Origin of the sequence: Streptomyces sp. SID12501 (genome assembly GCF_010550245.1) — a bacterium.
In the GTDB taxonomy this organism is placed as follows: domain Bacteria; phylum Actinomycetota; class Actinomycetes; order Streptomycetales; family Streptomycetaceae; genus Streptomyces.
This window is the reverse complement of sequence record NZ_JAAGLU010000021.1, coordinates 1-113,857: the sequence shown is the minus strand read 5'-3', so window position 1 is coordinate 113,857 and position 113,857 is coordinate 1. Positions and strand designations below refer to the sequence as shown.

Below are 113,857 nucleotides of genomic sequence, written 5' to 3'. Positions count from 1 at the left end.
CCGCGCCCTCGGCCTGCTCGGCGCCGGGAGCGTGCAGGTAGTCGAGGCGGCCGAAGAACAGCGGGGTGTGGCTGAGGTCGGCGAGGGTCTTGATCCGCTCCCCGATCTGGCGGGAGAGGACCGCCGCGTTGACCCAGTTCGCGGTGACGTCCTTGATGTCGAGGGACTCCGCGTCCTCACGCATGGCACGGAGGGCTGCCCGGGAGTCGCTGAGATGGGAGCGTTCGCGGCCGAGGGGGCCGTCGGAAACGGGGTCGGAAACGAGGTCGGGAACGGGGCTGGACAAGGTGGTGCCTCCGGATACCTGCTGCGTACGCGTGCGTACCTGCTGCTGGGTGTGACGTCGAGAAGCCGACCGGTTTCCGACCGGGCGGCGGCGCTCCACGACGGGAGGCGGGCAAGAGCGGAGAGCCTAGGGGACGGGAGGAGGCTGAGGCCAATCAATATCCGGATATCCGGTGTACGGCGTCCGCGGTCCCCTAGGGGACGGACTCCACCTTCCTGTGGGGGAGACGTCCACCCGGAGTCGTACAGGGGGACGACGGAGGTTCGGCCCGCAGGCCGATGGCATCGGCGCCCCCGGAAGCAACCATGGATACATGAGCGCAGCAGCCTTCACCTCCGCGTCCGTAGCCTCCGTGGCTTCCGTCCGCTCCGGTGGCACCCCCGTGCGGGGCGGCCACCGGCACCCCTTCGGCGACACCCTCCGCGCCGTCAGGGTGTTCGCGGGCGCCACCCTGAGCGTCGTACTCCTCGGCGAGTACGGCGAGGAGGCGGGAGTGCGCCGCAGGTGAGCGGCGTACCCCTCAGCCCGAAGCTCCGTCCGTGCCCTCGGCGCCTCCTGCGTCCCCGGCCAGCAGCTCGTCCGCGTCCATGATCCGGTACGCGTATCCCTGTTCCGCCAGGAACCGCTGGCGGTGCGCGGCGAAGTCCTGGTCGAGGGTGTCCCGGGCGACCACCGAGTAGAAGTGGGCCTTGTGCCCGTCGGCCTTCGGCCGCAGTACGCGCCCCAGCCGCTGAGCCTCCTCCTGGCGTGACCCGAAGGTCCCCGAGACCTGGATGGCCACGGTGGCCTCCGGCAGGTCGATCGAGAAGTTCGCGACCTTGGACACCACCAGCACGCTGATCTCACCCTGACGGAACGCGTCGAAGAGCTTCTCGCGCTGCGAGTTCGGCGTCTCGCCCTTGATGACGGGCGCGTTCAGGTGCTCACCCAGTTCGTCGAGCTGGTCGATGTACTGGCCGATGACGAGGATCTGCTGTCCGGCGAAGCGCCGCACGATCGCCTCCGTGACCTTGCGCTTGGTCACGGTGGTCGCGCAGAAGCGGTACTTCTCCTCGGTCTCGGCGGTGGCGTACGCGAGCCGCTCCGACTCCGTCAGGTTGACCCTGACCTCCACACAGTCGGCGGGCGCGATGTAGCCCTGCGCCTCGATCTCCTTCCAGGGCGCGTCGAACCGCTTCGGCCCGATGAGCGAGAAGACGTCGGACTCGCGCCCGTCCTCCCGTACGAGGGTCGCGGTCAGCCCGAGCCGCCGCCTGGCCTGCAGATCGGCGGTGAACTTGAAGACGGGCGCGGGCAGCAGATGCACCTCGTCGTAGATGATCAGGCCCCAGTCGCGGGAGTCGAACAGCTCCAGGTGCGGATAGACGCCCTTACGCCGGGTCGTGAGCACCTGGTAGGTCGCGATGGTGACCGGCCGGATCTCCTTGCGGGTCCCGCTGTACTCGCCGATCTCCTCCTCGGTCAGCGACGTCCGCTTCACCAGCTCGTGCTTCCACTGCCGGGCCGAGACGGTGTTCGTGACGAGGATGAGCGTGGTGGCCTTCGCCTGGGCCATGGAACCGGCCCCGACCAGCGTCTTCCCCGCCCCGCAGGGGAGGACGACCACTCCGCTGCCGCCGTGCCAGAAGTTCTCCACGGCCTGCTGCTGGTAGGGGCGCAGCGCCCACCCGTCCTCGGCCAGTGCGATCTCGTGCGCCTCGCCGTCGACGTACCCGGCGAGGTCCTCGGCCGGCCAGCCCAGCTTCAGCAGCACCTGCTTGATCTGCCCGCGCTCGGAGGGGTGCACGGCCACGGTGTCGGGGTCGAGCCGGGCGCCGACGAGCGGGATGATCCGCTTGGAGCGCAGAATCTCCTCGAGCACGGGACGGTCGGTGGTCGTGAGGACCAGCCCGTGCGCCGGATGCTTGGAGAGGGTCAGCCTGCCGTAGCGGTCCATCGTCTCGGCGATGTCGACGAGCAGCGCGTGCGGCACCGGGTAGCGGCTGAAGTGCACGAGCGCGTCGACGACCTGCTCGGCGTCGTGCCCGGCGGCCCGCGCGTTCCACAGGCCCAGCGGGGTCACCCGGTAGGTGTGGATGTGCTCCGGCGCCCGCTCCAGCTCGGCGAACGGTGCGATGGCCCGACGGCATTCGCCGGCCTGCTCGTGGTCGACCTCCAGGAGCAGGGTTTTGTCCGACTGGACGATGAGTGGACCATTCACGTACGTGCACATCCCTTCCGTACGGCCTGCGGCCAAACGTCCAGTGTGCCCTACCGGCGGACGGTCACGGCGGGGTGCGAGTCACAGCGGCTGATCACAGCGGACCACAGCCGACGGGCCTGACAGGCAACCCCGGGGCCGGGCTGAGTGTCTGGTACGGCGGGAGCGGCGCGGGGACGCGGCGCGGGGAGGGAGTTCGTGGTGCGGTCGGTGGGGAGATGGGCGTCGGGGCTGGGAGCCGTGACGGTGCTGGTGGCGACGGGGGCGTGGGTGCTGTGGCCGGCGGGCGTCGACGCCCGCCTCTGGGACGAGGTGCGGCCGGTGATCGAGACCCGGCTTGTGGCCGACTCGCGGGGCAGCGGGTACGAGGAGACGGTGCCCGGCAGCAGGGTGCGGTGGTTCTGCCGGGCGGAGCCGCTGGACCTCGGCGAGGACGGCGACGGTGTCGTACGGGCAGGCGTCAACACCCTGTGCATGGAGTACGGGGTCCGCGCGGGTGCCCTGGTGGAGTGCGGCGGCTTCCGGTACCCGCAGGTGCTGCGGCTGGAGCGGGCGGCGGACGGCGACTACCGGGTCGTGTCGCGGGAGGAGCCGCCGGACGGCGCCGGGTACGCGGAGTGGATGGAGGACCACTTCAGTTACTTCGCCGAGTCCGGCACCGACGACTCGATGTCGTCCACCGCCCTGGAGACCGCCGCCCGAGCCCACTTCGGCCTGCCCGCGGACGCCAGGGTCGTCGCCTGCTGACCGGATGCCCCACCAGCGGCCCTGGGCGCCCCTACGGCTGGTCGTCCGCCAGTTCCGCGACCCCTGTGACCCGGTGCAGCGGATACGTCCGTACCTCGTCCGCCGTGTGGTCGTACGCCGTCACGAAGCCGCCCTCCACGCGGATGGGGGCGATGACGCGCTGGCTGGCGGCGCCCTCGGCGTTGACGTAGCCGATCCACACGGCCTCGCCGGTCATGACGGCGGCCTGCATGGTGGCCAGGGTCTCGGGAGGGCTGGTGCGCGGGAGGTCGCCGTTCGGGGCCGGGGTCTCCGTCGGTTTGCGCGGGGTCGTCGAGGCGAGGTCGCCCGCCCTGATCGCCCGGATCGCCGCCGAGAGGAGCGTGTTGTCGGGGGCCGGGGGGCCGTCCGGTACCGGGTCCGGGGCTGTGCGGGGCGGGGTGCGGTGGGAGTGGGCGCGGGTGATCAGGACGTCACCCTCGGCGGACTCGGCGGCCGGCGCGAAGCCCATGCCGCGCAGCCCGTCGAGGAGCGTCGCAGGGTCGGCCTGCGCGGCCAGCACCGTGGGCGCCAGGCGCCGCAGACGCAGGTTCGCGGACCGCTTGTCGGCGAGGATCTCGCTGAGCACCGCGTCGTCGTCGCAGCGCACGTAGGCCGAGGCCACGCCGATCCGCAGGTGTCCGTGCCTGCGCGCCACGTCGTCGATGAGGTAGGCGAGGGGCTGCGGGACCGGCGTACGGGAGTGGGCGGTCAGGAAGTCGTGCAGGTCGGAGGCGGAGCGGCCGGCGTCCAGGGCGCGGCGTACGGAACCCGGGGTGAAGCGGTAGACCGTCGCGCCGCCCTTCGACTCGACGTCCGCGAGCACGCCGAGCATGTCGGCCAGGGGGCGCTTGAGAGGGCCCGGGGCCACCGCCGTCAGGTCCGCCTGGAGGAGGACGTGGTCGAGCGGCTCGGGGAGCAGCGGGGTGAGCAGCCGGGCGGCGGTGGCGGAGGCGACGGCCTGCTCGGACGCCGAGAGGGGTTCGAGGGTGTGCGCGTGGGAGTGCGGGTGGGAGTGGGTGTGGTCGTGATGGTGGTGGACCGGGAGTTTGTCGCCGGGGCCGGTCGGCTGCTCGGCCGCCTTCACCGGCGCGGCGGGGGCGCCCAGCAGCGCCCGGCCCTGGGACGACAGTGCCCCCCGGCCCGTGACGCCCAGCGACTCCGCCTCTGCCAGGGTCCAGCGGGCGAGCCTGGTGCGCAGGTCCTCGTCGCCCGCCCGGTCCTGCTGCGGGCCGCGCGTCGGACGCTCCCAGTGCAGGCGGGCCAGCACCGACTCGACGGTCGGGGACGTGCCCTCCGGGAGGGCGGCCAGCAGGGCCAGCACCCGGTGCCGTACCTCCGGCGCGGCCGACCGGTCCAGGGCCGGGCCGAGGGCGGACAGCGTGCGGTCCTTGGCGTCCCGGCCGCCGATCACTCCGGGCGTCCGGGTCGCCGTCAGCCACGCCTCCGCGAGCCGCGCCCAGCGCCGGCCCGAGGGCCACTCCAGCCACTCGTCGTACGCGGGGGTCGCCGCGTACCGCTCGTCGGTCTCGCCGTCGGACGCCAACAGGCCTGCCGCGTAGGCGAGTTCGACCCAGAACGCGGCCACCGGCTCGGACACGTCCAGGGCGACGGCCGTCCGCTTGAGGTCGCGGACGCTCAGCCCGCCGGCCCGCAGCACCGCCGGGCCGCCCTCGTCCCAGTCCTTCAGCAGCTCCTCGACGGTCGCGAGCGCGGTGTACGCCTGCCCGGCCGCCGCGTTGTCCACAACCTGTGGACGATGGGTCGCGGCGGGCTCGACCCCGGGCGGCAACGGCTCGGTCGTACGGTGCGCCCGGCCCTCGCGCAGATGCAGGGCCACCTCGCGCGGCAGTACGACGGTGCCGGGCGCGGTGGCGAGCAGGAGCCCCCGGTCCAGCAGCCAGCGCAGGTGCGCGGCCGGCTCAGCGGTGATCTGGCCGTACGGCGGGCCCCAGACGAGGCGCCGGAGCACGTCCACGGAGTCCGGGGCGGCGCTGTCGAGCAGCGCGGCCATCCGCCTGCGGTCGGTGAACAGGGCGGTGAGCGAGGCGACCGCGCTCACCGCGTCGTGCGTCGACGTGAGCCCCGCCGCCGCCACGATCTCCTGCACCCGGCCCGGCGACATCCCCGCCGTCGCCTCCGCGACGGTCGGCCCGAGCCCCGTCGGTGACGGATGCTGCGGCGAGGGTGCCAGCAGCTCACGGGCGGTGCGGACGAGACGCAGCCGGTCCGTACCGCCCCACACCAGCGCCTGCTCGCGCAGCGAGGTGAGGGCTCGGGGGAGGGCCGCCGTGACGCTGGGGTCGGCCGCGTCACCCGCGAGGAGGGCCAGCAGACCGTCGTACGCCGCCGGGTCCGGGGACACGGCCAGCGCCTGCGCCGTCTGGAGCGTGAACCGGTCCAGGCGTTCCAGGGCGCGTACGACCGACGCGCGGGTGCCGGCGCGGGTGGCCAGCTGGGTGAGGTCGGTGGGGACGGGGGTGATGAGGTCCGGCCGCGTGCGCAGCAGCGCGGCGAGCGATGCGTCGTCCCGCGCGCGAAGCGCCTCCGCGAGGGAACGCGGCGCCGGTGTCTCCTCGGTGCTCATCCCGCCAACGGTAGCGGGTGGGTGCGGTGAGGTGTCCTTTGTCGGTGCGGGTCGGTCGGTGTGGACGTCACTGGGGGCTGCGCCCCCAGACCCCCGCTTCGGCCCTGAAGGGGCCTCGTCCTCAAGCGCCGGACGGGCTGAATATGCCGGTAACGTCTGACCGTGTGGGTATCGAGAGCGACCAGGTCGTCTACGAGTATCTGAGCAGGGTCGGAGACCTGGCCCAGCAGCGGCAGTTGCCGTCCGGCGAGCGGATGCGCCTCGTCTCGGGGCTGCGGGCGGAGATCGACCGGCGCCGCTCCAGGGCCACGGTCGACAGCCCCGCCTCCGTACGCCGCATCCTCGACCGCATCGGCAGCCCGGACGAGGTCGTGGCCGGCGCGGGCCCCGGTCCCGGTGTGCCCGGCGCGCCCGAGGCGCCGCGTACCTCCGTACCCGTACAGCGTGACCGCGAGGAGCCGCAGCGCAAGGGCAAGGGGCTCGGGCGACTCGTACCGCGCCCGCGTCCGGCGGAGGCCGGCAAGGAAGCGGGCGTAGCGGAGCCATTCGCTCCGTTTCCCATGGGCGGCGACCCCGCCCCGCCCCATCTCGCGGGTACGGACGAGCTCGGGGACGCGGACTGGTGGCTGGCCGGCCGCACGGGCCCGCTCACGGACACGGACAGCCTCCCGGCCGGGTTCGTCGGCGGGGTGGAGATCCCCGACCTCCTCAAGCCGCCCAGGCCGCAGAAGCCGCAGCCGAAGCCGACGGACGAGGCCGTCGAGGCCACCGAGGACGACGCGTCCGCTGTCGAAGGGGACGCCGAGGACGAGATCGCGGACGCCCCCCGTCGACGGCTGCGACGGCTGCGCCTCCCCCTCCCCTCCGGCAGCTGGAGCAACCCGCTGCTCCTGCTCGCCGCCGGCCTCCTCGTCGCGGGAGCGGTCCTCGGCAACATCTACGCCCTCCTCGTCGGCTGGGCCATCGCCTACGCCTCGCGCCGGCTCTCCCAGGCCGAGACCAAGTGGGCGGTCGTGTACCTGCCCGGAGCGGCGGTCGCGGCCGGTGCCGGGTGGCTGTGGGGGCGTACGCGGGGCCGCTGGGGCGACCCCATCGCCGAGGGGCACATGAACGAGGCCATCGGCCAGACCTGGCCGTGGGTGGTGAAGGGCGCCGCGATCGTCTCCGCCCTGTTCCTCGTCTGGCGCTCCCAGCGCCGGCGCTGACCGCCCCCGCAGCCCTCGCAGCCCCCGTTTCTCGTTCTGTCCGCTCCCGCACAATGGTGCATATGACATCGATGCCCTCGCCGACGCCCTCCGGCGCGCTCACCGTCGGGTTCGACCTCGACATGACCCTCATCGACTCCCGCCCCGGCATCCACGCCTGCTATCTGGCGCTCGCCGAGCGGACGGGCACGTACATCGACGCCGATCTGGCCGTGACCCGGCTCGGGCCACCCCTCGCGGACGAGCTCGTGCAGTGGTTTCCGGCCGATCAGGTCGCGGCCATGAGCGACCTCTACCGTGCGATGTATCCGGCCATCGCCATCACCGCGACCCCCGCGATGACCGGCGCCCGCGAGGCGATCGCGGCCGTACGGGAGTGCGGCGGGCGGGCGATCGTCGTCACCGCCAAGTACGAGCCGAACGCCAAGCTGCACCTCGAACACCTCGGCATCGAGCCCGACGCGGTCATCGGAAACCTGTGGGCCGAGCAGAAGGCGGTGGCCCTGCGCGAGCAGGGCGCGAGCGTGTACGTCGGCGATCACGTCGGAGACGTACGTGGCGCGCGGGCCGCAAGTGCCCTGTCGGTGGCGGTGCCCACCGGGCCCTGCGACGCCGCTGAGCTGCGCGAGGCGGGCGCGGACGTCGTCCTCGACGACCTCACCCGCTTCCCGGACTGGCTGGCCTCCTACCGAGGTGTGGCGGCCCGCGCCTGACGGCGGCCCTCGGCCGCCGACCGGAGCACCCCGGCGCCCGCGACGAGAAAGCCGACGCCCATCAACATGCTCAAGCCGAACATGTACGTCGGGAATGGCGTCGTCCCGAGGAGGAATGGGGCCACGGTGACCAAAGTGGCCACCGCGCCGACGAAGAACACGATGGCACCGACACGGATCAGCCGATCTCCGGCCGCAGCGGAATTCGTTTGGGTTTTGTCACGCACTCGACCAGGGTAGTTCCCTGCCCGAAGGAACAACCCGGCGACGTCTTGTCACCGGCCTAGGGACCATTAGCCTTGGTACCGGCGGGTCACACGACCCGCCCCAGTGCTATCAAGACCCGTTTTCCCGCCAGCAGTTCGAAGCGCTTCGAAGCACTTCGTAGCAGATTCAAACAGCCCGAAGCAGTTTTCCGACGAGTACGAGGACGAGGAACAGACGTGCCTACCGGCAAGGTCAAGTGGTTCAACAGTGAGAAGGGTTTCGGCTTTCTCTCCCGCGATGACGGCGGTGACGTCTTCGTCCATTCCTCGGTCCTGCCCGCCGGAGTCGACGCCCTCAAGCCGGGCCAGCGCGTGGAGTTCGGAGTTGTCGCCGGCCAACGCGGTGACCAGGCACTTTCCGTCGTGATCCTGGACCCGACCCCGTCGGTCGCCGCGGCGCAGCGCAAGAAGCCCGACGAACTGGCCTCCATCGTCCAGGACTTGACGACCGTCCTGGAGAACATCACGCCTTTGCTGGAAAGGGGCCGTTACCCCGAGAAGACCTCGGGCGCGAAGATCGCGGGCCTGCTGCGGGCGGTCGCCGACCAGTTGGACGTGTAGGACGTTTCCGGAGATTCCTAGGGGAAATCGAGTGCGTTCGAGCCGAGGGGCGGTACCAGTCCCTCGGCCGCCGCGCGTGTCAACAGCCCCCGGACCGCCGCATAGCCGTCCTCGCCGAGGTCGGCGGTGAACTCGTTGACGTACAGCCCGATGTGCTGGTCGGCCACCTTCGGGTCCATCTCCTGCGCGTGTTCCAGGACATAGGCCCTGGAGGCCTCCGGGTCGTCCCAGGCGGCGCGTACGGACGTCCGGGCGGCCCGGGCCAGCAGCTCCAGCGTCCGGGCTCCCAGCGACCGCTTGGCGATGATCGCGCCGAGCGGGATCGGCAGCCCGGTCGTCGCCTCCCAGTGCTCGCCCATGTCCGCCAGCTTGTGCAGCCCGTAGTTCTGGTACGTGAAGCGCGCCTCGTGGATGACCAGCCCGGCGTCGACCTTCCCGTCCCGCACGGCGGGCATGATCTCGTGGAACGGCATCACGACGACCTCCCCGACCCCGCCGGGGACCGTGTCCGCCGCCCACAGCCGGAACAGCAGGTACGCCGTCGACCGCTCGCTCGGCACCGCGACCGTGCGCCCCGTCAGGTCGGTCCCGGCCTCCCGGGTGAGCACCAGCGGCCCGCAGCCCCGCCCCAGCGCGCCCCCGCAGGGCAGCAGCGCGTACTCGTCGAGGACGTACGGCAGCACGGCGTACGACACCTTCAGTACGTCGAACTCGCCGCGCTCGGCCATGCCGTTGGTGATGTCGATGTCCGCGAACGTCACGTCGAGCGCGGGCGCGCCCGGCACCCGGCCATGGGCCCAGGCGTCGAAGACGAAGGTGTCGTTCGGGCAGGGCGAGTAGGCGATCTGCAGCCGACGTTCAGTTTCCGGGGTCACTCGGGTGCTCATGGAGGTCCTCATGTCGGTTCCAACTCTCCAGTACGGGGCCGAGCTTCCCGAAGGCCTCCGTCAGGGCCGTGAGCGCGTCGCCGATGCGCCACGCGGCGCGGTCGCGGGGGCCGACGGGGTTGGACACGGCCCTGATCTCCAGCACCGGCACACCGTGCGCGGCGGCGGCCTCGGCGACCCCGAAGCCCTCCATCGCCTCGGCCAGCGCACTCGGGTGCCGGGCGCGCAGCTCGGCGGCGCGTTCGGCGCTGCCGGTGACGGTGGAGACGGTCAGGACGGCGCCGGCGCGGGCGCCTGTGGCGGCCGTGACATCTCGTACGAGTGCTTCCGGCGGACGGTGGGTGACGGCGCCGAAGCCGAGTGCGGTGACCGGGACGAAGCCCTCCGGGGTCTCGGCGCCCAGGTCGGCGACGGTGATCTCGTCGGCGACGACCAGCGAGCCGACCGGTGCCTGCGGCTGGAAACCACCGGCGATGCCCGCCGAGACGACCAGGTCGTACGGGGTGCCTTGGAGGGCCGCGGTGGTGAGCGCGGAGGCGACGGACGCGGCGGAGGCGGCGGGGCCGACTCCCGCGGCGATGACGTCGAACGAGCCGCCGGCGCCGAGCGGTCCGGTGAAGCTGAACGGTCCGGTGGCGTTTCCGTCAGCGACGTCGAACGCCTGTGCCACGGCGGCCCGTTCGACCGGAACCGCGGTGGCGACGAGGACTCGTACCCCGGACGTCGTCAGGAGTCCTTCTTCAGCCGGAACGACCACAGACCCTTGACGTCGGTCTCGCCCTCCTTGATGGTGACGAGCGTCGAGTTGCCCTGGGCGCCGTACTGGGCGTTGAAGAACACGCTGCCCGGGATCGTGCGGTACGTCTTGGTGCTGGAGTCGGTCAGCGGGTTGCCGTTCAGCAGGATCGTCCAGCCCTTGTCGGCGATCTTCGGGTCGACACCGAAGCGCACGTTCTCGTCAGGGTCGACCTTGATGCTCTTGACGTCCGCGTCCTTGGCGGTGTCCTTCTTGAGGCACTCGGTCACCGCGGCCGTCTTCAGCTCCTTGGCGTCACCGTCGCCGTCGGTGTAGCAGGAGGCCTCCGAGCTCACCGAGGAGGTGCCGACGGTGATCGTGGAGATCGGCGTCGGCTTGTCACAGGCGGACAGGACGAGCAGTCCGGCACCAACGGCGCCGACGGCGGCAACAGCGCGGCGACGGCGCGCAGTGGAAGCGGAACGCAACGAGGTCATGGCCGAAGGCTATCGGGCACCCGCGGCACGGTTGTCACGTGGGTACGGCGTGCCGGGCACCGGTAGGTACTGTCCAGGCCCGCTGAACGGCGTCAGGCGACCCGGGGGTGGGCCCGGCCCCCGTGGCGGGCCGAGCCGATCAGGCCCTTGACGGTGGTCAGCCAGCCCGTGGCGACGATCGCGGCGGCCACCCCGAGGCCCAGCTCCCCGATCAGAGGCAGCGCGATACCGATCGCGCCGCCGAGCACCCAGGCCATCTGGAGCAGCGTCTCCGAGCGGGCGAACGCGGAGGAGCGGACGTGTTCGGGCACGTCCCGCTGGATCAGCGCGTCCAGGGACAGCTTGGCGAGGGCCTGGCAGAACCCGGCGACCGCGGCCAGACAGGCGACCAGGGCGGCGCCGAAGAAGATCGCGGCGACGATCGCCGCGCCGAGGACCACGGCGACGACCGTCACGACGATCAGCTCCGGCGCGCGCTGCTTCACGGCCGCGCCGACCGCCGTGCCGAGCGCGTTGCCGACGCCCGCCGCGACGGCGACCATGCCCAGCGACCAGGCGGCGCTCTCCCCGGTCAGCGGGTGCTCGCGGAGCAGGAAGGCGAGGAAGAAGATGAGGAAGCCGGACAGACAGCGCAGGGCGGCGTTCGCGCCCAGGGCGTGCGTGACGGCCGTACCGACCGTGCGCAGACCCGGGCGGCGCAGGGTCTCGCTGCGGTGCGGGCCGTGCAGATGCTCCGCGTCCGCCGCCAGCAGGGCGATGTCCTCGCCCTTGGCGGAGTCCACCTTGTGGGGGAGCGTGAAGGACAGGAACGTACCCGCGATGAAGATCACGAAGGCGCCGTAGAGCGGCCAGCGCGGCCCGAGGGCCTGGAGCCCGCCGCCGATGGGTGCGGCCAGACCGGTGGCGAGCAGCCCGCTCAGCGTGACCCGCGAATTGGCCTTCACCAGGGAGAAACCGGGTGGGAGGAGACGGGGTACGACGGCGCTGCGGACCACGCCGTACGCCTTCGAGGCGACCAGGACGCCCAGCGCGGCCGGGTACAGCTCGATGCTGCCGGTGGCGACCGCGCCGGCGAGCAGCAGGGCGAGGAGCGCGCGGGCGAGCATCGAGCCGGCCATCGCGGCGCGGCGGCCGTGCGGGAGGCGGTCGAGGAGGGGGCCGATCACGGGGGCGAGGAGGGTGAAGGGCGCCATGGTGATGCCGAGATAGATGGCCACGCGCCCGCGTGCCTCGTCGGTGGGGACGGAGAAGAACACGGTGGACGCGAGGGCGATGGTGATCATGACGTCGCCGGCGCCGTTCACCGCGTGCAGTTCGATGAGCTTGCCGAGCCCGGACTCCCCGGCTCCATGCGCGTGCGTGGCCTTGCGGATTCCCCGGGCCGTACCGGTCACCGGAAGGTGCAGGGCATGGCCGACCGCACGTACGGACCCGTTCACCCGGTCCCGTACGCCACGCCGGCCGCTCTTGGTGCCGGTGCCGCTCCGGTTGTGCCCCTCGGTCCCACCGGTCCCGGTGGCGTCGTGGGACGACCTCTCGGTTGCCACCCCGCCATAGTGCCCCGAGAACGGCGTACCTAGCGCGGTTACCGCGCGTATGGGGCCGAGTGGGGTGAGGGAGAACGGGGTTGGGCGGGCCTCTCGGGGTCTGTATGAGGGTCCCTCAGGGATCTCCCGGAGATCTCCCGGAGTTCTCTCGGACGGTTTCGGTGGTGTGTTTTCCGGCCATCGAGGGCTGGGAAGAGTGGGTGAGAGACGCGAGGAAGACCGCAGAACGACCGCAGAACGACTGGAGAAGGACCGGAGAAGGACCAGCGGAAGGGGGGCCGGAGTTGCCACGGTTGGATGTCGGTCGCCACGAACCGTCCCGTCGGTGTGGGCCCCGGGCGCTGGAGAAGGTAGCGTGCGTAGCGCGCAGTGGCGGTTGTTCTCGGCCGCGCGCCTCTCGGCCATCCCGCAGAATGGATGACGTAGGTGCGCCCGAGCGCGATCGGGCGCGAACGTTGACGCGGTCCTCTGGTCCGCTCCGTTCGCAACCGTTCGCATCCCGCCGGGACGGGCGCACTCGTGAGACGGCGTAGGAGAGAAGCGATACCTGTGAGCGCAGCGACAACGCGAAGCCGCACCCCCGACCGCCTGTGCGCCGAGGCCGTCGACCTCGCCCTTTCGGCGGCGGAGGAGGCGGCGGCACCAGGCGTGGTGGGTGAACACGCGGGCCTGGTGTCAGAAGGCGACCGTGTCGTCACGCACTTCTTCGAGTGCAAGGAGTTCGGCTACCGGGGCTGGCGCTGGGCGGTGACGGTCGCCCGGGCGTCCCGGGCCAAGCTGGTCACCCTGGACGAAGTGGTGCTCCTCCCGGGCCCCGACGCCCTCCAGGCCCCCGAGTGGGTGCCCTGGAGCGAGCGCCTGCGCCCCGGGGACATGGGCCCCGGGGACCTGCTCCCGACGGATGCGGAGGACCTGCGTCTGGAGCCCGGTTACTCGGGCGAGGACGAGCCCCTGCCGAATTCCGTGCTGGCGTCGGCCTCGGCTTCGGTGGCACTGGCCGCGGAACTCGCGGAGGCCGAGGACGCGGACATCACCCCGGGCTCACCGTCGGACTTCACGGTCGTACCGGCGCGCGGCTCGATCGCCGCGGTGGCGGAGGAACTGGGCATGCGCAGGGCGCGCGTCCTGTCGCGGTACGGCCTGCACAGCGCCGCCGACCGCTGGGAGGACGCGTACGGCCCCACGACGCCCATGGCCCAGGCCGCGCCGGCGACGTGCGTGAGCTGCGGGTTCCTCGTGGCGATCGGGGGGTCGCTCGGACAGGCGTTCGGTGTGTGCACGAACGAGTTCGCCCCGGCGGACGGGCGTGTGGTGTCCCTGGCGTACGGCTGCGGGGGGCACTCGGAGGCAGCGGTGATGCCGAAGCCGCCGGTTCCGCCGCCGCACGTGATCGACGAGACGATGGTCGACCCGTTCCCGCTGCGGCCCGCGGCGGACTCCGGATCGGTGTCGGTGGGCGGGACGGACGTGGACGAGGCGGACCTCGGACACTCGTAGTCCGCAGTGTGTGGTTCGTAGAGAGTGGTTCTCCAGAAGGTGCGCGACCCCGCCGAGGCTTGCTGCTCGGCGGGGTCGTTGCCTGCTGCGCAGGGTGGATCCGGCTACTTCTTGCTGCTGTCCACGATGACGGAGGTGCCGTTCGCGTTCGTGCCGCACGGCACCGCGTACACCGGGTTGTACTTGGCGGCTTCCTTGTAGGCCTCCAGGCACTGGTTGTACAGCACCTTGTCGCTCAGCGACTTCGAGAGGATCTCGTTGGCGCGGGCGATGCCCTCCGCCTCGATCCGCTTGCGCTCGGCCTCCGCCTTGGCCGTACGCGCCGCCTCGACGGACCGCTCGGTGTCCTGCTCCTGCTGGATCTTCTTGTCGATCTGCTCCTGCAGCTTGTCCGACGGCTTCACATTGCGCAGATTGACGTTGGTGACGTCGATCCCGCGCGGTGCCAGACGCGCCTTGACGAGGGTGGCGATCTCCGAGCCGATCTGCTCGCGGGCGGAGGCGTAGCCCTCCTCGCTGGTGTGCTTCGCGAAGACGTTGCGGATGATCTCGCGGCTGTCCGGCACCACCAGCCGCTCCTGGACGGCCTCCTCACTGCCCGCCAGCCGGTACAGCTCGACCGCCTTGGCCGGGATGACGGCCCACTTGATGGTGACGTCCGCGTAGAGCACCCCGCCCTGCGCCGAGCGGACCTCGACCACGTCCTTGCCGTACATGTCGAGGTCCACGGGCCGGGTGGAGAAGGACGTGACGTCGGTGAACGGCGACTTGAACTGGACGCCGGAGGTCAGCGGTTTCCCGACCTTGCCGAAGGTCACCGGCACCCCGACCTCGTAGGCGCGCACGACATGGACGCACGCGAAGACGCCGGCCAGCACGGCGGCGACGGCGCTGAGCGCCGCTCCGGCCTTCCAGCCGCCGGCCTCCCGCCCACGGCCGACGAAAAAGAGCACGACCGCTGCTATGAGCAGCAGTATGGACAACACGAACACAGAGATCCCCCCTCAGGAACAGGTACCGCGTACCTGCTTCGTGGACCGGCGCCGCCTCGGGCGTGATCCGCAGGGAATGGTAAGGGGCGCCGGTACGGGCCCTCTGCCTCCCGGGATGTGTGGGGATGCGTGAGTGTGTGTGCAGGCCCTGGGGGCCGACCGGGTCCGGTGGGCGGGTGCCCTGTCCGGCGCGGGGTACCTTCTTGCTCACGCCGATGAGGAGAGTGAACGTACGTGAGCAAGTTCGTGCGGCCAGCAGCTGAGGGCGCGGACCCTTTCGGTACGGCCCGTCTGCGCCGGGGCGTTCTGGACGCGTGGGCCACCAGCCCCGCCCGGTTCCGTGAGGACGCCAACGCCGAGGAGGATCTCGTCCTCGGTGGCTACCGGGACCGGCTCGTCGTCGAGCTTGCCCAGAACGCCGCCGACGCCGCCGCGCGGGCCGGGGTGCCGGGCAGGTTCCGGCTCACCCTCCGCGACGGCGTCCTCGTCGCCGCCAACACCGGCGCCCACTTGGACGCCACCGGTGTGGAGTCCCTGTCGACGCTGCGCGCCTCCGCCAAGCGGGACGCCCAGGACGGCAAGGGTGGCGAGGACGGCAAGGCGACGGCCGCCGTCGGACGGTTCGGGGTCGGCTTCGCCGCCGTCCTCGCCGTGAGCGACGAGCCCGCCGTCGTCGGACGGCACGGGGGTGTGCGGTGGGCGCTCGCCGAGGCCCGCGACCTGGCCGCCGACACCGCCCGGCACAGCCCCGGGCTCGGTGACGAGATCCGGCGGCGCGACGGCAATGTGCCCCTCCTGCGGCTGCCGTTCGCCGCCGAGGGCACCGCCCCGGACCCGTACGACACGGCTGTCATCCTGCCGTTGCGCGACACCGCCGCCGAGGCTCTCGCGGAGCGGCTGCTGAGCGGTGTCGACGATGCGCTTCTCCTCACCCTCCCCGGTCTCGAAGAGGTCGTCATCGAGGTGGGGGAGCAGACGCGCACCCTCAGCCGCCGTACCGACGGCGCCCTGACCCTCGTGGAGGACTCCCGGGACGGTACGAGCCGCTGGCGTACCGTCTCCGCGCACGGGCCGCTGGAGGCGGCCCTGTTGGCCGGGCGGCCGGTCGAGGAGCGTTTGCGTCCGCACTGGTCGGTCACCTGGGCTGTGCCCGTCGACGCCGACGGAACTCCCGTGCCGCCCCGGACCAGTCCCGTCGTGCACGCGCCCACGCCGAGCGACGAGCCGCTGGGCGTACCGGCGTTGCTCATCGCCTCGTTGCCGCTGGACACCGCCCGCCGGCATGCCGCGCCCGGCCCGCTCACCGACTTCCTGGTGCAGCGCGCCGCCGACGCGTACGCCGAACTCCTCGCCGACTGGCACCCGGTGGGGGAGGGCATCATCGCGCTCGTGCCCGGCCCGCTGGGCAAGAGCGAGCTGGACGGGCAGTTGCGCCAGGCGATCCTCGAACGGCTGCCGCGAACCGCCTTCCTCCCGCCCGCCCTCGACCCGGGGGACGACGAGGAACTGCCGTCCGCCCTGCGCCCCCGGGACGCGGAGGTCGTCGAGGGCGCCGGGGCCGAGACGGTCCAGGTCCTCGCCGAGGTGCTGCCCACGCTGCTGCCCGCCGGGCTCGAACGACGGGTGGAACTGCGGACGTTGGGGGTTGCCCGCGTCCCTCTGGCGGAGGCCGTCGACCGGCTCGCAGGCCTGGAGAAGGCGCCCGAGTGGTGGCACCGGCTCTACGACAGCCTGGCCGGCGTCGACCCCGACCGGCTGACCGGACTGCCCGTGCCCCTCGCCGACGGGCGTACGACCATCGGCCCCCGCCAGGTGCTGCTGCCCATCGGTGGCGAGGTCGAGGGCCCCGCCCCCGAGACCCTCGCCCGCCTCGGCCTCAAGGTCGCCCATCCGGACGCTGCCCACCCCCTCCTGGAGAAGCTCGGCGCCCTTCCGGCGACTCCGCGCGCCGTCCTCACCACCCCGCAGGTACGGGCCGCCGTCGCCGCCTCCCTCGACGAGGACGCCGCCGCCCTGTCCTGGGACGACGAAGGCACTCCGGACGCCGAGGAGTTGGCCGACACGGTCCTCGCCCTCGTCCGGGACGCGGGCCTCGAACCCGGCGACGAGCCCTGGCTCGGCGCCCTCGCCCTCCCCGACGAGGAAGGCGAGCTGGCCCCCGCCGGTGAACTCGTCCTGCCCGGCAGCCCGTTCGCCCAGGTGATCCGCGAAGGCGAACTGGCGACGGTGGACGGCGAGTTGGCCGACCGCTGGGGTGAGCAGCCGCTGGCCGCCTGCGGTGTCCTCGCGACCTTCGCCCTCGTGCGCGCCACCGATGTCGTCCTCGACCCGGACGAACTGGAGCCCCGGGACAGCGACTTCGCCGAACCCGACGACCCGGGCCTGCTCGACGCCGTGGACGTGTGGAGCGAGGACATCCTCGACCGCTTCCCCGACTCGCCCGTGCCTCCCGTGGCCACGGAACTGGTCGCCGTACGCGACCTGGACCTCGTGGACGACGACCGCTGGCCCCAGGCCCTCGCGCTCCTCGCCCAGCCGCCCCTGCGGGACGCGATCGTCCAGCCGGTGCGGGTCCTGCTGCCCGACGGCACGCATGAGCTCGTACGGCCGTACACCGCTTGGTGGTTGCGCGGAAACCCGGTGCTGGACGGGCGCAGGCCCGCCGGTCTCCTGGCGGCGGGCGGCGACCCGTTGCTGCGCGGCCTGTACGAGGAGGCCGACGCCACCGGGTTCGACGACGAGCAGGTGCTGCGGGCGCTGGGCGTACGGACGTCGGTGTCCGCCCTCCTCGACGAGCCGGGCGGCGCGGCCGAACTGCTGGACCGCCTCGCCGATCCCGACCGTGAGGTCAGCGGCTCCCAACTGCACGCCCTCTACGGCGCGTTGGCCGACCTCGACCCGGAACAGGTCACGCTGCCCGACGACCTGCGGGCCGTGGTCGACGGGCACGTGGAGGTGGTCGACGCGGCGGACGCCGTGGTGGTCGACTCACCCGACCTGCTGCCCTTCACGGCGGGGGTGCCGCTGCTCCCCGTACGCCCGGCACGGGCCGCCGAGCTGGCCGAGCTGTTCCAGGTACGGCGGCTGAGCGAGTCGGTGACGGGCGAGGTGACGTCGGAGGGATCGGAGCACGACGTACCGGAGTCGGTACGGGTACTGCTCGGCCCGGCGACACCGGCCACGTACGTCGAGCACGACGAGCTCGTCGTCGACGGCGTGGAGCTGGACTGGCGCAGGACGAGGGACGGTGTGGTGCACGCAGCCACCCTGGAGGGCGTCGCGGCCGGTCTCGCCTGGGCGGCCGGGCAGTGGCCGCGGCGGTTCGAGGTGGCGGCGCTGATGGAGGACCCGTCGAGGACGACGGAACTGGCGCGGGATCGCTGGTTCGACTGAGGCGGGGGCTGACGCGAGGGCTGATGGCGGGCGGGCTGGTGGGGCGGCGCGGAGACCGGGACAGTGTCCGGAGTGTCCGCGCCGGGCCATCGGCTCGTGGGCCTCACGCAAAGACAGTAATGCGAACGCAAAATCTCCGTGTGCTGCGCAACATTCCGCAACTTTCGTACAACCATTCCCTTCCGTCACGCATCTGAGTGAGCGAGTCAAGAGACTCCCAGATCACTTGGGCTCCGGGTGCGTCTGCGCACCGTGCGGACAGACTTCGTACGGACGCGCACCACCGGGCCCCCTTTCTCCACTTGGGGAAACGCATGCGCATACGTGCCACCGTGGCCGCCGTCACCGGCGCCCTGGCCCTCTCCGCCTTCGCCGTGCCTGCCGCACAGGCCGCCCCGGCGGCGGCTCCCGACGTCACCTTCACCAAGGTGACGATCAACAACGGCAAGCCGATCGTCGCCCGCGCGGCGGCAACGACCTCCGTGCCCGTGACGTACACGTTCAAGCACGCCGCCGGCCTCGACATCGGCTCGGACAACCTCCTCACCGGTCCGGCCCTCTACGTCGGCGCATCCCTCAGCGTCGACAACATCCGCCTGATCGGCGACGAGCCGGGCACCTGCACGGCCACCTCGACGACCACCGCCAGCTGCAAGGGCTTCATCGACCTGCACGCCGGGGGCGACGAGGCCAACCTCCGGAACACCGACGCCCGTACGTGGAAGGTGGGCGCCATCGCCATCTCCACCACGGACGAAGACGGCATCAAGACCCAGAGTGGCCTCGGCACCACCCAGATCAAGTTCCACTCGAAGCTCACCACCGACGCCACCCCGGAGCCGGTCAGCAAGGGTGCGACCATCACGGTCAAGGGCACCCTGACCCGCGCCAACTGGGACACCAGCAAGTACGGGGGCTACGTCAACGCCCCGGTGACGCTCCAGTTCAAGAAGAAGGGCGCCACCACCTTCACCACCGTCAAGACGGTCAAGGCGGGTGCCGCCGGCGCCCTGAAGACCACGGTCAAGGCATCGGTCGACGGTACCTACCGCTATGCCTTCGCGGGCTCGGCGACCACGGCGCCGATCAACGCGGTCGGGGATGTCATCGACGTGAAGTAAGCGGAGTGCGGGCCGCAGGGCTCGTACGACGAACGAAGAACGACGAACGAAGGCCGCTGCCGCCCAGCCAGGGCGGCAGCGGCCTTCGGGCTTGCCGATGGTGACGGACGTCACGTGAGAGGCGGGTGCCGGATCTTCGCCCGCAGTACAACCATTTCCGCACGTCGCGGATCTGATCATGCGGGTCAACTGACTCAATGATCACTGGGGAAACGCATGCGCATACGTGCCACTGTGGCCGCCGTCTCCGGCGCCCTGGCTCTCTCCGCCCTTGCCGTGCCGGTCGCGCAGGCCGACGGTTCCGCCGCTTCCGCCTACCGCGCGGACATCGCCAAGGTGAAGGAAGCCGCGCACTCCGCCACGAGCGGCAAGTCCGCGTTCAGTACGGCGGCCGACGAGGAGCCGATGCCGTACAAGCTGAACGCCTCCTTCTCGAACTTCAAGATCGCCAAGACGGTCAAGCTCGGGACCACGGGGCAGGTCTCCGTCCCGGTCAGCTTCACGCTGACCCACGGCACCGAGGTCGACATCACCGCCGACGACTTCTTCGTCGACGCGTACATCTACCGGGGTTCCTTCACCACGGAAGAGACCGAGTCGGAGAGCGAGCTCTTCGGCGAGGACTTCTCGACCTGCACCGCGACCTCGGCGACCGTCGCCACCTGCAAGGGCGACATCGACATCTACCTGGGTGAGGATGTCGAAATCCTCAACTCCCAGGCCGGCACCTGGAGGGCAGCTGCCAACGCGGTCGCGATCAACGGCCAGGCGTCGACCGGCGGGGACCTGGACATCACCAAGATCGGTTTTGTGGAGAAGGGCGGCCTCGCCACCACGCTGCTCCAGCGCGCGTCGAGGCTGACGGTGAACGCCACCCCGGAGCCGGTGAAGAAGGGCAAGACCATCACGGTCACCGGCAAGCTGACCCGCGCCAACTGGGACGCCTTGAACTACGGCGGCTACGCGGCCCAGCCGGTGAAACTGCAGTTCCGTAAGAACGGCGCCAGCACCTACACCACCGTCAAGACGATCAAGACGACGACGAAGGGTGACCTGAAGACCACCGTCAAGGCGACCGCCGACGGCTTCTTCCGGTACGTCTTCGCGGGCACGACGACCACTTCGCCGGTCAGTTCTGCCACGGACTTCATCGACGTGAAGTAGGCAGCTCTGTTCCATGGACGGTACGACGTTGGCCCCGACGGAAGGGATTCCGGCGGGGCCGACGTCTGTTGCCGCGTCCTACAACGTCGCCATCGAACGCGCGAGGGCCGCCTTTTCCCTCGTGAAGGCATCCTCGTGCTCCGGCCTCAGAGGAATTGAGCCCTCTGCTCGGTCCAGCAGTACGAGCGACGTCAACAGCAATCCGTGTGCCGGCCCGTGCAGCAGCTCGTTGTCGGTCGCTGAGTAGGTGCGGTAGAGCCTTTCGACGAAGGACCGGAACGCCATCGGGTCCACGTCACAGCCACCTTGCGCGTTGGGCGTCAGCCCGGACGGCAGTTCCAGGAACTCGGCCGTGCCCCGGGCGAGGGAGGCGTACAACCTGCCGCTGTGACGGACGTCACATGCGAAGCGGGGCGGAAATCCGCACCGCCCGTACAACCATTCCCGCCTGTCGCGGATCTGAGCATGCGGGTCAACTGACTCAACGATCACTTGGGCCCCAGGTGTGACGACAAGCCGTTAGGACGACCATCATCGGGCCCCCCTTCTCCACTTGGGGAACACGCATGCGCATACGTGCCACCGTGGCCGCCGTCTCCGGCGCCCTGGCTCTCTCCGCTCTTGCCGTGCCGGCCGCGCAGGCCGACGGTTCTGTGTCCCGCGCGGATGCCGCCAAGATCCTTGCGGCCGGCCAGGCCGCCTCCGGCAAGTCCGCGTTCAGCGCCTCGGCCGCCGCTGACGATGTCGGCAAGCCGTACGCCCTGAACGCCTCCTTCTCCAACATCAAGATCAACAAGGGTAAGGCGATCGTGGCGGGCATCACCGGCACGATCACCGTGCCGATCACCTACACGCTGACCCACGGCGCCGACGTCGACATCACCGCCGAGGACTTCTTCACCGACGTCGAGCTGTACTACGGCGCCTCGTACGTCGATTCCGACTTCGGGCTGCTCGGTGACGACTGGGCCCACTGCGCGGCCGCGTCGACGACCGTCGCCAACTGCGCCCAGTCCATCGTGATCCAGCCGACCCGGGACCTGTTCAACGAGAGCGCCGGTAAGTGGAAGGCGTTCGCGTACGCCGAGGCCTGGAACGGCCAGGACCTCGGCAGCGACGACTTCGACGCCACGAAGGTCGGGGTCGTGGAGAAGGACCTCATCGCCGGCCCCAGCCTCCTGCGTGCCGCGAAGCTGTCGGTCAACGCCACCCCCGAGCCGGTCGTCAAGGGCAAGACCATCACCGTCACCGGCAAGCTGACCCGCGCCAACTGGGACGGCGCCAACTACACCGGGTACGCCGGTCAGTCGGTGCAGTTGCAGTTCCGTAAGAACGGGACCAGCGCGTACACCGTCGTCAAGACCATCAAGACGACGACCAAGGGCGACCTGAAGACCACCGTCAAGGCGACCGCCGACGGGTACTTCCGGTACGTCTTCACGGGGACGGCAACCACCGGCGCCCTCGGTGCCACGCCCGACTTCATTGATGTGAAGTAAACGTCGCCAAATTCCTGTACGGGTGTTAAGCGGTCAATATCGTCCGTCTGTTGGGCGAAATGTGTGTAGCCGCCGTCGGCTCTCCGTTTTCTCGGGGCCGGCGGCGGGCCCATGTGTAAGGGGTACGCAAAATTACGTCCCCTCCGCACAACCAACCACCCCCGTCGCGGATCTGATCATGGGGGCCAACTGGCTCCACGATCACCTGGGTCCCGGGGTGGACGCACGCCGTGCGGACGGTCACCGTCGGGTCCCTTCTCCACGTGGGGAAACGCATGCGTATACGTGCCACTGTGGCCGCCGTCTCCGGCGCCCTGGCCCTCTCCGCTCTCGTCGTGCCGGCCGCGCAGGCCGATGTCCACGCTTCCGGCGGCGACTCCGCCTACCGCGCTACCGTCGCGAAGATTCTGGGCACCGGAGGCAGGACCGCGTTCATCACTTCGCCGGTCGCCGCCGCCGCGCCGTACGAACTGAACGTCTCCTTCTCCGACTTCAAGGTCGCCAAGTCGATCAACGCCGGCGCCGGCGGTCACCTCGTCGTCCCGGTCACCTACACGCTGACCCACGGCACCGAGGTCGACATCGAGGCCTCCGACTTCGACAGTGGCCCGTACCTGTACAAGGGCACCTTCGCGCAGCCGGAGAACGTGATCTTCGGCGAGAAGGCCGGCACCTGCACCGCGACGTCGACGACGACCGCCAGCTGCAAGGCCAACCTCGACATCTACCCCGGCGAGGGCGAACTGACCAACACCGACGCCGGAGCCCGCTGGACGGCGGGCGGCGTGGCCATCGCCTTCAACGGGCAGGACCCCGAGAGCGGCAGCTTCGACCCGTCCAAGGTCGGTATCGCCCAGCTGGGCGACCTCGGCACCACGACCGTGCGCCGCGTCGCCAAGCTGACGGTCAACGCCACGCCGGAGCCGGTGAAGAAGGGCAAGACCATCACCGTCACCGGCAAGCTGACCCGCGCCAACTGGGACGGGCCCAACTACACCGGGTACGCGACCCAGCCGGTGCAGCTCCAGTTCCGTAAGAACGGCGCCAGCACCTACACCGTCGTCAAGACCATCAAGACGACGACGAAGGGTGACCTGAAGACCACCGTCAAGGCGACCGCCGACGGCTTCTTCCGCTACGTCTTCGCGGGTACCGCGACCACCGTGGGTGCGAGCGCCGCCGCGGACTTCATCGACGTTAAGTAAGCCAAGAAGTAAGCCCCATCCCGCACAACCGGTAAGAACTACGCCGGGAAGCGGCGGTCCACCCACCTCCACAGGACTTCCAGGGTGGCCGCCGCCACCGCCGCGATCCCCACCGCGATCCACGGCATCGTCACGCCCACCAGCTTCAGCGCGAAGAACTCCTGGAGCGACGGTACGACGAGTACCAGCAGGAAAGCCGCGCCCATCGATGCGACCAGGACGATCCGCCACCAGGTGTAGGGACGGGCGATGATCGCCAGTACCCACATCGAGATCAGGAACAGGGTGAGGGTCGCCGCGCTCGTCTCCGCGTCCAACGAGCCCTCCCCTGTGTAGTGGTGACGGGCTATCAGGTAGGTCGCGAAGGTTGCCACTCCCGCCAGCACGCCGCCCGGGATCGAGTAGCGCATGACCCGCCGGACGAAGTGGGGCTTCGCGCGCTCCTTGTTCGGGGCCAGGGCCAGGAAGAAGGCCGGGATACCGATGGTCAGGGTGGAGAGCAGCGTCAAGTGGCGGGGCAGGAAGGGGTATTCGACCTGGAAGCAGACCACCAGGACGGCCAGGAGGACCGAGTAGACCGTTTTGACCAGGAACAGGGTTGCCACGCGGGTGATGTTGCCGATGACCCTGCGGCCCTCCGCCACCACCGAAGGCAGGGTCGCGAAGCTGTTGTTGAGGAGGACGATCTGGGCCACCGCCCTCGTCGCCTCCGAGCCCGATCCCATGGCCACGCCGATATCGGCGTCCTTCAGGGCCAGTACGTCGTTCACGCCGTCGCCCGTCATCGCCACCGTGTGTCCACGTGACTGCAACGCGCCCACCATGTCCCGCTTCTGCTGCGGGGTGACCCGGCCGAAGACCGTCCCTTCGTCCAGCGCCTGCGCCAGCTCCACTGTCTCGGTGGGGAGTTGGCGGGCGTCCACCGTCGCGCCGGTCAGGCCCAGCTTGCCGGCCACCGCGCCCACCGACACCGCGTTGTCGCCCGAGATGACCTTCGCGTCGACGTCCTGCTCGGCGAAGTAACGGAGTGTGTCCGCCGCGTCGGGGCGCAGGCGCTGCTCCAGGACGACCAGAGCGGTGGGGGTCGTGCCGGTGGCCACCTCGGGGTGGTCGAGTTCGCGGGTGGTGCGGGTGAGGAGGAGGACGCGCAGGCCCGCCTGGTTGAGGCGGTCCGTTTCGGCGAGGGCCGGGTCCTCGGAGGCAAGCAGTACGTCCGGGGCGCCCAGCAGCCAGGTGCTCGTCTCCCCGTTGCCCTCGCTGAACGACGCGCCGCTGTACTTGCGTACCGACGAGAACGGCAGCGACTCGGTGCAGCGCCACTCCTCGCTGTCCGGGTAGGCGTCGATGACGGCCTGGAGGGAGGCGTTCGGGCGGGGGTCGGACTCGCCGAGCGCGCCCAGGACCCGCCGTACGTACGTCTCGTCGCTGCCGCCCAGGGAGCGCAGCTCGGTCACGTCCATGCCGCCCTCGGTCAGCGTGCCCGTCTTGTCCAGGCAGACCGTGTCGACGCGGGCTAGGCCTTCGATCGCGGGCAACTCCTGTACGAGGCACTGCTGTCGGCCGAGCCGGATGACACCGATCGCGAAGGCGACGGAGGTGAGCAGGACGAGGCCCTCCGGGACCATGGGGACGATGCCGCCCACGGTACGGGCGATCGAGTCCTTCAAGTCGTTTTCCTTGACGACCAGTTGGGTGATGCACAGGCCGATGGCGGCCGGAAGCATCATCCAGGTCACGTACTTGAGGATCGTCGAGATTCCGGTACGGAGTTCCGAGTGGACGAGAGTGAAACGCGATGCCTCTTCGGCGAGTTGGGCCGCGTACGCCTCGCGGCCGACCTTCGTGGCCGTGAAGGCGCCGCCGCCCGCGACGACGAAACTGCCCGACATGACCTGGTCGCCGGGCTGTTTGACGACGGGGTCGGCCTCGCCGGTGAGCAGTGACTCGTCGATCTCGAGCCCGTCGGCCTCGGCGCACTCGCCGTCCACGACGATCCTGTCGCCGGGGCCGATCTCGATGAGGTCCCCGAGGACGATGCCGGAGGTGCTCACCTCGGTGGCGATTCCGTCGCGGCGGACCGTGGGCCTGGCTTCGCCGATCACGGCGAGGGAGTCGAGGGTCTTCTTCGCCCGCCACTCCTGGATGATGCCGATGCCGGTGTTGGCGAGGATGACGTATCCGAACAGGGTGTCCTGGAACGGGGCGACGAACATCGTGATCAGCCAGAGCACGCCGATGATCGCGTTGAACCGGGTGAAGACGTTGGCGCGGACTATCTCGGAGATGCTGCGGCTGCTGCGTACCGGGATGTCGTTGACCTCGCCGCGGGCGACGCGGTCGGCCACCTCCGTGGCGGTGAGGCCGCGGGCGCGGGGTGGTGCGTCCCTGCCCGGCGTGGCGCTGGGGAGGGGGACGGGGTGCACAGGATCGAGTTCGGCGCCGGCGTCGATGTGCGTCATGTGTTCGACGGTACGTGCGGATTTGCGGCTTCACCCGGTGAGTGCGGCAAAGATCCGACCTGGGGAGGAGGGGTGGGGAGGGGAGTGGTGCGGTGGTTGTAGTCCCGTACCTGAGGGCTGCGCCCCTGGACCCCCTTCGGCACTGAAGGGGCCTCGTCCTCGAACGCCGGACGGGCTGAGGCAGCCCCCGCCTACCCCGCCTACTCCGACTGCGTCCTCTTGATCGCCGCGTCCCGGCCCCGGACGTACCAGATGCCGATCAGGCCGAGGGCCGTTCCCGCGAGGCAGGTCCAGACCCACCACTCGTGGTCGTGGTCCTCGTACCAGCCGTAGAAAGGGAGCTGGGCCAGGAAGAGGACGAACCAGAGGATCGTGAGGCCTGTGATGGTGGCGACGACGGGGCCCTCCAGGGGCTCCGGCGCCTCGTGCTTCGGTGTCCACTTCGCCATGCGCACAGCTTACGAGGCCGCCCCGCGGGCGCTCCGCAGGCCCATGGCTCCCCTCGCACATGGCTCCCCTCGCACCGGCAGAAACCGCGAGGCCGGTCGCGGGCGCGAGATCCCGCCCACCCCGCCCCGCCTGGTCCACGCGGTGTTCTACGGCACCCCGTAGAACTTCTCCGTCTCCTCGACGGCGGTCTGGAAACGCTCGTCGAAGTCGTCGCGCACCAGCGTCCGGACCACGTAGTCCTGCACGCTCATCCCCCTCTTCGCCGCATGGTCCCGGAGCCGGTCGAGCAGCTCCCCGTCTATCCGCAGGCTGAGCACGCTGGTCCCCATGGAGACGAGGGTCGCGGGCCGGTGCGGGGCGGTGGGTGGCTTTTTGCGGTCGGTTCACTCGTATGGGTGATGTGAAGGTTCCGTGGCCCGTGTCACGGGCATCTCGGCGCGTTTCGAGTGGTCTTTAGTCAGAGTAATGAGTTATGCTAAAGAACATGCCGGACCTAACCCATGGCGACGACGCTGCCGCCGTGAACTCCCTGCGCTCCGCCGTGATGCGCCTCTCGCGTCGACTCAAGCACCAGCGGGTCGACGAGTCGCTGAGCCCCACCGAGATGTCGGTGCTGGGCACCCTTGCCCGCTGCGGCTCGGCCACGCCGGGCGAGCTGGCCCGCAAGGAGCATGTGCAGCCGCCCTCCATGACTCGTATCGTCGCGTTGCTGGAGGGCAAGGGTCTGGTCAGGCTGGAGCCGCATCCCGAGGACCGGCGCCAGAAGGTCGTCACCCAGACCGAGACGGCCGAGGCGATTCTCGAAGAGAGCCGCCGCAGGCGGAACGCCTGGCTGGCCGGTCTGGTCGAGGTCTTGGACGAGGACGAGTGGGCCAAACTGCGCGCCGCCGCCCCCGTACTGGAGAAGCTCGCACATCTGTAAGCAGGACCCTGCAAGGAGGCGATCACCTTTGAGTCCGGGAACCGGAGCAGACTCCGCACCCGCACCAGCCACCCACGACCCCCAGCCCGCTCCCCACCCCGCCGCGCCCGTCACTCCGGCGGTGCTTGTCATTCCGCCGGCGCCTGTCATCCCGGCGGTGTCTGTCACTCCCGCCGTGCCCGTGGCTCCGGCGGCGCCCGTGACCCCTGTCGTGCCTGGCACTTCGGCGGCGCCCATACCCTCCGCCGTGCCCGTGACCTCCTCCGCGCCCGTCGGCCGCCCCGAGCCCGCCGGCGATGCCCCGGAGCCGCCTGCAGGGCTCCCCGATCCTTCCGCCGAGGCGGAGTCCCCCCGCGCCGGCTCCCGTACCGCCATGTTCAGTTCCCTGAAGGTCCGGAACTACCGCCTCTTCTTCCTCGGCCAGGTCGTCTCCAACATCGGCACCTGGATGCAGCGCATCGCCCAGGACTGGCTGGTCCTCAGCCTCACCGGCTCCTCGACCGCCGTCGGCATCACGACCGCGCTGCAGTTCCTGCCGATGCTGCTCTTCGGCCTGTACGGCGGTGTCCTCGTCGACCGGCTGCCCAAGCGCCCCACGCTGCTCGTCACGCAGGCGATGATGGCCGTCACCGGCCTCGTGCTCGCCGTCCTGACGCTCACGGGTGGTGTCGAGGTCTGGCACGTCTACCTCGCCGCCTTCGCCGTCGGTCTCGCCACGGTCGTCGACAACCCGGCCCGGCAGTCCTTCGTGTCCGAGCTGGTCGAGCCCGGACAGCTCCAGAACGCCGTCAGCCTCAACTCGGCGAACTTCCAGTCCGCACGCCTCGTCGGACCCGCCGTCGCCGGTGTGATGATCACCGGCGTCGGCACGGGCTGGGCCTTCCTCTTCAACGGACTCTCCTTCGTCGCCCCCATGGCCGCGCTGCTCCTCATGCGTGGCCGCGAGCTGCGCGCCGTGGAACGCGCACCGCGTGCCAAGGGGCAGTTGCGCGAGGGCCTGCACTATGTCGCCGGGCGGCCCGAGCTGATCTGGCCGATCGTCCTCATCGGGTTCATCGGCACCTTCGGCTTCAACTTCCCGGTCGTCCTCTCCGCCTACGCGGACGACGTGTTCCACGCGGGCGCCGGCGCGTACAGCCTCTTCAACACCCTGATGGCGGTCGGCTCCCTGACCGGCGCCCTGCTCGCCGCCCGGCGCGGCACGGCGAAGCTGCGCGTCCTCGTCGCTGCGGCCGTGGCCTTCGGAGCGCTGGAGATCGTGGCCGCGATCGCCCCGTCCCTGTGGCTGTTCGCGCTGCTGATGGTGCCGATCGGGATCGCCGGCCTCACGGTCAACGTCACGGCGAACACCTCGATCCAGATGTCCACCGACCCGGCCATGCGCGGTCGGGTCCTGGCCCTGTTCATGATGGTCTTCATGGGCGGTACGCCGGTGGGCGCACCGATAGTCGGCTGGATCACGGACGCGTACGGCCCCCGGGTCGGCCTCGCCTTCGGCGGCATCGTCGCGACGGCCGCGGCCCTGACGGTCGGCCTGGTCCTGGCCCGGGTGGGCGGTCTGAAGGTCTCCGCAGTCTGGAACTCCGGACATCCGCGCGTCAGCCTCGTCAAGCGGCAGGAGGAGCATCGGGAGCCGGCGGCTTCCGTGGCGTGAGTACGGTGAGCGCCATGAGTTCCACCAGTTCCACCAGTTCCACGAGGGCCATGAACACCGTCAGGTTGTTCGCCGCCGTGCTTCCGCCCGAGGACGTATCCGAGCAACTCGCCGTCGCGGTGGCCGGGTTGAGGGGCCTGCCGGGTGCGGACGGGCTGCGCTGGACCGGCGTACCCGGCTGGCACTTCACCCTCGCCTTCTACGGCGAGGTCGACGAGGACGTCGTACCGGAACTGTCGGAGCGGCTGGCGCGGGCCGCCCACCGTACGGACGCGTTCGCGCTGGCGGTGTGCGGCGGCGGGCAGTTCGGGCACGGGCGGGCGCTGTGGGCGGGCGCCGCCGGTGAGGTGAGCGTGCTGGGTCTGCTGGCCGACCGCGCGGAGGCGGCGGGGCGGAAGGCGGGCGTCGACATGGGGGACCATCGGCACTACAAGCCGCACCTCACCGTGGCGCGCAGCCGCGAGGCCTTCGAGGTGCGGCCGTACGTCGAGGCCCTGGACGCGTTCACGAGCCGCACCTGGACGGTGGACGACCTGGCGCTCGTACGCAGCAACCTGCCGAAGTCGGGGGTGCCGGGGGAACAGCCCCGGTACGAGGTGGTCGGCCGTTGGTCCCTCGGCGCGGCCGGTTAGGCTCGGCGGCGTGAATCCGAAAATCCGGAACCGGGTGATGGCCGGTGCGCTCGTGCTGATGTTCGTTGTGGTGGGGGTGGCGGCGGCGGTCGGGAAGTGACGCGGGAAGTGCCGTAGGCAGGGACCTCGCGCAGGTCGCCTTCCGACCGTCGCCCACCTGTCATGGTTACTGACCGCTCACCAGGCGAAGGCCTCCGGTGAGGGGCCCGGGCCCGGGAAGATCTCGTCGAGCGAGGTCAGCAGCTCGTCGCTCAGCTCCAGCTCGGACGCCCGTATCGCCGACTCCAACTGCTCCGCGGTGCGCGGGCCGACGATCGGGCCGGTCACGCCGGGGCGGGTGAGCAGCCAGGCGAGGGCCGCCTCGCCGGGCTCGATGCCGTGCTTGTCGAGCAGGTCCTCGTACGCCTGGATCTGGGCGCGGGAGGTGGGGTCGGCGAGGGTGTCGGCCGCGCGGCCGCTCGCACGCCGGCCGCCCTGGATCTCCTTCTTGATGACGCCGCCGAGCAGTCCGCCGTGCAGCGGCGACCAGGGGATGACGCCGAGCCCGTACTCCTGCGCTGCCGGGATGACCTCCATCTCGGCGCGCCGCTCGATGAGGTTGTAGAGGCACTGCTCGCTGACGAGCCCGATGGTGCCGCCGCGCCGGGCGGCGATCTCGTTGGCCTGGGCGATCTTGTATCCCGGGAAGTTGCTCGAACCCGCGTAGAGGATCTTCCCCTGCTGGACGAGCACGTCGATCGCCTGCCAGATCTCCTCGAAGGGAGTGGCGCGGTCGATGTGGTGGAACTGGCAGACGTCGATGTAGTCGGTCTGGAGCCGCTTCAGCGACGCGTCCACCGCGCGGCGGATGTTGAGCGCGGAGAGCTTGTCGTGGTTGGGCCAGGCGTCGCCCTCCGGGGCCATGTTGCCGTACATCTTGGTGGCGAGGACCACCTTGTCGCGGCGCTCACCGCCCTTGGCGAACCAGTTCCCGATGATCGATTCGGTACGGCCCTTGTTCTCGGCCCAGCCGTAGACGTTGGCGGTGTCGAAGAAGTTGATGCCCGTTTCCAGGGCCGCGTCCATGATCGCGTGACTGTCGGCTTCGTCGGTCTGGGGGCCGAAGTTCATGGTCCCGAGGACGAGTCGGCTGACCTTGAGTCCTGTGCGTCCGAGCTGCGTGTACTTCATGAGTGTTCAGCCAACGTCGTGGAGTGCGCTCTAGGCAAGGGCGGGTCGGGACGGGGCCGCCCCTTCCCCTGCCGGGTGACCCTCGACCGCGGTCGCCCGGCAGAAGACGTCGCCGTCGTCAGAGCTGGGCGAACATGCCGGGCTCGTAGTCGCCGGCGGGCTGCTGGATCATGACGTTCATCCGGTTGAAGGCGTTGATGAGGGTGATGGTGAGGACCAGGGCGGTGAGCTGCTCCTCGTCGTAGTACTTGGCGGCGTTCGCCCAGGCCTCGTCGGTGACGCCGCCGGCCGCGTCCGCGATGCGGGTGCCCTGCTCGGTCAGCTCCAGCGCGGCGCGCTCGGCGGCGGTGAATACCGTGGCCTCGCGCCAGGCCGCGACCAGGTGGAGGCGCTGAGTGGTCTCTCCCGCGGCGGCGGCCTCCTTGGTGTGCATGTCGGTGCAGAAGCCGCAGCCGTTGATCTGGCTGGCGCGGAGCCGCACCAGCTCCTGCGTCGCGAGCGGCAGGCCCGAGTCCGTGGCCGCCTTGGCCGCCGCGACGAGGTGCTTCGTGGCCTTGGCGGCGATCGGGCTGGCGAAGAGGTTCAAACGGGCTTCCATGATGGGCTCCTCCGTCTTTGGTGCTGCTGCCTTGTGGGGCGTTACACATGCACGACGGGGTGGAGCGGTGGGATGTGACATGGATGGGCGAATGTGATGTGGGTCTCGGCGGGACTTCGCCTTCGTCACCGACGGTATCCACGGCGCCCTCGACCGGGCGACGGACCCTTGCACAGGTCAGGGTGGTCGACACTCCCCTTGCCACCCACCTGAAGTACCGCCTGATTCGGTCAGTGGGTTTCGACCCCGTACCGCTTCCCCAGATCCCAGGCCTCGTGCAGCGAGTCCGCGAACGCGCCCGCGATCTTGTGCTCGCCGTTCGCGTTGGGATGCGTGCCGTCGTACGTGTCGTGGTGGATGTCGTACGACGGCGGGGTCGACGTCAGGAGCAGGGGAGAGCGGGGCTCGTCCAGGTCGGCCGCCGTCTTCGCCAGGAGTTCGTTGAAGCGGGTGACCTGGGCGGCGAAGGGCGGGTCCGTCTCCGCGCGGACGTTCGGGATCACCGGGAGCAGGGCGATGGCGATGCGCGGGTTGGAGCGTCGTGCCTCGGCCACGAAGAGGCGGGCGTTGTCCGCCGTCTGTTCCGCGTCCGTGTAGAAGCCGAGGTCGATCAGGCCCAGGGAGACCAGGAGCACGTCCGGCTTGTGGGCGCGTACCGCGTCCGCGATCAGCGGGGTGATGTGGTGCCAGCCCTCGCCCCAGCCGGCCAGGTGGGCGCGGGGGAAGTCCGGGTCGGCGTACTCGTACGAGTCGGCGGTGTCCGTCGCCTTGTCGTACAGGGCCTCGCGCGGGCCGACGATCCGGAACGGGCCGCCGTACGTCTCCCGCAGGTGCTGCCACAGCCGGTAGCGCCAGGTGTGTTCACCGGCGCTGCCGATGGTCATGGAGTCGCCTACGGGCATCAACCTGAGCATCCGCTCATGATGAGGGATGAGGGGAGGGGCATGGGACGCGTGCGCTGTGTGAGTCAGGCCACCCGGTGTCAGGTGAATGTCAGGTGTAGGTCAGCTTGCGGGCAGTTGTGCGTCAGCGAGCGGACGATCCGGCACTGGTCCCGCACTGGTCCCGCGCCGGTCCTGTACTGATCCGGCGACTGATCCGGCGGGCGCTCAGGGTCATGGGCCTCGTAACGAGCGCCGGGATGGCACGCTTGAGGGCATGCGCCGATCGCTCGCCCTCCTCGCCGGGGGCCTACTCGTCGGGGCGCTCGCCGCGCCCGCCTCCGCTGCCGATGGTGACCAGGACTTCACCATCAAGGACCCGCGGATCACCGAGTCCAGCGGTCTCGCCGCGTCCCGTCAGCACCCGGGCATCTACTGGACCCACAACGACAGTGACGACGGCGCCTTCCTGTACGCGATCGACAGCGCGACCGGGCGGACCGTCGCCACCGTCACCATGACCGGCGTGGGCACGCCCCGTGACATCGAGGCCATCTCCATCGGGCCGGACAACCAGATCTACGTCGGCGACATCGGCGACAACGATGGTGTGACCTGGGATTATGTGTGGGTCTATCGGCTCACCGAGCCCAAGGTGCTGGGGAACCGGACGATCCGTGCCACGCAGTACGTCGTGAAGTACTCGGACGGTTCGCGCGACGCCGAGTCCCTCGTCGTGCATCCGAAGACCGGGCGCGTCTACATCATCGACAAGCAGGAGGACGGCGGTCATCTGTACGCCGGCCCGGCCAAGCTCTCCTCCTCCGGCGCCAACGTCTTCCGGCCCGTCGCCGCCGTCGACATGTGGGCCACCGACGCCGCCTTCTCGCCCGACGGGCAGCAGTTGGCCGTACGGGGGTACTTCGGGGGTGTCTCCTACGCCTGGAACGGCGGCAAGTTGAAGCGGCAGGGGCAGCTCGACGTGCCGTTGCAGCAGCAGGGGGAGTCGGTCACGTACAGCCGTGACGGGTCCAGGATCATGTACGGGAGCGAGGGCGCCGAGAGCGGGGTCGAGGCCGAGGACGCTCCTTCGTACGGCAAGTCCGGTGACTCCGACTCGGCTTCCGGCAACGGGAGTTCGGCCTCGGGAGGCGAGGGCGGCGGGGGCTCGGAGGGGAACGTGAAGACCGGGGCCATCGCTGTCGGGGTGCTCTTCGTCGCCTATCTCGGGCTGAAGCGGCTTCGGCGCCGGCCGTCGTCGTGATCGTCCCGCGGTCGTCCCGGCGGCCGTTCCCGCGAGCTGAGCCGCCGGCCGCCGAGTTGCTCAGCCGCTGAGCTGCCGCGCGCGCCGGACGGTTGCTGAAGGGCTTGCGCATTCCGGAGTGCCGCGAGTATTGACGTGCGCATGTTGTGTCAGTTTCCTGGGAGGTGCGCGGTGTGTGGGAGCGCTCCCATCGATTCCGGGGCCGCGCCTCCCGAGAGGAACGAGCGACATGTTCCGCTTCCCCGACCTCCCCGACCTCCGCGGCTGGCGAAGAGCGCTGTGTTCTGTGGCCGCCGTACTCCTGCTACCGCTGGGAGCCGGTGTGCAGGCCGCCCACGCGGCGGACGCCGATACGGCTGACGTCAGCGCGGCAGCCGCCGGCGCCGGCTACTGGCACACCAGCGGGCGTCAGATCCTGGACGCGGCCGGGCAGCCGGTCCGGATCGCCGGCATCAACTGGTTCGGCTTCGAGACCGGCAACTACGTGGTGCACGGCCTCTGGTCCCGCGACTACAAGAGCATGATCGACCAGATGAAGACGCTCGGCTACAACACCATCCGGCTGCCGTACAGCGACGACATCTTCAAGTCCTCGACCGTCCCCAACAGCATCGACTTCAGCAGCGGCAAGAACGCCGACCTGCAGGGTCTGAACTCCCTCCAGATCATGGACAAGCTGGTCGCGTACGCCGGCCAGGACGGACTCAAGGTCATCCTGGACCGGCACCGCCCGGACGCGGGCGGGCAGTCGGCGCTCTGGTACACCTCGGCGGTGCCCGAGTCGACATGGATCGCCAACCTGAAGGCGCTGGCGACGCGTTACTCCGGCCAGGACGCGGTCATCGGCATCGACCTGCACAACGAGCCGCACGATCCGGCCTGTTGGGGCTGCGGTGACACGACGAAGGACTGGCGGCTGGCGGCGCAGCGGGCGGGCAACGCGGTGCTGTCGGTCAATCCGCAGCTGCTCGTGTTCGTGGAGGGTGTGCAGACGTTCAACGGGGTCTCCGGCTGGTGGGGCGGCAACCTGATGGGGGTCGCGCAGTATCCGGTGCAGCTGGATGTGGCGAACCGGGTGGTGTACTCGGCCCACGACTACGCGACGAGCGTGGCCCAGCAGAGCTGGTTCAGTGATCCCTCGTTCCCCGCCAACATGCCTGGGATCTGGGACAAGTACTGGGGCTACATCTTCAAGCAGAACATCGCGCCGGTGTGGGTGGGGGAGTTCGGTACGACACTCCAGGCGACCGTGGACCAGCGTTGGCTGGCCGCGTTGGTCGACTATCTGCGGCCGACCGCGACCTACGGCTCGGACTCCTTCCACTGGACCTTCTGGTCCTGGAACCCCAACTCCGGTGACACGGGCGGGATTCTGAAGGACGACTGGCAGACGGTCGACACGGTGAAGGACGGGTACCTGGCGAGTATCAAGGCGCCTGGATTCCCGGGTAGTGGAACCGGCGGGGGAGGGGGTGGCGGTGGTGGCAGTACGGCGACCTGCGCCGCCACCTACACCGTCAGCAGCGACTGGGGCGGCGGGTTCAACGCCGAGGTGAAGGTCACCAATTCGGGGACGGTGGCGCTCAAGTCCTGGAAGGTCACGTGGACTTGGAGCGGTTCACAGGCGGTCACCAGCATGTGGAACGCCTCGTACACACAGAGCGGAGCGACGGTCACGGCGGTGAACGCGTCTCACAACGGGAGCGTGGCCGTGGGCAGTTCGGCGAGCTTCGGGTTCGGGGGAGCGCCGGGGGGTGGGGGTGTGCCGGTGGTGAGCTGTACGGCGACGTGAGGCGCTGAGGGTACGTGGATATGTGGATATGAGGACGGGGCGCCTGGTGTTGTCCGGGCGCCCCCGCGGGACACTTCGTCAGCCGGTCACATCATCGCCCGGACCAGGCGGGGAGTCCGTGCGCCGCTGCCGGGCCATGCCGATCGCCACCACAACCGCGATCACCAGGAAGAGCAGTGCGCCGGCGCCCGACATCACCAGCCCAACAGCTGCTCCGCCGCCGTCGACGTCCTCTTCGCGGGCGACCACCTGTGGATCGTCCGCCTGGTATCGGACGGTCAGTGGAGTGCCGGCAGAGTCCTTGCCGCCGCCGCTGCCCACCGGCAGGTCCGCGACCACGGTCCGCCCACCGGCCTCGAACCTGACCTGGCATTGACCGATCACGCACGAGCCGCTCGTGTGCAGGGTCGCATGAGCCCGCTCGCCGTCCTGGAGGGAGCGTAGGTGCTGGGCTGCCGGATACATCACCAGTGCCGAACACCCGCCCAGTAGCAGCGCGAGCACCAGAAGTATCAGGAGGGACGTACGGGGTCTCAAGCCACCTACGGCCGTGCTCTGCCGGGTTGCGCCGGGTGCGCCCGCTTTCGATGTGCCGTCCACGTCTCTCGCCTCCGTTTCGGTGGTGTGCCTGTGGCTCCCACGTGGCCCCCCACTCCGTGTCCGTGCTGCAGGACAGGCTAACCAGCGAGACGGGTCGGCATCGCGGTTGCTCCGAGAACGAGCTGGGGCGCCCGGTACTTACCGGGCGCCCCAGCTGCGTACGTGCTCTGGTACGGGAACATGGGAGTACGGGAATACGCGAAGCGGTTACAGCTTCTCGATCACGTAGTCGATGCACTTCGTCAGCGCCTCGACGTCCGTCGGGTCGATCGCCGGGAACATCGCCACGCGGAGCTGGTTGCGGCCGAGCTTGCGGTAGGGCTCGGTGTCGACGATGCCGTTGGCGCGCAGGACCTTGGCGACCGCGGCGGCGTCGACCTCGTCCGTGAAGTCGATCGTGCCGATGACCGCCGAGCGTTTGGCCGGGTCGGTGACGAACGGGTTCGCGTACTTGACGTCCTCGGCCCAGCCGTACAGCGTGCGGGCCGAGGTGGCGGTGCGGCGCACGGCCCAGTCCAGGCCGCCCTGGCCGTTGATCCACTCCAACTGCTCGTTGAGGAGGAACAGGGTGGAGAGGGCCGGGGTGTTGTACGTCTGGTTCTTGCGCGAGTTGTCGATCGCCGTCGGGAGCGAGAAGAACTCCGGTACGTGGCGTCCGCTCGCGTGGATGCGCTCGGCGCGCTCGATCGCGGCCGGGGAGAACGCGGCGAGCCAGAGGCCGCCGTCCGCCGCGAAGGACTTCTGCGGGGCGAAGTAGTAGACGTCGGTCTCGGCGATGTCCACGGGCAGGCCGCCGGCGCCGGACGTGGCGTCCACGAGGACGAGGGAGCCCTCGTCGGCGCCCGGTACGCGCTTGATGGGCGCGGCGACACCGGTGGACGTCTCGTTGTGGGTGAAGGCGTAGACGTCGACGCCCGCCTCGGCCGCCGGGTCCGGGTGGGTGCCCGGGTCCGAGGAGAGGACGGTCGGGTCGGCGAGCCAGGGGGCGAGCTTGGCGGCCTTCGCGAACTTCGAGCTGAACTCACCGAAGGTGAGGTGCTGCGACTTGTTCTCGATCAGACCGTGCGTCGCGACGTCCCAGAACGCGGTGGAGCCGCCGTTGCCGAGGATCACCTCGTAGCCGTCGGGGAGCTGGAACAGGGAGGAGATGCCCTCGCGTACCTTGCCGACCAGGTTCTTGACCGGGGCCTGGCGGTGAGAGGTACCGAGGAGAGAGCTACCGGTTGCGGCCAGCGCGTCCAGCGCTTCCGTCCGCACCTTGGAGGGGCCCGCGCCGAAACGTCCGTCGGCGGGCTTGATGTCAGCGGGAATCTGGATCTCAGCCACGGGGGGAGCGTAGCCGTTCCGGGAAACGTGGACGAAACGTGGTCCGTCCGGTGAGACGCGCTCCGCGGGTTTGGCGGGGGTTGGGGGGCGCCCGTCTCTGGGGGCTGCGCCCCCAGGCCCCCCTTTCGCGCTGAAGGCGCTCGTCCTCAAACGCCGGACGGGCTGAAATGCAGCAAGCGTCGGACGGGTTGAAGAGTCAGCCCCTCAGTGTCGGCGTGAACCGCACCGGGAGTTCTGTCAGGCCCCGGAGCCAGGGGGACGCGCGGCGGGTCAGAGTCTCGGCCGGGACTGCCAGGTCGATGTCCGGGAGGCGGTCCAGGACGACCTCGATGCCCGTCCTCGCGATGACCTCCGCGACCTCCTGCGCCGGGAACGGGCACCGGTGTTCGCCGTGTCCGAAGGAGAAGTGGGCGTTGTTGCCGCCGGTGAGGGCGGAGCCGTCGGTGCGGACCTGGGGGTCGGAGTTGGCGGCCTGGAGGCCGAGGAGGAGCAGGTCGCCGGTACGGATGTGCCGGCCGCCCAGGCGGGTGTCGCGGGACGCCCAGCGGCCGGGCATGGTCTGCACGGGCGCGTCCTCCCACAGGACCTCGTTCATCGCCTCGGCGACACTGCTGCGGCCACCGAAGAGGGAGGCCGCGAACCGCTCGTCCGTGAGCATCAGGCGCAGCGAGTTGCCCATCCAGTCGGCGGTCGGGTCGTTCCCCGCCGCGATCATGATCATCAGGTCGTGGGCGACCTCCTCGTCCGTGAAGCCGTACGGGTTCGCGAGCATCCGCGAGACCACGTCGTCCGAGGGCCGCAGCCTGCGGGCGGCCAGCAGCCGGCCCATCGACTCGATCAGGTGCTGCTGGCCCGCCATGCCGGTCTCCAGGCCGTCGGTCATGGCGAGCGCCGCGGAGACCAGGGCCGGCCCGTCCTCGTCGGCGAAACCGAAGAGGCGGGCCATGACGCGTACCGGCAGCAGCATCGCGTACTCCTTGACGAGGTCCGCCTCGCCCCGGGCGCAGATCGCGTCGATCAGCTCGTCCGCGAACTTCTCGGTGTACGACCGCAGTTCGACCGGATCGGCCTCCTCCAGCGCGTTGCCGATCATCGCGGCGCGCTCGCGGTGGCGTTCGCCGACGGTGTAGAGGATCGAGGGCTGCCCGCGGCCGATCATCGGCAGGTGCGGCCAGTCGGCGGGGATCTTCTCCCACTGGTTCCACAGCTCCGAGTCCCGGCTGAACAGCACGGAGTCGCCGGTGACTTGATGCAGTTCGCGGTAGCCGAGCACCAGCCACGCGGGTACGTCCCCGTCGAGCAGCACCGGTGTCACCGGACCGTGGTCGCGCCGCATCTCCCGGTACAGCCGGTCGGGTTCGGTCCGCAGCCGGGAACCGTTGAGGGGGACATGGGCGGCGGTCACCGGGGCAACTCCTCGTAAGGGGCGGGCACTTGAGCATCGTACGAACGCCGGTAACGGTGTTTGGCGTGTTCCACGAGTGCGATCAGCACCCGCTTGCTAGAACTCCGTGCGCGCGCGTCGCAGTGTATGAGGGGTACGTCGGGGTCGAGGTCGAGCGCGTCGCGGATGGCCTGCGGGGCGAAGTCGGGGCCCCCGAAGTCGTTGCGGGCGACGACGAACGGTGTGCCGTGCCGTTCGAGGCGGTCGATGGCGTACCAGGAGTCGTCGAGACGGCGGGTGTCGACGAGGACGACCGCGCCGAGCGCGCCGCTGAACAGCCGGTCCCAGAGGAACCAGAAGCGTTCCTGGCCCGGCGCCCCGAAGAGGTACAGCACGTTGCGGGCGTCGAGCGTGATGCGGCCGAAGTCGAAGGCGACGGTCGTGGCGTTCTTGTCCCGCACCGCGCTGACGTCGTCGACGGTCTCGCCGGCCCGCGTCATCGTCTCCTCGGTACTGAGCGGACGTATCTCGCTGACCGAACGGACGAGCGTCGTCTTGCCGGCGCCGAAGCCGCCGACGACCACGATCTTCAGGCCGTTGTCGGCGGAGGCGCGCAGCGGTGGCCGTGGGTCGGCTTCGGGGTCGGCGCCTTCGGCCGGGTCAGAGGTTGCGGAGTCCAACGAGCACCTGTTCCAGGATGTCGGGGTCGGTAATGGCGGTCCGGCGCGGATGGCGGGCACTGACGCGGCCCGCGGCGAGGAGGTCGGCGAGCAGGACCCTGGTGATGCCCACCGGCAGCCGCAGCACGGCGGCGACCTCCACCACCGCCGTGGGACGCTCCGTGAGCCGCAGGATCGCCGCGTGCTCGGACTGCATCCCCGGCACCGGATCGCACTCGGCGACGACCAGCGTCACCAGGTCGAACGGGTTGTCGGGCGCGGCGCGGCTGCGTCCTCCGGTGAGGGTGTAGAGCCGGTCCGGAGAATCGTCCCTTCCCGGACGGTTCCCCGGTTGTCCCGCAGGTCGTGCCCCCGTTTGTCCCCCCGGACCATTCATGCCGTACGGGGTTGGGCTGTCCGGAGTTGGGCTGTTCGGGGTTGGGCGCGCAGGTGTTCCCCGAGCTGTTCGACGAGTTCGCTCATGTTGTGGCCGACGAGCCCGGTGTCCGCGTCCTCGGCGGTGACGACGGCGAGGTGCGCGCCCTGACCGGCCTCGACGATGAACAGCACGCCGCCGTAGAACTCGGTCATCGCGGTGCGCACTCCTCCGCTGCCGTCCCCGAACTCCACGGACGCGCCGTGCGACAGCGACTGGATGCCGGCGGCGATCGCGGCGAGCTGGTCCGCCTGGTCGACTGACAGCTCCGGCGTACGGCACAGCTTCAGGCCGTCCCGGGAGAGCACGAGCGCGTGCCGGGCGCCAGGGGTGCGCTCCAGCAGGCCCTCGATGAGCCAGGTCAGCTTGTCGTCGGCGGTCGTCGGTCCGGGGCCGAGGCCAGTGCCGGTCATGGGGTGGGGTCGCCTTCCGGGTGGGAGGTGGTGGGGGGTGAGGTGGCGGGCGTTGCCGGCGCGGCTTCCGCCGGGGGCACGGAGGCCTGCGCGGAGGCAGCGGAGGGTGCGGGTGCCGGCTCCGGGCCGGTGCTGCCCTGGAGGGCCGCCTGATCGGGCACGGTGCCGCGCACGGCCTGCCGGAAGGTCCCGAAGCGGGCCACACGTTCGCGCGTGTCGTCGGGATCGGGCGGCGCGAGGGGGATCGAGAACCTCGGCGCGTCGGCCCCCGCGCCGCCGCGGGCGCGCTCGGCCTCGGCGAGCGTACGGCCCCGGCGCCGCTGCGGCAGCTCGCCGGGGGGCACCTCCGCGGTGTGGCTCTCCGGGGGCTCCGATGCGAGGTCGGGGGACTCGTGGGTCGGTACGGGGTCCGGGTCCAGGTCGCTGACGGCGGCGCGGGCGGCTGTGTACGACTGCTCCGCGTAGGACTGTTCCGTGTACGACGGCTCCGCGTACGGCTCCTGCGCGTACTGCTCCTCACGCGCGTACGACTGCTCCCGCGCGGAGGGCGTGTCCGCGTACGGCTCCTCCGGGTACGGCCATTCCACGTGGCCCTTTTGCGCGTACGACGCCTGCGGGTGCTGTTCCTGTTCCTGCTCCCCGGACCGGGCCTCCCAGGGTTCGCCGGGTGTGGGCGCCGGGGCCGCGGGTGCCTCCGGTACGGGCTGTGCCGCCGGTCGCGCCGTCTGTGCCGGCGTTGGCGGCGGTGGTGGCATCGGCATGGGCAGCGGCTCCGCCGCCACCGTGCTCCCGGCCAGGATGTCCTGCGGGATGAGCACCAGGACGCCGGTGCCGCCGCGTGCCGAGGGGCGGAAGGAGACCTTGAGGCCGTACTTGCGGGCGAGCCGTCCGACGACGGTGAGGCCGAGGCGGGTGCCGGTGAGGCCGCCGAGCCCCACGCCTTGGGAGTTCCTCCCGTTGCCCTTGGCGTCGCTCTTTCCGTCCTCCCCGGAGACGGCCCGTTCGGCGCGGCGCAGCTGTACGTCGCTCATGACCAGGCCGCTGTCCTCCACGGAGACGATGACCCCGGCGGGGACCTCCTCGACGTACACGTGGACCTCGGCGGTCGGCGGCGAGAAGTTCGCGGCGTTGTCGAGGAGTTCGGCCAGCGCGTGCATCACACCCTCGGCGGCGTGTCCGGCGACGGCGGCGGCGCTGGCGGAGTGCACGCGCACGCGTTGGTACCCGCTGATGCGGCCCATGGCACCGCGCAGGATCGACTCCATGCCGATCGGGCGGGCCCAGCGGCGGCCCGAACGGGCGCCCGAGAGGACGGCGATCGAGTCGGCGAGGCGGCCCGCCTGGGCGGTGCGGTGGTCCAGGTGGAGGAGGTCGGCGACGACGTCCTCGTCCGTGTGCCTGTCCTCCATGGCGCGCAGGTCGGCCAGGGTGCTGGTGGCCAGCGCCTGCATACGGCCGGCCGCGTTGGCGGTGGCCGCGAGGGCCGCCGCACGCTCCTGCCTGGCCCGGCGCAGTTCCTCGGTCAGGCGGACGTTGTCCTCGGTGAGCTGGGTGATCTCGTAGGCCTTCTCCTGCTGGAGGCGGCTGAACTCCTGGGCGGAGGCATCGCCCAGGCGGGCGCGGTCGCGGGCGAGATCGGCGGACACGCGCGCGCGTTCCCGTTCGAGATCGGCGGCCGTTCCTGCCCGTACCTGGTTCAGCTCCTCGGTGAGGAGGGCGCGGTCGTGCAGCAGCCGACCGGCGTCGTCGATGACGGCCGTGAGCCGCCGGCCCGACAGACGGGCGGACCTGACGCCGTGGACGGCCACGGTGACGGCCGCGCACAGCAGCAGCGCGGCGACCGCTCCGCCCAGGGCGAGTGGGACGCGCACCTCGTCCGGCGCCCGGGCGACCCCGCCGGCCACCGCGGCGGCGGCGAGCGCGGCGGTGAGCAGCGGGGCGGGCAGGAGGGCGCGGTAGGCAGGGCGTTCGCCGGGTTGGCGGGGCGCGGTCATGAAAGGGTCCTTGGTCGGGTCCTCGGTCGGTTCCTGGGTCGGTTCCTCGGCTGAGTCCTCGGTGCTGCTGCCTGGCCCACGGGGCCCTGCGGGGTGACTGTGTGATCGGTTCGTGAGCGAGAGGTGACTAATGGTGCTCAACTCGCGGTAACTATAGGGGAATTAGTGATCGAATTGGCGGGGTTTCGGTTCGGTCCCCACAAACCGTCCACGTTTGCCGGGCCGCCCCGGCGGTCACTGTCAGTGGCGGGATGCATGCTGGGGGCATGACGGATCTTCGGCCGCTGGAGGCGGAACTGCGGGGGGCCGTCCGGGGCGAGGTCGGTTTCGACGTCACGTCCCGGGCGCTGACCACCATGGACGCGTCGAACTACCGGCGCGTCCCGCTGGGTGTGGTCGCCCCGCGCGACGCGGACGACGTGGCGGCGGCCCTCGCCGTCTGCAGGGCGCACGGCGTCCCGGTCGTGGCGCGCGGCGGGGGCACGTCGATCGCGGGTCAGGCGACCGGCACCGGGGTCGTTCTGGACTTCACACGGCATATGAACCACCTCCTCTCCCTCAACCACGAGGAACAGACCGCTGTCGTTCAGCCAGGGCTGGTTCTCGACCGCCTTCAGGAGGCCGCCGCCCCGCACGGCCTGCGTTTCGGCCCCGATCCGTCGACGCACGGCCGCTGCACGCTCGGCGGCATGATCGGCAACAACTCCTGCGGCGCGCACTCCGTCGCCTGGGGCACGACCGCGGACAGCGTGCGCGAGCTGACGGTGATCCGCGCGCGCGGCGACCGGCTCCGCCTGGGCAGGGACTGGGCGGGCGCCCCGGACGGCCTGCGACAGCTGGCGGAGGGCGAACTGGCCCGCCTGCGCACCGGCTTCCCGGACCTCCCCCGCCGTATCTCGGGGTACGCGCTGGACGCACTGCTGCCCGAGAAGGGCGCGGACGTCGCCCGCTCCTTCTGCGGCTCGGAAGGCACCCTGGGCATCGTCACGGAGGCGGTCGTCCGTCTGGTCGAGGCCCCGCGCGCGCGTGCGCTGGCCGTGCTGGCGTACGCGGACGAGAGCGCGGCGGCGGAGGCGGCGGCAGGCCTGCTGCCGTACGGCCCGCTGACGGTCGAGGGCATGGCCGCCGACCTGGTCCGCACCGGCACGGACCTTCCCCGGGGCGGCGCCTGGCTGTTCGTGGAGACGGGCGGCGCGAGCCCGGCGGAGGCACGCGCGCGTGCGGACGCGATCGTGCGCGCCGCGGACGTCACGAACGCCCTCGTGGTGTCCGACCCGGCCGGTCAACGCGCCCTGTGGCGTATCCGGGAGGACGCGAGCGGCACGGCGACGAGGATGCCCGACGGCACGGAGGCCTGGCCCGGCTGGGAGGACTGCGCGGTGCCGCCGCTCCGACTGGGCGCGTACCTGAGGGACTTCAGGGGGCTGTTGCGCGACCACGGGCTGCGCGGCACACCGTACGGCCACTTCGGCGACGGCTGCATCCACGTACGCATCGACTTCGACCTGGTGACGGCGCCGGGCGTGGCCCGCTTCCGCCGCTTCTCGGAGGACTTGGCGGAGCTGGTGGTGTCCCACGGCGGCTCGCTCTCGGGCGAACACGGCGACGGCCAGGCCCGCGCGGAACTCCTCCCGAAGATGTACGCCCCCGAGGTGATCGCCCTCTTCGAGCGCACGAAGGCCCTCTGGGACCCGGACGACCTCCTGAACCCCGGCATGCTGGTCCGCCCCGCCCGCCTGGACGAGAACCTCCGCTTCGCCGTCCTGCCCCGCGAGCCGGTGGACGTGGCCTTCGGCTACCCGGCGGACGGCGGGAACTTCGGGGCGGCGGTCAGCAGATGTGTGGGCGTGGCGAAGTGCCGTACGCCGGCAGTCGGCAAGGGCGGTTTTGGGGGCTCGGACGTGATGTGCCCGTCCTTCCGGGTGACGGGAGAGGAGGAGCACTCCACGCGCGGGCGCGCCCGGCTGCTGCACGAGATGCTCGCGGGCGAGGTGATCACCGACGGCTGGCGGTCGACGGAGGTCCGGGACGCGCTGGACCTGTGCCTGTCCTGCAAGGGCTGCCGCTCGGACTGCCCGGTCGGGGTCGACATGGCCACGTACAAGGCGGAGTTCCTCCACCACCACTGGGCCGGACGGCTGCGCCCGGCGGCGCACTACGCGATGGGCCGGCTGCCGGTGTGGCTGGGAGCCGTCGCTCGCACGCGCACGGCGCGCGTGCTCAACTCCCTCGCCTCGGTGGGCGCGTTGGCGGCACTGGCGAAACGGCTGGGCGGAATCGCACCCGAGCGGGAGATTCCGGCGGTGGCGAGGGAGACGTTCAGCCGGTGGTGGGGGAGGCGAGCAGCGGCTTCGCCTGCCAACGGTGGGCGTCCGCCGGTGGTCCTCTGGCCCGACACCTTCACGGAGCACCTGACGCCGTCGGTGGGACAGGCGGCCGTGCGGGTACTGGAGGCGGCGGGCCTGGAGGTGACGCTGCCTCCGACCGGGCGGACCCGCACCCGCACCCGCGCCCGGGTGTGCTGCGGACTGACGTACGTCTCGACCGGCCAACTGGACCGTGCCCGCACGGTGTTGCGCCGCACGCTCGACGCGATGGAACCGGTCCTGGACGTGGGCACCCCGGTGGTGGTCCTCGAACCGAGCTGCGCGGCAGCCCTCCGCGCCGACCTCCCGGAACTGCTGCACGACGACCCACGCGCACGACGCCTCGCGGACGCGGTCCTCACCTTCGCGGAGACCCTGGAACACCACGCCCCCGACTGGACCCCACCCCGCGTGGACCGCCCGGCGACCGGCCAGACCCACTGCCACCAGCACGCGGTACTGGGCGACGCGGCGGACCGCCGCCTGCGCGAGGCCGCGGGCCTGACGGGTGAACTGGCGGGCGGCTGCTGCGGCTTGGCCGGCAACTTCGGCTTCGAGAAGGGCCACTACGAGGTGTCGGCAGCCTGCGCGGAGGAGCACCTGCTGCCGGCGGTCCGGGAGGCGGGCGAGGGCGCGGTGGTGCTGGCGGACGGGTTCTCGTGCCGGACGCAGCTTCAGCAACTGGGCGGGGTGCGGGGGCGGCATCTGGCGGAGGTGCTGGCGAAGGAACTGGAACTGGAACTGGAAGGGGACGGGACATGAGCGGGACCGAGTTGAGCCGGGTGGCAGTTCTCTCCGACATCCACGGGGTGCTCCCGGCCCTGGAGGCGGTGCTCGCCGAGCCGGAGGTGGCCGCCGCGGAGCGCATCGTACTGACGGGGGACATCACGGCGGGCCCCCAGCCCACCGAGGTTCTCGCCCTCCTCCGGGACCAGGGCGACCGGGTGCTGTGGATCGCAGGGAACGCGGACCGGGAAATGGTCGAGTACCGACGAGGAGAACGGACGTCGATCCCCGACCCGCCGGCCCTCTTCGCCGCGGCCCGACTCACGCACAACGACGTCGAGTTCCTGGCAGCCCTGCCGACCTCCCTCACCCTCCCCGTCCGGGGGCTCGGCGATGTCCTCTTCTGTCACGCCACACCTCGCGACGACGAGGAGATCGTCCTGGTCGACTCCCGCCCCGACCGCTGGACAGAGGTCTTCGCGGACGTCCCCGAAACGGTCCGCACGGTGGTCTGCGGCCACACCCACATGCCGTACGTCCGCCTCGCGCACGGCCGTCTGGTCGTGAACCCCGGCAGCGTCGGTATGCCGTACGGCCGCCCGGGCGCCCACTGGTGCCTGCTCGGCCCAGGCACCGACCTGCGCGTGACGCGGTACGACATCCCGGCGGCGATCAACCGCCTCGTCGCGGAGTGCGCGTACCCGGAGATCGCGGAGTGGGCCGACTACTACCTGCACGCCCGGGCGACGGACGCGGAGGCGCTGGGAGCGTTCGGGGCGCGTGACGGGAGAGGGGCGGCGCCGACGGGTTGAGGAGGGTGAAGTCCGAGACCTTCGACCACTTCGGCCCGGCACTTCGAGACGCGGCGCGGCTGTGCCCAGGACCGGGGAAACGAGCCGGCGACATCTCGTATGCCCTGTCCGCCTCCATGCGGGATCAGCCGTTACCCGTTACCCGCTTCCCGTGCGACGCGCTCCAGCCGGCTCCGGTAGGTCTCCCACCAGGCCTGATCACCCGGTGGGATGTTGTCGCTGCTCTTCAATACCCCGACCGACCCGTCAATGAGCTCTCGCACGATATCGGCGTGCCCGGCGTGCCGGTTGGTGTCGGCGATCACGCGTACCAGGACGTGGTGCAGTGTCGTCTCTCGTCCTTCCTCCGGCCACCACGGGACGTGACCGATCGTGTCGAGTGACAGCAACGCGAAGGTGTTGTCCGAATGTTCCCAGGCCTGGCGGTAGAGGCCCACGATCTCGTCGCGTGACTCGTCCGCGGTGGCCCACATGTCGGCATTGGGTTCGGCGTCCTCCGTATACCACCAGGGTGGTGGCCCATCATCGAAGAACGGCCGCCCGAACGTGTCGCCGAAGTACCCCAACTCCACACCGGCGACGTGCTTGACCAGCCCCAAAAGGTTGGTGCCCGTGGGCGTCAGAGGACGTCGGACGTCGTATTCCGAGAGTCCGTCCAGCTTCCACAGCAGGGACTCACGAGCTTCTTGCAGATAGCGGAGAAGATTCGCCTTCGCATTGGGTTCGATCATGCTGGGCAGTCTCCCACCCGCCACTGACAACCGGCCCTGGGCAGCGGAACGGTTCCCGAAGTCACCGTGAACCATGATCGCGGAGAGCGGCACAGCCAAGGGGGGCCGGACGGCTCCGGGCCCCCGTCGACGGCATCAGGCCGGTGTCCCTTCGGCTCAGTTCAGTCGGCTCAACCGCTGCCCCCGGCTCTCGGCCACGCGAAGCGCGTCACGCAGGGCTTCCGTCAACCGCTCGGCGAGGAAACGCAGTTCACCGCGCGGAGTGTCCGGGAGCAGTTCGCGGGCGTGGGCGAGGAGTTCGGCGCCCATGCCGAGCTGGATCGACTCCGTCGCGTCGGCAAGGCGGGATACGGGGCCGCCGTGGTTGTCGCTGATCAGGTAGCAGGGTTTGCCTTCCTGGCCGGACCAGGGCAACAGGCGCGGCCCGTGGGGCAGTTCAGGGGTTTCCGTGGACTCTGGTTCCGCTCGCATCACGCGACCTCCATCCCGTGGATCCAGTACGGGCCGGGCATGTCGAGGCCCAGGGTGGCCATGGCCAACTCGCGTCGCCGCAACCGTTGTTCATGGGCGGTGAGGTACGGGCGTACGGACCTGGTGGCGGCGCCGTCGAGAGGGGCGCGGGCGTCCAGGCCGTACGGGCTGCGGTGGGCGGGGAGTGCGGGGTGGGTCGGGGGCGGACATGTGGGTGCGAAGAGGAAGGCCGGGCGGGTTCGGCGGTGCGTGCCGCGTGGGGTGAGCAGGGTGCACGCCCAGGCGATGAGGCGGTCGATAAGGTCGGTCACTGTCATCAGCTCCGTTCGGGATCGCTGGTGGCCATGCCCCCGGACGGCTTGCACCCGTCGCGGGGGTCTTACGTGGCCTCAAGATACGTCAAGCATTCTAGGCATGCTAGGGGTCCCCTGTATCGCATAACGGTCTAGGTATACGCATGCTGGAACAGTGATCGAATTTGTTCCCGACATCCCGCGTTGGCGCCAGGTGGCTGAAGTGGTGCGAGGTCGTATCGCCGACGGGACCTACGCCCCGCGTACACGCGTCCCCTCCGTTGTGCAGCTCACCGAGGAGTTCGGGATCGCCAACGCCACAGCTCACAAGGTGCTCCGGGCGTTGCGGGAGGAAGGGTTGACGTACACCGAGCCGGGCCTCGGCTCCTTCGTCGCCAAGCAGCCTGAGGCCTGAGCGCAGGGTTGATGATCGGTCGCCTTCCTCTTGATGAACAACTCCGGGCTCTGCGCGAGGTGTTGTCCCGCAACGACGTGTTGGTAGAGGTGCTGGCCCGTACGGCGACGCTGGATCTGCCCGGGTGGTACCTGACGGCCGGGTGCTTGTTCCAGACCGTGTGGAACGTGGTCACGGACAGGCCGCCCGCCGACGGCATCAAGGACTACGACGTCTTCTACTTCGACGACGGTGATCTGTCGTGGGAGGGGGAGGACAGGGTGATCCGAGCCGGGCGCGAGGTCTTCGCCGGCCTGCCCGCAGAGGTCGAGATCCGCAACGAGGCCCGAGTCCATCTCTGGTACGAGGAGAAGTTCGGCGTGCCATGCCCGCCGCACTCGTCCACCGAGGCGGCGATCGACAGCTTCGCGGCGACGACGTGCTGTCTGGGCGTACGCCTGGAGCGGGGCGGCCGATGGCGCGTGTACGCGCCGCACGGGTTGTCGGACGTGTTCAACCTCGTCGTCCGGCCGAACCCGGTGCTTGCCCCGCAGGCCGTCTACGAGGCGAAGACGGCACGGTGGCGGGAGCAGTGGCCCGAGTTGACCGTGCTGGACTGGCCTTGGTCGCGGGGGTCAGGGGGCGGCCGGAGTTGATGTCCTGAGGGGTAGGTCAAGCCTTCGGACTCACTCGGAGGGGGACCTCCGGCGGCTCGACCGGGCCGAAGTCCTCGCCGGCCGGGGTGGTGAGCTCGCGGTGCAGGTCCTTGTCGGCGTGGATCAGCGCGGTGGATTTCCACGCGGCGATCACAGGGGCGAGCAGGCTCACGTTGTCGAGGTCGACGGCTGCGCGCGCGGTCTCGACGAACTCGACGAGGAACTCGCGGACGGCCGCTTCGGGCAGGAAGCGCACCCATGGGAACGCCTCGGGAAAGACGTGCGTGAGGATCTTTGTCGCCTGGGGGTCGCTCTTCATCATGGCGACGAAGATCCGGGTGGTGGAGTCGACGACCTGTACGGCCTCGTCTGCTCGGGCGGCAGTGGTGAGGTACAGGTCTTCGGCGTCGCGGCGGTGCAGGCGGATGCCTCGGCGGGCGCTGCCCTGCATGCGGGCGACCGTGTCCTTGGGCTTCTGGATCAGCTCCGAGAAATTCGCTTCTATGGGCATGGCGGTCATGACTTCAAAACTACTTCAAAAGTCTCCGTGTGTCCATCAATGGCGCTGCCAGGCCGCCGGAGCGCGGGTCGGGGCGCCTCGGGCGCACGTGGGTTCGCATGCCCTTCCTGGTCCATTACTCTGGACGGTAGAGTGCATCTCATTGTACGGAGATCGCGCGTAAATCGTGGGAAGGCCCTGTGAAGATGCCCAGTGCTGAGCGTCTGCCCTCGTGGGCCGCCGTGGCGGGACCGGTCGTGCCCGCCGGTGCGGGTGACGTCGCGCTGCCCTCCGCCAACCTGCCTGCTCTCATCGTTCCCACCCCCGGGGGCTCTCGGGGGCGGCACCGGGGGGCGCGTAAGGGGTGGGGGACTCTGGGAGCCGTTGGGCTCGTGCTGTCCGGGGGGATATCCGTGCAGTTCGGTGGGGCGCTCGCCGTGACCCTGTTGCCCAGGGCCGGGGCCTTCGGGATCGTGACGCTGCGGCTGGTGACCGCCGCCGTGATCATGCTGCTGGTGTGCCGGCCCAAGGTACGCGGGTACTCGCGGGGCGACTGGGGAGTGGTCGTCCTGTTCGGCGTGACCATGGCCGCCATGAACGGGCTGTTCTACCAGGCCATCGGACGGATTCCGCTCGGTCCCGCCGTCACGCTGGAGGTGCTCGGGCCGCTCGTGCTGTCCGTCGTCGCCTCCCGGCGGGCTCTTAACTTCGCCTGGGCCGGTCTCGCGCTCGCCGGGGTCTTCCTGCTCGGTGGCGGCGGCTTCGACACCCTTGATCCCGTAGGGGCCGCCTGCGCCCTTGGCGCCGGTGTCCTGTGGGCGGTGTACATCGTCCTCAGTTCCCGTACGGGACGGCGGTTCCCGCAGGCCGACGGGTTGGCGCTCGCCATGGTGGTCGCCGCGGCGGCGTTTCTGCCGTTGGGCATCGTCGAGTCGGGCGGGAAGCTGCTCGACCCGGCCACCGTGGCCCTGGGTGCGGCGGTGGGCGTGCTGTCCTCCGTCCTGCCGTACACCCTTGAGCTTCTCGCTCTGCGGCGCCTGCCCTCCTCCACCTTCGCGATCCTGATGAGCCTGGAGCCCGCCGTCGCCGCGACCGCCGGGTTCCTGATCCTCGACCAGGCCCTCTCCGCCCCCGAGGCCCTCGCGATCTCCCTGGTCATCGTGGCGAGCATGGGGGCGGTACGGACACAGGTGGGCCGGAAGGAGGTCCCGGTTGTGGTTGTCGAGGAGTCCGCCGGATCTGCCGGATCTGCCGGATCGGATCAAGTGGCCAGGAAACCTTTGGAGTTGGAGGCCTGAGAGTGCTGCGTTGCGCGTCGCCCTAGACGCCGACCTCCAGTGCCGTTCCGTACAGCCGATCTGCCTTCAGGCGGATCACCAGTCGGCGCTCGGCCACCAACTCCTCCAGAAACGCCTGTTCGTCCTGCGGCCCGGCCTCCGCCGGGATCATCGCGAGCAACTCCCGCCCGACCGCGTCGCCCGGGACCGTCGTGACCTCGGATGCCTCCGCCTCGCCCTCCGCGACAGCGAACGACCACACGTCGCCGCCCGACACGTGCAGCGCCGCACGCGGGTCGCGTCGCAGGTGCTTGACCTTGATGCGGTCGGCCGTGGTGGAGAACCGCACGATGCGGGTCTGCGGATCCCAGCTGTAGAGCATGGTCGTCAAGTGGGCATGGCCGCTGCGCTTGTTGGTGGCGAGAGTGCCGAACTGCTGCTTGCCCAGAAGATCGGAGAGGGCTTCGTCGGACAGGGGGCGCGGTGCGGGGCGTTGGGTCATGAGCTGGGTAACTGCCCACCCAGTGCCCGGCATTCCACGGCAGCCGGGATTCGGCGACCGGCGACCGGCGACCGGCGACCGGCGAGCGGCGACTGGTGGCCGGTGGCCGGAAACCCGGAGCGACCGGCTGCCCCGCAAAGGTGGCAAACCGCAGGTGCCCTGGTGCAGTGCCGGCGCCGTAGACGATGGGCGCCGTTGTCAGTCCTGTCCTCTAGGTTGACGCTGTCCTCGTAAGGAGGGCGCGGAGGGCAGGGGTGCACGATGGGTGCGAGTGGCTGGGATTACGTCACGCCGTTCGACGGCAGTGTCGAACGCGCGCTGGAGAATCTGCACGCGCAGGTGTTCCAGGAGGACTACGGCGACGACGACACGTACAAGACGCTGGAAGAGCTGTACGCGGACGAGGAGTTCATGGGAGAGGAGGGAACCCACTCGATCCTGGACATCGACCGAGTGGTGCACACGACCAAGCCCCCTTCCGAAGGCAGGGCGGAGGACTTCGGGACCCTGCGCCCCCTCGCCCCCGACCGCATAGCCCACCACTTCGGCATCGACCGCCCGACGTCCGAGCAGTTCCAGGCGCGGCTCGACGAGGCGTACGGGGCGAAGGGCGGCCATGTGGATCCCAGGAGAGACCTGGTCGACGAGTGCCACATGCGATGGACGGGCCTGTACGTCGTCCTGTATACCGGCGACGAGCCGACCCACTTGGGCATCTTCGGCTGCTCGGGCGACTGACCCGGCAAGCCGACGGCGACCTGCGAACGACCGAGCCGCGCCCGGTGCAGTGCCTCAGGCGGTCGGCTTCTCCCACACCGACACGTGCTTCGTGCTCTCGCTCGTGAACGGCTCCCGCGTCCACCCGTCCCACCGTTCGCGCAGCCGCATCCCGGCCAGCTGGGCCATCAGGTCGAGCTCGGACGGCCACACGTACCGGAACGGAATCGACCGGTACGACCCGCGCCCGTCCACCACCTCGACGTAGTTCGAGCTGGTCGCCTGGGTGGCGACGTCGTACACGTCGAAGGCCCAGCGCGTCGGGCTCGTGTGGAACGGTACGACGTTCTGGCCGGGCGGCAGGCTGCGCAGCCGAGGCACGCTGACCTCGATGACGAAGGTCCCGCCCGGCGCCAGCTGCGCCGCGACATTGCGGAAGCACGCCACCTGCGCCTCCTGCGAGGTCAGGTTCATGATCGTGTTGTAGACGAGATAGGTGACCGAGAAGTCCCCGTCCGTCGTCTCGGCCCTCGTTGCCGAGAAGTCCCCGATCGTCACCCCGATCGCGTCCCCGCCCTGCTTGGCCCGCAGCCGGGCCACCATCGCCCGGGACATGTCGATCCCGTGCACCTCGACCCCGCGCCGCGACAACGGCAACGCGATACGACCCGTCCCGATCGCGAGTTCGAGGGCCCGTCCGTCACCGGCCAGCTCGGCCAGGAAGTCGGCCGCCGGTTCGATGGCGGCGGGCGTGAACATGTGGGAGGAAGGGTCGTCGTACCTCGCGGCCACGGCTTCCCCGAAGTAGCCGTCTTCGCCCTCGCCCTCGCCCTCGCCCTCGCCCTCGCCCTCGTCATCGTCGTCTGCAGCTCGTCCTTGGTCGGATCCGGTGTCTGAGGCAGTCACCGGGGGACCGTACTGCGGGGCGCGACCGCGGTGCATCCGAATTTGGCAGCGGATCCACCGGCTGAACCGACGGAACTGATCGGACCGGCCGAACCGACGGAACTGATTGGATCGGCTGAACCTGGGCCCGCCCCGCCAGGATGCCCCTCTTTCAATGCAAGCACGCTTGCTTGTTTATGGTGGTGCTGCCATCCTTCGGAACGGACCGCATCACGCCGCAACGCCCGGCACGCCGTCGTGCCCGAAAGGAAGCGCCTCGTGTCCGACCCGTCGGCCGTCATCGACGACCTGCGCCAGGAGGGCGCCCAACTCGACCAGCTGGTCGCCGAGTTGGGTGCAGAGCAGTGGGCTCTGGACACCCCCGCCCCTGCCTGGACCGTCGCCCACCAGATCGCGCACCTCGCCTGGACCGACCACTCCTCCGTGCTGGCCGTGACCGACCGGGCCGCCTTCGACCGTGAGGTGGAGAAAGCGCTGACCTCGCCAGGGGACTTCGTGGACAACGGCGCCGAGGAGTGGGCGGAGAAGCCGCCCGCGCGGTTGCTCGCGGACTGGCGGGCCGGGCGCGAGGCCCTGGCGGACGCCCTGCGTGCGGCACCCGACGGGGCGCGGTTCCCCTGGTACGGGCCGCCGATGTCCGCCGCCTCCATGGCGACCGCCCGGCTGATGGAGACCTGGGCCCACGGCCTGGACGTGGCCGACGCGCTGGGCGTACCCCGGATCGCCCCCACCGCCCGGCTCCGGCACATCGCCCGACTCGGTGTCCGCACCCGCGACTTCGCGTTTGGTGTGCACGGGATGGCCCCACCGTTCGACGAGTTCCGCGTGGAACTCGTCGGCCCCGCAGGGGAGTTGTGGACGTACGGTCCGGAGGACCCGAAGCACGCGGTCGGCCTGGTCACCGGCCCCGCCCTCGACTTCTGCCTTCTCGTCACCCAGCGCGCCCACCGCGCCGACCTCGCCCTGCGCGCCGAAGGCGACGACGCCGACCAGTGGCTCGACATCGCCCAGGCCTTCGCGGGACCGCCGGGCAACGGACGCGCACCGGAGGGGCGCACACAGTGACCGCCCCCCAGGACTACCCGGCCCCCCTGCGCATAGGCAACGCCTCCGGCTTCTACGGCGACCGTTTCGACGCCATGCGCGAGATGCTGGACGGCGGCCAGCTCGATGTCCTCACCGGCGATTACCTGGCCGAGCTGACGATGCTCATCCTGGGCCGCGACCGGCTCAAGGACCCGTCGGCCGGGTATGCCCGTACGTTCCTGCGGCAGTTGGAGGAGTGCCTCGGGCTCGCCCATGAGCGCGGGGTGCGGATCGTCGCCAACGCCGGTGGCCTCAACCCGGCGGGTCTCGCGGAGGACGTCCGAAAACTCGCCGACCGACTCGGCATCCCCGTCCGCGTCGCCCACGTCGAGGGCGACGACCTCACCGTCGGCCATCCCGACAGCCTTGCCGCACACGCCTACTTGGGCGCCTTCGGCATAGCCGCCTGTCTGCGCGAGGGCGCGGACGTCGTCGTCACCGGCCGGGTCACCGACGCCGCCCTCGTCGCCGGGCCCGCCGCCGCCCACTTCGGCTGGGGACCGGAGGACCACGACCGGCTCGCGGGCGCGGTGGTCGCAGGGCATGTGCTGGAGTGCGGTACGCAGGCCACCGGCGGCAACTACGCCTTCTTCGCCGAGCACATGGGCGACTCCAGGTCCGTCCTCCGCCACCCCGGCTTCCCCCTCGCCGAGATCCACCCAGACGGCACGAGCGTCATCACCAAGCATCCCGGCACCGGTGGCGTCGTCGACATCGGCACGGTCACCGCCCAACTCCTGTACGAGACACAGGGCGCCCGGTATGCCGGCCCCGACGTGACCGCCCGCCTCGACACCGTCCGCCTCACCCAGGACGGCCCCGACCGGGTACGTGTCCACGGCGTACGAGGGGAAGCGCCCCCGCCCACCCTCAAGTTGGGCCTCAACCGGCTCGGCGGATTCCGCAACGAGGTCACCTTCGTCCTCACCGGTCTCGACATCGACCTCAAGGCCGCACTCGTCCGGGACCAGCTGGAAACCACGCTCTACGCGGCCAAGTCCCGTCCCGCCGAAGTCAGTTGGACCCTCGCCCGCACCGACCACCCCGACGCCCCCACCGAGGAGACGGCCAGCGCCCTGCTCCGGCTCGTCGTCCGAGATCCCGACCAGAACACCGTGGGCCGCACCCTCAGCGCCGCCGCCGTCGAACTCGCCCTCGCCAGCTACCCCGGGTTCCACGTCCTGGCGCCCCCCGGGAAGGGCGCCCCCTACGGGATCTTCGAGGCGGAGTACGTTCCGCAGGACGCCGTGGACCATGTGGCCGTCCTGGACGACGGGCGCCGGATCCCCGTACCCCCGCCGCACGACACCCTCGTACTGGAAGAGCAGCCGAAGCCGCCCCTGCCCGACCCCCTGCCGCCCGGTCCGACCCGCCGCGCACCCCTCGGGCTCGTCGCCGGTGCCCGCAGCGGTGACAAGGGCGGCAACGCCAACGTCGGTGTCTGGGTGTGTAACGACGAGGCCTGGCGCTGGCTCGCCCACACCCTCACCGTCACCCGGTTCCGTGAACTGCTCCCGGAGACCGCCGAGTTGACCGTCGTACGCCACACCCTCCCGAACCTCCGCGCTCTCAACTTCACCGTCGAGGGCATCCTCGGCGAGGGCGTCGCCGCGCAGCACCGCTTCGATCCGCAGGCCAAGGCGCTCGGCGAATGGCTGCGCTCCCGGCACCTCGACATACCGGAGGCACTGCTTTGACGGTCCTGACCTCCAGCCTCGACACCACAGGCGTGACAGGTGCGGACTTCGCGTCCCACCGCGAGTCCATGCTCGGCAAACTCGCCGCCCTCGACGCCGAGCACGCCAAGGCGCTCGCGGGTGGCGGCGAGAAGTACGTCGCCCGGCATCACGCCCGCGGCAAACTCCTCGCCCGGGAACGCATCGAGCTGCTCCTCGACCCAGACACGCCCTTCCTGGAGCTGTCGCCGCTCGCGGCCTGGGGGAGCGAGTACGCGGTCGGGGGCTCGCTCGTCACCGGTATCGGGGTCGTCGAGGGTGTGGAATGCCTGATCACGGCCAACGACCCGACCGTGCGCGGCGGTGCCAGCAACCCCTGGAGCCTGAAGAAGGCCCTGCGCGCCAACGACATCGCGCTCGCCAACCGGCTGCCCTTCATCAGCCTCGTCGAGTCCGGCGGCGCGGATCTCCCGTCCCAGAAGGAGATCTTCATCCCCGGGGGGGCCGTCTTCCGCGACCTCACCCGGCTCTCCGCCGCCGGGATTCCCACGGTGGCGGTCGTGTTCGGGAACTCCACCGCCGGTGGGGCGTACATCCCCGGCATGTCCGATCACGTGATCATGGTCAAGGAGCGCGCCAAGGTGTTCCTCGGCGGGCCGCCCCTCGTGAAGATGGCCACCGGGGAGGAGAGCGACGACGAGTCGCTGGGCGGCGCCGAGATGCACGCGCGCGTGTCGGGCCTCGCCGACTACTTCGCCCTCGACGAGCACGACGCCCTGCGCCAGGCCCGCCGGGTCGTCGCCCGCCTCAACCACCGCAAGGCGTACGCCGATCCGAGCCCGGCCGACGTCCAGCCGCCCAAGTACGACCCCGAGGAACTGCTCGGCATCGTGCCCGGCGACCTGCGCACCCCCTTCGACCCGCGCGAGGTCGTCGCCCGCATCGTCGACGCCTCCGACTTCGACGAGTTCAAGCCCCTCTACGGGACCAGCCTCGTGACCGGCTGGGCCACCCTCCACGGCTATCCGGTCGGCATTCTCGCCAACGCCCAAGGGGTCCTCTTCAGCGCCGAGTCGCAGAAGGCCGCCCAGTTCATCCAGCTCGCCAACCAGCGCGACATCCCGCTCCTCTTCCTCCACAACACCACCGGCTACATGGTCGGCAAGGAGTACGAGCAGGGCGGGATCATCAAGCACGGCGCGATGATGATCAACGCGGTCTCCAACTCCCGAGTCCCCCACCTCTCCGTCCTCATGGGGGCGTCTTACGGCGCCGGGCACTACGGCATGTGCGGGCGCGCCTACGACCCCCGCTTCCTCTTCGCCTGGCCCAGCGCCAAGTCCGCCGTCATGGGCCCCCAGCAGCTCGCCGGCGTGCTGTCGATCGTCGCCCGCCAGTCGGCCGCCGCGAGGGGGCTGCCGTACGACGAGGAGGGCGACGCCGCGCTACGGGCCATGGTGGAGCAGCAGATCGAGGCCGAGTCCCTGCCCATGTTCCTCTCCGGGCGGCTGTACGACGACGGCGTCATCGACCCGCGCGACACCCGAACCGTCCTCGGCCTGTGCCTCTCCGCGATCCACACCGCCCCCTACGAGGGCGCCCGCGGCGGCTTCGGCGTCTTCCGGATGTAAGGAAATCAACGATGCCTGGGGAACCAACTGTGATCACCTCCGTACTCGTCGCCAACCGTGGGGAGATCGCCTGCCGGATCTTCCGCACCTGCCGTGAGCTGGGTATCCGAACGGTCGCCGTGCACTCGGACGCCGACGAGAACGCCCTCCACGCGCGCGTGGCCGACGCGGCGGTACGGCTGCCGGGGGCCGCCTCCGCGGACACGTATCTGCGCGGCGACAGAATCGTGAAGGCGGCGCTGGCGGCGGGCGCGGACGCGGTGCACCCCGGGTACGGCTTCCTGTCGGAGAACGCCGGCTTCGCACGTGCCGTACTCGACGCGGGACTCGTGTGGATCGGCCCGCCCCCGGCCGCGATCGAGGCGATGGCGTCCAAGACGCGCGCCAAGCAGCTGATGGGGCTCAAGCCGCTGACGGACGTCACCGAGGCCGACCTGCCGGTACTGGTCAAGGCCGCGGCGGGCGGTGGTGGGCGCGGAATGCGCGTCGTACGCGAACTCGCCGAGCTGGAGGGTGAGTTGGAGGCGGCCCGCGCCGAGGCTCACAGCGCCTTCGGCGATGGCGAGGTCTTCGTCGAGCCGTACGTGGAGGGCGGTCGGCATGTGGAAGTCCAGATCCTGGCCGACAACCACGGCACGGTGTGGGCGCTCGGCACCCGCGACTGCTCCCTCCAGCGCCGCCACCAGAAGGTGATCGAGGAGTCCCCGGCCCCCGGCATCCCGGAGACGCTCACCGCGGAACTCCACGAACTGGCCGTACGGGCGGCCCGTGCCGTCGACTACACGGGCGCCGGCACGGTCGAGTTCCTCGTGGGGGAGGACGGCAGGGCCCACTTCCTGGAGATGAACACCCGCCTCCAGGTCGAGCACCCGGTCACGGAGGCGGTCTTCGGCATCGACCTGGTGGCCCTCCAGATACGCGTCGCGGAGGGCTGTGCTCTTGAGGCTCTCGACGCTCTCGAAAACAGCCCCCCACGCGCGCGTGGCCACGCGATAGAGGCCCGCCTGTACGCCGAGAACCCGGCGGCGGCCTGGACCCCGCAGACCGGCACCCTGCACCGCCTGGCAGTCCCGGCGGCGGAGAACGTCCGCCTGGACACCGGCTACGCCGACGGCGACCCGATCCCCGTCCACTACGACCCGATGCTCGCCAAGGTCGTCGTACACGCCCCCACGCGCGCGGAGGCGATCCGCAAGCTGGCGGGCGCCCTGGAACGGACGACGATCCACGGCCCGATCACCAACCGCGACCTCCTTGTCCGCTCCCTGCGCCACGAGGAGTTCACGACGGCCCGTATGACCACGGGCTTCTACGACCGCCACCTCCCCGAACTGACCGAACCGACCCCCGATCCCCACGCACCCCTGGCCGCCGCCCTGGCCGACGCCCACGGCCGCTCCCGCTTCGGCGGCTGGCGCAACCTGCCCGCCCAACCGCAGGTCAAGCGCTACGCGACGGCGGACGGCGAGGAGCACGAGGCGAGCTACCGCCACACCCGCGAGGGCCTGACGGCGGAGGCGGCGGGGGAGAGGGAGGGGGTCCGGGTCATCCACGCCGACGCGCGTCTCGTCGTACTCGAAGTGGCCGGCGTGCGAAGGAAGTTCGAGGTGACGAGGTACGGCGACGAGATCCACGTCAACCACACGACCCTCACCGCCCTGCCCCGCTTCCCGGCCCCGACGGCACAGCACGCCCCGGGTTCCCTGCTGGCGCCCATGCCGGGGACGGTGGTCCGGGTGGCGGAGGGCTTGGCGCCAGGAGCCCCCGTACAGGCCGGACAGCCCCTCCTGTGGCTGGAGGCGATGAAGATGGAACACAAGATTGCCGCTCCCGCGACAGGCACGCTCACGGCCCTTCACGCCACACCTGGACAACAGGTAGAGGTCGGCATGTTGCTGGCAGTAGTGGATCAGACCTAGGGGCGCGGGGAACTGCGCGACAAGCCACGACGCACCCGTAGGCACCACACAACCGAAACCCCCTCCCCCTTAGGGATTTCCATGACCATGATCGAATCCGAAGAGCACAAAGCACTCCGCACCGCAGTCTCCGCCCTGGGCAAGCGCTACGGCCGTGAATACCTGGCCACAGTCACCCGAGAAAACCGCCACCCCACCGAACTCTGGGAAGACGCAGCCAAACTCGGCTACCTCGGCGCCAACCTCCCCGAGACCTACGGCGGCGGAGGCGGCGGCATAGCCGAACTCTCCATCGTCCTCGAAGAGTTGGGCGCCGCAGGCTGCCCCCTCCTCATGCTGGTCGTCTCCCCGGCGATCTGCGGCACCGTCATCGCCCGCTTCGGCACGGACACCCAGAAACAGGAATGGCTCCCCGGAATCGCCGACGGCACCCGCACCATGGCCTTCGGCATCACCGAACCCGACGCCGGCTCCAACAGCCACCGCATCTCCACCACGGCCCGCCGCGACCCGGACACCGGCGACTGGCTCCTGACCGGCCGCAAGGTGTTCATCTCGGGCGTGGACATCGCGGACGCCGTCCTCATCGTCGGCCGTACGGAAGACTCCCGTACGGGACGGCTGAAGCCCTGCCTGTTCATCGTCCCGCGCGACGCCGAAGGCTTCAGCAGGCGCCGGATCGACATGGACATCGAGTCCCCGGAGAAGCAGTTCGAGCTGACCCTCGACGACGTACGGCTGCCCGCCGACGCGCTCGTCGGCGACGAGGACGCCGGGCTGCTCCAGCTCTTCGCCGGGCTCAACCCGGAACGCATCATGACGGCCGCGTTCGCCATCGGCATCGGGCGGTACGCGCTCGGCACGGCCGTCCGGTACGCCAAGGAGCGCACCGTCTGGAAGGAGCCCATCGGCGCCCACCAGGCCGTCGCGCATCCCCTCGCCCAGGCGCACATCGAACTCGAACTCGCCCGCCTGATGATGCAGAAGGCCGCCGCGCTGTACGACGCCGGTGACGACGTCGGCGCGGGCGAGGCGGCCAACATGGCCAAGTACGCGGCCGGGGAGGCCTGTGTGAAGGCCGTCGACCAGGCCGTGCACACCCTCGGCGGCAACGGCCTCACACGGGAGTTCGGGCTCGCCTCGTTGATAACGGTCGCCCGCGTGGCTCGTATTGCTCCGGTGAGCCGCGAGATGATTCTCAACTACGTCTCCCACCAGACCCTGGGCCTGCCCAAGTCGTACTGACCCGGCACGGTTTTGCGCGAGGAGGAACCATGTTCCGCAGCGAGTACGCAGACGTCGAACCCGTCGATCTCCCCATCCACGAGGCGGTGTTGGGCCGGGCCGCCGAGTTCGGCGACGCGCCCGCCCTCGTCGACGGCGTCGACGGCACCACCCTCACGTACGACCAACTGGACCGTTTCCACCGGCGGATAGCCGCCGGACTCGCCGAGGCGGGCGTCCGCAAGGGCGATGTCCTCGCCCTGCACAGCCCGAACACGATCGCCTTCCCGACCGCCTTCTACGCCGCCACGCGCGCGGGTGCCACCGTCACGACCGTGCATCCGCTCGCCACCGCGGAGGAGTTCGCCAAGCAGCTGCGCGACTCGGGCGCCAACTGGATCGTCACCGTCTCACCGCTCCTGGAGGCGGCCCGCGAGGCGGCCGAACGGGCCGGCGGCGTACGGGAGATCTTCGTCTGCGACAGCGCGCCCGGGCATCGCTCGCTCATCGACATGCTCGCCTCGACCGCGCCCGACCCGGAGATCGGCATCGACCCGGGAGAGGACGTGGCGGCCCTCCCGTACTCCTCCGGGACGACCGGTATCCCCAAGGGGGTGATGCTCACGCACCGTTCCATCGCCACCAACCTCGGACAGCTCGCGCAGTGCGTCTCGGTGGCCCCCGGTGACCGCATCCTGGCCGTGCTGCCGTTCTTCCACATCTACGGCCTGACGGCCCTCATGAACATGCCCCTGAAGCAGGGCGCCGCCGTGGTCGTCCTGCCGCGCTTCGACCTCGACACGTTCCTCGCCGCCATCGAGAAGCACCGCATCACCGGCCTGTTCGTGGCCCCGCCGATCGTCCTGGCCCTCGCCAAGCACCCGGCGGTCGCGAACCACGACCTGTCGTCCCTGGAGTACATCATCAGCTCCGCCGCTCCCCTGGACGCGGCGCTCGCCGCCGCCTGCTCGGAGCGGCTCGGCCTGCCCCCGCTCGGCCAGGCGTACGGCATGACGGAACTGTCCCCGGGCACCCATGTCGTCCCCCTGGACGCCATGCGCACCGCCCCTCCCGGGACGGTCGGCAAGCTCCTCCCGAACACCGAGATGCGGATCCTCTCCCTCGACGACCCCGACCGGGACGCCGACGCCGACGAGGCCGGCGAGGTCGCCATCCGCGGCCCCCAGGTGATGAAGGGCTACCTCGGGAACCCCGAGGCGACGTCCGCGATGATCGACGCCGACGGCTGGCTGCACACCGGGGACGTCGGCCGCGTCGACGACGACGGCTGGCTGTTCGTCGTGGACCGCGTCAAGGAACTCATCAAGTACAAGGGCTTCCAGGTGGCCCCCGCCGAACTCGAAGCCCTGCTCCTCACGCATCCCGGTATCGCCGACGCGGCTGTCATCGGCGTCTACAACGAGGACCACAACGAGGTCCCGCACGCCTACGTGGTCCGCCAGCCGTCCGCCACCGACCTCTCCGAAGGAGAGGTCATGATGCACGTCGCCGAGCGCGTCGCCCCGTACAAGCGCGTCCGCCAGGTCACCTTCATCGACGCCGTACCGAGGGCCGCCTCGGGCAAGATCCTGCGCCGCCGACTGAGGGAGAAGTCTTGACACCGGCAGTGACCGCCACGCGCGCGCGTGGCATCGCCACGCTCACCCTGGACGCGCCCGCGACCCGCAACGCCCTGTCCGCGCACCTTGTGCGGGACCTCGCGGACGCGCTCACGGACTGCGGCAAGGACCCGGCCGTACGCGCGGTCGTCCTCACGCACACCGGGAACACGTTCTGCGCGGGCGCGGACCTGAAGCAGCCGCCCGACCCGGCGGCCTTCGTCGGCCTGCTCCGGCAGCTCCTGGAGCTGCCGAAACCGGTGGTCGCACGGGTGACCGGCCACGTACGGGCGGGCGGCCTCGGCCTGCTCGGCGCGTGCGACCTCGCGATCGGCGGACCGGAGACCTCGTTCGCGTTCACGGAGGTACGGATCGGAGTCACGCCCGCCGTCATCTCGATGCCGCTGCTGCCCCGCCTCGACCCGCGTGCCGCCGCCCGCCACTACCTCACCGGCGCCCGTTTCGACGCCGTGCAGGCCGCCCGTACCGGCCTGCTCACGGAGGCGGCCGAGGACGTCGACGCGGCCCTGGAGCCGATCCTCGACGGGCTGCGCAGGGCTGCGCCGGGCGCCCTGGCGGAGACGAAGCGGCTGCTCACGGCTAAGGTGCTGGAGATCTTCGACCGGGACACCACCGAGCTGACCGCCCTGTCGGCACGGCTGTTCGCCTCCGCCGAGGCCCGCGAGGGGATGACAGCGTTCCTCGAACGACGGGACCCGGTATGGACGCTTTGACACGCGAACCAAGACGCGAACCCAAACGCGAATCAAGACGCGAACCCAAGCAGGACCGCAGCCGGGTCACCCGCCAGCGCCTGCTGGAGGCCGCCGTGGCCTGCCTCGCCGAACACGGCTGGGCCGGCTCCACGGTCTCCGTCGTCGCGGAACGCGCAGGCGTGTCCCGGGGCGCCGCCCAGCACCACTTCCCGACCCGCGAGGACCTGTTCACGGCCGCCGTCGAGTACGTCGCCGAGGAACGCTCCACCGCGCTGCGCGCCCTCTTCCCCGAGGGCGCCGCCAACCGCCGCGCGGTGGTCGCCGCCCTGGTCGACCTCTACACCGGCCCCCTCTTCCGCGCCGCCCTCCACCTCTGGGTGGCCGCCTCGAACGAGGAGCAACTGCGCCCGCGCGTAACCGAGTTGGAGGGCCGCGTGGGCCGAGAGACGCACCGTATCGCGGTGGACCTGCTGGGTGCCGACGAGTCCCGTCCGGGCGTACGGGAGACGGTCCAGGGCCTGCTGGACATGTCCCGGGGCCTGGGCCTGGCGAACCTGCTCACGGACGACGCCGGACGCAGGGACCGGGTGGTGGCCCAGTGGGCGACCCTGCTGGACGAGTCCCTGGACCGGCCACCGGCACCGTGACCCCTCACCGCCCGGCCGGTCAGGGGCTGAGCCGCTCCACGCGCCAGCTCCCGTCCGCCTCCGCCACGTACCGCAGCCGGTCGTGCAGCCGGTTCTCGCGCCCCTGCCAGAACTCGACCGTCTCCGGGGCCACCCGGTACCCGCCCCAGTTCGGCGGCACCGGCACCTGCTCGCCCTCCGGATAGCGGGCGGCCAACTCGGCGTACGAGCCTTCGAGTTCGTCCCGGGAGCGGATCACCGAGGACTGCTCGCTGGCCCAGGCGCCGAGCTGGGAGCCGTGCGGCCGGGTGCGGAAGTAGGCGGCCGTCTCGTCGCGCCCCGTACGGCGTGCGACGCCCGTGACGACGACCTGGCGGCCCAGCGGCAGCCAGGGGAACAGCAGCGAGACGTACGGATTGGCGGCCAGGTCGCGCCCCTTGCGGGAGCCGTAGTTGGTGAAGAAGGTGAAGCCCTGCTCGTCGTACTGCTTCAGCAGCACGGTACGAGAGGAGGGCCGCCCGCCGGCGTCGGCGGTGGAGACGACCATGGCGTTGGGTTCGACGAGCCCGGCGTCCGCGGCGGCCTGCCGGAACCAGCGCGCGAACTGCTCCATGGGACCGTCGGCCAGCTCGCCCTCGGCGAGGCCGTCGGAGCGGTACTGCTTGCGCATGACGGCGGGGTCGACGGGATCGAGTGGGCCGTGGGAGGGGGCGGCGTCGGGGTCGGTCACACGGTCATCCTGCCGTATCGCCGCCGTCACCGAGCGAAATCGAGCGGCATCGAGTGGCACTGAGTGCCGCAAGGGCTCCCCAAAGGTGGCACCCGGGGATATCGTGCTGTTGCCCCTCCGGTTGGACGACCGGCCGAACGGGGCATCAGCCAGGTGACCGTTTCGGACCGCGAGCAGTGTGAAATGGCCGTGGAACCGCACCGGACACAAATCTCGCGCACCCGGCCGCACGGCCGTACCCCTGTCGCACACATCAAGAGGAGCCGCCTGATGTCCGACTTCGTACCCGGACTTGAGGGAGTAGTCGCTTTCGAGACGGAGATCGCCGAACCGGACAAGGAGGGTGGCGCACTCCGGTACCGGGGCGTCGACATCGAGGACCTGGTCGGCCACGTCTCCTTCGGCAACGTCTGGGGCCTGCTCGTCGACGGCGCCTTCAACCCCGGCCTGCCGCCCGCGGAGCCGTTCCCGATCCCGGTGCACTCCGGCGACATCCGGGTGGACGTCCAGTCGGCGCTGGCGATGCTCGCCCCCGTCTGGGGCCTGCGCCCGCTCCTCGACATCGACGAGCGGACGGCCCGCGACGACCTGGCCCGCGCCGCCGTCATGGCCCTGTCGTACGTCGCCCAGTCGGCGCGCGGCCAGGGCAACGCCATGGTCCCGCAGCGCGAGATCGACAAGGCGCAGTCCGTCGTCGAACGCTTCATGATCCGCTGGCGCGGCGAACCGGACCCGAAGCATGTGGCCGCGGTGGACGCCTACTGGACGAGCGCGGCCGAGCACGGCATGAACGCGTCCACCTTCACGGCACGCGTGATCGCGTCGACGGGCGCGGACGTGGCGGCGGCCCTGTCGGGCGCGGTCGGGGCGATGAGCGGCCCCCTGCACGGAGGCGCCCCCTCCCGGGTCCTCGGCATGATCGAGGAGATCGAACGCACGGGCGACGCGGAGGCGTACGTGAAACAGGCCCTGGACAAGGGCGAGCGCCTGATGGGCTTCGGCCACCGCGTCTACCGGGCCGAGGACCCACGCGCGCGCGTGCTGCGCCGCACGGCCCGGGAGCTGGGCGCCCCGCGCTTCGAGATCGCCGAGGCCCTGGAGAAGGCCGCGCTGGCGGAGCTGCACGCCCGCCGCCCGGACCGGGTCCTGGCGACGAATGTCGAGTTCTGGGCGGCGATCGTCCTGGACTTCGCCGAGGTCCCGGCCCACATGTTCACGTCCATGTTCACCTGCGCCCGCACGGCCGGCTGGTCCGCCCACATCCTGGAACAGAAGCGCACCGGCAGGCTCGTACGCCCGTCGGCCCGCTATATCGGCCCGGGGACGCGGAACCCGCAGGAGATCGAGGGGTACGAGGGGATCGCGCGCTGAGGTCGTCACCCGGTCGGGCTGCCCCGACCGAGTACGACGGACTGTGACCCGCTCCGATAATGTGACCCGCTCGAACGAGGGGAGACACGGCACATGCTGGTCGGGGCGGGGAACGGACGGCGCGGGTTGGTCCAGGTGACGCTGCTGGTGGCGGCACTGGCGGGCTCACTCACGGGCTGCTCGAAGGCAGCGGACGACGACGCGAAGACGAAGGTGACCGCGACCGCCTCGGCGACGGCGGACGGGGTGGGCGCCAAGAGCGGCGGCAGCATCGGAGCCGACGGCTCGGCCTGCGAGCTCCCCGTCACCTTCGACATGGCCGAGGACTGGACGGCGGAAGCCGTCGAAACGCCTCTGCGCCAGGGCCCGGTGTCCCTCGTGTGCGAGGTGGACGCCAAGCCCGCCGGGCACATCGGCTTCCTGCGCGTCTGGACCGGCGATCCGGGCGCCGACGACGCCCGCACAGTGCTGGAGGCCTTCATGGCAGCCGAGACCGGTGCGAGCAAGGCGCAGTACAGCACGTTCAAAGCGGGCCCCCTCGCCGGCGTCGAGGTGAAGTACGCGTACAAGACCGAGTTCGACGACGAGGCGAAGACCGAGCGCGCCCTCGCCGTCACGACCCCGCGCGGACCGGTCGTCGTACACCTCGGAGGTCTGGACACCGAGGAACACGAGGCGATGCTCCCGGCGTACGAACTCGCCAAGCGCACCCTGAGGGCTTGAGAAACCTGGGGCCTGAAGAACGCAGACGACCCGCGAGCTCGGTCCCTCCGGAGGAGGGGCCGGCCGGACGTACCGGCGAGCTCGCGGGTCGGGTGACTGCGTTGGATTCGGCCGGCTGCGTGTCAGTCGCCCACGCTGGTCCGGCACCGCATTGAACGTGGTGGCGAGCCGCTAGCCCGCAGCCACCTCACGCGTCCGGGTTTCACTCATGTACCCGATCACCTCCCATCATGTGTAAGCCACACCCTAGGAAGCGATCGACCGCGCATCAACCGATTTATCGAAGAGGTCGGGACGGAGACGACGGAGACGACGGAGACCACGGTGACGGCTGGGACGGCTGTCAGGCGGTCTGCCCGAACTGGATGCCCCGGCCGTTGGTGGCCAGGTACACCATGCCGGGAATGCGGGGGTCCCCGGTGATGGCCTCGCCGAGCCAGCCCCACTGGTGCTGGTCGTCGTTGATGCGCCGCCAGGTCTTCGCGGCGTCGTCGGAGCGGTAGACGCCGGTGACGCCTCCCACGGTGGCGACGTGGTAGACGGACACGTAGGAGGCGCCGTCGGCCGCCGCGCCGAAGCCGAGCGTGAGCGAGGCCTGGCAGCTCGTGACCTTCGCGAAGGACCTGCCGCCGTCGGTGGACCGGTACAGCCCGTTGCCCTTGGTGCTGAGCCACAGGTCTCCGGAGCGTCCCGGCGCCGCGACGAGCTTGAACCCGGCATCGCCGGAGGGGAGTCCGGTGGCCCGGGCCGTGAACGTCAGCCCCTTGTCGGTGCTGGCGAACAGCTTTCCGGTGGCGGTGTCGTACGCGTACAGGACCGCGGGGTCGGCCGGGTCCGCCACCGGCGTCGCGCCGATGGGGAAGGAGGCGACCTCGGACCAGGTGGCGCCGTTGTCCGTGGAGCGCTGGGTCGGATGCTTCGAGCCGTCCCAGTGCACGAAGGACCACACCAGGACGCTGCCGTCGGCGGTGGTGGCGATCGGCCCCGGTGCCTCCTTGGCGATGGACGGCTGGGACTTGAAGGGCGTCCAGGTCTGCCCGCCGTCGTTCGAGAAGGCGCCGTTGCCGTTGTCACCCGTGCCCGTGCGGACCACGTACGACGGCTTCTTCGCGGCCTGCGCGAGGCCCGTCGCCGTGGTGAAGAGGGGGTTGGTCGCCAGACCGCCGGCCGGAGACGCCGTGAGCCGGTCGTGGTAGAGCGTGCCGATGTCCCGTGAGCCGCTGAGCAGATGGGCCTGGCCGGTCGGGGGCGAGATCAGGAAGAGCACCGACGTCTCCTCCAGGCCACGGATCTGCGGGGCCCACTTCTTCAGGTCGCGGGTGCCGTAGAGGGTGGCGCCGGTGCCGTAGACGATGTGCCGGGAGTCGAACGGGTCGACGGCGACCATCTGGATCCACCAGCCGAACGTCGGCGCGGCCTTGCCCCACTTGAGGTAGGGGGTCTCCGACACGTCGATGGTCGCCGAGTCCTTGAGGGAGGTCCAGGTCCGGCCCCCGTCGGTGGTGCGGAACAGGGTGTCGCCCGACGACCAGCGGTTGTTGGTGGTGACGACGACCGTGCCGGTGCGCTGGAGGTCGACGGCGGCCCCGCCGTATCCGAAGCCGTCGGCGCCGCCGGGCTTCACCGGTGTCACGTCGGTCCACGTACCCGTGGTGACGGCCAGTTTGCGCACGCTGCCGTTGAACTGGCCGTTGGGGCCGGGGGCGTCGGCGTACGTCACGTACAGCTCCTTGGCGCGGCTGTCGTACGCGGCCCGCATCGGCATCTTGGCCGCGGGCCCGGCCGGCTGTCCCGGGACGGGTACCCACTTGGTGCCGTCGGTGGTGCTGTACAGGGTGACCGCGGCCGAGGTGCCGTCGCCGTCACCCCAGCCGGCGTACAGGGTGCGCCCGGCGGCGACGAGGACGGTGACGCCCTGGCCGGAGGCGCTGGGCTTGGGCGGGAAACCCGGCGCGGCGCCCCAGGTGGCGCCCCGGTCCGTCGACTTGAGGAGACCGTCGTGCCGGGTGCCCAGCCAGAGGGTGTCACTGTTGCGCGGGTCCACGAGGAGGCGCTCGCCCGTGCCCCGCCCGTCCTCGTTGGAGCCGAGCTTCACGGTGAGGTCGGTACGGGTCCAGGTCGCCCCGCGGTCGTCGGAGCGCAGGAACGCGCCGTTGCCCGCCCACGACTGGGTGTAGCTGCCGAGGGCGAGGTAGAGGCGGTCCGGCTTGGCGGGGTCGATGGCCAGGGACTCGACGCCGAGGAGGTTCGAGTCGTCCTGGCTGAGCCAGTCCAGCAGCGGGATCCAGCGGGCCGCGCCGTCGTCCCAGCGGTAGGCGCCGCCCATGTCGGTACGGGCGTAGGCGAGCCCCTTGACGGCGGGGTGGAACACCACGCCGGTGACGAATCCGGTGCCGCCGATGACCACGTTGTGCCAGTCGTAGGGCGCCGCGGCGGGTGCGGTCCCGATCGTGGATTCCGTGGCCTGGGAACGGCCCTGGAGGGACGGGAGGCCGACGAGCGCGGCGGTGGCGGCGCCGGCGGCGGTCCCGGCGAGAACGGAACGCCGACTCAGATCGGACGCATGCATGACATACCTCAATCTGTGGAGCTGAGGGGGAGGAGGTCGGGCCACGGTGCGGGTCGGTGACGGTGACCGACTCGAACGATGATCACTCCGGGTCATTGTGCATGCGCACTGTGTGGTTGACCGCCTGGCTACGCCGAAGGGCGGAGCGTGTTGCCGGGGCTCCGGGAAGGGTTCCGCGGCGGGGTCTCGCGTAGGGCTTCGCGGTGGGCTTCACAGAAGGTCGCAGAGGGTCACGGGAGGTCGCAGGGGATCACAGGGGGGTGCTACGGCGGGCTACGGCGGGCTCTGCGCGAGAAGGGACGTTCCTGCGGCCTGCGCCTCGAACCGGCTTCCGTCGGCGCTCATCCGGCCGGCGCGCGCACCATGAACACGTCCACCGGGTCCTCGCGCTCGACCGTGAACCCGTGCCGCTCGTACAGCCGCCGGGCCGGGCTGCCCTGGAGCACGTCCAGCCGGACGCGGATGCCCTCGCTGTCGCACCGTTCCAGCAGTTCGCGCAGGATGCCCGAACCGATGCCGGTGCCCTGAAGCCTCGGGTCGAGGTAGAAGTGCTCCAGCCAGTGGGCGTCCTCGGCCGGGCGCAGGGCCACGCAGCCCGCGAACTCGCCGCCCACCTCGATCACCCAGGTGTGGGCCGCCTCGAACCCGTCCCTGAACCGCTGCCGGACGCGCTGCTCGTCGTAGCGCCCGAGTCGTTCCAGATCCGCCCGCATCACGACGGCGCGCAGTTCCGCCACCGCCTCCACGTCCGACGCCGACGCCGGTCGTATGTCCCAGTCAGCCATGATCGGCACGGTACTACTCCGTTGACGCACTCCCGGAGCGTGCGATTTCCTGGCGCCGTGTCTGATCTTCGTATCGTCCCCGTGAGTGATGTCGACGAGGTCGCGCTCGAGGACTGGCGGCACGTCCACAACGTGATCGTCCCGCCCGCTGCCATGTCCCTCGACGACGTACGTGAGCGCGGCGCGCGGGTTCGGGGCCGAGATGTACGGGCTGGGCCTCGCGCTCGCCCGGGAGCTGGGGGCCGGCCGGATCGAGACGGTCGTACTGGCCGTCAACGAGGACGGGCTCGCCTTCGCGCGCGGCCACGGTTTCGTTGAGGTCGAGCGGTATGTGCTGGACGGGGAGAGCGACCTCTGGGTCGATCTGCGGCTGGCGGGCGCGGAATCATGAGGGCGCGGGATCGTGAAGGCCGCGGACGTTCCGGACGGTCGGTTTGGTCCGGCGGTGGTGGGGCAGGAGGGGCTTGTTCCCGGACTACGGCGAATTTCCGCCGTGCAACGATTTCCTTCGAACTTGGGGGAACCCGATGTGTGCTGTGTCACGTTCGAGTTGAATGATGGTGAGTGAGCGAACCGTCGCGCAGTACGTGCGGACGCGGCCTGCAGGGGGTCCAGGTGAGTGCTTCCCGGCGTAGTGGGACCACCGACGAGCTGGGACCGGACGAGCCCGAGAGGGACGGCCCGGAAGGCTCGGACGGCGGTGGGTTCGACCTGCTCGCAGCCCTTCTCGACGGCATGGACGCCGCCCTGTGCGCCTTCGACGTGGACGGGGTGGTCACCCACTGGAACCGGGAGGCCGAGCGGATTCTCGGATGGACCGCCGCCGAGGCCGTCGGGCGGCACGGGTTCGCCGGATGGGCCGTGCGCAAGGCCGACGCCGAGGAGATCGAAGGGCGGCTGCTGTCCGCGATGCACGCCCCGGGCCGCCAGGTGCACGAGTTCGCGCTGCTGACCAAGGACGGCGGGCGCGTGCTCGTACGGACCCAGTCGGCCGCCGTGCGCGGGCCCGACGGCAAGCCCGCCGGGCTGTACTGCGCCTTCAGCGAAGTGCACGCGCAGATCGACCTCGAGCGGTCGATCGCGCTGAGCGAGGCCCTGTTCGAGGACGCCAGCTGGGGTGTCGTGCTCGTCGACGCCGATCTGCGGCCCGCCGTCGTCAACGCGCACGCCGCCCGCGCGCTCGGCACCGGCCGTACCGCCGTGCTCGGGCGGCCCCTCGGGGAACTCCTCGCGCAGGGTGTCGAGGAGCTGGAGAGCGCGCTGACGCACGTACTCGCCGAGGGCGCGCCGCCCGCTCCCGCCGAGATGTGGGTGAGCGTGCGGACGCCCGAGGGCGAGAAGCGGCGCTGCTGGCGGAGCGGGTTCCTGAGGCTGGCCTCGCCGCTCACCGAGGAGCCGGTTCCCCTCGGGGTGGGATGGCTGTTCCAGGACATCACCGAGAGCAAGCAGGTCGAGCAGGAGGCGGCGCAGCTGCGGTTCCGCACCCACCAGCTGCACCGCGCCGCACGGGCCTCCGCCGAGTGCGAGGACCCCGCCGAGGCCGCGACCGTGCACCTGGACTTCGCCCTCGCGGGCTTCGCCGACCACGCGCTCATCGACCGGATCGCCGTCATCGGCGGCGAGGCGGCCGACGGTACGGCGGACGACGGGGACGGGCCGGTACGGCTGGTCCGCATCGCCGCCACGCCCTCCGGGGCGCCGGGGCCCAGCGTCCTCGCCGGCCAGGCCGGACTGCCGGTGGGCTACGGCGACGGGCACCCGGCCCTGCAGTGCGTCGAGCGGGCCGGGTCCGTGCGGGCGAGCGCCGGGTCGTACGCCGCGGAGCAGGCCCACGCGTGGGCCGTCCAGCGCCGGTGGCCGCCCGACTCGGTCCACGCGCTGTGCGCGGTGCTGCGCAGCCGGGGCCGCACCCTGGGCGTCGTGACGTTTCTGCGGGGTACCGGAAGGAGCCAGTTCGAGCGCACTGACGCGATGTACGCGGAGGACGTGGCCGCCCGCATCGCGACGGCCCTGGACCTGGCCGGTCTCGGGGAGCAGGACGGCCGTCGGGCCCCGTAAGGGGCGCGGGGAACTGCGCGACCAGCCACGAACCGGCCGGCAGTTTTGCTACCCGCCGATCCAGCCCGTTCCGCCCATCCTGCGGAGCTCATCGCTCGTAGAAGATCCGGTCGCCGTACTGCTTCAGGATGCGGGCGTTCCAGTCGTGGCCGCCGTCCACGTTGCCGGAGCGCAGCAGCGGGGGCTCGATGCCCCGCTCCGCCAGGATGCCCGCCGCCGTCGCCATGACCGACTGGAGCAGGGCCGACGTGACGACCGTGGAGGCGGGGGCGAAGGGCGCCGGGATGGTGTCGAGGGTGAGCTCGGCGTCACCGGGGGCGATCTTCGAGTCGAGTACGACGTCGCAGTGGTCCTTGAGGAACGTGCCGGAGGAGTTCCGGGGCGTCGTCTCCGTCGCGTACGCCACCGAGGTCACGCCGATGACCCGCACGCCGAGTGCACGCGCGTGCAGCGCCATCTCCACCGGGAGGGCGTTGCGGCCGGAGAGGGAGATGATCACGAGTACGTCCCCGGAGCGCAGCGGTGACGTGTCCAGGACGGCGGTGGCCAGGCCGTCGACACGCTCCAGGGCGGAGCCCAGCGTGGCCGGCATGACGTCGACGCCGACGACGCCCGGGACGGCCAGCAGGTTCATCAGGGCGAGGCCGCCCGCGCGGTAGACGAGGTCCTGTGCGGCGAGCGAGGAGTGCCCGGCCCCGAAGGCGAACAGGCGCCCCTCGGCCGCCACGGTGTCGGCGATGAGCGTGGCGGCGGCCGTCACGGCGTCCGCCTCCTCGTCACGCACCCGCCGCAGCAGCCCGATCGCGGCGTCGAGGAACTGCCCGGCCAGTTGCCCGGCCTGCTGTCCGGTCGGCTTGCTGTCGCTCAGTTCCGGCATGTCCGGGGCCCCTCGGAGGTTCGAAGCGTCTTCGAAGTGTCTTCGAAACGTCTGCGTCGCCGATCACGGTGAGGTCTGGACCACTGCCCTGTCAACAGCGCGAGCGGCCGTTCCCGCGCCCGTCGCCGTACCCTCGGGGAAACGTGGTGTCTACCCGGCCGCGAGGATCTGTAACCGTGTGGTTCCCCCGCGGCGGCACGGTTGTCAGTGGTATGCGTCAGAATTGAAGCCAGGGCCAGCGCACGCGCCGGAGCCGTCGAGCCTCCGGCACATCTCATCAAGGGGCACGAATGTCCGGACTGATCGATACGACGGAGATGTATCTCCGCACCATCCTCGAGCTGGAGGAGGAAGGTGTGGTCCCCATGCGCGCCCGGATCGCCGAGCGGCTGGACCAGAGCGGACCGACGGTCAGCCAGACCGTGGCGAGGATGGAGCGGGACGGTCTGGTCGCGGTCGCCAGCGACCGGCACCTCGAGCTCACGGACGAGGGCCGCCGCCTGGCCATCCGTGTCATGCGCAAGCACCGCCTCGCGGAGTGCCTGCTCGTCGATGTGATCGGCCTGGAGTGGGAGCAGGTCCACGCGGAGGCGTGTCGCTGGGAGCACGTGATGAGCGAGGCCGTGGAGCGCCGCGTTCTCGAACTCCTGCGCCACCCCACCGAGTCGCCCTACGGCAACCCGATCCCGGGCCTGGAGGAGCTGGGCGAGAAGGACGGCGCGGACCCCTTCCTCGACGAGGGCATGGTCTCGCTGGCCGACCTCGACCCGGGTGTGGACGGCAAGACGGTCGTCGTACGGCGCATCGGCGAGCCCATCCAGACGGACGCGCAGCTGATGTACACGCTGCGCCGCGCGGGTGTGCAGCCCGGTTCGGTGGTCAGCGTGACGGAGGCGGCCGGCGGGGTGCTGGTCGGCAGCGGCGGCGAGGCGGCAGAGCTGGAGGCGGACGTGGCCTCGCACGTGTTCGTGGCGAAGCGCTGACCCGGCCTCCGCTGCCGCACCGTCAACTCCTCTGACCTAGGAGGAACTTGCCGGGTTCTGGGATCCGTGCCGTTCCAGGGCGCCAATCCAAGATTCAGTGTGCGGAATCGCAGCGCTCGGCCGTTTCGCGTGCCACGCTGTCGCGAAGGCATATGACTTGAGGGCTCTTGGCCGGGTTCGGCAGCGGTGGCGCCCGGCGGGGAGGGGGAGCGTGAGGATGTGCCGCGGACGTGAAGAGGGCCCCGGCGCCAAGTGGCGCCGGGGCCTGTCCTCCCCTGTGCTGACCCGGAGCCCCGAGCTCCCAGGGTCATCCCCTACGGACCGTTTTCCCCGAGCGGTCCGCCTCCCGCAGAAGATCTCCCCTCGGCCACGCGGATCATTCCTTGAGCGGTGTCACTCGAACGAGGGGTGTTGCGGCCGCAGACCGCATTTTCGAATAGCCATTCGATAATCTGTGGTCCAGCGATCCGGTGATCTGGTCCCATTGACTCAGTGATCCAGCGATCGGCAGAGGAAACATCGATAGCTAGGGGGGTGCCAGGACCTGTGGCGCGGCGTATCGACGTGACCGGAGCAGGCGGCGTACGACTTGCCGCCTGGGAGTTCGCCGACCCTCCCAAAACCGGCGAGGAGCAGGCCCGGCCAGGAGACCCCGACCGGGCACCCGGCGTGCTGTTACTGCACGGGCTCATGGGCCGTGCCTCGCACTGGGCGTCCGCCGCCCGCTGGCTGGGCGAGCGGCACCGGGCCGTCGCACTCGACCAGCGGGGCCACGGCCAGAGCGACCGTCCGCCCGGCGACATCTACACCCGCGAGGCGTACGTCGAGGACGCCGAGGCGGCGATCGAACAGCTCGGCCTCGGCCCGGTCGTCCTCATAGGCCACGCCATGGGCGCCCTGACCGCCTGGCAGCTCGCCGCGAAACGCCCCGACCTGGTGCACGGCCTGATCATCTGCGACATGCGGGCGTCGGCGCTGGGCGCGGCCTCCCAGCGGGAGTGGGAGGACTGGTTCAAGGCCTGGCCCGCCCCCTTCGCCACCCTCGCCGACGTACGCAAGTGGTTCGGTGAGGACGACCCCTGGGTGGAGCGGCCCAGTCCCTCGCGCGGCGAGTTCTACGCCGAGGTGATGCAGGAGTCCCCCGACGGCTGGCGCCCCGTCTTCGAGCCCGAGCAGATGCTCAAGTCCCGCGAGACCTGGGTGTTCGACGCGCATTGGGAGGAGCTGACGCAGGTCCAGTGCCCCACCCTGGTCGTGCGCGGCCTGGACGGTGAACTGGGCCGGGCGGAGGCGCAGGAGATGGTCCGCGTCCTGCCCAGGGGCGAGTACGCGGAGGTGGCCGACGCCGGCCACCTCGTGCACTACGACCGGCCGGAGGCCTGGCGCGCGGCCATCGAACCGTTCCTGGAGGGCGTACTGACCCAGTAGCAGGGCACCGGTGTCAGTCCGGTGTCAGCCCTTGCCGCCCCCTCCCGTCACCGTCAGGAAGGCCACCGCCCCGGCCGCCACGAGGGTCACCGCGAGCAGGCACCAGCGGCGGGCCTCGTGGAAAGCCGCCCGGATCTGCCAGACGTGCGCCATGGCGAGCAGCCAGCGTACGAAAGGTTCCGTGCGGGCGATGTTGGCCTTCGCCCGGTCCAGATGCCCTCGCAACTGTTCGCGGCGGTGCGGGTCGGTCTCGGCCGCGAGCGCGCGGTGGATGTTCACGGCGACGGCACGGTGACGCAGCAGGTCGTCGACGCCGGTGGCGGCGGAGCCGAAGAAATCGGCGGGGGAGGCGTCGACCAGCTCGCGCAGTCCGCGTGCCGCCGGGGTGCCGAGCGTGGCCGCAGTGGTGATCGGCGGCACGAGCACCCGGCTGACCTGCCAGACGGCGAGGCAGACCCCGGCGAGCGCGACGGCCAGCGCACCGCCTGCGATCAGCGCCTCGCCCAGCCCGTGCACCTTCCCGACGGCCACCAGCGGCCCACCGCCGACGAGCGCGACCCCGACCGCGCCGAACGAGGCGATCATCCACCGTGCGGCGGCCCGCAGTTCGGGCACGGCGTCGAGCGGGGAGGGGAGGGCGTCGAAGGGCGTGCCGACACCCGGCCCGGACGGGACGGGCGGCGGTTCTGTGTTCACCGCGGCCAGTCTTCGGACGTGGGGGAGTCCTTGGTCAGCGCCTGGGGCGGCCCGTCGTCGTCGGGCACGTCCGGGTAGAGGACCCACGCCGTGCCGTCGTAGAACTCCAGCACGCCGTTGTCGCCGAGCCGTACTTCGTTGATCTTCGGGGCGTCCGCCATGCCCGCAGTATCCCAGCCGGTGGTCGCCACCGATCGGTCAACAGGCCGCCGATTCGACGTCGTTGAGGTAGTGCAGCACCGCGGCGATCGCCGCCCGCTGGGTCGGCTGCCGAAGCCCGGCGGCGAGCCCGGGGCCGCGTTCGCCGGCGAGGATCCGCTCCAGGACCGAGGCCATCTGCGCGAGGACGGGGTCCGAGGCGAACCCGTCCAGGTTCTCGCGGCTCACCTCGCCGGTCCCGTCCTGGCCGAGAGCGGCGGCGACGAAGCTGCCGAAGGCGATGCCGAGATGCATCACGGTCCACAGTTCGACGGGTACGGTCGCCCGGCCGGCCAGCGCGTCGAGCGCGCGCTGGGCCACCCTGGCGTCGAGAGGTCCCAGCCCGCCGAGCACACCCGGTCCGCGCTCACCGCCCTGGATCCGGCCCAGTACGTCGGCCAGGGGGACGAACATCGGGTCCAGCGAGACGAGCCGGGCGAGGTGCTGGCGCAGCTTCACCTTCGCCGCCGTGTTGCGCCGCTCGGCGGCCACCAGCGCCGAGAGCACCGGCTCCCAGGTCATGCCCCACACCGCCAGCTGTACGACGCCGAGCCGGTTCGCCCCCGTTTCTTCCTCCCGCGCACTCTCGCGGGCCTCCCGGACCAGCGTGGCGAGCGTCTCCCGGGCGCGGGTGAGCCCCGGGTCCAGGCCGGCCAGCAGCAGGTCCAGGGCGACCCCGGGCACCGCGCCCACCCGCACGCACAACTCCTCGACGTTCGACGGAAGCTGAGCGTCGGCGGTTGCCCCGAACTCCCGGAGGTCGCCCACCAGGGCCACCGCCGCGTTCATCGTCCGGCCGCCCCCGCTGAGCCTGGCGAGCAGCGCCCCCGCGAGATGGTGGGCGACCGCTCCCGCCGCGTCCCGCGCGTGGCTGTGCAGATAGGTACCGAGGTTGGCGTGGCCGACCGCGACGAGCGCCGGAAACCCCGCCCGGTACGCGTACCGCAGACTGTCCCGCTCCCGGGCGATCGCCACCTCGCCGTGTCCGCGCACGTCCGCCACATTGGCGAGCGCCCCGAACACCTCACCCAGGTACATGAAGTCCCCGGAGCCCTCGAAGACCTCCCGGCACTCCTCGAGCAGCCGCAGCGCGTCCTGTGTCCGGCCCAGGCGCAACAACGGCATGTACGCGGGCAGGCGGGCCTGCGCGAAGTCGGTGACCGCCGCGCCGCGCGCTCTTTTGGAGCCGCACAGGTCGTCGGCGTACTCCAGAGCCCGCTGCCACTCGCCCGCCTCGATCGCGGCGCGCTGCCCGGTGTCGCACAGCTCCTCCCAGACCTCCCACCAGTCGACTCCCTCCCGGGGCCCGCGTTCCCGGGGGACGTCTCGCATCCGCCGGTGCAGGGAGTCGGCCTCGGCGAGGGCCTCGCCGGCCCGGTCGGTCTGCGACAGGACGTGCAGCCGCTGGACCTCGTACAGGAGCGTCGTCCAGGTGCCCAGGCCGGCCCGTCGCGCGTGGTCGGCGCCCTGGTCGGCGAGGGCGAGTGCCTCGGTCAGGCGTCCGGTGCGCAAGCAGACGTCGACCAGGCCGCTGGTCGCGGTGGCGGCGGCGGAGTGGTCCCCGCGTTCGAGCGCCGAGGCCAGGGCGGCGCGTTCCTGCCGTTCGGCGAGGACCGGGTCGGTCTCGCCGACCACCCGCGCGAGCGCTTCTGTCGGCGGCACCACTCCGCTGCCCGGCGCGGACGCGGCGCGGACCGCGATCCGGCGCAGCAGCGGCAGCACACGGGCCCTGGTCGGACCCGAGACGTCCCGGCGCAACACGGCTTCCAGCAGCGTCGCGGCGGACGACTCCTGCCGCATCCGGATCAGATAGGGCGCGGCGGACAGCGCGGCGTGCGTGAGCAGCGGCCCAGCCAGCTGGGCGCCCTCCGCGTCGGTGCCCTCGCGGGTCCACGCCATCTCGAAAATGTGCAGCCAGTACCCCGACATCCGCGTGTCGACCAGCTCCCGGACCCGCGCACCGGCCCGCGCCCGCCCTTCGGCGGCGACGGCGGCCTGGATCTCGTACGACTGTCCAGGCCGCGTGGTGAGCAGACCATGGCCGACCAGTGTCCGTAGCGCCGTCTCAACAGGTCTGTCCGCGTGGCCGAGTTGGATGCACAGGTCGGGCCAGTTGTGGTCCACGGCCGGACGGGTGCGGTCCGTCTCCTCCAGACAGCACAGGATGTGGAACAAGTCGCGGTCGACGGGGGTGAGTTCGGCTGCGATTCCGGCGGACCAGGCGCGGAGTGCGCGTAGGTGCTCGTCGTCGGCGGTGTCGCCGGTGCCATCGGCCGCCGATGCCCGGATTCCGGCGGCCGGCAGCCGGGTCAGGCGCTCCGGATCGGCGGCCTGGGCGTCGGCCAGCTCCAGCAGCCTCGGGTGGCCCTGCGCGAGTTGGAGAAGTCCGGTGCCGAGTCGCCGGGCAGCCGCAGGGGGCGTACCGGGGAGCCGTCCGTCGATCAGGCGTGCCAGGTGGGGCAGTTCGCGGGCGAGCAGCAGTGCCTCGTCGGGGGTCAGCAGGTCGACCGGTTCGGTCCGTACGCGCGGCCCCAGCCCGGCCGGCCGGACGCGCCCGCACAGGATCAGGCGCCCCGCCCCGGAGTGCCCGGACATCGCGGCGACCAGATCCTCCCAACGCCGGTCCCGCCAGGCCCTGTCGGGGGTCAGCAGCGCGTCGATGCCGTCGACGACCAGCAGCGCCCGCTCCCGCCCCAGCCACGAGACGACGGTGCGGACGAATTCCTCCGCCGGCTGTCCGGGCCCCCCGCCCGCGTCCAGCAGATGCAGGCAGCGCAGTCCCGGCACCGCCTGTTCCAGGGCCAGCGCGAAGGAGGCGAGCGCTCCCTCCGAATACTGCTGCTCCTGTTCCTGGGGTGCCGTGAACCAGACGACCCGTTCGAAGGCGTGCGCGTGCGTCGCGGCCAACTCCCCTGCGCACGCGGTCTTTCCGGCCCCGGGCATGCCTTGCAGCAGCACTCCGCAGAACCCGCTGCGGGGGGCCAGCGCTGCGCCGGCACGCGCGAGGAGGGCCACACGGCCGACGAAGTACTCCGGTACGGGCGGGAGCTCGGCGGCCATCTCCTGGCCGGGGGCGCCCGTCGCGTCCGGCACCTGACCGATCGGCGCCCCCAGGGTGAGCCTCACCGCCCGCGCCCCGAACAGTGCGGGAGTCGCCGCCCGGAGAGCTGACGCTGGCACCCCCTCCGCCGGGGAGCCCGACTCCGACAGCTCGGCCACCACCCCAGCCAGCGCCCGGGGCAACACCCTTCCCTCGATGACCAGTTGACGGTACAGACCCTCGGCGAGGGCGATCGCGAACCCGTCCTCCACCGGGTACCGCATGGCCAGCACCGCACACCCGAGCCGCTCGACGAGGTCCCCGGCGACGGCCCCGACCACGGGCCCCTCTGGGTCGGTGGAAGCCTCGTCGCCCGCCGAGGTCCCGGCCGCGGCCGACCAGCAGGCCGACAGCGTGACCAGACAGACGTCACGGGCGGTGCCGAGAAGGCCGACGAGTTCGGGTGCCCGGATACGGTCGGGGCGCCCGGCGTCGGTCTCCAGGAGGAGTTCGCCGGGGGCGCCGTGGCCGGAGACGTGGACGAGGTCCCAGCCGGCCGGCCGCGCCAGTACGGCACGCAGCCGCTCGCGCGTCACCCCGTACTGCAGGGTGTGCACCTCCACAGCGAGCCCGGAGCGCGCCGCGTCTGTGAACAGCCGGGTCAGTGCGAGCCGTTCGCGCCGCAGGTTCAGCGCACGGCTGCCCTCGGGCAGACTGAACAGCGCCAACACCCTTACGGGCCGCTCCCTTCCACGCTCCTCACCCTCGCGCCCCGCACCCCACTGCGTCACCAGCGTCACGTCCTGGACGGCCAGTGGCCGCCCCTCCGCATGCGCCAGCTCCAGGGGTACGAACATCAGACGCCGCGCGGCCGGCACGTCCCTCGGCACGACGACCCGGACCACCGCCGGGGCCGCCGCGAGCAGCGCGGGTGCGACGGGCCCGAGGACCTCCGTGCCGATCCACGTGCCCACGTCCCGGACGATCTCCCGCTCCCGCGCGGCCCGTACGTCCGGGGCCGCGTGCCGGCGCAGATATCCGGGCAGGTCGAGGAAGGCCTCGTACTGCGGGCCGGTCGGGTCGAGGCGGACCTCGTGCCGGGCGAGGACCCCGCCGTCCGGCGCCACCAGCACCCACCGCCAGCGGTAGGGCCCGGCGAAGTCCTCGACGTGCAGGGTCAGTTCGACCACGGACTGATCGGGACCATCGGTCCGACCGGCCGGATCGGACTGGGCCGGCATCGGGGTCAGATCCCGAACTGCTTGCGCAGGCCCTGGATGACGGCGAGCGCCTGTTCCACGCGGGCGCGCACAGGGTGGCCGGCGGGGAGTTCCCGCAGTCCGCGCGCGTACATGTCCTCCGCAGTGCCGAGGTGTTCGTGATGGCCGGTCTGCACGAGCCCGAAGAGCGTGCCGCCGAGGTTGATGAGGCGGATCGCGTGCATCGGATGGTCGTCCGGGGTGTCGCGCAGTGCGGCGCGGGCGTGTCTGGCGGCTTCGTTCAGGATGGCGCCGTCGTTGTTGGTGCGTCCTTTGCGGAGCAGGGAGTTGGCGAGGTTGGACTCCTGCCCGAGGCGTTCCTCGTTCTGCCCGGCAGCGCGCACCGGCATGAGGTCGAGGCAGCCGCGGTACAGGGCGATGGCCTCGTCGATGGACTCCTCGTCCTCCGTGCTGTCGTAGACCTCCTGGAGGGCGGTGGCCAACGAGGCCATGTGCCGGGGGAGTTCCGTGTCGCCGGGCGGGGACTTGTCGACGGCCTGGCGGCCGTAGTCGACGGACTTGATCAGGTCGGGGGCGGACCGGTCGCGCTCCCAGCTCAGCCGGTGCAGCACGCACAGCGAGGAGAGGGCGGCGGCGTGGCGGATGTCGCCGACCGGGTAGACCTCCACGGCCAGCTCGGCGGCCTGGAGTGAGCCGCGCAGCAGTTTCGGGTCACCGGTGCGGCCGTACGCCAGCCGCAGGTCGTCGGAGACGCCGAGAGGTTCGAGATGCTCGGACTCTGCCGCGGCCCCGGGCTTGTCGTAGCTCCTGGACTTGGATCTGCCGAACCATCTGGCCATGCGCAGGCTCCCCCCTGAACGCTTCCGTCACCCCCTCAATCCCCTCGATTCGCCTCGCAAATCCCTTATGCCGTAGGCAAGTTCGGCTTGTGCGCGAGTCTCGGGCCCGGGCGGGTTCAGCCCTTGCTGACCGCCGCCAGGATCTCTGGCAGCCGCCGTGCTGTGCGCGGGGCGGAGAGCCGTAGGCCGAGGAGTACCAGCAGGGCGCCGTATCCCGCGCCGACGGGCAGCAGCAGCCAGGTCCACCGGTCGCCGTCCGAATCGACGCTCAGCCAGATCATGAGGGCGATGACGGGGGCGCACAGCAGAGCCGCCCCGACCATGCCGCCCAGAATGGCGACCGTGGCGAGCCCGGACTGCCCGGGGGCGACGTTCTTGTAGCCCTCCTGCGGAATGGAGTACGGGAACCGGGCCGACGACCAGGCCCCGGCCGCCAGCATCGCCCCCAGCAGCGCGAGGGACAGCCCGAGTGCCTGCGGCAGGGCGGCCCAGTCGTCGAGCAGCGCGGTGGTGAGAACGACCACGAGGGTGGCGTACGGCAGGCTGATCAGCAGCAACGCCAGTGCACGGCCGCGCAGTTCGGCGTACGCGTCCCGGGTGGACGAGATCGTCGTCGCCACCATCCAGAAGGCGGAGGTGTCCTGGCCGAACTGGTTGTACATCTGGATGCCGAGCATCCCGGCCGCGAAGCAGGCGAAGTAGACCGAACCGGTGCCCTGCAACGCGTTGAACACCGGCACGATCAGCCCGATCGCGAGCGAGGTCACCCACGCGGCCTTCGTCTTGGGGTCCCGCCACGCATAGCGCAGGCTCCGCTCCATGACCGTCCCGGTACGCCCGCCGGGCAGCAGCCGCGCGAGCCCGCCGGACGCCCGCTCCCGCTTGCCGGAGGGCTCGGCGGCCTGGAGGGTGGACCCGTCGGGAGAGGTCATCAGCCGGGTGAGGTTCCGCGACCAGGCTCCCAGCAGCAGCACCAACGCTGCCGCGCTGAGCGCGAGTTGGGCGACCGCGACCCCGTACGAGCCCTCGCTCACCGAATCCACCGCCCCGAGGGCGGAGGCCGGCGGCACCCATGCCAACACATGCGCCGCCGGGTCGAGTTGGCCGAGCCCCGCCGAACCGAGCTGTTGCATACCGAAGTTGACGAGCTGCGCCCCGACCGCGACGACAAGACCGCTGAGTACGGCGAGATCGCGCCCCTTGCGGCTGCTGAGCAGCCGGACGTTGGCGGCGGCGACGGCCCGCGCGAGCGCCACGCACACCAGCAGCGCGAGGGGAACGGCGACGAGCGACACGACGAACGCCGCCCCACCGCGCGCCAACGCGATCACCGACCCGACGAGCAGGGACAGTGTGAACAGCGGCCCGATACCGACGAGCGAGGCCACGAGCAACGCCCGGACCAGCGGCCGGGGGCGCAGCGGGAGCATCACCAGCCGGGTCGGGTCGAGGGTCTCGTCCCCGCTGGGGAAGAACAGCGGCATGAAGGCCCAGCCCACCGCCATGACCGCCAGAAGGAGGACGGTGACGGACGCGGCGTGCGCGTTGCCGCGCAGGGCGAGCAGCCCGAGGAACTGGAGCGCGGCGATCAACAGCACGGCGACGACGGAGAAGATGTACGCGGCCCGTCGCCCCGCGGACTGCCGCAGCCCGTTGCGCAGCAGCGACAGCTTCAGCCGTACGACGACGGCCGTGACCGACCTTTCGCCCGTCACCGGGAGCCGCCGCCCAGCCAGTCGAGGTGGGACCCGTGGTCGCGCCCGCCCGCGCCGACGAGTTCGAGGAACGCCTGCTGGAGCGAGGGCGCGTCGCCCCGCACCTCGGCCAGTGTGCCGTGCGCCCGGATCCGCCCCGCCGCCATCACCGCGACCCAGTCGCACAGCGACTCGACCAGCTCCATGACGTGGGAGGAGAAGACGACGGTGGCGCCGGAGGCCGTGTACCGCTCCAGGACACCCCGGATGATCTGCGCCGACACCGGGTCCACGCCCTCGAACGGCTCGTCGAGGAACAGGACTTCGGGATTGTGGAGGAGAGCGGCGGCCAGGCCGATCTTCTTGCGCATGCCGGTCGAGTAGTCGACGACGAGCTTGTGCTGGGCGCCGGCCAGATCGAGGACGTCGAGAAGCTGGGCGGCCCGCTTGTCGACCTCGACACCGGGCAGGCCGCGCAACCGCCCCGAGTAGGCGAGGAGTTCACGCCCGGACAGCCGCTCGAAGAGCCGAAGCCCTTCGGGCAGCACCCCGATCCGCGCCTTGACCTCGACGGGGTCGCGCCACACGTCGTGCCCCACGACCTCCACGGTGCCCTGGTCGGGCCGCAGCAGCCCGGTCACCATCGAGAGCGTGGTGGTCTTCCCGGCCCCGTTCGGCCCGACGAGCCCGACGAACTTCCCCGCAGGCAACTCCAGATCGATCCCGGCAACAGCAACCTGCTGCCCAAACCGCTTCCAGAGCCCCTGCACCCGCACGGCAGCACCATCAACCATGCGAGAGACCCTAGGTGAGACTCCCTGGTTTTTGGCCTTTAGGGGCGCGGGGAACTGCGCGACCAGCCACAACAGACCCGCAGCCGCCACGCAAACCGAAACCAGGCATCCCAATAGGCGAGTTACCGATCCCTACCGCACGCATAGGCGAGCGGCGAGATCAACTCCTCCGCATCAGGCAGCCACCGATTCGCAGGCGTAGGCCGGCAGGCCCACTGCACAGCCCCCCGGGACGCGTACCGAGTGGGCGGCGCGGCCACGTACGCCCCCTCGCCCAGCGCCACCAGGTCCAGCGAAGCCGGCGACCAGCCCAACTTGCGTACAAGATCGGGCACCTTCGCCGACGCCCCCGGCAGCACGAAGAACCGCATCCGCTGATCCGGCGTCAACATCACCGGCCCGAGCGTCAGTTCCATCCGCTCCATGCGTGCCAGCGCGAGGAACCCGGCCGTCTCGGGCACATCGATGGCATCGAACGTATGGCCGGTGGGCAGCAGGATCGACGCCGTCGGCCGGTCGGTCCACAGGCGGCGCGCGACGGTCGCACTGCCCGTGGCCTGCGTCGCCCAGTCGGGCCGTGTCGGGTGTGCGCCGGGCAGGGCGCACGCGGTGTCGCCGCAGGAGCAGCGCTCTACCCCGTCGACTGCTTCCAGCCACGTACCGGGAAACACGTCCCAGTGGCGTTCTTCGGCGTAACGGACGGCGGTTTCCAAGAGGGATTCGCCGCGTTGCTTGGGGATTTGGGCAGCATCAGGGCCCGCGATGGTCTCTTCCACGATGAGGACAACTCTAGTGGGAATCATGAGTTACGCATGTCACATGCGCGGGGGAGGTGCATCGATTCCGCATCTGGGGCGCATGGATGCATGGGCGGGGGCGCGCGGGAGGATCCGGGGCGGGGCTGGGTAGGCAGGGGAGGGGCTGGGCATCCGCCTTTACCCCGGCAATCCTCACATGCTTCGCATTGTCGGCATGCCTGCGGGGCATTGATCTTCAAGGCCGGATCTTTTCGCCGTACTCGTCCGCTGTCAGGGCGCGTACGGAAGGGGTTCCGGACACGGAAGACACGTCAACTCGGTGCGTGGGCACGGCACCGCAGCCACAGGGGGTACGCCATGGCCGCAAGGCCTCTCGTCGCGCGGCAGCCGAACGAACGGTTGCAGGCGCTCATCCAGGAAGCGGGCTGCTCGAACGCCGGGCTCGCCCGCCGGGTCAACATGTGCGGCGCGGAGCACGGCCACGATCTGCGGTACGACAAGACGTCCGTGGCCCGGTGGCTGCGCGGACAGCAGCCCCGGGGCCGGGCGCCCGCGATCATCGCCGAGGCCCTCGGCCGCAAGCTGGGCCGTACGGTCACGATCGACGAGATCGGCATGGCCAACGGCAAGAACCTCGCCTCGGGCGTCGGGCTCCAGTTCTCCCCGACCGTCCTCGGCGCCATCGAGCAGGTGTGTGAGCTGTGGCGCAGTGACGTGGGCCGGCGGGACTTCCTCTCCGGTTCGTCCGTCGCCGCGTCCGCGCTCGTGGAGCCCAGCCGCGACTGGCTGATCTCGTCCCCCGACTCCCAGGTGGCACGCCAGGCGGGTCCCCGCGTGGGGCCGTCGGACGTGGCGGCGGTGCGCGCGATGACTCAGGCGCTCACGGACCTGGACCACCAGTACGGCAGCGGGCATGTGCGTCCGGTCGTCGTGCACTACCTCAACAGCGTCGTCTCCGGGCTGCTGGCGGGCTCCTACCGGGAGGCGGTCGGGCGCGACCTCTTCGCCGCCGTCGCCCGGCTGACCGAACTCGCCGGGTACATGGCCGTCGACACCGGCCAGCCCGGTCTCGCCCAGCGCTACTACATCCAGGCGCTCCGGCTCGCCCAGGCGGCCGGGGACCGGGGGTACGGGGGATACGTACTCGCCGCCTCCATGAGCCATCTCGCCGCGCAGCTCGGAAACCCGCGGGAGATCGCGCAGTTGGCGCGGGCGGCGCAGGAGGGGGCGCGTGGCCGGGTCACCCCGCGCGCGGAGGCGATGTTCCTCGCGGCCGAGGCCCGGGGGCACGCCCTGATGGGCGACGCGCGGGCGGCGCAACTGGCGTCCGGGCGCGCGGTCAACGCCCTGGAGGCGGCCGATCCGGAGTCCGGGGACGACCCGGCGTGGATCGCGCACTTCGACGGGGCCTACCTGGCCGACGAGCTGGCGCACTGCCACCGGGACCTCGGCCAGGCCGAGGCGGCGGCCCGGTGCGCGCAGGAGTCCCTGGCCGGACACCCGGTGACGCGGGCGCGGCGCCGGGCCATCGGGCTGGTGCTGCTGGCCACGGCACAGGTCCAGCAGCGCGAGGTGGAGGAGGCCTGCCACACGGGTCTGCGCGCGGTGGAACTCCTCGGCACCCTGCGCTCCAACCGGGGCGCCGAGTACCTGGAGGACCTCCAGCTGCGCCTGGAGCCGTACCGCGACGAACCGGTGGTCCGGGAGTTCGGGGCGCGGGTGGACCTGCGGGCGGCGGCGTGACGGGAGACACAGCGGGGCGCTGAGGTGCTGGTGGGGGAGTGGTCTGGTCCTGTGCTTAGTGAATCGGATTCCGGGAACCCGGTAGCTTTAACTGACGATTCCGAAGGTCCCCCCATCAGCAGGAGTCCCGGTGACGCAGAGTGGACAGGGCGAGGAGCCCTCGCAGCGCGTGGCGCGCGAAGGCATCGTGCTGCCCTCCGACGGCGGCGAACCGCTGCTGCCGGGCATGACGGGGGGAAGCGGCCACGGGCCGGCTCCGACCCCGGCGGCGCCCCCTGCCCCTGCCCCTGCCCCGACCCCGACAGGCGGCCAGGCCTGGGGACTGCCGTGGGGCCCGGACATGAACCAGGACCAGGACGAGTACCAGGGCCAGGGCCAGTACCAATACCAGCCCCGGGCCCAACCTCAGGCGGCCGGGGGCTGGCCGACGCCGCCCGACGCGCAGCAGCACCAACAGTGGGGTGACCAGGGTCAGTTCCAGCCCCAGCCGCCGCAACAGCCTCAGCAGCAGGCACCGTCGGCACCGGCGTGGGACAACGGCCCGGGCGCGTCCGGAGGATGGGCCCAGCAGCCCGGCTACGACGCCCAGCCGGCCCCGGGCGCCCCCCACTCCGTACCGCCCGCCGCCCCTGGCCCCGAGGCCGCGCCGTTCCCGCCCGCGGCCCCGCAGTACACGCAGCAGGGCCACCAGTCGTACGGGCAGTACGGTGGCGCCCCGCTGCCGCCGGTCGAGGACGCGACGCAGTACATCCCGCCCGTTCCAGGCGTCCCCGGGCCGGTCGCCGACCCGGCCACCCAGTACCTCCCGCCGGTCGCGGCGCACGCCCCCGCGCCCCATTACGCGCCCCCGCACGTCAACGAGGCGGCGACGCAGTTCCTGCCGCCCGTGGCTTCCGGCGCGCTGCCGCCCGAGATGTCCGCCGAGGCGACCACGTACCTGGGCCACGCGCCGCAGGCGGCCCCCGGCGGTTCCGAGGCCGACGCCACCCAGTACATCCCGCCGGTGCCCGGAGGGTCGTACGGCATACCCCCAGGCGGCGCGGACGACCGCCGGCCGCCCTCCGACTTCGACAACCTCTTCCGCAGCAGCAGCAGCAGCAACAACAACAGCGGAGCGGGCGCCGAGGCGCCGGCCGACGCGACCCGGCAGATGCCCCGCATCCCCGCCCAGCAGCACCAGCAGCCCGCCCCCGGGCCCTACGGCCAGCAGGCTCCGTACGCCGCCCAGCAGGCCCCGTACGGCTTCCAGGGGGCCGGGCCCCACGTGCCGCCCCACGACATGGACGACGAGCGTGACGGCGGGGGCCGGCGATCGCGGGTGGCCGTCATCGCGGCCCTCGGGGTCGGCATCGTCGTGCTCGGGATCGGCGCCGGTGCCATGCTGAGCGGCGGGGGTGGGGACGGGGACAGCGACAACGACGCGGGCAACAAGACGGTCGCGGCGACCTCGGCCGCGCCGGAGGATTCCAAGGCTCCGGCCGCCGACCCCGCCGAGGCGCAGGCCGTCGAACTGGACAAGCTGCTCGCCGACAGCAACAACAGCCGCGACGCGGTGATCAAGGCCGTGTCGGACGTCAAGTCCTGCGACAACCTCGGCCAGGCCGCCGCGGACCTGCGCGGCGCGGCCCAGCAGCGCGGCGAGCTGGTCACCCGGCTCTCCACGCTGGCTGTCGACAAGCTCCCCGAGCACGCCGCGCTGAGCGACGCCCTCACCAAGGCCTGGCAGGCCTCCCAGGCGGCCGACAACCACTACGCGGCCTGGGCCGACCAGACGGCGGGCAAGAACGGCTGCAAGGGGGGCCAGGCCCGTTCGACGGGCCAGACGCAGAAGGGCAACCAGCAGAGCGGTGTCGCCACCGAGCAGAAGTCCAGGGCGGCCGAACTGTGGAACACGATCGCGAAGACGTACGGCCTGACGGAGCGCCAGTCCACCCAGCTCTGACCCTGCTCTGACCCACCTCTGATCCGATGCGGGGGACCGTTCGTCAGTCGGCCGCGCTCTCCAGCAGCTTCGTCGTGTTGATGAAGCCCTTGCGGGCGGCGACGAGCCGGCCCTCGCGGACGACCTGGAGGGTCACCTGCGCGTTGACCAGGCGCGGGAACCCGATCACCGAGAGCAGGTCCTCGAAGCGCCAGCGCAGCGTCGGCGTGAGGCCGCCGGTGGTGACGCGCAGGCCGTCGTCGAGGGCCCGCCGGACGGATGTCGAGGACACCTCACTCCCGTCCAGCGACTCGACGACCTCCTTCAGGACGGTGTACGCGATCCAGGTGGTCTGCACACCCGCGTCCTGCGGGTCGATGCGGTTGTCGCCGAAGGCCTCTTCGTTGACGACCTTCTTCATCTCGTTCCAGCGGGCGTCGCTGGCCACCGGGTACCAGCCGGTGATGTACGAGCCCTCGTACGGGCCCGCCTTGCCGCCGTTCGCGTTGATCACCGTCTGGTCGACGCTGCCGAGGACGGTCGCGGTGCGCACAGCCGGGTAGTCCTCGCGGTCGCGCCGGAAGGAGTCCATGAAGGTGTTGGTGCGGTCCCCGAGCGCCGGCACCACGCAGCCCTTTTTCCCGGTCTCGCTCTCCGCGTCCGTCGTCCGTTCCAGGGCGAGCTTCGTGTGCGTCCCGTACTCGGTGGCGTCCTCGGCGGCCAGCTGGTCCAGCGCCGGGGCGTGGCCGCCCGCGTGCAGACCGGAGTCGAGGAGCTGGGGCAGCTGGTCGCCCGCGATGGTGTCGGGGCGGATCAGGGCGACGGGACCGCAGACGGCGGCGAGTTCCTTGCCGAGGCCGGCCAGGAGGGCGGGCGAGCCGCCGTTGACGGGGTAGGACATCGGATTGGTGAACTCGTCGTTGGTGACGCCGTATCCGCCGATGTAGGGGATTCCGGCGGAGGCCAGCGGGCCCAGGAAGTCGTCGCCGAACTGGCTGTAGGAGCCGACGACCGCGACCACGTCCTCGTCGGCGGCACGCCGGGCGCACTTCGCGGCGGCCACCCGGTCGTTGTGGTCGTTGCAGGTCAGGACCTTGAGCTTGCGTCCGTTCAGGCCGCCCGTGGAGTTGATCCAGCGGGCGTACGCCTGCGCCATGGCCGGCATGCCGGGCTTGTTGGTCGCGTCGGTGCCCTCCGGCGCCCAGGTCATGACGGTGACGTCGCCGCTCTCGGCGTCTGCCGAGGTGCCGGGTACGACCCCGCAGCCGGCGGCGAGCGCCGCGCACACGGCCAGCGCGCTGAGGGATCTCGCGCTCAGGCGCCTCGCGCTCATGGGCCTGGGGAAGTTGGTGCGGACGGTGCTGCGGGTGCGTCGCCTGCCGGTCATGGACATGCACGATTCCGTCACACAGCCAACCCGGATGTGACCCTTGGTCGACATGTGGTGACGGGGAGGTGAATTACAGGGGGCGTTGAGCTCATTTTCACAGGGAACGTACGATCGATGACCGTGCAAGGTTCGGAAGACTCTTCCCGTCGCGGCCGTCGCTCCCCCACCATGGGCGGCATGCCACTCAACGACATGCCCTGGTGGCGCTGGCGCAGCAATGTGCGCTCCGCGCTGCACATGCTCTCCGACCCGGCGTTCCAGCGGGACGTCTGGCTGGCCGGTGTCGACGGGTACGGGGACGTCACCGACGCCGTGTACCGCCTCGTCGAGGACACCTGGCTGGACAGCTGGTCCGCCGAGAAATACGTCGGCACGATCTTCCGGGACTCCCAGGAAGCCGCCCTGGTCGACACCGCCGTACTCCGCGTCCTGCGGATCATGCACCAGATGGGCCCGGACGCACCCGTCTCGGCCTACCTCGACCACGCCGGGTGGCCGGAGGCGGTCCGGGCGGCCCGGGACGCCCACGTCCGCCTCGCGGTGAGCGACGGCGAGGAGCCGGACGTCCCGCCGCGCACGCTGGAGGTACTGCGGATACTGACCCGCTCGGCGTAGGAGCCGGTTGCGCACGCAGGTGTTCCGGTGCGTTCCGGGTGGCGGACGGGAGTCGGCCGTTCCAGGCGGATATGGGACCCTGTCCGGCATGAACGAGCAGTCCAGCCCAGCCGCGGCCCCCGCCGAGAAGTCCTCCGGGAAGTCCACCGGGAATTCCACCGAGCAGTACGTCCTCACCATCTCCTGCCCCGACAAACAGGGCATCGTGCACGCCGTGTCGAGCTACCTCTTCATGACCGGCTGCAACATCGAGGACAGCCAGCAGTTCGGTGACCGGGACACGGGACTGTTCTTCATGCGTGTCCACTTCTCGGGTGAGACGCCGGTGACGGTGGAGAAGCTCCGGGCGAGCTTCGCGGCGATCGGTGACGCCTTCCACATGGAGTGGCAGATCCACCGGGCCGAGGACCGTATGCGGGTCGTCCTGATGGTCAGCAAGTTCGGCCACTGTCTCAACGACCTGCTCTTCCGCACCCGCATCGGCGCGCTGCCGGTCGACATCGCGGCGGTCGTCTCCAACCACACGGACTTCGCCGAGCTGGTCGCCTCGTACGACGTCCCGTTCGTCCACATCCCGGTGACGAGGGACACGAAGGCGCAGGCCGAGGCGCAGCTGCTGGAGCTGGTGCGCGCGGAGAACGTGGAACTGGTCGTCCTGGCCCGCTACATGCAGGTGTTGTCGGACGACCTGTGCAAGAACCTGAGCGGCCGGATCATCAACATCCACCACTCCTTCCTCCCGAGCTTCAAGGGCGCGAAGCCCTACCACCAGGCCCACGCGCGGGGCGTGAAGCTGATCGGTGCCACGGCGCACTACGTCACGGCGGACCTCGACGAGGGCCCGATCATCGAGCAGGAGGTCGAGCGGGTCGCCCACGACGTGACCCCGGATCAGCTGGTGGCCATCGGCCGCGATGTGGAGTGCCAGGCGCTGGCGCGGGCGGTGAAGTGGCATGCGGAGCGCCGGATCCTGTTGAACGGGCGGCGGACGGTTGTGTTCACGTAATCAGGTGAACAGGTAATCGGGCAGTCAGGTGAGCAGGTGAACAGCGGCGTGGCACCCGGGTCGGAGACCGCGGCACCCCGGTTGTGGCTGCGGCACGGCGGCCGGTGGCTGTGGCGGTGGCGGGGCAAGGATGCCAAGGACGCCAAGAGCCGGTCGTCCTGGGCGCGTGGGCCTGTGCTCGCGGTGCTCGCCGTGCTGACTTCCGGTCTGCTGGCCTTCCACGCTGCCGTGCCCAACGCCGTCGGGCACCTGGGCAGCCTGCTGGAGGCGTTCCTCCCCTGGCTGGGCCTGGCTGGGCCTGGCTGTTCCCCTGCTCCTGGTCCTGGCCCTGCTGCGCCGCTCGGCCACCGCTCTGGTGGCCCTGCTGCTCCCCGCGGCCGTCTGGGCGCACATGTTCGGCTGTCTGCTCCTCCCCGGGGACGGGGACGGGGACGGGGACCGCGGCGCACCCGACATCACGGCGCTCCAGCACAACGTCAGCGACGAGAACGGCGATCCCGCCGACACCGCGGAGGCGCTGATCAACGCGCGCCCGGACCTCATCGCCCTGGAAGAGCTGACGCCCGCCGCCCTGCCGCTCTACGAGAGTGCCCTGGCACCGGCCTACCCCCATCACGCGGTCGAAGGCACCGTCGGCCTCTGGTCGAAGTACCCGCTGGCAGACGTACGGCTGCTGGACATCAGGCCCGAGGGGATCGGCGAGGGCTGGAACCGCGGGTTACGGGCCGGCGCCCGTACGCCGTGGGGCGAGGTCGCTGTCTACGTCGCCCACCTGCCCTCGGTCCGCGTCCGGCTGGGCGGTTTCGATTCCGGCTACCGGGACGAGAGCGCCGGACTGCTGGGCGAGGCACTGGCCGCCGAGGACCTGGCGAAGGTGATCCTGCTGGGTGACCTCAACGGCACGGTGGACGATCGCGGGCTGGCCCCGGTCACCTCGCGAATGACCGCGTCGGCACGGGACTTCGCCTTCAGCTGGCCGGCGGCCTTCCCCGTCTCCCGGATCGACCACATCATGACCCGCGCGGCGACCGTCACCGACTTCCGCACACTGCCCGCCACGGGCAGCGACCACCTTCCGGTCGTCGCCGGCATCAGACTCGGCATCGGACTCGCTCCCTGACGGCGCGGAGGACCACACGCCGAGTCAATGTCAGTGCCTGGATCTACGGTCTGTTCATGACTCCCGAGATGCGGAACACGTTAAGTCCCTTCCTCGACAAGGCGATTGCGCAGGGCATCCCGGCCGACGAGGTGGAGCGGTGGCTGGACACCGCTCGCCCTTGCGCGACGCTGTCGCAGGGCGGTGACGGGCCGGCCGTGGGCATGTTCGGCGGCCCCTTGATGCTGCCCGCCGACACCCCGACCCCCGTTTTCCCCTTCGTAGCCTCCGTCGACCTCGCGGCACTGCCCGCCGGCGCGACGGATCTCCCCCTGCCTCCCGACGGCCACCTGCTGCTGTTCGCGTTCCCCGACGACGACGGTGACCTCATCAACATCGGGGAGGTCGTGTACGTACCTGCCGGTGCGGCCACGGAGGAACGGGACAGGAACTCGGGGTTCTGGTCCGAGGTCGACGAGTTCCGGGAGATGGTCGAGGCGTTTCCGCAGGGCCGGCTGCGGGCGACGACCACCCCCTCCCTGCCCAGCCACCACGCGGTCCAGATCCCCGGGAGCAGTCGCACCGCGCCGCTCCCCGGGCATCCCCGCTCCAGGGAACTGGCCGAGCTGTGGGAGCAGACACGCGGTGACATCGCCACCGAGGGGCCTCTCCAGATCGGCGGATACGCCTCGGAGGAGGCCGTCCATCTCGACCCGGTCAGCAGCGTCGTGGAGTGCGCGGTGAGGACCGCGGAGTCGCGCGGCTGGGGAGGCGCGGTCTCGGGTGCTGTCGAGGACTGGGTGCTGCTCGCCGACTGGAGTCCTCGCATCGAGGGCATGGAGGGCGCCGTCGTCCACTGGGCGATCCAACGCGAGGACCTGACCGCACGACGCTTCGACCGCACGGTCGCCACCGTCTTCTGGAACCCGTGACAGCGGCTCCGCCCCACGCCGGCTGTCAGGCGATGAGCTGATCGGCCTTGTGCCTCAGTTGCTCGGCTGCGGTCGTTCCGTGGAAGCGGTTCAGGCGCAGCCGTATGTCCTCGACGGCGCCGTGGACCTTCACGGACCGGATGCCGTCCGCGCAGTCGATGAACTCGTTCCACGTCGACAGGGCACCATCAACGTCGCCCTGCCGCAGGCGCACGCCGCCCAGGTCGGCGAGAACGATGGCGCGGCGATCCCGGCCACCAGTTCCTCGGCACTCCGCGGCACCGGCGCCTGCTCTCCGGTCGCCTGGGGTTCTGCCTGGTCAAGGGTGACCAGACGCCGGACCAGTGCGCTGAGCAGTGCCTGGCGGGTGCGGCAGTAGGCGGACGTGGTGCTGGGTGGCAGGTCTGCTGCCCGGTCCACCGCGCGATGCGTCAGTCCCCGGATTCCGGCCTCGGCGAGTACGCCGATGGCCGCATCGGCAAGGACCGTACGCCGACCTGTGGGCATCCCCCTTGCCGCGCACGCTCTCTCCTCTCGATGTGACGCGGGTCATATCAGCCCCATGTCACGAACGGAAGAGCAGCTTGCGTCTGGTGGTCGTCCGCACAGCGGGAACGACCGACAGGAAAGAGACAGAAGAGCGATGAACGCGACAGCAGCGCAGCAGCACGAGGTCCTGGTCCTGGGCGCCGGCTACGCCGGGCTCTCCGCCGCGGTCCAGCTCGCGGCCCGCACCAGGAAACGCGGAAACCTGAGAGTGACGCTGGTCAGCCCCTACGACACCTTCACCGAGCGGCTCCGACTGCATATGACCGCCACCGGTCAGGAGACGGCCGAGATGAACATCCCGGAGCTGCTGGACGGCAGCGGCGCCAGCTTCGTCCGTGGCTGGGTCACCGCCGTGGACGCCGGGACGAAGACCGTCCGGATCGACGACGACCGGGTCCTGCGCTACGACACCCTGGTCTACGGCCTGGGCAGCATCGCGAACACCGTTGCCGTCCCCGGCGTGGACGACCACGCCTACACCCTCAACAGCCCGCAGGACGCCGCCACTCTCGCCGACCGGCTGACTCAGCTCGATGGTGGGACCGTCGTGGTCGGCGGCAGCGGCCTCACCGGCGTCGAGGCCGCCGCGGAGATTGCCGAGCGGTACCCGGAGTTCGATGTGGTGCTGCTGGGCCGGCAGGAGCCGGGCGCGGGCATGCACCCGAAGGCCAAGGCGTACATGGACGAGGGGCTGGCCCGGCTCGGCGTGCGGGTGCGCAGCGGCGTGGAGGTGGCCAAGGTGCTGCCGGACGGTATCGAGCTCGCGGACGGCTCCAGCATCCCGGCGGGCGCGGTGCTGTGGACCAGCGGCACCCGTGTCTCGCCGCTGGCGGCCGCCGCGGGCCTGACCGTCGACGAGCGCGGCCGCGTGGTCACCGACAGCGCGCTGCGCTCGGTCTCCCACCCGGACATCTATGCCGTGGGCGATGCGGCGGCGATCCGTCAGGGCTACGGCGTGATGCACGGGACCTGTCAGGGGGGTATGCCCACCGGCGTGCACGCGGCCCTGTCGATCCTGCGGGTGCTGGCCGGCAAGGAGCCCAAGCCCTTCCGTTTCGGCTACTACCACACACCTGTCAGTCTGGGCCGGAACGACGCCGTCGTGCAGTTCACCCACCCCGACGACAGCCCGCGCCGGATCGTGCTGACCGGCAATCGAGCCGCAAAGTACAAGGAGACGGTCACCGCCGCGCCGTGGCCGACCTTCGCCCGCATGAAGAAGATGCCCGCCTCGGGCGCGTTCTGGCCGCACGGCGGCCGCTACACCCGGATTCGGAGCGCCAAGTGACCCAGCCGCAGCAGGCCGGCCCCGACCAGCTTGCCTTCCAGCAGTACCGCACCCTGCTCTTCTCCGTCACCTACCGAATCCTCGGCACCGCCGCCGATGCCGAGGACGTGGTCCAGGACGCCTGGCTCAAGTGGTCGGCGGCCGACCGTTCCCAGGTCGCCGACCCCAAGGCCTACCTGACCCGGATCGTCTCCAACCTGGCGATGGAGCGGCTTCGTTCGACTCGCCACCAGCGCGAGACCTACGTCGGGCCGTGGCTCCCCGAGCCGATCCTCACCTGCCCGGACACAGCTGACGGCGTCGCCACGACGGACTCGGTCTCCATGGCTCTGCTGGTTGTGCTGGAGACGCTCAGTCCCCTGGAGCGCGCGGTCTTCGTGTTGAGGGAGGTCTTCGCCTTCAGCTATGCGGAGATCGCGGAGACGGTGGAACGCTCGGAGGCGGCGGTCCGGCAGGCCGCGCACCGCGCCCGCGAGCACGTCCAGGCCCGCCGGCCTCGTTTCACCGCGGACCGCGCCCGCCAACGCGACGTCACCGAGCGCTTCTTCGCGGCGACGTCGGGCGGCGACATCAACACCCTCATGGAGTTGCTCTCCCCGGATGTGACCCTGTGGACCGATGGCGGCGGCAAGGTCCGCCAGGCCCTCAAGCCGGTCGTCGGCCTTGAGACCGTGGCCCGTTGGTTCGCCGCGCTCGGTACCGTGACCTACCAGGGCATCGAGCCCGGGCAGATGCGGGCAGAGCTCACCTGGATCAACGGCGGCCCGGGCGTGGTCTTCCGCGGCCCGGACCGCGTGGTCGCCACGCTGACCTTCGACTTCGATCCGGAAGGCCGCATCTCGACCATCCACAATGTGGCCAACCCCGACAAGCTCCACGCAGTCGCCGACGGAACCCGGCACGAACTGTCCTAAGCCGCCTGATCGTTGTCGACGCCCTCCGGAATCCCTGTGAGCACCCGGGCCCGTCGCCACCTCGTAGCCGTGGATGCAGGCCGCCTCTGCTGCGGACTGGTCATGGGTGCCGTCTGTGCTGGTCAACGAGCCGAGCCCGGGGAAAGCCCGGTGCGACTTACCAGGGAACTCCAGGGCGAGGTGCAGGTGTTCCTCAGCCGCGTCGAGGTCGCCGAGGCGGGAGAGGAACATGCCGGATTCGTGCGCCCATCGGCCGGGCGAGTAGTGCGCGGCCCAGGAATCACCGGATTCGGTGGAGGAACGGCTGATGGCGGTTTCGGAGAACGCGAGATGCCGGGTGGCGGTGCGTCGGTCGTTGTCCTGGTCTGCGGCGTTGGCGAGGGTGGCCTCGTGGTAGGCGACCGCCCGAGGTTCTCCGGGTGCTGGGGTCGGGCTCCGCTCTCGCGGAGCCCGAGGTCAGTCCTGCCAGTCGAGTTGCTGTTCAGGGACCCCGACGGAGCGCCCGTAGTCCTGGGCTTCGCTGCGGCCATCGGCTTGCCCGCGTGGATAGCGGAAGACCTTGTGGGCAAAGATCACGAACGTGTCGGACGAGGTGTGGAAGTCGGTGTACCAAACTCCCGTTGAAGAGAGGCAAGAAGCCAGCTGATCTGCGAGGTGCTGGGCCTCGGGCTCCTCGGCGGCGAAGGCCAGCAGGGTCCAGAGCCGCGGCTGATCACCCCCGGCGTCCGTCATCTCGATCCGTGTCAGCTTGATGATCCGCAGCGGGATCCCGGTCAGCTCGGCTCCAGCCTTCAGGCTTTCGGCGATCAGCACACCTTCGAGCATCCGAACCTCCTTGATGTCGGTTGAGGGCGAGACTAACTGCCGTTCTTCGGGCGCTTGTTGGAGCGGTAGCTGGGGCCGTTCACGATGACCTGGTGGCTGGCGTTGATCAGCCGGTCCGACAGCCGCGAACTCCGCCATCGACCCGGCGGCCATCCATACCCTGGCCTCGTGCGACTGGCTCCGCAAAGGGCTGCCGGCTGACCGAGGACCGACAGAGGGATCACTGGAGCGCGAACGACGCTCGCTGCTGCCACCTTGTTCCGTCGTGGACCATCAGATCGACCGACGACACCCGGGCAGTGACGGGAAGCCGGTTGCGAAGGTCGGCCTCGGCCTCCTCCAGCACGGCATCGTCCTGTCCCTGGGCGATGGTCAGATGCGGGACGACCTCGTCGAACTGCCCGCCGAACGGCGGAGTATCCGGCCACCGGTTCGCGATCGCCTCGGTGAGCCGGCGGAACGGGAGGCCCGGTTCGGGGACGAGATACAAGATCCCCGGGAACCGCCCGCAGTGCTCGAACCGGGCCTCGAAGGGCCGGTGACGCCCGATCACCTCTCCGATGGCAACGCAAGCACCGTCGTCGATGCGGCTCTCGTCGAGAAACGGGAAGAGGACGCTGACATGGGCCGGAACACCCGCACGGGCTGAGGGGTCCAGCCGGTCACGCCACGCTCGAACAGCAGGCTCTGCCTCGGGGACCCTCACGATGAGTCCCGACTGCCCTGCCCGAAACTCACCGGAGTCGTCGCCTGCCATCGCACATGTGTATCAGCGAGCCCAGAACGACAGCGACCCGATTAAGATCGAGGCTCCTCAAACTCCATGATCTTGGAAGCCGTGCCTGTCGCGTTGCAGGAAGCAGCCCCATGCTCCCTGGCCACGTATGCGGGTTGTCCTGGGTCTCGGTGAGCGCGGCGGCTTCGAGGCCCTTACTTCCCACCTCGGTCGGTCTCGTCATGCGGCAGCTCTTCAATGACGAAGGACCCACGGGCGCGGACTGTGATGATCAATCCGCGTTCCCTCAGGATGTCCAGCGCGCGGCGCACGGTGTTGGAGCCAACACCGTACTCCTGAGACAGGATCAGTTCACCGGGCAAGCGTGATCCTGCGGCCAGGCTTCCGGTACGGATCTTGCTCTCGATGATCTTCGCGAGCTGCTCGTAGTGGTAAGTCGCGGCGGCGGGGTTGATCTTCTCTTCCACGGAATCGAACGTAAGCGTTCGGCAACTTGCGTGCATCTTCGGCAACTGTCGACCACTGCCGTCTACTGCCGACCGCTTTCGAAAGCAGCTATGGTGGACTGCATCACGGAGAGACAAGACCCCCGCGACCGTGCGACCGGTCCGGGGGCATGGCCAGCAACCCTCTGGAGGTTGACGACGTGCGTAACCGTATCGCGACCGCGCTACACCGGGCCTTGTGCCCAGTAGCGCTGCTGATTCTGTGTTTGGCCCTGCCTGCCACCGGTAGGCGGCGCAAGTCGGCGCCGGAACCAGGCCGATCCGTCATGACCAGCCGGAACGTGAGGGAACGAGGCCACCTCGTGGCGCGTCTGGTCATCCCGCGTTCCCCGTACAGCACCGACCGCGCGCCCCTCGACGGAGCGGTGTCGGCCCTGTCGCGGCCGTACCTGCCCGAGCACCTCTACGTTCGGCCCTCCGAAGTGGCCGCAGCTGCCTGCGCAGTGAGCGTGCGGCCTCACTGGACGGCGCGCGAACGAGCCGTGCGGTTGCGGCGTCGCGCCGTCGCTGTGTTGGCCGCCGACTTCCGCATCAGCTTCGACACCCGCGACATTCACTCCGTGCTGGACGGGGTGAGGGCCCGATGACCGGCGTCACGAACGCCGTTAGATGCGGGAAGGTCCGCGCCTCGATGTTCTACCGGGCCTCGACCTTGAGCGCGGCCGGGGCATGCGTACGAGACGAAGGGCACAGGGGGTATCACCGGGACGCGCGGGGCGGCATGTGGGACGTCCGCCCCCTCCGGTTCGAGTCGAACGCCGAGAACGGAGTACCCGAATGAGCGCCACCCAGGAGTCGGCCCGGACGCCGGAGTCTCCCTACGTGTCCGGGCGCTGCACCATCGGCACGCACGAGCTGTGCCGGGACGCCGAGCCTCGGGAGAGCGGTGTTCCCGGGCTGCGGTACCTGGTGTGCACCTGCCTGTGCCACCGCCTGATGCCGGTACTGGTGATGGGAGTGCGCGTATGAACGTCAACGTCCTTGCAGAACAGGCGAGTCGGTGGAGAAAGCGGCTGGAGGGCTACGGGCGGACACCCGCCGTAATGGCCATGTCGGGGTCTGCGGTCCTGCTCACCCTCGACATCCTGGAGATCATCCAGTAACGGCAACGGGGCATCCCTACATCCGGCTGAGCGAAGCCGCCGCGAACAGTACGTCCCTGATCGCCTCCCTGTCGCCGTCCTGACCGGCCGCCGCTTCCTCCGGGGATACGTGGCCCGCCGCCAGTTGGCAGAACTCCACGCCGTCCAGGGCCACATGGGCGACCTCGTGGGCGGCTGAGGCGAGGGCGGCCGGGGAGTCGAGGGGGATCAGCCATTCGCCGCCGCCGGAGCCCTCGATCTCCAGTCGGAGGCTGCGGCCGGGTTCGCCGGCCGGGACCAGGTGGCGGGTCGTCCGGCTCGGTGCCGCCAGGCCTGCCTGACGGCGGGCGGCCAGGGCCTCCGGGAGCATGCGGGCCGCCAGGTCGATCATGCTGTGCAGGTGGCGCGGGGCCGGCGGTTCGTAGGGATAGTCGACCGCGTCGGCGATGTCGCCCGCGTGCACCCAGCACTCGAAGGCGCGGTCCAGCATCGCCTCGTGCAGCGGCAGTTCGAAGTCGCCGTACGACACCGGCAGCTTCCCCGAGCCTCCGCCCGCGAACGACACCGTCCGTACGATGTTGTGGCTCTGCTCGCGCCACGGCACCCGTACGGAACGGGTGGGCGGGAAGTGCGAGGCACGCCAGTACGCCTCCGTACGGGACGCCGGAGTCGGTGCGCCCGGTGTCTTCGGCTCGCCGGTGACCGGGTCGTCGAGGCCCAGCGCGACCGCGACCAGGCCGTCCACGCTCAGCAGGTGGGCGATCACACCGGCGACCGTCGTGCGGCGGCTCGTCTGCTCGTCGCCCTCGAACCAGCGCAGGCGCACGGGCGCGTGCCACTCGGAGTCGCCGAAGTCCTGGAGCAGGGCGTCGAGGCGGGCGGTCTCCGCGTCGTACGGGGTAGCCCACTCCGGTACCGGGATGCGCGGCGGGCGCCGGTCGAGGCAGCCCTCCAGGACGCGGGTGCGCAGGGTCGGGTCCAGGTCGAGGGGCTCCGGGCGCTGGAGCAGTTCGACCGCCTCGCGCAGCCGACGCGCCTCGTCCGCGCAGGCACCGCACTCCCCGAGGTGCTCCTCGACGGCCAGCGTCTCCTCCGGCGCGCAGGCGGCCAGCGCCCACGCCCCCAGCAGTGACCTCAGCACGTCGTGTTCCAGGACCAGCGGTACGAGGGGCATGCGCGTCGCGTCAGGCAGAGAGAGCCCGGTGTCCTCGACCGAGGAACGCGGCATCGGTATGCGGGGCGGGCCGTCGCCGACGCCAGGCGCCTTGCCGTCGCCGTTGTCGGGGCCTTGGGGGCCGTACCCCTCGTGCTTCTCCCGGTCCCTGTCCTCGTGACCCGCGCCGCTCACACCGCACCCCCGTATTCGGGGGGTGCCCCCGGTGTGCCGGTGTCGTGGGCCGTGGACAGGAGTTGGAGGCCGAGGCGGAGGCGGCGGCGGGCCTCGGCCTCCGTGACGCCCAGGTCGGCGGCGGTCTGGCGGTAGTCGCGCCGCTGGAAGTACGCCAGCTCCAGGGCGGCGCGCAACGGGGCCGGCATCGACGTCACGATGTAGTCGGCGCGGGCGGCGACGGAGGCGCGGCGGACCCTGCGCTCCAGTTCCTCCATGGAGTCCGTGGAGGAACCGGAACCCGTGGAGGAAACTGTGGCGCCGGTACCGGCACACGCGTCCGCGGGGGCGTCCCTGTCGTCCCTGTCGTCCCTGTCGTCCCTGTCGTCCGCGTCAGCGGGATCGCCGTGGGCCAGTGCTGCCGTCTCCGTTTGGCGCAGGCGCTGTACCGCGAGGCGGTGGGTCAGGGTGGCCACCCAGGAACGCAGGGGGCCCTGCTTGGGGTCGTAGGTGTCGGGGTGCTGCCATACGTGGGCGAAGACCTCGCGGGTGATGCGGTCGGCGGCCTGTTCGTCGGCGAGGACACGGTGGGCCAGGCCATGCACGAGGGAGGCGAACCGGTCGTACAGCTCACCCAGCGCGGCCGCCTCCCCGCGCGAGAGCCGCTGCTGCATCTTGCGGTCCCAGCGCGGCGGTGTGTCCCTCTTCGCCATGCTGCTCCTACACCCCCCTACCGCTGTCCAGGTCCGGCGGTTGCCCACCCTCTCCTCGAATGTAGTCGGCCCCTCTGACAGCCCACTCCGCTTTGCGGCATTGTGCGCCTTCCGGAGGGCCTCGGATGGTAGAGAACCAACGAAGATTGACCGATCATGATGCAATCTGAGCCTCTTTCGATCAAATAAGTTCACGGGTGACCGAAATAAGTCCTCTGCAAACCGCTTGCAAGTCTCTTGCGGTCCGGGCCGAGCGGATGTGCGGTGTTTGATGACATGGCTGCTGGGCAGCCGCGTCGAAAGGAAGCGTAGGTATGGCTTCCGTTTCTGCCGGACGATCCGGACGAGAGGCGTGATGGTGGCGTTCAAGGTGACCGACGGTGAGCGAGGCGGCTGGACCGTGCTCCAGGTGTCCGGAGAGATGGACCTGGTCACCTCGCCGGAGCTGCGACAGCGGGTGCACGACGCCGTGGCCGAGGGCCGCCACCGTGTCGTCCTCGACCTCTCCGAGGTCGTCTTCTGCGACTCCAGCGGCGTCGGCGTCCTCATCGCCACCCGCCGGCTGATGCGCTCCTGCCAGGGATACCTGCGTCTGATCCTGCCCGCCCGGGGGGACGCGGAGAGCGCCCACGTCAACCGGGTCCTCGGCGCTCTGGGAGTGCGCCGCCTCTTCGACGTCTACGCGGACCTCGGCACGGCCGCCGACGAGACGGCGGCCCCGCTGCCGGCGGCCTCCACGCGCGTGGGAGCGGCCCCCACGCGCGCGTGACGCCGTTGTCGCGGAATTCCCCCAGTCTTGGCACAGGCGTCGCTTTCCTGCCCCGGTCGCCACCCACGCGTCGTACGCTCCGTGCGAGAAGGACCTCGACACAGAGGTAGGACGCGGACGTAAGGCAGGCCCGACAGACATGGTCAACTCCGAGTACGGACGGAAGATCGCCGCCCGGTTCACCACGTTCGACCAGGACGGCAACGGCTACATCGACCGGGTGGACTTCAGTGTGGCGGCCAAGGCGCTGCTCGCCGAGTTCGACACCACCGCCCGGTGCGACAAGGGCCAGGCCCTCTACAGCGGCGCCGAGGCCTTCTGGCAGGGCATGGCGGGAATAGCGGACCGGGACGGCGACCAGCGGATCACCCGCGACGAGTTCGTGTACGGCGCCGTGAAGCGGCTGCACGACAACCCCCGCCGGTTCGCCGAGATCGCCCGCCCCTTCCTGCGCGCCGCCCTGGCCGTCGCGGACCTGGACGGCGACGGCGCGGCGACCCTCGCGGACACCGAGCGCGCCCTCAAGGCCCTCGGCGTGCCCGAGGACATCGCCGCCACGGCCGCCGCGACGCTCGACACCGACGCCGACGGCCGGGTCGGCGAGACGGAGATCGTCGACGCGTTCGCCCGCTACTTCGACGTCTCCGACTCGGACGACGGCGCCGGCTCAGGGGAGGGCTCCGGCTCCGGGGAAGGCTCCGCGTAGCGCTCGCGCAGCTTGTACTTGAGCACCTTCCGCAGGGTCTCGCCCCGCGGAAGGGCGTCCACCACCTCCAGCCGCTCCGGCAGCTTGTGCACGGACAGCCCTTTCGAGCGCAGGTAGGAGGTCAGCGCGGCAAGGGTCAACTCACTTGACCCTTCCGCCTGTTCCACCACCGCGCAGACCAACTCCCCGCGCTCCGTGTCCGGCAGGCCCACCACCGCCACATCGCCCACCCCCGGATGCGTGTGCAGCAGGTCCTCGATCTCCTTGGCCGAGATGTTCTCGCCCTTGCGGATGATGACGTCCTTGAGCCGCCCGGTGAGCACCAAGTGCCCGCTCCCGGTGAGGAATCCCAGGTCACCGGTGCGCAGAAAGCCGTCCTCGTCGAAGGCCTCGGCGGTCTGCGCGGGGTCCAGGTACCCCTGGCACACGGCCTCGCCCCGCAGTCGCACCTCGCCCTCCACCACCCGTATCTCCATCCCCTCCGGCGGACGCCCCTCCGTGGTCGCCAGGTTCTCGACCGTGTCGTCCGGCGCCCCCATGGTGATCATCGGCACCTCGGTCATCCCGTACCCGTGCGTGAGCTCCACCCCCATCTCCCGTACGACGGCGTGGTAGATCTCCGGCGGCTTCGGTGCCCCGCCGCCCGCCAGCAGCCGCAGGGACGGGATCACCGGAACGCCCGGCTGTTTGCGCTGCTCGGCGAGGAACATGGAGTAGAAGGCGGTGGACCCGCCGGCCACGGTCACCCCGTGCTTGCGGTAGCCCTCCAGCGCGTCCGGCAGCGCGAACTGCTCGAACATCACCGCGGGGAAGCCGTACAGCAGGAGCATCACCGTGTAGTCGGGGCCGGCGATATGGGCGTACGGAAAGGCCATCGAGCCCACGTCGGATTCGGTGAGCCGCAGCGCGTGCGCGAGACACGAACCGCCCGCGATGAGTGAACGGTCCGTGTGGAGCACGCCCTTGGGGTCGGAGGTCGTGCCCGAGGTCCAGTAGATCCAGCGGACGGAGGTGCCGTCGGCGGGCGGGGGCGGCAGCAACGAGGGCTCCCCGTCGGGGAGTTCGTCGCTGTCGTACGCGGGGAAGACGCCCCTCGCGCCGAGCCGCCGCGCCATCTCCGTGTGGTCGAAGCCGCGCCACACGCCCGGCACCGCGAAGAACTCCGCCTTCGACTCCCGTAGCGCGAAGCCGACTTCGCGGTCCCGGTAGAAGGGGATGACCGGGGACTGCACGGCGCCCAGGCGGGCCAGCGCGAAGGAGAGCAGGGCGGTCTCGATACGGGTGGGCAGTTGCCAGGCGACGACCGTGCCGGGGCGTATGCCCATGCCGTACAGGCCCGCCGCCACCCGTTCGGAGCGGGTGCGGAGTTCGCCGAAGGTGAGGGAGCGGTCGTCCTGGAGGAGGACGGGCCGGTCGGGGGTGAGTTCGGCGCGCCGGGCCACCAGTTCCCAGAGGGTACGGGCCGAACCCAGGGCGTGTGCGGTGTCGACGACGTTCACATTGCCCCCAGTAACTGACGGACCATCAGATTGTGCGGGGAGCGTAGGGCTTGGCGCCTTGTCGGTCCATAGGTGCGGGACTAACCTTCTAGAGGCACCAAGAACTGACGGTCCGTCAGATAATCATCAACTGGCCAGGCGGAGGGGACTCATGACCGAACTGCCCCGCATCATCAGCGTCGACGACCACGTGATCGAACCCGCGCACCTCTTCGAGACCTGGCTGCCGGCCAAGTACCGGGACAAGGGGCCGAAGCCCTTCACCGCCGGAATCGGTGAACTCGCCTACGTGGGCGGCAAGTACCGGTTCACGACCGACCCCGAGGGCCAGATCACCGACTGGTGGGAGTACGAGGGCCTGCTCTTCCCGTACAAGCGGATCATCGCGGCCGTCGGGTTCTCCCGGGACGAGATGACTCTCGACGGCATCACGCGCGAGCAGATGCGGCGCGGCTGCTGGGACCCGAAGGCCCGGCTCGCGGACATGGACATCAACCATGTCGAGGGCTCGCTCTGCTTCCCCACCTTCCCGCGGTTCTGCGGGCAGACCTTCGCCGAGGCCCAGGACAAGGAGGTCGCGCTGGCGTGCGTGCGCGCCTACAACGACTGGATGGTGGAGGAGTGGTGCGGCGACAGCGGCGGCCGGCTGATCCCGCTGTGCCTGATCCCGCTGTGGGACATCGAGTTGGCGGTCGCGGAGATCCGGCGCAACGCGGCACGCGGGGTACGGGCGGTCACGTTCTCGGAGATCCCCACGTACCTGGGACTGCCGTCGATCCACTCCGGCTACTGGGACCCGTTCTTCGCGGTGTGCGAGGAGACCGGGACGGTCGTCAACATGCACATCGGCAGCAGCAGCCAGATGCCTGCCGCCTCCCCGGACGCGCCGCCCGCCGTACAGGCCTCGCTGAGCTTCAACAACGCGATGGCGTCGATGATGGATTTCCTCTTCTCCGGGGTCCTGGTGAAGTTCCCGGCGCTCAAACTCGCGTACAGCGAAGGGCAGATGGGCTGGATCCCGTACGCCCTTGAGCGCGCCGACACCGTGTGGGAGGAGCACCGCGCGTGGGGCGGGGTCAGGGATCTGATCCCGGAACCCCCGTCGACGTACTACTACCGGCAGATCTTCTGCTGCTTCTTCCGCGACAAGCACGGCGTCGCCTCGATCGACGTCGTCGGGCGGGACAACGCCACCTTCGAGACCGACTACCCGCACGTCGACTCGACCTTCCCGCACACCAAGGAGGTCGCCCTCGAGCATATGAAGGGCCTCGACGACGAGACCGTCTACAAGCTGATGCGCGGCAACGCCATCCGCATGCTCGGCCTCGACCTGGACAAGTAGTGGACCTCTCCGACACTCCCCAAGAGGCGGAGTTCCGGGCGCGGTTGAGGGAGTGGCTGGCCAAGGCACTCCCCTCGCTGCCGGCCAAGCCCTCGCCCGACGACTGGCCCGGGCGGCGCGCGTACGACCTCGGCTGGCAGCGGACGCTGTACGACGCCGGGTACGGCGAGGTCCACTGGGGCGCCGACCCCGCCGTACGGATGATCTTCCTGGAGGAGACGGAGAAGGCCGGCGCGCCCTACGTCGGCGCGAACTTCGTCGGACTGCTGCACGCCGGACCGACCATCGCCGCCGAGGGGACCGACGAGCAGCGGGCGCGCTGGCTGCCGCCGGTGCTGCGCGGCGAGGAGGTCTGGTGCCAGGGGTTCAGCGAACCGGACGCCGGCTCCGACCTCGCGGCGCTGCGCACCCGCGCACGGCGCGACGGCGACGACTACGTGGTCAGCGGCTCCAAGATCTGGACCTCGCACGCCGAAGTCGCCGACTGGTGCGAGCTGTTGGTGCGGACCGACCCGGACGCGCCCAAGCACCGCGGGATCACCTGGCTCGCCATGCCCATGGACGCGCCGGGCATCACCGTACGGCCGCTGCGCACACTCGCCGGGTCGAACGAGTTCGCCGAGGTCTTCCTCGACGAGGTCCGGGTGCCCGTCGCCAACCGGGTCGGCGAGGAGAACGACGGCTGGCGCGTGACGATGGTGACGCTGTCCTTCGAGCGCGGTACGGCGTTCGTCGGGGAGGTCGTCGCCTGTCGCCGGGTACTGGGCGAACTCGCCCTGGCGGCAAGGGAGAACGGGCGCTGGGACGACCCCGTGCTGCGGCGCAGGCTCGGGCGGCTGAACGCCGACTTCCGGGCGCTGTGGCGGCTGACGCAGTGGAACGTGAGCGGGGCGAGAGAAGGGGTGCCCGGGGTCGGCGGGTCGGTCTTCAAGCTGCGGTACTCGCACGCCCGCCAGGAGTTGTACGAGGCGGCTGCCGAGGTCCTGGGGGAGGGTGGCGCGGCGATGGATCTCGAACAGCCCTGGGTGCTCGACCGGTTGTCCTCGCTGTCGTACACCATCGCCGCCGGTACCTCCCAGATCCAGCACAGCATCGTGGCCGAACGCGTTCTAGGGCTGCCGAAAGGACGGTGACATTCGCACATGCGTTTCCAACTCAGCGAGGACCAGAGGGCGTTGCAGGCAGGCGTACGGGGGCTGCTGGCGGCGCGGTTCGGACGTGAGCGGCTGCGGGCGGTCATGGACGCCACCGAGGTACCCGAGCTGGACCGGGGGCTGTGGCGGGAGCTGGGGACCGCCGGGTTCTTCTCGCTGCGGTTGCCGGAGGCGGCGGGCGGGGTCGGACTCGGGCTGCCCGAGGCGGTGTTGGCGTTCGAGGAGGCGGGCCGCGTACTGCTGCCGGGCCCACTGATCGCCACACATCTCGCGGCGGGGGAGGTACCGGGGGCGGCGACGGGGGAGACGGTGGTCACCGTCGTCGACAGCGCCGGGGTGGTGGAGTGGCTGGGGGCGGCCGACGTCGTACGAGGGGATGCGGCCGGGGCGGTGCCGATGCGGTCGGCGGATCCGCTCACGCCCCTCCACCGGGTGGCCGGTCCGGACCCCGGCGACCGTACGGACGTACTCCTGACGTCTCTCCTCACCGCCGCCGAACAGCTGGGCACCGCCGCCCGGGTGTGTGAGCTGGCCGCGCAACACGCCCGGACCCGCGAGCAGTTCGGGCGGCCGATCGGTGCCTTCCAGGCGGTGCAGCAGTTGTGCGCCGGGATCCTGGTGCGGGTCGAGGTGGCGCGGGCGGCGGTGTACGCGGCTGCCGTCACCGTCGATCCGGCGGACATCGCGGCGGCCCGGCTGCTCGCCGACGAGGCCGCCGTGCGGGGCGCCCGCGACTGCCTCCAGGTGCACGGCGGGATGGGCTTCACCTGGGAGTCGGACGTCCATCTGTATCTGAAGCGGGCGTGGCTACGAGCCCGGCGGCCCGGCTCGGTGACGGAGTGTGAGGAGGTGCTCGCCGCCGCGTTACTGACCGAGGCACGCTGACCGGCGGCCGGAGCCGGACTGGCCGGATTGATGTCGCCGATCGTGGCGCGATCGAAATGTGACCCAGACGTTGTGGGATCACCGAGCGTCGATACCGGGTTGTGTCCTACGAGTGACTCGTAACGGCCCGGAGTCGCGTGTTCGCTCCGGTACCTTCTGTGGCATGCGCGTGGTTCCGAGGTCGAGCCATTCCGGTGTTGCCCCTGAGGCGGCCCCGGATTCGGCGGTGCGCGCCGCTCGTGGGGCGGGTCGGAGTTCCGTACCCGCCTGTTCGACTCCTCGCGGCGAGCGTCGCACAGTATCCCGCAGGCGTACTCCTTCGCGTTGGAATATGCCCGAAGCGCTTGTTGGCGTGACTGTACGTCAACCATGCTTTCTCGTAAGGGAATCACGTTCTGTGATCCCCGATCTGGCCGCCGGCCCAAGCGTTGTTCTGGGCATGCAGAAAATGGCTACGATCGTGGCCCTCGTGCGGCGCGAGGCGATGTGTCCGCCGGTTCGGATGGTGTGAGCGGTGCAGGTGCTTCAAGTGCAGCTGGAGATCCGGCCCGACCCCGCAGAGGTGGGGCGGGCCCGGAGATGGGTGCGGTCGCGGCTCGCCGGGTCCGGGGTCGCGGACGACGAGCCGCTGGCCGAGACGCTGATCCTCCTCGTCTCCGAGCTGGTCACCAACGCGGTGGTGCACACCGGGTGTCCGGCGTTGCTGCGGCTGTCGTTCGAGGGTGTGTGCGGATCGCGGTCCGGTGCCGAGGGCGTGGCCGGCGGGATCGTGCGGCTTGAGGTCGTCGATCTGAGCCCCTGCCCCCCCGTGCCCCGGCATGCCGAGGGCGACGAGACCAACGGGCGCGGACTGGAGCTGGTCGACGGGCTCGCCGACCGGTGGGGGTGGAGCACCGAAGGTGTCGGCAAGCGCATCTGGTGCGAACTGGACCGCTGCCCGGCTCCGGCGCCGTGCGGAGGCGGGAGTTCGGTCGCCGCTCCGGTGATCGCCACGGCCGCCGCCGAGGGTACTTCTTCCGCGTACGGGGGCATGGCGGCGTACGAAGCCGTCTGACCCCGAAGGCCCTGCCGGTGCGGCGCTCGGTGGGGCACGGTCGCAGAATTGTCCGGGTTTCTGGGCCCCGTGTGGTGCGGTGCGCCGGGGTGTGCCCCTGTGCGCGGTTGTCGCAAAAAGGGCGTAAGCGATAAATCCCCGAACGGGTGTTGACGTGACGTGACTGCGTGAACACGCTTGTGTTCAGCGCGATCCGCCGCGAGGGGACGGCGAGGGTTCGGTGACGGGGGCCCTCGGCGAGTGCGGTTCGTGTGTTCGGCGTCGGCTCCTTCAGGGGTGGGGGGCGGGGCGGGAACGCCGAAGGCGGGTGGCGGCGCGCGATGCCGTACTTGGGGTGGGCAATGGCGCGCCGCCGACCGGCCGACAGGGGTCAGAGGATCGCCACGGGCGCCACGGGACTGCCCGTGGCGCCCGTGAACGGTTCCGGTGTCGCCGACAGCAGGAACTCATACCGGCCTTCTTGTCCACAGGCTGTGGACAACTTTTCGAGATTCCAGTTCTGGCCCTGCGGCATCCCCATCTCCACCAGGTCGAGCGCGTGTACGGGCAGCCACAGATCATTCGATTCCGGCGGAAATATCTCAAAAGTCAGCGTGTCGTTCGCGACCGCCGCGACATCCCGCGCGTGGAACCACTCCGGCGTACGGATCGACAGCCCGGGCGAGGGATACATGTACGCGTGCTTGTCCCCGGCCAGGTACACCTGGATCTGCCCGGTCCGTACGAGCACGATGTCACCGGCACGCACGCGCGTGCCCGCCAACTCCTCCGCCGCGTCCAGGTCCTCCGGGGTGACCGCGTGCCCCCCGTCGAGCCGGTCGACGCCCCGTGCGCGGGCCACGTCCAGCAGCACCCCGCGCGAGACGATGTGCCGAGCCTTGTCGATGCCGACGAACTCGGCGCCGGCGTGGGCCGTGATCGTCGCCGCCGGACGCCCGTTGTAGAGCTTCCCGGAGTGGGAGGCGTGGGCGAGGGCGTCCCAGTGGGTCGCGCACTGGAGCCCCAGAGTCACGACGTCGTCGCTGGTCGCGACGGTTCCGCCGCCCGGCGGCCCGAATATCTCCTGGTTGATCTGGACCATGGCGTGCACGGGATTCACCCGGCCCGGAATCGCCCCGGTCTGGACGCCGTCCTGCTGGAGCGGGAGGGCGAGGGGGATGCGACGGCCCGTGCGGACGGTCGCGGCGGCGGCGCGTACGACGGCGTCGGTGATGAGATTGAGGGTGCCGATCTCGTCGTCCGCCCCCCAACGCCCCCAGTTGTTCACGCGTTTGGCGATGGCGTGGAACTCGGCCGGCAATGACATGAGTCCGGTCCTTCCTGGAGTCCGGTCGCTCCCGGGGCTTGCCTCCGGATATCCGACGGGTCATAAAATCTAACGGTCCGTCAGAAACCGCGGGAAGGGGCCGGACGTGGGGAACTTCTTGGCAGGAAAGGTCGTCGCCGTGACGGGCGCGGGCCGGGGGATAGGCCGGGCGGTGGCGCTGGGCGCGGCGGCCGAGGGAGCGCGGGTCGTCGTCAACGACTACGGGGTCTCCATCGACGGCGCCTCGCCGACGAGCGAGATAGCCGAGGGCATCGTCAAGGAGATCGAGGCGGCGGGCGGCGAGGCGGTCGCGGTGGCCGACGACGTGTCCACCATGGCCGGCGGCCAGCGGGTCGTGGACGTGGCGTTGTCGTCGTACGGGCGCCTGGACGGTGTCGTGTGCGTCGCCGGGATCCTGCGCGAGCGGATGCTGTTCAACATGTCCGAGGAGGAGTGGGATCCGGTCGTCGCCACTCACCTGAAGGGCACGTTCACGGTGTTCCGGGCGGCTTCGGCGGTGATGCGCAAGCAGCGGGCCGGGACGCTGATCGGCTTCACCAGCGGGAACCACCAGGGATCGGTGTCACAGGCCAACTACAGCGCCGCGAAGGGCGGGATCATCTCGCTCGTACGGAGCGCCGCGCTGGGACTCCACAAGTACGGGGTGACCGCCAACGCGGTGGCGCCGGTCGCGCGTACGCGGATGTCGGCGAACGTGCCCATGGAGCTGGCGGAGATCGGGGAGCCGGAGGACGTGGCGGCCCTGGTCGTGTATCTGCTGTCCGACCGGGCGAAGGAGCAGCGGATCACCGGGCAGGTGTACACGGTCGCGGGGCCGAAGATCGCGGTGTGGGCACAGCCGAGGGAGTTGCGGGCGGCGTACGCGTCTGCCTCCGGCGGGTGGACGCCGGAGACGATCGCGGAGTTCTTGCCGGGGTCGGTGGGGGTGGATCCGATGCCGATGCTTGTGCGGTTGGAGGAGATGGAGCGGGCTGCGCGGGACGGGTCGCGGCCGAACGCGCAGTAGGTGGGGGTGTGGGTTGTTTGGCGGCTGCGGGCCGTCCGTGGCTTGTCGCGCAGTTCCCCGCGCCCCTAGGTGGGTGCAGGCGCCCGGCGTTGAGAGGAGAGGTCTGTGGACTTTGGGTTCGGGGCTGGGGATGAGGAGTTTCGGGCGGAGGTCCGGAGTTGGCTTGGTGCGCATGTCGACGGGGCTCTTGATCGGCGTGGTTGGGAGCGGATTCTTGGGAAGGCCGGGTGGATCGGGCTTTCCTGGGGGGAGACCGGGTTCGGGAATCGGGCCGCCAGTCTCACCCAACAGGTCGTCTGGGCCGAGGAGTACGCCCGGTCGGGGGCGCCGACGCGGTCCGGGCACATCGGGGAGAACCTTCTTGCTCCTACGCTCCTCGCGCACGGTACCGATGAGCAGCGGGCCCGGTTCCTGCCGCCGGTCGCGGCGGGCGAGGAACTCTGGTGCCAGGGGTACAGCGAGCCCGGGGCGGGGTCCGACCTCGCCGGGTTGAGCACGAAGGCCGAACGGGCCGCTGACGGCACGTACCGGATCACCGGCCAGAAGATCTGGACGTCCCTCGCCCACGAGGCGGACTGGTGCTTCGTGCTCGCCCGTACAGAAGCGGGGTCGGTGCGTCATCACGGGCTCAGTTTTCTGCTCGTTCCGATGGATCAGCCGGGGCTGATCGAGGTCCGGCCGATCCGGCAGATGACCGGGACCAGCGAATTCAACGAGGTCTTCTTCGACGGGGCACACGCACGAGCGGAGCACCTCGTCGGTGGTGAGGGCGCCGGCTGGAGCGTCGCGATGAGCCTCCTCGGGTTCGAGCGGGGAGTGTCCACGCTCGCCCAACAGATCGGTTTCGCCGGGGAGTTGGGACGGGTTGTGCAGGCCGCCGTCGACAGCGGTGCGGTGGCGGATCCCGTCGTACGGGAGCGACTTGTGCGCCAGTGGGCCGAGTTGCGGGTGATGCGCTGGAACGCCCTGCGCACACTGGGCGGTTCGGGGGACGCCGGGGCGCCGAGCGTGGCCAAGCTGCTGTGGGGCGGGTGGCATCAGCGGCTCGGGGAGCTGGCGATGCTCGTGCGGGGCGCGGGCGCAGGGATCGGGCCGGTGGAGTGGTCGGCCGGGGCGCCCTACGAACTCGACGACGCGCAGCACCTGTTCATGTTCTCCCGGGCCGACACGATCTACGGCGGCTCCGACCAGATCCAGCGCACGATCATCGCCGAGCGCGTGCTCGGTCTGCCCAGGGAGCCCAAGGGAGTCGTCTGATGCGCGGTGTTCTGTTCGACGGTAAGCAGATCCAGGTCGTGGACGATCTGGAGGTGAGGGATCCGGGAGCCGGGGAGGTGCTGGTCGCGATCTCGGCGGCGGGGTTGTGCCACAGCGATCTGTCCGTGGTGGACGGGACCATCCCCTTCCCCGTCCCTGTCGTGCTCGGCCACGAGGGCGCGGGCGTGGTGGAGGCAGTCGGGGCCGGTGTCACGCATGTGGTGCCCGGGGACCATGTGGCGCTGTCGACGCTCGCGAACTGCGGCGCGTGCGCGGAGTGCGACCGGGGGCGGCCGACCATGTGCCGTCAGTCGATCGGGCGGCCGGGGCGGCCGTTCACGCGGGGCGGGCGGCCGGTGTTCCAGTTCGCCTCCAACTCGGCGTTCGCGGAACGCACGGTGGTGAAGGCCGTGCAGGCGGTACGTATCCCGAAGGACATCCCGATGCCGTCGGCCGCGCTCATCGGGTGCGGGGTGCTGACCGGGGTGGGCGCCGTGCTCAACCGGGCCCGGGTGGACCGCGGGGACAGCGTCGTGGTGATCGGTACGGGCGGGGTCGGGCTGAACGTCCTCCAGGGCGCGCGGATCGCGGGCGCCTCGCGGATCGTCGCCGTGGACGCCAACCCGGCGAAGGAGGCGATGGCGCGGCAGTTCGGCGCGACCCACTTCCTGACGTCGACGGAGGGCGTGCGGGACGTGCTGCCGACGGGCGCGGACCATGTCTTCGAGTGCGTCGGCCGGGTCGAACTCATCCGGCAGGCCGTCGACCTGCTCGACCGGCACGGCCAGGCCATCCTGCTCGGCGTCCCGTCGGCCAAGGCGGAGGCGTCCTTCGTCGTCTCGTCGATGTTCCTGGACAAGTCGATCCTCGGCTGCCGCTACGGCTCCTCCCGCCCCCAGCGGGACATCCCGCTCTACGCCGACCTGTACCGCGAAGGGCGGCTGCTGCTCGACGAGTTGGTGACCGAGACGTACCCGGTCGAGGACTTCGAGAAGGCCGTCGGGGACGCGGAGGCGGGGCGGGTGGCGCGGGGGGTGCTGACCTTCTGAGCGCCGGTTGTGTCTGGGAGAGGTGGAGGGCTCCACCGACTTCCGGGCTTGTCCGGGGCATGGCGGGAGTTTTCCACAGGCGGCGGAAAATCCCTGGGGCGATGTCGGTGCCGCCGCCTAGCGTCGTGCCATGAGTTATCGCGACGTCGCCTCGAAGCAGCTCCTGATCTGGGCCTGCACCTCCGTCGGTGCCCGCATGCCCATCGCCATGGCCCCGCTGGCCATGGTGTTCCTGGTGCGCGAACGGCCGGGCGGCTATGCCCTGGGCGCCGCGCTCGCCGCCGCGTTCGTGCTCGGCGAGATCGTCGGCGCTCCGGCGCTCGGTCTGCGACTGCGTCCCGACCGGGCCCGTCCGCAGCTGGCCGCGGCCCTCGTGATCGGGGCCGCTGGGTTCACGGCACTGGGGGTGTTCCCCACCGCGCATCCCGTGGTCCTCGCGTCGTTCGCGTTCGTGGCCGGCGGCACTCCGGCAGCGGTCGCCGGCGGACTGCGCGCGATGCTCACCCACCTGGTCCCGGCGCGGGCCATGGCGCAGGCGATGTCCGCCGAATCGATGCTGATGTCGGGCGTATGGGCCGTCTCGCCGGCCGTCGTCACCGGCCTCGCGCTGGGCGTGGCCCCGCGCCTCCCGCTGCTTCTCGGCGCCGTTCTGATGGCCGTGTCGGTCGCGGGCCTGTGGCTGCTGCCAGCCGGCTGGGAGGCGGACGACGCGCCGGGAACGGAGAGCGGGCCGGGAAAGAAGGGTACGGGTCATTCGCTGCTCGGGCTCCTGCGCGGCGCGTGGCCGGTGTACGTCACCGGCGCGGCCAGCCTCACCCTTCTGGGCCTGGCCGAACTCGTCCTGCCCGCACTTCTGGAACAGCGCGGCATCGGCGTCGGCTGGTCCGGCCCGATACTCGCGGGAATGTCGGTGAGCGCGGGACTCGGCGCGTTCCTCTACGGCCTCCGAACCTGGCCGGGGCTGCTGCGCACCCGCAGCGTGGTTCTGATCGGCGGGATGTCCGCTTGTCTCACCGTCGCCGCGCTGACCCCCGACAAGGCCGGGATCGCCGCCGCGCTGGCCATCGGCGGCATGCTCCAGTCGGGCGCGCTGGTCACCCGCAACCTGTCCCTGCGCGAGGCGGTTCCGGCGAGCTCCCTGGCCGCGGGCTACTCGATCATGTACGCGGCCTCCGGTGCGGGTTACGCGGCGGCGGGTTCACTCGCGGGCGCTCTGCTCCAGGTGACGGCACCGTCCACGGCCGTCCTGGCAGGCGTGGCCCTGACGCTGGTGCTGACGGCCGTCGGGTGGTGGGGGGAGCGGCGCGTCGGGGACCGGTCGGCGGCACGCGGGGCCGACCCGGCCGTCACCGCCGGGCCTGCCGGCTCGGTAGGACCTGCCGAGCCGACAACAGGTCCCACCGGCTCAACTCCCCATCCATAGGGCCTGGTTCGTCGCCGCCGTCGCCTTCGTTACGATCATCGGCGCCGCCGCCTTCCGTTCCCTGCCCGGGCTGCTCATCGATCCGCTCCACGCCGAATTCGACTGGTCGCGGGGCACGATCGGCGCCGCCGTCTCCATCAGACTCCTAGCGAAGGGACCCGCCTTTAGGCGTGGGGGAATCGCTTCTCAGTGTTGCTCTGACTTCATCTTTGAGTGCGGATGTTGTGTCTGCGGGCGGGGTGGGCGGTGCGCCAGGCGTCGAGCTGGCCTGTGGTCCAGGTGGGTGTGCGGCCGGTGTATTCGGGTTCGGGGAAGTCGTTGTCGGCGGCGTTGAGGTTGTGGATGCGGCGGATGCTGATGCCGAGGTATTCG

At 70.8% G+C, this 113,857-nt stretch carries 104 protein-coding genes and 4 pseudogenes (1 of these 108 cut by a window edge); 58 read left to right on the top strand and 50 right to left on the bottom strand.

All coding sequences use genetic code 11. The features are described from left to right. Positions 1-286: the beginning of an ATP-binding domain-containing protein gene (locus G3I71_RS25190; RefSeq protein ID WP_164317520.1), read on the bottom strand. 1,781 nt of this gene lie to the left of the window's left edge; only the first 286 of its 2,067 coding nucleotides appear in the window; the start codon lies at positions 284-286; its stop codon lies beyond the left edge, outside the window. Between the two features lie 313 nt (positions 287-599). Here G3I71_RS25190 and G3I71_RS25185 point away from each other — a divergent pair, with 313 nt between their 5' ends. Next, positions 600-794 carry a hypothetical protein gene (locus tag G3I71_RS25185; RefSeq protein ID WP_164317518.1) on the top strand — a complete coding sequence of 65 codons (195 nt, stop codon included), beginning with the start codon at positions 600-602 and terminating at the stop codon, positions 792-794. 12 nt (positions 795-806) lie between these two features. Here the strand turns inward: G3I71_RS25185 and G3I71_RS25180 are convergent, their stop codons facing one another. Then, complete coding sequence (locus tag G3I71_RS25180) at positions 807-2,486, bottom strand: DNA repair helicase XPB (protein ID WP_164317516.1); 1,680 nt, start codon at positions 2,484-2,486, stop codon at positions 807-809. A gap of 198 nt (positions 2,487-2,684) precedes the next feature. Between G3I71_RS25180 and G3I71_RS25175 the strand changes: the two genes are divergently transcribed. Next, positions 2,685-3,233, top strand: coding sequence for a hypothetical protein (locus G3I71_RS25175; RefSeq protein ID WP_343243073.1), 549 nt, complete (start codon positions 2,685-2,687; stop codon positions 3,231-3,233). Positions 3,234-3,264: 31 nt separating this feature from the next. Here the strand turns inward: G3I71_RS25175 and G3I71_RS25170 are convergent, their stop codons facing one another. Further along, complete coding sequence (locus G3I71_RS25170; protein WP_164317514.1) at positions 3,265-5,838, bottom strand: helicase C-terminal domain-containing protein; 2,574 nt, start codon at positions 5,836-5,838, stop codon at positions 3,265-3,267. A 164-nt stretch (positions 5,839-6,002) separates the two neighbouring features. Here G3I71_RS25170 and G3I71_RS25165 point away from each other — a divergent pair, with 164 nt between their 5' ends. Together G3I71_RS25165 and G3I71_RS25160 are read left to right on the top strand one after the other, a co-directional pair. Next, a complete protein-coding gene (locus tag G3I71_RS25165) occupies positions 6,003-7,043 on the top strand; it encodes a hypothetical protein (protein ID WP_164317512.1) in 1,041 nt (346 codons plus the stop codon). A gap of 62 nt (positions 7,044-7,105) precedes the next feature. Beyond that, positions 7,106-7,756 carry an HAD family hydrolase gene (locus tag G3I71_RS25160; RefSeq protein WP_203731272.1) on the top strand — a complete coding sequence of 217 codons (651 nt, stop codon included), beginning with the start codon at positions 7,106-7,108 and terminating at the stop codon, positions 7,754-7,756. On the opposite strand, the gene G3I71_RS25155 is transcribed toward G3I71_RS25160, so the two are convergent. Then, complete coding sequence (locus G3I71_RS25155; protein WP_164317507.1) at positions 7,729-7,983, bottom strand: hypothetical protein; 255 nt, start codon at positions 7,981-7,983, stop codon at positions 7,729-7,731. The genes G3I71_RS25160 and G3I71_RS25155 overlap by 28 nt on opposite strands. A gap of 216 nt (positions 7,984-8,199) precedes the next feature. Here G3I71_RS25155 and G3I71_RS52315 point away from each other — a divergent pair, with 216 nt between their 5' ends. Next, positions 8,200-8,583 carry a cold-shock protein gene (locus G3I71_RS52315; protein ID WP_164317505.1) on the top strand — a complete coding sequence of 128 codons (384 nt, stop codon included), beginning with the start codon at positions 8,200-8,202 and terminating at the stop codon, positions 8,581-8,583. A gap of 17 nt (positions 8,584-8,600) precedes the next feature. Here the strand turns inward: G3I71_RS52315 and G3I71_RS25145 are convergent, their stop codons facing one another. From G3I71_RS25145 to G3I71_RS25130, 4 genes are all read right to left on the bottom strand, one after another. After that, positions 8,601-9,470: a 1,4-dihydroxy-6-naphthoate synthase gene (locus tag G3I71_RS25145; protein WP_203731268.1), complete on the bottom strand. Its 870-nt coding sequence runs from the start codon at positions 9,468-9,470 to the stop codon at positions 8,601-8,603. Next, a complete protein-coding gene (locus tag G3I71_RS25140) occupies positions 9,442-10,227 on the bottom strand; it encodes a futalosine hydrolase (protein WP_164317504.1) in 786 nt (261 codons plus the stop codon). Before G3I71_RS25140 ends, G3I71_RS25145 begins: the two co-directional genes overlap by 29 nt. After that, positions 10,197-10,703 (bottom strand): DUF2771 domain-containing protein, encoded by a 507-nt coding sequence (locus G3I71_RS25135; protein WP_164317502.1) that lies wholly within the window; start codon positions 10,701-10,703, stop codon positions 10,197-10,199. The genes G3I71_RS25140 and G3I71_RS25135 overlap by 31 nt, the downstream gene beginning before the upstream one ends. 92 nt (positions 10,704-10,795) lie before the next feature. Further along, positions 10,796-12,142, bottom strand: a complete 1,347-nt coding sequence (locus G3I71_RS25130; protein ID WP_164317651.1) for an MFS transporter — start codon at positions 12,140-12,142, stop codon at positions 10,796-10,798. 657 nt (positions 12,143-12,799) lie between these two features. Here G3I71_RS25130 and G3I71_RS25125 point away from each other — a divergent pair. Further along, positions 12,800-13,747 (top strand): DUF3027 domain-containing protein, encoded by a 948-nt coding sequence (locus G3I71_RS25125; RefSeq protein WP_164317500.1) that lies wholly within the window; start codon positions 12,800-12,802, stop codon positions 13,745-13,747. 104 nt (positions 13,748-13,851) lie between these two features. Here G3I71_RS25125 and G3I71_RS25120 read toward each other — a convergent pair whose 3' ends face one another. Then, positions 13,852-14,733: a prohibitin family protein gene (locus tag G3I71_RS25120; RefSeq protein WP_343243072.1), complete on the bottom strand. Its 882-nt coding sequence runs from the start codon at positions 14,731-14,733 to the stop codon at positions 13,852-13,854. A 240-nt stretch (positions 14,734-14,973) separates the two neighbouring features. Between G3I71_RS25120 and G3I71_RS25115 the strand changes: the two genes are divergently transcribed. From G3I71_RS25115 to G3I71_RS25105, 3 genes are all read left to right on the top strand, one after another. Next, entirely contained in the window at positions 14,974-18,132 is a 3,159-nt protein-coding gene (locus G3I71_RS25115) for a sacsin N-terminal ATP-binding-like domain-containing protein (RefSeq protein ID WP_164317496.1), read from the top strand. Between the two features lie 314 nt (positions 18,133-18,446). Beyond that, positions 18,447-19,253, top strand: a complete 807-nt coding sequence (locus tag G3I71_RS25110; RefSeq protein WP_164317494.1) for a hypothetical protein — start codon at positions 18,447-18,449, stop codon at positions 19,251-19,253. A 216-nt stretch (positions 19,254-19,469) separates the two neighbouring features. Beyond that, positions 19,470-20,417, top strand: coding sequence for a hypothetical protein (locus tag G3I71_RS25105; RefSeq protein WP_164317492.1), 948 nt, complete (start codon positions 19,470-19,472; stop codon positions 20,415-20,417). A gap of 78 nt (positions 20,418-20,495) precedes the next feature. On the opposite strand, the gene G3I71_RS25100 is transcribed toward G3I71_RS25105, so the two are convergent. Next, positions 20,496-20,795, bottom strand: coding sequence for a DUF6086 family protein (locus G3I71_RS25100; protein WP_164317491.1), 300 nt, complete (start codon positions 20,793-20,795; stop codon positions 20,496-20,498). A gap of 188 nt (positions 20,796-20,983) precedes the next feature. On the opposite strand from G3I71_RS25100, the gene G3I71_RS25095 reads away from it, so the two are divergent. Further along, entirely contained in the window at positions 20,984-21,916 is a 933-nt protein-coding gene (locus G3I71_RS25095) for a hypothetical protein (RefSeq protein WP_164317489.1), read from the top strand. Positions 21,917-22,191: 275 nt separating this feature from the next. Further along, positions 22,192-23,121: a hypothetical protein gene (locus tag G3I71_RS25090; protein ID WP_164317487.1), complete on the top strand. Its 930-nt coding sequence runs from the start codon at positions 22,192-22,194 to the stop codon at positions 23,119-23,121. A gap of 38 nt (positions 23,122-23,159) precedes the next feature. Here G3I71_RS25090 and G3I71_RS25085 read toward each other — a convergent pair whose 3' ends face one another. The 3 genes from G3I71_RS25085 to G3I71_RS25075 form a co-directional block, all read right to left on the bottom strand. Then, complete coding sequence (locus G3I71_RS25085; protein ID WP_164317485.1) at positions 23,160-25,580, bottom strand: HAD-IC family P-type ATPase; 2,421 nt, start codon at positions 25,578-25,580, stop codon at positions 23,160-23,162. Positions 25,581-25,780: 200 nt separating this feature from the next. Then, positions 25,781-26,029 (bottom strand): DUF2530 domain-containing protein, encoded by a 249-nt coding sequence (locus tag G3I71_RS25080; protein WP_164317483.1) that lies wholly within the window; start codon positions 26,027-26,029, stop codon positions 25,781-25,783. Between the two features lie 147 nt (positions 26,030-26,176). Further along, complete coding sequence (locus tag G3I71_RS25075; protein ID WP_164317481.1) at positions 26,177-26,359, bottom strand: ribbon-helix-helix protein, CopG family; 183 nt, start codon at positions 26,357-26,359, stop codon at positions 26,177-26,179. A 155-nt stretch (positions 26,360-26,514) separates the two neighbouring features. On the opposite strand from G3I71_RS25075, the gene G3I71_RS25070 reads away from it, so the two are divergent. From G3I71_RS25070 to thpR, 3 genes are all read left to right on the top strand, one after another. Beyond that, entirely contained in the window at positions 26,515-26,952 is a 438-nt protein-coding gene (locus G3I71_RS25070) for a MarR family winged helix-turn-helix transcriptional regulator (protein WP_164317479.1), read from the top strand. A gap of 373 nt (positions 26,953-27,325) precedes the next feature. After that, positions 27,326-28,606, top strand: coding sequence for an MFS transporter (locus G3I71_RS25065; protein WP_164317478.1), 1,281 nt, complete (start codon positions 27,326-27,328; stop codon positions 28,604-28,606). 14 nt (positions 28,607-28,620) lie between these two features. Beyond that, entirely contained in the window at positions 28,621-29,238 is a 618-nt protein-coding gene (gene thpR / locus G3I71_RS25060; RefSeq protein WP_239149341.1) for an RNA 2',3'-cyclic phosphodiesterase, read from the top strand. A gap of 177 nt (positions 29,239-29,415) precedes the next feature. Here thpR and G3I71_RS25055 read toward each other — a convergent pair whose 3' ends face one another. The 3 genes from G3I71_RS25055 to G3I71_RS25045 all read right to left on the bottom strand — a co-directional run bounded on the left by G3I71_RS25055 (position 29,416) and on the right by G3I71_RS25045 (position 31,920). Continuing rightward, positions 29,416-30,408, bottom strand: a complete 993-nt coding sequence (locus G3I71_RS25055) for an aldo/keto reductase (protein ID WP_164317476.1) — start codon at positions 30,406-30,408, stop codon at positions 29,416-29,418. Positions 30,409-30,526: 118 nt separating this feature from the next. Further along, positions 30,527-31,006: a carboxymuconolactone decarboxylase family protein gene (locus G3I71_RS25050; RefSeq protein WP_164317474.1), complete on the bottom strand. Its 480-nt coding sequence runs from the start codon at positions 31,004-31,006 to the stop codon at positions 30,527-30,529. 230 nt (positions 31,007-31,236) lie between these two features. Beyond that, entirely contained in the window at positions 31,237-31,920 is a 684-nt protein-coding gene (locus G3I71_RS25045; protein WP_164317472.1) for a GDSL-type esterase/lipase family protein, read from the bottom strand. Between the two features lie 244 nt (positions 31,921-32,164). On the opposite strand from G3I71_RS25045, the gene G3I71_RS25040 reads away from it, so the two are divergent. Further along, the gene (locus G3I71_RS25040) at positions 32,165-33,151 is read left to right on the top strand and encodes a WD40 repeat domain-containing protein (protein ID WP_164317470.1); all 987 of its coding nucleotides are present in this window, start codon (positions 32,165-32,167) and stop codon (positions 33,149-33,151) included. A 229-nt stretch (positions 33,152-33,380) separates the two neighbouring features. Beyond that, positions 33,381-34,943, top strand: coding sequence for a cellulase family glycosylhydrolase (locus G3I71_RS25035; RefSeq protein ID WP_164317468.1), 1,563 nt, complete (start codon positions 33,381-33,383; stop codon positions 34,941-34,943). A 78-nt stretch (positions 34,944-35,021) separates the two neighbouring features. Here the strand turns inward: G3I71_RS25035 and G3I71_RS25030 are convergent, their stop codons facing one another. The 7 genes from G3I71_RS25030 to G3I71_RS25000 all read right to left on the bottom strand — a co-directional run bounded on the left by G3I71_RS25030 (position 35,022) and on the right by G3I71_RS25000 (position 41,755). Beyond that, positions 35,022-35,447, bottom strand: a complete 426-nt coding sequence (locus G3I71_RS25030; protein ID WP_343243071.1) for a hypothetical protein — start codon at positions 35,445-35,447, stop codon at positions 35,022-35,024. 303 nt (positions 35,448-35,750) lie between these two features. Beyond that, on the bottom strand, positions 35,751-36,869 hold the full coding sequence (serC, locus tag G3I71_RS25025) for a phosphoserine transaminase (RefSeq protein ID WP_164317466.1): 1,119 nt from the start codon (positions 36,867-36,869) through the stop codon (positions 35,751-35,753). A 196-nt stretch (positions 36,870-37,065) separates the two neighbouring features. Beyond that, complete coding sequence (locus G3I71_RS25020) at positions 37,066-38,274, bottom strand: cytochrome P450 (protein WP_164317464.1); 1,209 nt, start codon at positions 38,272-38,274, stop codon at positions 37,066-37,068. Beyond that, entirely contained in the window at positions 38,271-38,933 is a 663-nt protein-coding gene (locus tag G3I71_RS25015; protein WP_203731266.1) for an ATP/GTP-binding protein, read from the bottom strand. Before G3I71_RS25015 ends, G3I71_RS25020 begins: the two co-directional genes overlap by 4 nt. Next, positions 38,914-39,309: a DUF742 domain-containing protein gene (locus G3I71_RS25010; RefSeq protein ID WP_164317462.1), complete on the bottom strand. Its 396-nt coding sequence runs from the start codon at positions 39,307-39,309 to the stop codon at positions 38,914-38,916. The genes G3I71_RS25015 and G3I71_RS25010 overlap by 20 nt, the downstream gene beginning before the upstream one ends. Beyond that, positions 39,306-39,761 carry a roadblock/LC7 domain-containing protein gene (locus G3I71_RS25005; RefSeq protein WP_164317460.1) on the bottom strand — a complete coding sequence of 152 codons (456 nt, stop codon included), beginning with the start codon at positions 39,759-39,761 and terminating at the stop codon, positions 39,306-39,308. The genes G3I71_RS25010 and G3I71_RS25005 overlap by 4 nt, the downstream gene beginning before the upstream one ends. Next, complete coding sequence (locus G3I71_RS25000; RefSeq protein ID WP_164317458.1) at positions 39,758-41,755, bottom strand: ATP-binding protein; 1,998 nt, start codon at positions 41,753-41,755, stop codon at positions 39,758-39,760. Before G3I71_RS25000 ends, G3I71_RS25005 begins: the two co-directional genes overlap by 4 nt. Before the next feature lie 266 nt (positions 41,756-42,021). On the opposite strand from G3I71_RS25000, the gene G3I71_RS24995 reads away from it, so the two are divergent. Then, a complete protein-coding gene (locus G3I71_RS24995) occupies positions 42,022-44,883 on the top strand; it encodes an FAD-binding and (Fe-S)-binding domain-containing protein (RefSeq protein ID WP_164317456.1) in 2,862 nt (953 codons plus the stop codon). After that, entirely contained in the window at positions 44,880-45,659 is a 780-nt protein-coding gene (locus G3I71_RS24990; protein WP_164317455.1) for a metallophosphoesterase, read from the top strand. The genes G3I71_RS24995 and G3I71_RS24990 overlap by 4 nt, the downstream gene beginning before the upstream one ends. A 131-nt stretch (positions 45,660-45,790) precedes the next feature. On the opposite strand, the gene G3I71_RS24985 is transcribed toward G3I71_RS24990, so the two are convergent. The 3 genes from G3I71_RS24985 to G3I71_RS24975 form a co-directional block, all read right to left on the bottom strand. Then, complete coding sequence (locus G3I71_RS24985; protein WP_164317453.1) at positions 45,791-46,390, bottom strand: DinB family protein; 600 nt, start codon at positions 46,388-46,390, stop codon at positions 45,791-45,793. A 156-nt stretch (positions 46,391-46,546) separates the two neighbouring features. Further along, complete coding sequence (locus G3I71_RS24980; protein ID WP_164317451.1) at positions 46,547-46,861, bottom strand: hypothetical protein; 315 nt, start codon at positions 46,859-46,861, stop codon at positions 46,547-46,549. Further along, complete coding sequence (locus tag G3I71_RS24975; RefSeq protein WP_164317449.1) at positions 46,861-47,172, bottom strand: hypothetical protein; 312 nt, start codon at positions 47,170-47,172, stop codon at positions 46,861-46,863. Before G3I71_RS24975 ends, G3I71_RS24980 begins: the two co-directional genes overlap by 1 nt. 157 nt (positions 47,173-47,329) lie before the next feature. On the opposite strand from G3I71_RS24975, the gene G3I71_RS24970 reads away from it, so the two are divergent. Both G3I71_RS24970 and G3I71_RS24965 read left to right on the top strand, forming a co-directional pair. Then, the gene (locus G3I71_RS24970) at positions 47,330-47,569 is read left to right on the top strand and encodes a winged helix-turn-helix domain-containing protein (RefSeq protein WP_343243070.1); all 240 of its coding nucleotides are present in this window, start codon (positions 47,330-47,332) and stop codon (positions 47,567-47,569) included. A gap of 11 nt (positions 47,570-47,580) precedes the next feature. Then, the gene (locus G3I71_RS24965) at positions 47,581-48,204 is read left to right on the top strand and encodes a nucleotidyltransferase family protein (RefSeq protein ID WP_164317446.1); all 624 of its coding nucleotides are present in this window, start codon (positions 47,581-47,583) and stop codon (positions 48,202-48,204) included. Between the two features lie 16 nt (positions 48,205-48,220). Here G3I71_RS24965 and G3I71_RS24960 read toward each other — a convergent pair whose 3' ends face one another. After that, positions 48,221-48,724, bottom strand: coding sequence for a hypothetical protein (locus G3I71_RS24960; RefSeq protein ID WP_164317445.1), 504 nt, complete (start codon positions 48,722-48,724; stop codon positions 48,221-48,223). A gap of 185 nt (positions 48,725-48,909) precedes the next feature. Between G3I71_RS24960 and G3I71_RS24955 the strand changes: the two genes are divergently transcribed. Continuing rightward, positions 48,910-50,001, top strand: a complete 1,092-nt coding sequence (locus G3I71_RS24955) for a DMT family transporter (protein WP_239149340.1) — start codon at positions 48,910-48,912, stop codon at positions 49,999-50,001. A gap of 22 nt (positions 50,002-50,023) precedes the next feature. On the opposite strand, the gene G3I71_RS24950 is transcribed toward G3I71_RS24955, so the two are convergent. Next, complete coding sequence (locus G3I71_RS24950; protein ID WP_164317443.1) at positions 50,024-50,482, bottom strand: TIGR03618 family F420-dependent PPOX class oxidoreductase; 459 nt, start codon at positions 50,480-50,482, stop codon at positions 50,024-50,026. Positions 50,483-50,743: 261 nt separating this feature from the next. On the opposite strand from G3I71_RS24950, the gene G3I71_RS24945 reads away from it, so the two are divergent. Further along, a complete protein-coding gene (locus G3I71_RS24945) occupies positions 50,744-51,220 on the top strand; it encodes a hypothetical protein (RefSeq protein WP_164317441.1) in 477 nt (158 codons plus the stop codon). Positions 51,221-51,274: 54 nt separating this feature from the next. Here G3I71_RS24945 and G3I71_RS24940 read toward each other — a convergent pair whose 3' ends face one another. Further along, positions 51,275-51,991, bottom strand: coding sequence for a class I SAM-dependent methyltransferase (locus G3I71_RS24940; protein WP_164317642.1), 717 nt, complete (start codon positions 51,989-51,991; stop codon positions 51,275-51,277). 372 nt (positions 51,992-52,363) lie between these two features. Here G3I71_RS24940 and G3I71_RS24935 point away from each other — a divergent pair, with 372 nt between their 5' ends. The 8 genes from G3I71_RS24935 (at position 52,364) to G3I71_RS24900 (ending at position 62,623) form a co-directional block, all read left to right on the top strand. Then, positions 52,364-53,170: a TIGR03084 family metal-binding protein gene (locus G3I71_RS24935; RefSeq protein ID WP_164317439.1), complete on the top strand. Its 807-nt coding sequence runs from the start codon at positions 52,364-52,366 to the stop codon at positions 53,168-53,170. Then, positions 53,167-54,888: an acyclic terpene utilization AtuA family protein gene (locus G3I71_RS24930; RefSeq protein WP_164317437.1), complete on the top strand. Its 1,722-nt coding sequence runs from the start codon at positions 53,167-53,169 to the stop codon at positions 54,886-54,888. The genes G3I71_RS24935 and G3I71_RS24930 overlap by 4 nt, the downstream gene beginning before the upstream one ends. After that, entirely contained in the window at positions 54,885-56,498 is a 1,614-nt protein-coding gene (locus tag G3I71_RS24925) for an acyl-CoA carboxylase subunit beta (RefSeq protein WP_164317435.1), read from the top strand. Before G3I71_RS24930 ends, G3I71_RS24925 begins: the two co-directional genes overlap by 4 nt. 11 nt (positions 56,499-56,509) lie before the next feature. Next, positions 56,510-58,417 (top strand): biotin carboxylase N-terminal domain-containing protein, encoded by a 1,908-nt coding sequence (locus G3I71_RS24920; protein WP_203731261.1) that lies wholly within the window; start codon positions 56,510-56,512, stop codon positions 58,415-58,417. An 81-nt stretch (positions 58,418-58,498) separates the two neighbouring features. Further along, positions 58,499-59,662 (top strand): acyl-CoA dehydrogenase family protein, encoded by a 1,164-nt coding sequence (locus G3I71_RS24915; protein ID WP_164317433.1) that lies wholly within the window; start codon positions 58,499-58,501, stop codon positions 59,660-59,662. Between the two features lie 29 nt (positions 59,663-59,691). After that, positions 59,692-61,260: a 4-coumarate--CoA ligase family protein gene (locus G3I71_RS24910; RefSeq protein ID WP_164317431.1), complete on the top strand. Its 1,569-nt coding sequence runs from the start codon at positions 59,692-59,694 to the stop codon at positions 61,258-61,260. After that, positions 61,257-61,994 carry an enoyl-CoA hydratase family protein gene (locus G3I71_RS24905; protein ID WP_164317429.1) on the top strand — a complete coding sequence of 246 codons (738 nt, stop codon included), beginning with the start codon at positions 61,257-61,259 and terminating at the stop codon, positions 61,992-61,994. Before G3I71_RS24910 ends, G3I71_RS24905 begins: the two co-directional genes overlap by 4 nt. Beyond that, positions 61,982-62,623 (top strand): TetR/AcrR family transcriptional regulator, encoded by a 642-nt coding sequence (locus G3I71_RS24900; RefSeq protein ID WP_164317428.1) that lies wholly within the window; start codon positions 61,982-61,984, stop codon positions 62,621-62,623. Before G3I71_RS24905 ends, G3I71_RS24900 begins: the two co-directional genes overlap by 13 nt. A 19-nt stretch (positions 62,624-62,642) precedes the next feature. Here G3I71_RS24900 and pdxH read toward each other — a convergent pair whose 3' ends face one another. Continuing rightward, a complete protein-coding gene (gene pdxH, locus G3I71_RS24895) occupies positions 62,643-63,272 on the bottom strand; it encodes a pyridoxamine 5'-phosphate oxidase (RefSeq protein ID WP_164317638.1) in 630 nt (209 codons plus the stop codon). 330 nt (positions 63,273-63,602) lie between these two features. On the opposite strand from pdxH, the gene G3I71_RS24890 reads away from it, so the two are divergent. Together G3I71_RS24890 and G3I71_RS24885 are read left to right on the top strand one after the other, a co-directional pair. Continuing rightward, positions 63,603-64,703, top strand: a complete 1,101-nt coding sequence (locus G3I71_RS24890) for a citrate synthase 2 (RefSeq protein ID WP_164317426.1) — start codon at positions 63,603-63,605, stop codon at positions 64,701-64,703. Positions 64,704-64,796: 93 nt separating this feature from the next. Next, positions 64,797-65,426 carry a lipoprotein gene (locus tag G3I71_RS24885; RefSeq protein WP_164317424.1) on the top strand — a complete coding sequence of 210 codons (630 nt, stop codon included), beginning with the start codon at positions 64,797-64,799 and terminating at the stop codon, positions 65,424-65,426. Between the two features lie 343 nt (positions 65,427-65,769). On the opposite strand, the gene G3I71_RS24880 is transcribed toward G3I71_RS24885, so the two are convergent. After that, complete coding sequence (locus tag G3I71_RS24880) at positions 65,770-67,995, bottom strand: sialidase family protein (protein ID WP_164317422.1); 2,226 nt, start codon at positions 67,993-67,995, stop codon at positions 65,770-65,772. 341 nt (positions 67,996-68,336) lie between these two features. Then, a complete protein-coding gene (locus G3I71_RS24875) occupies positions 68,337-68,780 on the bottom strand; it encodes a GNAT family N-acetyltransferase (RefSeq protein WP_164317420.1) in 444 nt (147 codons plus the stop codon). Between the two features lie 57 nt (positions 68,781-68,837). Between G3I71_RS24875 and G3I71_RS24870 the strand changes: the two are divergent. Both G3I71_RS24870 and G3I71_RS24865 read left to right on the top strand, forming a co-directional pair. Further along, positions 68,838-69,171: pseudogene (locus G3I71_RS24870) on the top strand (GNAT family N-acetyltransferase). 224 nt (positions 69,172-69,395) lie between these two features. Further along, positions 69,396-70,838: a PAS domain-containing protein gene (locus G3I71_RS24865; RefSeq protein ID WP_164317418.1), complete on the top strand. Its 1,443-nt coding sequence runs from the start codon at positions 69,396-69,398 to the stop codon at positions 70,836-70,838. Between the two features lie 88 nt (positions 70,839-70,926). On the opposite strand, the gene G3I71_RS24860 is transcribed toward G3I71_RS24865, so the two are convergent. Continuing rightward, positions 70,927-71,715: an SIS domain-containing protein gene (locus tag G3I71_RS24860; RefSeq protein ID WP_164317416.1), complete on the bottom strand. Its 789-nt coding sequence runs from the start codon at positions 71,713-71,715 to the stop codon at positions 70,927-70,929. A gap of 290 nt (positions 71,716-72,005) precedes the next feature. Here G3I71_RS24860 and G3I71_RS24855 point away from each other — a divergent pair, with 290 nt between their 5' ends. After that, positions 72,006-72,698 carry a metal-dependent transcriptional regulator gene (locus G3I71_RS24855; RefSeq protein ID WP_164317414.1) on the top strand — a complete coding sequence of 231 codons (693 nt, stop codon included), beginning with the start codon at positions 72,006-72,008 and terminating at the stop codon, positions 72,696-72,698. A gap of 546 nt (positions 72,699-73,244) precedes the next feature. Beyond that, positions 73,245-74,126 carry an alpha/beta fold hydrolase gene (locus G3I71_RS24850; protein WP_164317412.1) on the top strand — a complete coding sequence of 294 codons (882 nt, stop codon included), beginning with the start codon at positions 73,245-73,247 and terminating at the stop codon, positions 74,124-74,126. Positions 74,127-74,150: 24 nt separating this feature from the next. Here G3I71_RS24850 and G3I71_RS24845 read toward each other — a convergent pair whose 3' ends face one another. The 7 genes from G3I71_RS24845 to G3I71_RS24815 all read right to left on the bottom strand — a co-directional run bounded on the left by G3I71_RS24845 (position 74,151) and on the right by G3I71_RS24815 (position 83,383). Further along, positions 74,151-74,822 carry a hypothetical protein gene (locus tag G3I71_RS24845; RefSeq protein ID WP_164317410.1) on the bottom strand — a complete coding sequence of 224 codons (672 nt, stop codon included), beginning with the start codon at positions 74,820-74,822 and terminating at the stop codon, positions 74,151-74,153. Further along, the gene (locus G3I71_RS24840) at positions 74,819-74,983 is read right to left on the bottom strand and encodes a hypothetical protein (RefSeq protein ID WP_164317408.1); all 165 of its coding nucleotides are present in this window, start codon (positions 74,981-74,983) and stop codon (positions 74,819-74,821) included. The genes G3I71_RS24845 and G3I71_RS24840 overlap by 4 nt, the downstream gene beginning before the upstream one ends. Before the next feature lie 37 nt (positions 74,984-75,020). Then, positions 75,021-79,250, bottom strand: a complete 4,230-nt coding sequence (locus G3I71_RS24835; protein WP_164317406.1) for a CHAT domain-containing protein — start codon at positions 79,248-79,250, stop codon at positions 75,021-75,023. Between the two features lie 56 nt (positions 79,251-79,306). Next, the gene (locus G3I71_RS24830; RefSeq protein ID WP_164317405.1) at positions 79,307-80,119 is read right to left on the bottom strand and encodes a hypothetical protein; all 813 of its coding nucleotides are present in this window, start codon (positions 80,117-80,119) and stop codon (positions 79,307-79,309) included. Between the two features lie 116 nt (positions 80,120-80,235). Next, entirely contained in the window at positions 80,236-81,834 is a 1,599-nt protein-coding gene (locus G3I71_RS24825; protein ID WP_164317403.1) for a transporter, read from the bottom strand. Then, positions 81,831-82,607, bottom strand: coding sequence for an ABC transporter ATP-binding protein (locus tag G3I71_RS24820; RefSeq protein ID WP_164317401.1), 777 nt, complete (start codon positions 82,605-82,607; stop codon positions 81,831-81,833). Before G3I71_RS24820 ends, G3I71_RS24825 begins: the two co-directional genes overlap by 4 nt. A gap of 122 nt (positions 82,608-82,729) precedes the next feature. After that, complete coding sequence (locus G3I71_RS24815) at positions 82,730-83,383, bottom strand: bifunctional DNA primase/polymerase (protein WP_343243069.1); 654 nt, start codon at positions 83,381-83,383, stop codon at positions 82,730-82,732. A gap of 339 nt (positions 83,384-83,722) precedes the next feature. Here G3I71_RS24815 and G3I71_RS24810 point away from each other — a divergent pair, with 339 nt between their 5' ends. Continuing rightward, on the top strand, positions 83,723-85,108 hold the full coding sequence (locus tag G3I71_RS24810; protein WP_164317397.1) for a transcriptional regulator: 1,386 nt from the start codon (positions 83,723-83,725) through the stop codon (positions 85,106-85,108). A 130-nt stretch (positions 85,109-85,238) separates the two neighbouring features. After that, a complete protein-coding gene (locus G3I71_RS24805; RefSeq protein WP_164317395.1) occupies positions 85,239-87,050 on the top strand; it encodes a hypothetical protein in 1,812 nt (603 codons plus the stop codon). 43 nt (positions 87,051-87,093) lie between these two features. Here G3I71_RS24805 and G3I71_RS24800 read toward each other — a convergent pair whose 3' ends face one another. Next, a complete protein-coding gene (locus tag G3I71_RS24800) occupies positions 87,094-88,416 on the bottom strand; it encodes an ABC transporter substrate-binding protein (RefSeq protein WP_164317393.1) in 1,323 nt (440 codons plus the stop codon). A gap of 117 nt (positions 88,417-88,533) precedes the next feature. Between G3I71_RS24800 and G3I71_RS24795 the strand changes: the two genes are divergently transcribed. The 4 genes and pseudogenes from G3I71_RS24795 (at position 88,534) to G3I71_RS24780 (ending at position 92,071) form a co-directional block, all read left to right on the top strand. Continuing rightward, positions 88,534-89,034 carry a hypothetical protein gene (locus G3I71_RS24795; RefSeq protein ID WP_164317391.1) on the top strand — a complete coding sequence of 167 codons (501 nt, stop codon included), beginning with the start codon at positions 88,534-88,536 and terminating at the stop codon, positions 89,032-89,034. Positions 89,035-89,122: 88 nt separating this feature from the next. Further along, positions 89,123-90,040, top strand: coding sequence for a formyltetrahydrofolate deformylase (purU, locus tag G3I71_RS24790; RefSeq protein ID WP_164317389.1), 918 nt, complete (start codon positions 89,123-89,125; stop codon positions 90,038-90,040). 174 nt (positions 90,041-90,214) lie between these two features. Continuing rightward, positions 90,215-91,160 (top strand): annotated as a pseudogene (locus G3I71_RS24785) (endonuclease/exonuclease/phosphatase family protein). A 56-nt stretch (positions 91,161-91,216) separates the two neighbouring features. Next, positions 91,217-92,071, top strand: a complete 855-nt coding sequence (locus tag G3I71_RS24780; RefSeq protein WP_164317387.1) for a DUF1963 domain-containing protein — start codon at positions 91,217-91,219, stop codon at positions 92,069-92,071. A gap of 25 nt (positions 92,072-92,096) precedes the next feature. Here G3I71_RS24780 and G3I71_RS24775 read toward each other — a convergent pair whose 3' ends face one another. After that, positions 92,097-92,285, bottom strand: coding sequence for a hypothetical protein (locus G3I71_RS24775; protein ID WP_164317339.1), 189 nt, complete (start codon positions 92,283-92,285; stop codon positions 92,097-92,099). Positions 92,286-92,314: 29 nt separating this feature from the next. Further along, positions 92,315-92,578 (bottom strand): annotated as a pseudogene (locus tag G3I71_RS51320) (TetR/AcrR family transcriptional regulator); the annotation flags it as partial. 136 nt (positions 92,579-92,714) lie between these two features. Between G3I71_RS51320 and G3I71_RS24765 the strand changes: the two are divergent. Next, positions 92,715-93,908, top strand: coding sequence for an NAD(P)/FAD-dependent oxidoreductase (locus tag G3I71_RS24765; protein ID WP_164317385.1), 1,194 nt, complete (start codon positions 92,715-92,717; stop codon positions 93,906-93,908). Beyond that, positions 93,905-94,822: an RNA polymerase sigma-70 factor gene (locus G3I71_RS24760; protein WP_164317383.1), complete on the top strand. Its 918-nt coding sequence runs from the start codon at positions 93,905-93,907 to the stop codon at positions 94,820-94,822. The genes G3I71_RS24765 and G3I71_RS24760 overlap by 4 nt, the downstream gene beginning before the upstream one ends. A 456-nt stretch (positions 94,823-95,278) precedes the next feature. Here the strand turns inward: G3I71_RS24760 and G3I71_RS24755 are convergent, their stop codons facing one another. The 3 genes from G3I71_RS24755 to G3I71_RS24740 all read right to left on the bottom strand — a co-directional run bounded on the left by G3I71_RS24755 (position 95,279) and on the right by G3I71_RS24740 (position 96,850). Continuing rightward, the gene (locus tag G3I71_RS24755; RefSeq protein WP_164317381.1) at positions 95,279-95,647 is read right to left on the bottom strand and encodes a hypothetical protein; all 369 of its coding nucleotides are present in this window, start codon (positions 95,645-95,647) and stop codon (positions 95,279-95,281) included. A 220-nt stretch (positions 95,648-95,867) separates the two neighbouring features. Beyond that, positions 95,868-96,404, bottom strand: a complete 537-nt coding sequence (locus tag G3I71_RS24745) for a 2'-5' RNA ligase family protein (protein WP_164317379.1) — start codon at positions 96,402-96,404, stop codon at positions 95,868-95,870. A 173-nt stretch (positions 96,405-96,577) separates the two neighbouring features. Beyond that, positions 96,578-96,850 carry a winged helix-turn-helix domain-containing protein gene (locus G3I71_RS24740; RefSeq protein ID WP_343243068.1) on the bottom strand — a complete coding sequence of 91 codons (273 nt, stop codon included), beginning with the start codon at positions 96,848-96,850 and terminating at the stop codon, positions 96,578-96,580. 305 nt (positions 96,851-97,155) lie between these two features. Between G3I71_RS24740 and G3I71_RS24735 the strand changes: the two genes are divergently transcribed. The 3 genes from G3I71_RS24735 to G3I71_RS24725 all read left to right on the top strand — a co-directional run bounded on the left by G3I71_RS24735 (position 97,156) and on the right by G3I71_RS24725 (position 97,992). Then, positions 97,156-97,476, top strand: coding sequence for a hypothetical protein (locus G3I71_RS24735; protein ID WP_164317377.1), 321 nt, complete (start codon positions 97,156-97,158; stop codon positions 97,474-97,476). A 190-nt stretch (positions 97,477-97,666) separates the two neighbouring features. Next, positions 97,667-97,858 carry a hypothetical protein gene (locus tag G3I71_RS24730; protein ID WP_164317375.1) on the top strand — a complete coding sequence of 64 codons (192 nt, stop codon included), beginning with the start codon at positions 97,667-97,669 and terminating at the stop codon, positions 97,856-97,858. Continuing rightward, on the top strand, positions 97,855-97,992 hold the full coding sequence (locus G3I71_RS24725) for a hypothetical protein (protein ID WP_164317373.1): 138 nt from the start codon (positions 97,855-97,857) through the stop codon (positions 97,990-97,992). Before G3I71_RS24730 ends, G3I71_RS24725 begins: the two co-directional genes overlap by 4 nt. Positions 97,993-98,008: 16 nt before the next feature. Here G3I71_RS24725 and G3I71_RS24720 read toward each other — a convergent pair whose 3' ends face one another. Next, positions 98,009-99,319, bottom strand: coding sequence for a zf-HC2 domain-containing protein (locus G3I71_RS24720; protein ID WP_164317371.1), 1,311 nt, complete (start codon positions 99,317-99,319; stop codon positions 98,009-98,011). Then, positions 99,316-100,011 carry a sigma-70 family RNA polymerase sigma factor gene (locus G3I71_RS24715; protein WP_164317369.1) on the bottom strand — a complete coding sequence of 232 codons (696 nt, stop codon included), beginning with the start codon at positions 100,009-100,011 and terminating at the stop codon, positions 99,316-99,318. Before G3I71_RS24715 ends, G3I71_RS24720 begins: the two co-directional genes overlap by 4 nt. A 352-nt stretch (positions 100,012-100,363) precedes the next feature. On the opposite strand from G3I71_RS24715, the gene G3I71_RS24710 reads away from it, so the two are divergent. Beyond that, positions 100,364-100,780 (top strand): STAS domain-containing protein, encoded by a 417-nt coding sequence (locus tag G3I71_RS24710; protein ID WP_164317367.1) that lies wholly within the window; start codon positions 100,364-100,366, stop codon positions 100,778-100,780. A gap of 139 nt (positions 100,781-100,919) precedes the next feature. Continuing rightward, on the top strand, positions 100,920-101,486 hold the full coding sequence (locus G3I71_RS24705; protein WP_164317365.1) for an EF-hand domain-containing protein: 567 nt from the start codon (positions 100,920-100,922) through the stop codon (positions 101,484-101,486). Here the strand turns inward: G3I71_RS24705 and G3I71_RS24700 are convergent. Beyond that, complete coding sequence (locus tag G3I71_RS24700; protein ID WP_164317363.1) at positions 101,411-102,985, bottom strand: AMP-binding protein; 1,575 nt, start codon at positions 102,983-102,985, stop codon at positions 101,411-101,413. The genes G3I71_RS24705 and G3I71_RS24700 overlap by 76 nt on opposite strands. Positions 102,986-103,136: 151 nt before the next feature. Here G3I71_RS24700 and G3I71_RS24695 point away from each other — a divergent pair, with 151 nt between their 5' ends. The 4 genes from G3I71_RS24695 to G3I71_RS24680 all read left to right on the top strand — a co-directional run bounded on the left by G3I71_RS24695 (position 103,137) and on the right by G3I71_RS24680 (position 107,423). Continuing rightward, entirely contained in the window at positions 103,137-104,330 is a 1,194-nt protein-coding gene (locus G3I71_RS24695) for an amidohydrolase family protein (RefSeq protein WP_164317361.1), read from the top strand. Then, positions 104,330-105,463: an acyl-CoA dehydrogenase family protein gene (locus G3I71_RS24690; RefSeq protein WP_164317359.1), complete on the top strand. Its 1,134-nt coding sequence runs from the start codon at positions 104,330-104,332 to the stop codon at positions 105,461-105,463. Before G3I71_RS24695 ends, G3I71_RS24690 begins: the two co-directional genes overlap by 1 nt. Positions 105,464-105,472: 9 nt before the next feature. Continuing rightward, positions 105,473-106,369 carry an acyl-CoA dehydrogenase family protein gene (locus G3I71_RS24685; protein ID WP_164317357.1) on the top strand — a complete coding sequence of 299 codons (897 nt, stop codon included), beginning with the start codon at positions 105,473-105,475 and terminating at the stop codon, positions 106,367-106,369. Positions 106,370-106,883: 514 nt separating this feature from the next. Beyond that, on the top strand, positions 106,884-107,423 hold the full coding sequence (locus tag G3I71_RS24680; RefSeq protein ID WP_164317355.1) for an ATP-binding protein: 540 nt from the start codon (positions 106,884-106,886) through the stop codon (positions 107,421-107,423). A 370-nt stretch (positions 107,424-107,793) separates the two neighbouring features. On the opposite strand, the gene G3I71_RS24675 is transcribed toward G3I71_RS24680, so the two are convergent. Beyond that, positions 107,794-108,729, bottom strand: coding sequence for a cyclase family protein (locus G3I71_RS24675; RefSeq protein ID WP_164317353.1), 936 nt, complete (start codon positions 108,727-108,729; stop codon positions 107,794-107,796). A gap of 106 nt (positions 108,730-108,835) precedes the next feature. Between G3I71_RS24675 and G3I71_RS24670 the strand changes: the two genes are divergently transcribed. The 5 genes and pseudogenes from G3I71_RS24670 to G3I71_RS51315 form a co-directional block, all read left to right on the top strand. Then, complete coding sequence (locus G3I71_RS24670) at positions 108,836-109,756, top strand: SDR family NAD(P)-dependent oxidoreductase (RefSeq protein ID WP_164317351.1); 921 nt, start codon at positions 108,836-108,838, stop codon at positions 109,754-109,756. A 105-nt stretch (positions 109,757-109,861) separates the two neighbouring features. After that, on the top strand, positions 109,862-111,013 hold the full coding sequence (locus G3I71_RS24665) for an acyl-CoA dehydrogenase family protein (protein WP_164317349.1): 1,152 nt from the start codon (positions 109,862-109,864) through the stop codon (positions 111,011-111,013). Next, on the top strand, positions 111,013-112,062 hold the full coding sequence (locus G3I71_RS24660; RefSeq protein WP_164317347.1) for a Zn-dependent alcohol dehydrogenase: 1,050 nt from the start codon (positions 111,013-111,015) through the stop codon (positions 112,060-112,062). Before G3I71_RS24665 ends, G3I71_RS24660 begins: the two co-directional genes overlap by 1 nt. A 130-nt stretch (positions 112,063-112,192) precedes the next feature. After that, a complete protein-coding gene (locus G3I71_RS24655; protein WP_164317345.1) occupies positions 112,193-113,485 on the top strand; it encodes an MFS transporter in 1,293 nt (430 codons plus the stop codon). Further along, positions 113,439-113,624: pseudogene (locus G3I71_RS51315) on the top strand (MFS transporter); the annotation flags it as partial. The gene G3I71_RS24655 and the pseudogene G3I71_RS51315, both read left to right, overlap by 47 nt. Positions 113,625-113,857: the final 233 nt, after the last annotated feature.

Coding starts and splice junctions, on each gene's coding strand:
- G3I71_RS25185 (WP_164317518.1), top strand. CDS start 600: ATGAGCGCAGCAGCCTTCACCTCCGCGTCCGTAGCCTCCGTGGCTTCC.
- G3I71_RS25170 (WP_164317514.1), bottom strand. CDS start 5,838: ATGAGCACCGAGGAGACACCGGCGCCGCGTTCCCTCGCGGAGGCGCTT.
- G3I71_RS25160 (WP_203731272.1), top strand. CDS start 7,106: ATGACATCGATGCCCTCGCCGACGCCCTCCGGCGCGCTCACCGTCGGG.
- G3I71_RS25145 (WP_203731268.1), bottom strand. CDS start 9,470: ATGAGCACCCGAGTGACCCCGGAAACTGAACGTCGGCTGCAGATCGCC.
- G3I71_RS25135 (WP_164317502.1), bottom strand. CDS start 10,703: ATGACCTCGTTGCGTTCCGCTTCCACTGCGCGCCGTCGCCGCGCTGTT.
- G3I71_RS25110 (WP_164317494.1), top strand. CDS start 18,447: ATGCGCATACGTGCCACCGTGGCCGCCGTCACCGGCGCCCTGGCCCTC.
- G3I71_RS25105 (WP_164317492.1), top strand. CDS start 19,470: ATGCGCATACGTGCCACTGTGGCCGCCGTCTCCGGCGCCCTGGCTCTC.
- G3I71_RS25095 (WP_164317489.1), top strand. CDS start 20,984: ATGCGCATACGTGCCACCGTGGCCGCCGTCTCCGGCGCCCTGGCTCTC.
- G3I71_RS25090 (WP_164317487.1), top strand. CDS start 22,192: ATGCGTATACGTGCCACTGTGGCCGCCGTCTCCGGCGCCCTGGCCCTC.
- G3I71_RS25085 (WP_164317485.1), bottom strand. CDS start 25,580: ATGACGCACATCGACGCCGGCGCCGAACTCGATCCTGTGCACCCCGTC.
- G3I71_RS25080 (WP_164317483.1), bottom strand. CDS start 26,029: ATGGCGAAGTGGACACCGAAGCACGAGGCGCCGGAGCCCCTGGAGGGC.
- G3I71_RS25075 (WP_164317481.1), bottom strand. CDS start 26,359: ATGGGGACCAGCGTGCTCAGCCTGCGGATAGACGGGGAGCTGCTCGAC.
- G3I71_RS25070 (WP_164317479.1), top strand. CDS start 26,515: ATGCCGGACCTAACCCATGGCGACGACGCTGCCGCCGTGAACTCCCTG.
- G3I71_RS25065 (WP_164317478.1), top strand. CDS start 27,326: ATGTTCAGTTCCCTGAAGGTCCGGAACTACCGCCTCTTCTTCCTCGGC.
- thpR (WP_239149341.1), top strand. CDS start 28,621: ATGAGTTCCACCAGTTCCACCAGTTCCACGAGGGCCATGAACACCGTC.
- G3I71_RS25055 (WP_164317476.1), bottom strand. CDS start 30,408: ATGAAGTACACGCAGCTCGGACGCACAGGACTCAAGGTCAGCCGACTC.
- G3I71_RS25050 (WP_164317474.1), bottom strand. CDS start 31,006: ATGGAAGCCCGTTTGAACCTCTTCGCCAGCCCGATCGCCGCCAAGGCC.
- G3I71_RS25045 (WP_164317472.1), bottom strand. CDS start 31,920: ATGCTCAGGTTGATGCCCGTAGGCGACTCCATGACCATCGGCAGCGCC.
- G3I71_RS25040 (WP_164317470.1), top strand. CDS start 32,165: ATGCGCCGATCGCTCGCCCTCCTCGCCGGGGGCCTACTCGTCGGGGCG.
- G3I71_RS25035 (WP_164317468.1), top strand. CDS start 33,381: ATGTTCCGCTTCCCCGACCTCCCCGACCTCCGCGGCTGGCGAAGAGCG.
- G3I71_RS25010 (WP_164317462.1), bottom strand. CDS start 39,309: ATGAATGGTCCGGGGGGACAAACGGGGGCACGACCTGCGGGACAACCG.
- G3I71_RS25005 (WP_164317460.1), bottom strand. CDS start 39,761: ATGACCGGCACTGGCCTCGGCCCCGGACCGACGACCGCCGACGACAAG.
- G3I71_RS25000 (WP_164317458.1), bottom strand. CDS start 41,755: ATGACCGCGCCCCGCCAACCCGGCGAACGCCCTGCCTACCGCGCCCTC.
- G3I71_RS24995 (WP_164317456.1), top strand. CDS start 42,022: ATGACGGATCTTCGGCCGCTGGAGGCGGAACTGCGGGGGGCCGTCCGG.
- G3I71_RS24990 (WP_164317455.1), top strand. CDS start 44,880: ATGAGCGGGACCGAGTTGAGCCGGGTGGCAGTTCTCTCCGACATCCAC.
- G3I71_RS24985 (WP_164317453.1), bottom strand. CDS start 46,390: ATGATCGAACCCAATGCGAAGGCGAATCTTCTCCGCTATCTGCAAGAA.
- G3I71_RS24980 (WP_164317451.1), bottom strand. CDS start 46,861: ATGCGAGCGGAACCAGAGTCCACGGAAACCCCTGAACTGCCCCACGGG.
- G3I71_RS24965 (WP_164317446.1), top strand. CDS start 47,581: ATGATCGGTCGCCTTCCTCTTGATGAACAACTCCGGGCTCTGCGCGAG.
- G3I71_RS24960 (WP_164317445.1), bottom strand. CDS start 48,724: ATGACCGCCATGCCCATAGAAGCGAATTTCTCGGAGCTGATCCAGAAG.
- G3I71_RS24955 (WP_239149340.1), top strand. CDS start 48,910: ATGCCCAGTGCTGAGCGTCTGCCCTCGTGGGCCGCCGTGGCGGGACCG.
- G3I71_RS24950 (WP_164317443.1), bottom strand. CDS start 50,482: ATGACCCAACGCCCCGCACCGCGCCCCCTGTCCGACGAAGCCCTCTCC.
- G3I71_RS24945 (WP_164317441.1), top strand. CDS start 50,744: ATGGGTGCGAGTGGCTGGGATTACGTCACGCCGTTCGACGGCAGTGTC.
- G3I71_RS24920 (WP_203731261.1), top strand. CDS start 56,510: ATGCCTGGGGAACCAACTGTGATCACCTCCGTACTCGTCGCCAACCGT.
- G3I71_RS24915 (WP_164317433.1), top strand. CDS start 58,499: ATGACCATGATCGAATCCGAAGAGCACAAAGCACTCCGCACCGCAGTC.
- G3I71_RS24910 (WP_164317431.1), top strand. CDS start 59,692: ATGTTCCGCAGCGAGTACGCAGACGTCGAACCCGTCGATCTCCCCATC.
- G3I71_RS24900 (WP_164317428.1), top strand. CDS start 61,982: ATGGACGCTTTGACACGCGAACCAAGACGCGAACCCAAACGCGAATCA.
- pdxH (WP_164317638.1), bottom strand. CDS start 63,272: ATGCGCAAGCAGTACCGCTCCGACGGCCTCGCCGAGGGCGAGCTGGCC.
- G3I71_RS24890 (WP_164317426.1), top strand. CDS start 63,603: ATGTCCGACTTCGTACCCGGACTTGAGGGAGTAGTCGCTTTCGAGACG.
- G3I71_RS24885 (WP_164317424.1), top strand. CDS start 64,797: ATGCTGGTCGGGGCGGGGAACGGACGGCGCGGGTTGGTCCAGGTGACG.
- G3I71_RS24880 (WP_164317422.1), bottom strand. CDS start 67,995: ATGCATGCGTCCGATCTGAGTCGGCGTTCCGTTCTCGCCGGGACCGCC.
- G3I71_RS24875 (WP_164317420.1), bottom strand. CDS start 68,780: ATGGCTGACTGGGACATACGACCGGCGTCGGCGTCGGACGTGGAGGCG.
- G3I71_RS24860 (WP_164317416.1), bottom strand. CDS start 71,715: ATGCCGGAACTGAGCGACAGCAAGCCGACCGGACAGCAGGCCGGGCAA.
- G3I71_RS24855 (WP_164317414.1), top strand. CDS start 72,006: ATGTCCGGACTGATCGATACGACGGAGATGTATCTCCGCACCATCCTC.
- G3I71_RS24840 (WP_164317408.1), bottom strand. CDS start 74,983: ATGGCGGACGCCCCGAAGATCAACGAAGTACGGCTCGGCGACAACGGC.
- G3I71_RS24830 (WP_164317405.1), bottom strand. CDS start 80,119: ATGGCCAGATGGTTCGGCAGATCCAAGTCCAGGAGCTACGACAAGCCC.
- G3I71_RS24820 (WP_164317401.1), bottom strand. CDS start 82,607: ATGGTTGATGGTGCTGCCGTGCGGGTGCAGGGGCTCTGGAAGCGGTTT.
- G3I71_RS24810 (WP_164317397.1), top strand. CDS start 83,723: ATGGCCGCAAGGCCTCTCGTCGCGCGGCAGCCGAACGAACGGTTGCAG.
- G3I71_RS24800 (WP_164317393.1), bottom strand. CDS start 88,416: ATGACCGGCAGGCGACGCACCCGCAGCACCGTCCGCACCAACTTCCCC.
- G3I71_RS24795 (WP_164317391.1), top strand. CDS start 88,534: ATGACCGTGCAAGGTTCGGAAGACTCTTCCCGTCGCGGCCGTCGCTCC.
- purU (WP_164317389.1), top strand. CDS start 89,123: ATGAACGAGCAGTCCAGCCCAGCCGCGGCCCCCGCCGAGAAGTCCTCC.
- G3I71_RS24780 (WP_164317387.1), top strand. CDS start 91,217: ATGACTCCCGAGATGCGGAACACGTTAAGTCCCTTCCTCGACAAGGCG.
- G3I71_RS24765 (WP_164317385.1), top strand. CDS start 92,715: ATGAACGCGACAGCAGCGCAGCAGCACGAGGTCCTGGTCCTGGGCGCC.
- G3I71_RS24755 (WP_164317381.1), bottom strand. CDS start 95,647: ATGCTCGAAGGTGTGCTGATCGCCGAAAGCCTGAAGGCTGGAGCCGAG.
- G3I71_RS24745 (WP_164317379.1), bottom strand. CDS start 96,404: ATGGCAGGCGACGACTCCGGTGAGTTTCGGGCAGGGCAGTCGGGACTC.
- G3I71_RS24735 (WP_164317377.1), top strand. CDS start 97,156: ATGACCAGCCGGAACGTGAGGGAACGAGGCCACCTCGTGGCGCGTCTG.
- G3I71_RS24730 (WP_164317375.1), top strand. CDS start 97,667: ATGAGCGCCACCCAGGAGTCGGCCCGGACGCCGGAGTCTCCCTACGTG.
- G3I71_RS24725 (WP_164317373.1), top strand. CDS start 97,855: ATGAACGTCAACGTCCTTGCAGAACAGGCGAGTCGGTGGAGAAAGCGG.
- G3I71_RS24715 (WP_164317369.1), bottom strand. CDS start 100,011: ATGGCGAAGAGGGACACACCGCCGCGCTGGGACCGCAAGATGCAGCAG.
- G3I71_RS24705 (WP_164317365.1), top strand. CDS start 100,920: ATGGTCAACTCCGAGTACGGACGGAAGATCGCCGCCCGGTTCACCACG.
- G3I71_RS24695 (WP_164317361.1), top strand. CDS start 103,137: ATGACCGAACTGCCCCGCATCATCAGCGTCGACGACCACGTGATCGAA.
- G3I71_RS24685 (WP_164317357.1), top strand. CDS start 105,473: ATGCGTTTCCAACTCAGCGAGGACCAGAGGGCGTTGCAGGCAGGCGTA.
- G3I71_RS24675 (WP_164317353.1), bottom strand. CDS start 108,729: ATGTCATTGCCGGCCGAGTTCCACGCCATCGCCAAACGCGTGAACAAC.
- G3I71_RS24660 (WP_164317347.1), top strand. CDS start 111,013: ATGCGCGGTGTTCTGTTCGACGGTAAGCAGATCCAGGTCGTGGACGAT.
- G3I71_RS24655 (WP_164317345.1), top strand. CDS start 112,193: ATGAGTTATCGCGACGTCGCCTCGAAGCAGCTCCTGATCTGGGCCTGC.